Origin of the sequence: Chryseobacterium sp. JAH (assembly GCF_001507335.1) — a bacterium.
GTDB lineage: Bacteria > Bacteroidota > Bacteroidia > Flavobacteriales > Weeksellaceae > Chryseobacterium.
Map to the genome: position 1 here is coordinate 115,343 of NZ_LMAH01000006.1, position 115,343 is coordinate 230,685.

Annotated in this window: 94 protein-coding genes, 2 tRNA genes, 2 pseudogenes and 1 riboswitch (1 of these 99 cut by a window edge); of the genes and pseudogenes, 62 read left to right on the forward strand and 36 right to left on the reverse strand. The window is 35.4% G+C overall.

Annotation, left to right across the window (positions count from 1 at the left end):
- Window positions 1-167: 167 nt before the first annotated feature.
- The 6 genes from AR685_RS13195 (at window position 168) to AR685_RS13220 (ending at window position 5,061) form a co-directional block, all read left to right on the forward strand.
- Entirely contained in the window at window positions 168-704 is a 537-nt protein-coding gene (locus tag AR685_RS13195) for a glycine zipper domain-containing protein (protein ID WP_047444646.1), read from the forward strand.
- A gap of 55 nt (window positions 705-759) precedes the next feature.
- A complete protein-coding gene (locus AR685_RS13200; protein ID WP_228376439.1) occupies window positions 760-2,397 on the forward strand; it encodes an LIC_10190 family membrane protein in 1,638 nt (545 codons plus the stop codon).
- A gap of 50 nt (window positions 2,398-2,447) precedes the next feature.
- Window positions 2,448-3,518 carry a chorismate synthase gene (gene aroC / locus AR685_RS13205; protein WP_059124859.1) on the forward strand — a complete coding sequence of 357 codons (1,071 nt, stop codon included), beginning with the start codon at window positions 2,448-2,450 and terminating at the stop codon, window positions 3,516-3,518.
- Window positions 3,519-3,535: 17 nt separating this feature from the next.
- On the forward strand, window positions 3,536-4,099 hold the full coding sequence (locus tag AR685_RS13210; protein WP_059124860.1) for a thioredoxin family protein: 564 nt from the start codon (window positions 3,536-3,538) through the stop codon (window positions 4,097-4,099).
- Window positions 4,096-4,635 (forward strand): TlpA family protein disulfide reductase, encoded by a 540-nt coding sequence (locus AR685_RS13215; protein WP_047444654.1) that lies wholly within the window; start codon window positions 4,096-4,098, stop codon window positions 4,633-4,635. Before AR685_RS13210 ends, AR685_RS13215 begins: the two co-directional genes overlap by 4 nt.
- 81 nt (window positions 4,636-4,716) lie before the next feature.
- Window positions 4,717-5,061 (forward strand): YkvA family protein, encoded by a 345-nt coding sequence (locus AR685_RS13220; RefSeq protein ID WP_047444656.1) that lies wholly within the window; start codon window positions 4,717-4,719, stop codon window positions 5,059-5,061.
- Between the two features lie 44 nt (window positions 5,062-5,105).
- Here AR685_RS13220 and AR685_RS13225 read toward each other — a convergent pair whose 3' ends face one another.
- Window positions 5,106-5,744, reverse strand: coding sequence for a hypothetical protein (locus AR685_RS13225; RefSeq protein ID WP_059124861.1), 639 nt, complete (start codon window positions 5,742-5,744; stop codon window positions 5,106-5,108).
- A gap of 154 nt (window positions 5,745-5,898) precedes the next feature.
- Here AR685_RS13225 and pyrF point away from each other — a divergent pair, with 154 nt between their 5' ends.
- Window positions 5,899-7,275, forward strand: coding sequence for an orotidine-5'-phosphate decarboxylase (gene pyrF, locus AR685_RS13230; RefSeq protein ID WP_047444660.1), 1,377 nt, complete (start codon window positions 5,899-5,901; stop codon window positions 7,273-7,275).
- Window positions 7,276-7,330: 55 nt separating this feature from the next.
- Window positions 7,331-10,150: an aminopeptidase gene (locus AR685_RS13235; RefSeq protein ID WP_228376440.1), complete on the forward strand. Its 2,820-nt coding sequence runs from the start codon at window positions 7,331-7,333 to the stop codon at window positions 10,148-10,150.
- Between the two features lie 46 nt (window positions 10,151-10,196).
- Here the strand turns inward: AR685_RS13235 and AR685_RS13240 are convergent, their stop codons facing one another.
- On the reverse strand, window positions 10,197-11,051 hold the full coding sequence (locus AR685_RS13240) for a lamin tail domain-containing protein (protein ID WP_059124862.1): 855 nt from the start codon (window positions 11,049-11,051) through the stop codon (window positions 10,197-10,199).
- Window positions 11,052-11,418: 367 nt separating this feature from the next.
- On the opposite strand from AR685_RS13240, the gene AR685_RS13245 reads away from it, so the two are divergent.
- The 6 genes from AR685_RS13245 (at window position 11,419) to dusB (ending at window position 18,756) form a co-directional block, all read left to right on the forward strand.
- Window positions 11,419-14,616, forward strand: a complete 3,198-nt coding sequence (locus tag AR685_RS13245) for a hypothetical protein (RefSeq protein ID WP_059124863.1) — start codon at window positions 11,419-11,421, stop codon at window positions 14,614-14,616.
- A gap of 257 nt (window positions 14,617-14,873) precedes the next feature.
- Window positions 14,874-14,962: riboswitch (TPP riboswitch) on the forward strand.
- A 69-nt stretch (window positions 14,963-15,031) separates the two neighbouring features.
- Window positions 15,032-15,754: a class I SAM-dependent methyltransferase gene (locus tag AR685_RS13250; protein ID WP_059124864.1), complete on the forward strand. Its 723-nt coding sequence runs from the start codon at window positions 15,032-15,034 to the stop codon at window positions 15,752-15,754.
- The gene (locus tag AR685_RS13255) at window positions 15,751-16,800 is read left to right on the forward strand and encodes an AIR synthase family protein (protein WP_059124865.1); all 1,050 of its coding nucleotides are present in this window, start codon (window positions 15,751-15,753) and stop codon (window positions 16,798-16,800) included. Before AR685_RS13250 ends, AR685_RS13255 begins: the two co-directional genes overlap by 4 nt.
- Window positions 16,800-17,429, forward strand: a complete 630-nt coding sequence (locus AR685_RS13260; protein ID WP_059124866.1) for a thiamine phosphate synthase — start codon at window positions 16,800-16,802, stop codon at window positions 17,427-17,429. The genes AR685_RS13255 and AR685_RS13260 overlap by 1 nt, the downstream gene beginning before the upstream one ends.
- 4 nt (window positions 17,430-17,433) lie before the next feature.
- Window positions 17,434-17,700, forward strand: a complete 267-nt coding sequence (locus AR685_RS13265) for a Trm112 family protein (protein ID WP_047444672.1) — start codon at window positions 17,434-17,436, stop codon at window positions 17,698-17,700.
- Between the two features lie 60 nt (window positions 17,701-17,760).
- Window positions 17,761-18,756, forward strand: a complete 996-nt coding sequence (gene dusB, locus AR685_RS13270) for a tRNA dihydrouridine synthase DusB (RefSeq protein ID WP_047444674.1) — start codon at window positions 17,761-17,763, stop codon at window positions 18,754-18,756.
- Window positions 18,757-18,899: 143 nt separating this feature from the next.
- Here dusB and deoC read toward each other — a convergent pair whose 3' ends face one another.
- From deoC to AR685_RS13295, 5 genes are all read right to left on the reverse strand, one after another.
- A complete protein-coding gene (gene deoC / locus AR685_RS13275; protein WP_059124934.1) occupies window positions 18,900-19,643 on the reverse strand; it encodes a deoxyribose-phosphate aldolase in 744 nt (247 codons plus the stop codon).
- 5 nt (window positions 19,644-19,648) lie between these two features.
- Window positions 19,649-20,119, reverse strand: coding sequence for an Lrp/AsnC ligand binding domain-containing protein (locus AR685_RS13280; protein ID WP_047444676.1), 471 nt, complete (start codon window positions 20,117-20,119; stop codon window positions 19,649-19,651).
- Between the two features lie 27 nt (window positions 20,120-20,146).
- Window positions 20,147-21,079, reverse strand: coding sequence for an endonuclease (locus AR685_RS13285; RefSeq protein WP_059124867.1), 933 nt, complete (start codon window positions 21,077-21,079; stop codon window positions 20,147-20,149).
- A 271-nt stretch (window positions 21,080-21,350) separates the two neighbouring features.
- On the reverse strand, window positions 21,351-22,025 hold the full coding sequence (gene trmD, locus AR685_RS13290) for a tRNA (guanosine(37)-N1)-methyltransferase TrmD (protein WP_047444679.1): 675 nt from the start codon (window positions 22,023-22,025) through the stop codon (window positions 21,351-21,353).
- On the reverse strand, window positions 22,022-23,284 hold the full coding sequence (locus AR685_RS13295) for an NAD(P)/FAD-dependent oxidoreductase (protein ID WP_047444682.1): 1,263 nt from the start codon (window positions 23,282-23,284) through the stop codon (window positions 22,022-22,024). The genes trmD and AR685_RS13295 overlap by 4 nt, the downstream gene beginning before the upstream one ends.
- Window positions 23,285-23,472: 188 nt before the next feature.
- Here AR685_RS13295 and AR685_RS13300 point away from each other — a divergent pair, with 188 nt between their 5' ends.
- A complete protein-coding gene (locus AR685_RS13300) occupies window positions 23,473-24,336 on the forward strand; it encodes a glycoside hydrolase family 25 protein (RefSeq protein ID WP_082671938.1) in 864 nt (287 codons plus the stop codon).
- A 1-nt stretch (window position 24,337) separates the two neighbouring features.
- Here AR685_RS13300 and AR685_RS13305 read toward each other — a convergent pair whose 3' ends face one another.
- The 3 genes from AR685_RS13305 to AR685_RS13315 form a co-directional block, all read right to left on the reverse strand.
- Window positions 24,338-25,984 (reverse strand): alpha/beta fold hydrolase, encoded by a 1,647-nt coding sequence (locus AR685_RS13305; RefSeq protein WP_059124868.1) that lies wholly within the window; start codon window positions 25,982-25,984, stop codon window positions 24,338-24,340.
- Window positions 25,985-26,099: 115 nt separating this feature from the next.
- The gene (locus tag AR685_RS13310; protein WP_059124869.1) at window positions 26,100-27,230 is read right to left on the reverse strand and encodes a hypothetical protein; all 1,131 of its coding nucleotides are present in this window, start codon (window positions 27,228-27,230) and stop codon (window positions 26,100-26,102) included.
- 43 nt (window positions 27,231-27,273) lie between these two features.
- A complete protein-coding gene (locus AR685_RS13315; protein ID WP_317040578.1) occupies window positions 27,274-27,792 on the reverse strand; it encodes a DUF1761 domain-containing protein in 519 nt (172 codons plus the stop codon).
- Window positions 27,793-27,905: 113 nt separating this feature from the next.
- Here AR685_RS13315 and AR685_RS13320 point away from each other — a divergent pair, with 113 nt between their 5' ends.
- Both AR685_RS13320 and AR685_RS13325 read left to right on the forward strand, forming a co-directional pair.
- On the forward strand, window positions 27,906-29,804 hold the full coding sequence (locus tag AR685_RS13320) for an ABC-F family ATP-binding cassette domain-containing protein (protein WP_059124870.1): 1,899 nt from the start codon (window positions 27,906-27,908) through the stop codon (window positions 29,802-29,804).
- Between the two features lie 228 nt (window positions 29,805-30,032).
- Entirely contained in the window at window positions 30,033-31,277 is a 1,245-nt protein-coding gene (locus tag AR685_RS13325) for an alpha/beta fold hydrolase (RefSeq protein WP_059124871.1), read from the forward strand.
- Window positions 31,278-31,334: 57 nt separating this feature from the next.
- On the opposite strand, the gene AR685_RS18160 is transcribed toward AR685_RS13325, so the two are convergent.
- Both AR685_RS18160 and AR685_RS13330 read right to left on the reverse strand, forming a co-directional pair.
- The gene (locus AR685_RS18160) at window positions 31,335-31,493 is read right to left on the reverse strand and encodes a hypothetical protein (protein WP_165592819.1); all 159 of its coding nucleotides are present in this window, start codon (window positions 31,491-31,493) and stop codon (window positions 31,335-31,337) included.
- A gap of 12 nt (window positions 31,494-31,505) precedes the next feature.
- Window positions 31,506-32,564: a Gfo/Idh/MocA family oxidoreductase gene (locus AR685_RS13330; protein WP_047444688.1), complete on the reverse strand. Its 1,059-nt coding sequence runs from the start codon at window positions 32,562-32,564 to the stop codon at window positions 31,506-31,508.
- Window positions 32,565-32,748: 184 nt separating this feature from the next.
- Between AR685_RS13330 and AR685_RS13335 the strand changes: the two genes are divergently transcribed.
- The 3 genes from AR685_RS13335 to AR685_RS13345 all read left to right on the forward strand — a co-directional run bounded on the left by AR685_RS13335 (window position 32,749) and on the right by AR685_RS13345 (window position 36,332).
- Entirely contained in the window at window positions 32,749-34,986 is a 2,238-nt protein-coding gene (locus tag AR685_RS13335) for a TonB-dependent siderophore receptor (protein WP_059124872.1), read from the forward strand.
- Between the two features lie 86 nt (window positions 34,987-35,072).
- Window positions 35,073-35,588: a hypothetical protein gene (locus AR685_RS13340; protein WP_059124873.1), complete on the forward strand. Its 516-nt coding sequence runs from the start codon at window positions 35,073-35,075 to the stop codon at window positions 35,586-35,588.
- A gap of 153 nt (window positions 35,589-35,741) precedes the next feature.
- Complete coding sequence (locus AR685_RS13345; RefSeq protein WP_047444694.1) at window positions 35,742-36,332, forward strand: hypothetical protein; 591 nt, start codon at window positions 35,742-35,744, stop codon at window positions 36,330-36,332.
- A 104-nt stretch (window positions 36,333-36,436) separates the two neighbouring features.
- Here AR685_RS13345 and AR685_RS13350 read toward each other — a convergent pair whose 3' ends face one another.
- Window positions 36,437-37,072: a peroxiredoxin gene (locus AR685_RS13350; protein WP_059124874.1), complete on the reverse strand. Its 636-nt coding sequence runs from the start codon at window positions 37,070-37,072 to the stop codon at window positions 36,437-36,439.
- Window positions 37,073-37,172: 100 nt separating this feature from the next.
- Here AR685_RS13350 and AR685_RS13355 point away from each other — a divergent pair, with 100 nt between their 5' ends.
- Both AR685_RS13355 and AR685_RS13360 read left to right on the forward strand, forming a co-directional pair.
- Entirely contained in the window at window positions 37,173-38,057 is an 885-nt protein-coding gene (locus AR685_RS13355) for a mechanosensitive ion channel family protein (protein ID WP_059124875.1), read from the forward strand.
- Window positions 38,058-38,234: 177 nt separating this feature from the next.
- Window positions 38,235-38,792 (forward strand): hypothetical protein, encoded by a 558-nt coding sequence (locus tag AR685_RS13360; RefSeq protein WP_059124876.1) that lies wholly within the window; start codon window positions 38,235-38,237, stop codon window positions 38,790-38,792.
- Between the two features lie 73 nt (window positions 38,793-38,865).
- Here AR685_RS13360 and gap read toward each other — a convergent pair whose 3' ends face one another.
- The 4 genes from gap to AR685_RS13380 form a co-directional block, all read right to left on the reverse strand.
- Window positions 38,866-39,876 carry a type I glyceraldehyde-3-phosphate dehydrogenase gene (gene gap / locus AR685_RS13365; protein WP_047444702.1) on the reverse strand — a complete coding sequence of 337 codons (1,011 nt, stop codon included), beginning with the start codon at window positions 39,874-39,876 and terminating at the stop codon, window positions 38,866-38,868.
- A gap of 32 nt (window positions 39,877-39,908) precedes the next feature.
- Window positions 39,909-40,895 (reverse strand): 6-phosphofructokinase, encoded by a 987-nt coding sequence (gene pfkA, locus AR685_RS13370; RefSeq protein ID WP_047444704.1) that lies wholly within the window; start codon window positions 40,893-40,895, stop codon window positions 39,909-39,911.
- Between the two features lie 271 nt (window positions 40,896-41,166).
- A complete protein-coding gene (locus tag AR685_RS13375) occupies window positions 41,167-41,925 on the reverse strand; it encodes a TIGR03915 family putative DNA repair protein (protein ID WP_059124877.1) in 759 nt (252 codons plus the stop codon).
- A gap of 132 nt (window positions 41,926-42,057) precedes the next feature.
- The gene (locus AR685_RS13380; protein ID WP_047444708.1) at window positions 42,058-43,317 is read right to left on the reverse strand and encodes a putative DNA modification/repair radical SAM protein; all 1,260 of its coding nucleotides are present in this window, start codon (window positions 43,315-43,317) and stop codon (window positions 42,058-42,060) included.
- 196 nt (window positions 43,318-43,513) lie between these two features.
- On the opposite strand from AR685_RS13380, the gene AR685_RS13385 reads away from it, so the two are divergent.
- The 13 genes from AR685_RS13385 to AR685_RS13445 all read left to right on the forward strand — a co-directional run bounded on the left by AR685_RS13385 (window position 43,514) and on the right by AR685_RS13445 (window position 61,262).
- The gene (locus AR685_RS13385; RefSeq protein ID WP_059124878.1) at window positions 43,514-44,842 is read left to right on the forward strand and encodes a hydroxymethylglutaryl-CoA reductase, degradative; all 1,329 of its coding nucleotides are present in this window, start codon (window positions 43,514-43,516) and stop codon (window positions 44,840-44,842) included.
- Between the two features lie 166 nt (window positions 44,843-45,008).
- Complete coding sequence (locus AR685_RS13390) at window positions 45,009-46,085, forward strand: hypothetical protein (protein WP_059124879.1); 1,077 nt, start codon at window positions 45,009-45,011, stop codon at window positions 46,083-46,085.
- A complete protein-coding gene (locus tag AR685_RS13395; RefSeq protein WP_059124880.1) occupies window positions 46,082-46,468 on the forward strand; it encodes a DUF423 domain-containing protein in 387 nt (128 codons plus the stop codon). The genes AR685_RS13390 and AR685_RS13395 overlap by 4 nt, the downstream gene beginning before the upstream one ends.
- Before the next feature lie 173 nt (window positions 46,469-46,641).
- Complete coding sequence (locus tag AR685_RS13400; RefSeq protein WP_059124881.1) at window positions 46,642-47,919, forward strand: chloride channel protein; 1,278 nt, start codon at window positions 46,642-46,644, stop codon at window positions 47,917-47,919.
- Between the two features lie 291 nt (window positions 47,920-48,210).
- Entirely contained in the window at window positions 48,211-49,401 is a 1,191-nt protein-coding gene (gene sucC / locus AR685_RS13405; protein ID WP_047444718.1) for an ADP-forming succinate--CoA ligase subunit beta, read from the forward strand.
- A gap of 192 nt (window positions 49,402-49,593) precedes the next feature.
- Window positions 49,594-50,058 carry a hypothetical protein gene (locus AR685_RS13410; RefSeq protein WP_059124882.1) on the forward strand — a complete coding sequence of 155 codons (465 nt, stop codon included), beginning with the start codon at window positions 49,594-49,596 and terminating at the stop codon, window positions 50,056-50,058.
- Window positions 50,055-52,235 carry a reprolysin-like metallopeptidase gene (locus AR685_RS13415; RefSeq protein WP_059124883.1) on the forward strand — a complete coding sequence of 727 codons (2,181 nt, stop codon included), beginning with the start codon at window positions 50,055-50,057 and terminating at the stop codon, window positions 52,233-52,235. The genes AR685_RS13410 and AR685_RS13415 overlap by 4 nt, the downstream gene beginning before the upstream one ends.
- Window positions 52,236-52,363: 128 nt before the next feature.
- Window positions 52,364-53,563, forward strand: a complete 1,200-nt coding sequence (locus AR685_RS13420) for an oxygenase MpaB family protein (RefSeq protein ID WP_059124884.1) — start codon at window positions 52,364-52,366, stop codon at window positions 53,561-53,563.
- Between the two features lie 354 nt (window positions 53,564-53,917).
- Window positions 53,918-54,925, forward strand: coding sequence for a recombinase RecA (gene recA, locus AR685_RS13425; protein ID WP_047444724.1), 1,008 nt, complete (start codon window positions 53,918-53,920; stop codon window positions 54,923-54,925).
- A gap of 158 nt (window positions 54,926-55,083) precedes the next feature.
- Complete coding sequence (htpG, locus tag AR685_RS13430) at window positions 55,084-56,979, forward strand: molecular chaperone HtpG (RefSeq protein WP_047444728.1); 1,896 nt, start codon at window positions 55,084-55,086, stop codon at window positions 56,977-56,979.
- Window positions 56,980-57,082: 103 nt separating this feature from the next.
- Entirely contained in the window at window positions 57,083-58,216 is a 1,134-nt protein-coding gene (locus tag AR685_RS13435) for a helix-turn-helix domain-containing protein (protein WP_059124885.1), read from the forward strand.
- A 100-nt stretch (window positions 58,217-58,316) separates the two neighbouring features.
- The gene (locus AR685_RS13440) at window positions 58,317-59,762 is read left to right on the forward strand and encodes a serine hydrolase (RefSeq protein ID WP_059124886.1); all 1,446 of its coding nucleotides are present in this window, start codon (window positions 58,317-58,319) and stop codon (window positions 59,760-59,762) included.
- Window positions 59,763-59,768: 6 nt separating this feature from the next.
- Entirely contained in the window at window positions 59,769-61,262 is a 1,494-nt protein-coding gene (locus AR685_RS13445; RefSeq protein ID WP_059124887.1) for a serine hydrolase domain-containing protein, read from the forward strand.
- A 392-nt stretch (window positions 61,263-61,654) separates the two neighbouring features.
- On the opposite strand, the gene AR685_RS13450 is transcribed toward AR685_RS13445, so the two are convergent.
- Window positions 61,655-61,951 (reverse strand): MGMT family protein, encoded by a 297-nt coding sequence (locus tag AR685_RS13450; RefSeq protein ID WP_047444733.1) that lies wholly within the window; start codon window positions 61,949-61,951, stop codon window positions 61,655-61,657.
- 134 nt (window positions 61,952-62,085) lie between these two features.
- On the opposite strand from AR685_RS13450, the gene AR685_RS13455 reads away from it, so the two are divergent.
- Entirely contained in the window at window positions 62,086-62,877 is a 792-nt protein-coding gene (locus AR685_RS13455) for a glucose 1-dehydrogenase (protein WP_059124888.1), read from the forward strand.
- Between the two features lie 165 nt (window positions 62,878-63,042).
- The gene (locus AR685_RS18165) at window positions 63,043-63,189 is read left to right on the forward strand and encodes a hypothetical protein (RefSeq protein ID WP_165592820.1); all 147 of its coding nucleotides are present in this window, start codon (window positions 63,043-63,045) and stop codon (window positions 63,187-63,189) included.
- A 200-nt stretch (window positions 63,190-63,389) separates the two neighbouring features.
- Here the strand turns inward: AR685_RS18165 and AR685_RS13460 are convergent, their stop codons facing one another.
- The 5 genes from AR685_RS13460 to AR685_RS13480 are packed head-to-tail and all read right to left on the reverse strand — an operon-like array spanning window position 63,390 to window position 66,976.
- Window positions 63,390-64,361, reverse strand: a complete 972-nt coding sequence (locus AR685_RS13460; protein WP_059124889.1) for a deoxyhypusine synthase family protein — start codon at window positions 64,359-64,361, stop codon at window positions 63,390-63,392.
- 26 nt (window positions 64,362-64,387) lie between these two features.
- Entirely contained in the window at window positions 64,388-65,056 is a 669-nt protein-coding gene (locus AR685_RS13465; protein WP_059124890.1) for a hypothetical protein, read from the reverse strand.
- A gap of 45 nt (window positions 65,057-65,101) precedes the next feature.
- Window positions 65,102-65,494 carry an alternative ribosome rescue aminoacyl-tRNA hydrolase ArfB gene (arfB, locus tag AR685_RS13470; protein WP_047444740.1) on the reverse strand — a complete coding sequence of 131 codons (393 nt, stop codon included), beginning with the start codon at window positions 65,492-65,494 and terminating at the stop codon, window positions 65,102-65,104.
- The gene (locus tag AR685_RS13475) at window positions 65,491-65,955 is read right to left on the reverse strand and encodes a hypothetical protein (RefSeq protein ID WP_059124891.1); all 465 of its coding nucleotides are present in this window, start codon (window positions 65,953-65,955) and stop codon (window positions 65,491-65,493) included. The genes arfB and AR685_RS13475 overlap by 4 nt, the downstream gene beginning before the upstream one ends.
- Window positions 65,945-66,976, reverse strand: a complete 1,032-nt coding sequence (locus AR685_RS13480) for an AMP-binding protein (RefSeq protein ID WP_059124892.1) — start codon at window positions 66,974-66,976, stop codon at window positions 65,945-65,947. Before AR685_RS13480 ends, AR685_RS13475 begins: the two co-directional genes overlap by 11 nt.
- Before the next feature lie 98 nt (window positions 66,977-67,074).
- Here AR685_RS13480 and AR685_RS13485 point away from each other — a divergent pair.
- Both AR685_RS13485 and AR685_RS13490 read left to right on the forward strand, forming a co-directional pair.
- Window positions 67,075-67,145: transfer RNA gene (locus tag AR685_RS13485), tRNA-Gln, on the forward strand.
- A gap of 121 nt (window positions 67,146-67,266) precedes the next feature.
- Window positions 67,267-67,337: transfer RNA gene (locus tag AR685_RS13490), tRNA-Gln, on the forward strand.
- A gap of 49 nt (window positions 67,338-67,386) precedes the next feature.
- Here AR685_RS13490 and AR685_RS13495 read toward each other — a convergent pair.
- The gene (locus tag AR685_RS13495) at window positions 67,387-67,680 is read right to left on the reverse strand and encodes a helix-turn-helix domain-containing protein (protein ID WP_047444746.1); all 294 of its coding nucleotides are present in this window, start codon (window positions 67,678-67,680) and stop codon (window positions 67,387-67,389) included.
- A gap of 181 nt (window positions 67,681-67,861) precedes the next feature.
- Here AR685_RS13495 and ccoN point away from each other — a divergent pair, with 181 nt between their 5' ends.
- The 5 genes from ccoN to AR685_RS13520 all read left to right on the forward strand — a co-directional run bounded on the left by ccoN (window position 67,862) and on the right by AR685_RS13520 (window position 80,021).
- Complete coding sequence (ccoN, locus tag AR685_RS13500) at window positions 67,862-70,141, forward strand: cytochrome-c oxidase, cbb3-type subunit I (protein WP_059124893.1); 2,280 nt, start codon at window positions 67,862-67,864, stop codon at window positions 70,139-70,141.
- A 24-nt stretch (window positions 70,142-70,165) separates the two neighbouring features.
- A complete protein-coding gene (locus AR685_RS13505) occupies window positions 70,166-71,044 on the forward strand; it encodes a cbb3-type cytochrome c oxidase N-terminal domain-containing protein (RefSeq protein ID WP_059124894.1) in 879 nt (292 codons plus the stop codon).
- Between the two features lie 401 nt (window positions 71,045-71,445).
- Window positions 71,446-76,491, forward strand: a complete 5,046-nt coding sequence (locus tag AR685_RS13510; RefSeq protein WP_082671943.1) for a translocation/assembly module TamB domain-containing protein — start codon at window positions 71,446-71,448, stop codon at window positions 76,489-76,491.
- Between the two features lie 9 nt (window positions 76,492-76,500).
- A complete protein-coding gene (locus AR685_RS13515) occupies window positions 76,501-78,849 on the forward strand; it encodes a BamA/TamA family outer membrane protein (protein WP_059124895.1) in 2,349 nt (782 codons plus the stop codon).
- A gap of 239 nt (window positions 78,850-79,088) precedes the next feature.
- Complete coding sequence (locus AR685_RS13520) at window positions 79,089-80,021, forward strand: YihY/virulence factor BrkB family protein (RefSeq protein ID WP_059124896.1); 933 nt, start codon at window positions 79,089-79,091, stop codon at window positions 80,019-80,021.
- Window positions 80,022-80,062: 41 nt separating this feature from the next.
- Here the strand turns inward: AR685_RS13520 and argS are convergent, their stop codons facing one another.
- The 5 genes from argS to AR685_RS13545 form a co-directional block, all read right to left on the reverse strand.
- Window positions 80,063-81,823, reverse strand: coding sequence for an arginine--tRNA ligase (gene argS / locus AR685_RS13525; RefSeq protein ID WP_059124897.1), 1,761 nt, complete (start codon window positions 81,821-81,823; stop codon window positions 80,063-80,065).
- An 81-nt stretch (window positions 81,824-81,904) separates the two neighbouring features.
- Window positions 81,905-83,590: a SusD/RagB family nutrient-binding outer membrane lipoprotein gene (locus tag AR685_RS13530; protein ID WP_059124898.1), complete on the reverse strand. Its 1,686-nt coding sequence runs from the start codon at window positions 83,588-83,590 to the stop codon at window positions 81,905-81,907.
- Between the two features lie 10 nt (window positions 83,591-83,600).
- Complete coding sequence (locus tag AR685_RS13535; protein WP_059124899.1) at window positions 83,601-86,567, reverse strand: SusC/RagA family TonB-linked outer membrane protein; 2,967 nt, start codon at window positions 86,565-86,567, stop codon at window positions 83,601-83,603.
- A gap of 756 nt (window positions 86,568-87,323) precedes the next feature.
- On the reverse strand, window positions 87,324-88,892 hold the full coding sequence (locus tag AR685_RS13540) for a SusD/RagB family nutrient-binding outer membrane lipoprotein (RefSeq protein ID WP_047444760.1): 1,569 nt from the start codon (window positions 88,890-88,892) through the stop codon (window positions 87,324-87,326).
- 5 nt (window positions 88,893-88,897) lie between these two features.
- A complete protein-coding gene (locus AR685_RS13545; RefSeq protein ID WP_059124900.1) occupies window positions 88,898-91,825 on the reverse strand; it encodes a SusC/RagA family TonB-linked outer membrane protein in 2,928 nt (975 codons plus the stop codon).
- A gap of 131 nt (window positions 91,826-91,956) precedes the next feature.
- Here AR685_RS13545 and AR685_RS13550 point away from each other — a divergent pair, with 131 nt between their 5' ends.
- Complete coding sequence (locus AR685_RS13550; RefSeq protein ID WP_047445238.1) at window positions 91,957-92,541, forward strand: ribonuclease HII; 585 nt, start codon at window positions 91,957-91,959, stop codon at window positions 92,539-92,541.
- A gap of 110 nt (window positions 92,542-92,651) precedes the next feature.
- Here the strand turns inward: AR685_RS13550 and yidC are convergent, their stop codons facing one another.
- The 4 genes from yidC to AR685_RS13570 form a co-directional block, all read right to left on the reverse strand.
- The gene (yidC, locus tag AR685_RS13555; RefSeq protein ID WP_059124901.1) at window positions 92,652-94,451 is read right to left on the reverse strand and encodes a membrane protein insertase YidC; all 1,800 of its coding nucleotides are present in this window, start codon (window positions 94,449-94,451) and stop codon (window positions 92,652-92,654) included.
- A gap of 180 nt (window positions 94,452-94,631) precedes the next feature.
- Window positions 94,632-96,245, reverse strand: coding sequence for a CTP synthase (locus AR685_RS13560; RefSeq protein WP_047444766.1), 1,614 nt, complete (start codon window positions 96,243-96,245; stop codon window positions 94,632-94,634).
- Between the two features lie 204 nt (window positions 96,246-96,449).
- A complete protein-coding gene (locus AR685_RS13565; RefSeq protein WP_059124902.1) occupies window positions 96,450-97,016 on the reverse strand; it encodes a YceI family protein in 567 nt (188 codons plus the stop codon).
- A 54-nt stretch (window positions 97,017-97,070) separates the two neighbouring features.
- Window positions 97,071-97,484: a hypothetical protein gene (locus AR685_RS13570; RefSeq protein ID WP_131777631.1), complete on the reverse strand. Its 414-nt coding sequence runs from the start codon at window positions 97,482-97,484 to the stop codon at window positions 97,071-97,073.
- 60 nt (window positions 97,485-97,544) lie between these two features.
- Here AR685_RS13570 and radA point away from each other — a divergent pair, with 60 nt between their 5' ends.
- The 4 genes from radA (at window position 97,545) to AR685_RS13590 (ending at window position 101,659) form a co-directional block, all read left to right on the forward strand.
- Window positions 97,545-98,894, forward strand: coding sequence for a DNA repair protein RadA (gene radA / locus AR685_RS13575; RefSeq protein ID WP_047445240.1), 1,350 nt, complete (start codon window positions 97,545-97,547; stop codon window positions 98,892-98,894).
- 71 nt (window positions 98,895-98,965) lie between these two features.
- A complete protein-coding gene (locus tag AR685_RS13580; RefSeq protein ID WP_059124904.1) occupies window positions 98,966-100,504 on the forward strand; it encodes a zinc-dependent metalloprotease in 1,539 nt (512 codons plus the stop codon).
- Window positions 100,505-100,506: 2 nt separating this feature from the next.
- Window positions 100,507-101,034: a hypothetical protein gene (locus tag AR685_RS13585; protein ID WP_047444774.1), complete on the forward strand. Its 528-nt coding sequence runs from the start codon at window positions 100,507-100,509 to the stop codon at window positions 101,032-101,034.
- Between the two features lie 31 nt (window positions 101,035-101,065).
- Window positions 101,066-101,659, forward strand: coding sequence for an ACP phosphodiesterase (locus AR685_RS13590; protein ID WP_047444776.1), 594 nt, complete (start codon window positions 101,066-101,068; stop codon window positions 101,657-101,659).
- Window positions 101,660-101,662: 3 nt separating this feature from the next.
- On the opposite strand, the gene AR685_RS13595 is transcribed toward AR685_RS13590, so the two are convergent.
- Window positions 101,663-102,163 carry a DUF6702 family protein gene (locus tag AR685_RS13595; protein ID WP_047444777.1) on the reverse strand — a complete coding sequence of 167 codons (501 nt, stop codon included), beginning with the start codon at window positions 102,161-102,163 and terminating at the stop codon, window positions 101,663-101,665.
- Window positions 102,164-102,246: 83 nt separating this feature from the next.
- Here AR685_RS13595 and AR685_RS13600 point away from each other — a divergent pair, with 83 nt between their 5' ends.
- The 6 genes from AR685_RS13600 to AR685_RS18280 all read left to right on the forward strand — a co-directional run bounded on the left by AR685_RS13600 (window position 102,247) and on the right by AR685_RS18280 (window position 109,130).
- Entirely contained in the window at window positions 102,247-102,825 is a 579-nt protein-coding gene (locus AR685_RS13600) for a HupE/UreJ family protein (RefSeq protein WP_059124905.1), read from the forward strand.
- A gap of 144 nt (window positions 102,826-102,969) precedes the next feature.
- On the forward strand, window positions 102,970-105,345 hold the full coding sequence (locus AR685_RS13605) for a M1 family aminopeptidase (RefSeq protein ID WP_059124906.1): 2,376 nt from the start codon (window positions 102,970-102,972) through the stop codon (window positions 105,343-105,345).
- A gap of 253 nt (window positions 105,346-105,598) precedes the next feature.
- On the forward strand, window positions 105,599-105,877 hold the full coding sequence (gene groES, locus AR685_RS13610) for a co-chaperone GroES (protein ID WP_047444781.1): 279 nt from the start codon (window positions 105,599-105,601) through the stop codon (window positions 105,875-105,877).
- Between the two features lie 107 nt (window positions 105,878-105,984).
- Window positions 105,985-107,610, forward strand: coding sequence for a chaperonin GroEL (groL, locus tag AR685_RS13615; RefSeq protein ID WP_047444783.1), 1,626 nt, complete (start codon window positions 105,985-105,987; stop codon window positions 107,608-107,610).
- A gap of 701 nt (window positions 107,611-108,311) precedes the next feature.
- Window positions 108,312-108,722, forward strand: coding sequence for a helix-turn-helix transcriptional regulator (locus tag AR685_RS13625; RefSeq protein WP_047444788.1), 411 nt, complete (start codon window positions 108,312-108,314; stop codon window positions 108,720-108,722).
- Between the two features lie 252 nt (window positions 108,723-108,974).
- Window positions 108,975-109,130: a hypothetical protein gene (locus AR685_RS18280; protein ID WP_228376443.1), complete on the forward strand. Its 156-nt coding sequence runs from the start codon at window positions 108,975-108,977 to the stop codon at window positions 109,128-109,130.
- Window positions 109,131-109,160: 30 nt separating this feature from the next.
- Here the strand turns inward: AR685_RS18280 and AR685_RS13630 are convergent.
- Window positions 109,161-109,756 (reverse strand): annotated as a pseudogene (locus AR685_RS13630) (tyrosine-type recombinase/integrase); the annotation flags it as partial.
- Between the two features lie 172 nt (window positions 109,757-109,928).
- On the opposite strand from AR685_RS13630, the gene AR685_RS13635 reads away from it, so the two are divergent.
- The 5 genes and pseudogenes from AR685_RS13635 (at window position 109,929) to AR685_RS13655 (ending at window position 113,173) form a co-directional block, all read left to right on the forward strand.
- Window positions 109,929-110,735, forward strand: coding sequence for a DUF6193 family natural product biosynthesis protein (locus AR685_RS13635; protein ID WP_047444790.1), 807 nt, complete (start codon window positions 109,929-109,931; stop codon window positions 110,733-110,735).
- A 165-nt stretch (window positions 110,736-110,900) separates the two neighbouring features.
- Window positions 110,901-111,203 carry a hypothetical protein gene (locus tag AR685_RS13640; protein WP_059124907.1) on the forward strand — a complete coding sequence of 101 codons (303 nt, stop codon included), beginning with the start codon at window positions 110,901-110,903 and terminating at the stop codon, window positions 111,201-111,203.
- Complete coding sequence (locus AR685_RS13645; protein WP_059124908.1) at window positions 111,187-111,519, forward strand: hypothetical protein; 333 nt, start codon at window positions 111,187-111,189, stop codon at window positions 111,517-111,519. Before AR685_RS13640 ends, AR685_RS13645 begins: the two co-directional genes overlap by 17 nt.
- Before the next feature lie 96 nt (window positions 111,520-111,615).
- A complete protein-coding gene (locus AR685_RS13650; RefSeq protein ID WP_059124909.1) occupies window positions 111,616-112,542 on the forward strand; it encodes a Kelch repeat-containing protein in 927 nt (308 codons plus the stop codon).
- 223 nt (window positions 112,543-112,765) lie between these two features.
- A pseudogene (locus tag AR685_RS13655) lies at window positions 112,766-113,173 on the forward strand (XRE family transcriptional regulator).
- A 183-nt stretch (window positions 113,174-113,356) separates the two neighbouring features.
- Here AR685_RS13655 and AR685_RS13660 read toward each other — a convergent pair.
- Window positions 113,357-114,199: a winged helix-turn-helix domain-containing protein gene (locus tag AR685_RS13660; RefSeq protein WP_228376441.1), complete on the reverse strand. Its 843-nt coding sequence runs from the start codon at window positions 114,197-114,199 to the stop codon at window positions 113,357-113,359.
- 246 nt (window positions 114,200-114,445) lie between these two features.
- Between AR685_RS13660 and AR685_RS13665 the strand changes: the two genes are divergently transcribed.
- A complete protein-coding gene (locus tag AR685_RS13665; RefSeq protein ID WP_228376442.1) occupies window positions 114,446-114,964 on the forward strand; it encodes a hypothetical protein in 519 nt (172 codons plus the stop codon).
- Window positions 114,965-115,138: 174 nt separating this feature from the next.
- On the forward strand, window positions 115,139-115,343 hold the start of the coding sequence (locus AR685_RS13670; protein ID WP_059124912.1) for a M48 family metalloprotease. Its footprint extends 1,853 nt past the window's final position; only the first 205 of its 2,058 coding nucleotides appear in the window; its start codon is at window positions 115,139-115,141; its stop codon lies beyond the right edge, outside the window.

The window sequence follows — 115,343 nt, forward strand, 5'->3', positions numbered from 1 at the left end:
ATAATATGTTTAAATTAGGAATTCAAATTTACTATTTATAATGCGCCTTACGACCCTGCAGTACTGAATTATCAAATTTTAACATTTCATTAACTAAAACTTGGCTTCATAATTGAACATACCACATTACTAAGCTGTAAAGCTTTATCAATTTAAAAATTTGAGTTATGAAAAATATTTTATTGGCAGGACTGGTGTCGGTGATTACACTGACAGCCTGTAAGAAAGATGATCAAGTTGCAGAAAAGACGCTCGAACAACAAAAAATAGAATTTCAGGCAAGACAACTTGAGATAGAAAAACAGAAATTGGCTATCGAAAAAGAGAGATTCGCATACGAAGCTCAAAAAAGAACCGACAGCATTGCTGAAGTTCAGAAAGAAAAAGCTGCCGCGGCAGCAGCCAGACCTCAGGTAATTAGAGAAACCAGAACAGTGTACAGAGATAATAATTCGTCATCTAATAATAGTGTAGCAAGCAATAGCGGAAGTTCTTCACAAGGAACAACAGCCAAGAAAAAAGGAATTAGTGAAGCTGCCAAAGGTACTGCCATTGGGGTAGTCAGTGGTGCTGCATTGGGAGCTATTGTTAACAAGAAAAACCGTGGTGGTGGTGCTGTAGTAGGTGGTATTATTGGTGGTGCAACTGGTTATACATTAGGTAGAGCACAAGATAGAAAAAGTGGTCGTGTACAACCACAATAAATAAAATCATATAAAAATATATTAAAAGATTGCTTATTTTTAGGCAATCTTTTTTATGCTGTTTATTCTTATCACTTCAGTCATCATCATCCCTACCTTTTTGGGCTGGGGGAAATTCCTTGAAAATATCACAAAAAATCAATTATTTACTGGCGTTTCAGGCAAAATAATATATGGAATTTTTGGAATTAGCATTAGTTGGACAGTAATTGCATTTTTTCTTCCACTTAACCTGATTATTGAAGTCACTACTCTAGTGCTTGGCTTATTCTACTTTTTTAAAGAAAGATTATACAAAGAATTATATCAGGTGCCTGCAAAAAGGAAATTTCTGATGTTGGCCAGCATAGCCATGATACTCTACTGCAGTTCGTTTTATCCTTATATTTTAGATCACTTCGGATATTACGTACCAAGCATTCAATGGCTGAAAGAATATGGTTTGGTAAAAGGCATCTCGAATCTCGATTTGGTTCTTGGACAAATGTCGATTTGGCATATTTTTCAGGCGGGATTTTCTAATTTCACTGATCCTTTTTTAAGAATCAATGCGGTATTACTGATTGTTTATTTGCTTTATATCATTGAGAAAAAAAACTGGATTCAATTATGTTTCCTTCCTATTTTACTACTGTTTTCCCAGTCTCCAAGTCCGGATCTTCCGGTGATTGTATTCTCTTTAATACTGCTCCATGAAATGGTAGCACACAACAAAAATACCGTTGCGTTGTTCGCTTTTTCAGTATTTGTCTTTTCCCTAAAGCCAACGATGATATGGTTGCCCATTCTCAGTTTTCTATCTTCGCTGTTCATCATTAAGTCACATTGGAAGACCTTAATCCCGGGTATTATCATTCTCTTTTTATTTTGCTTTAAAAATATCTGGACTTTTGGATATCCTGTTTTCCCTGTTTCAGTTATCGATTTTGGGTTTAGCTGGAAGCCGAGTGCTGAATTACTAAAATCCTCATCTGAATATGCCGTTCTTAAAACCTTCGACAATCAATATTCTTACTTGCAGATTCAGCAATTTTCGGTATTAGACTACGTTAAAAACTGGCTTTTTTTAGATGGCATCAAATCTTTCATTAATATTTTATTTATTATAAGTTTAGCCGTTTTCACCATTTTCACTTTCCTTAAAAAAAATAAAATCATTACCTTCATTTGTATCTCATTAATTGTAAAAAGCATTTTAGTTTTAATATTTTCAGCACAGTATAGATTTTTTATTGATGTATTTTTCGTCGTAATTTTCATGATGACCTTTACATATTTTAATGAAAAAAAATCAATTATCATCTACTCTATTTTAAGCATTATCTTCATCGCTTTTATTTCATTTCCATCAGTAGTTTCAACATTAATTCCCAGTTACAGAATGTCATCCATGATGGGGCAGTTTGAATTAAAACAACTTTACAAACCCTCCATATATCAATACAAAAGGTACAATTCATTTGAAACCGGAAATCTAAAGTTTAATGTCTCAGAGAAATACCCTTTCAATTTTGACACCCCCATTCCGGCGATTTCTGAAAGTTTTGTTTTCGATTATCAAAAAGCGGGGGTTTTCCCTCAAATGATTGATAAAAATAATCCTCAAAAAGGTTTTGTTTCAAAAAAAATGAATTCTACCGAACAAAAACAGATCAAAAACGTCACAGAGAAAATCAAAAACTCTTATAAATAGTATCAATTCAAAGACTTTAGTATCTAAATAAAATTCGGTAATTTTGTACTATGTTCAATACTTTAGGGAATCTGCTCAGCCTTACGACTTTTGGTGAAAGTCACGGTTTGGCCTACGGCGGAATCATCAATAATTTTCCGGCAGGTCTGGAAGTTGATTTAGAAAAAATCCAGCACGAATTAGACCGGAGAAAACCTGGTCAGTCGGCTATCGTTACACAGAGAAAAGAAAGTGATACTGTAAAATTTCTCTCAGGAATTTTTGAAGGAAAAACCACCGGAACTCCGATTGGTTTTATGATTGAAAATGAAAATCAGAAGTCGAAAGATTACGATCACATTGCTCAGTCATACCGCCCGAGTCACGCAGATTTTACCTACGATCAGAAATTCGGGATCAGAGATTATCGTGGTGGCGGAAAATCTTCGGCCCGCGAAACCATCAATTGGGTGGTAGCAGGAGCTTTAGCAAAACAGCTTTTAGCAGATATTGAAATCAATGCTTACGTTTCATCTGTGGGTGAGATTTTTTGTAAAAAACCTTATCAGGCTTTAGATTTCTCTAAAACAGAAAGCAATGAAGTGCGTTGTCCAGATGCAGAAACTGCCCAAAAAATGATTTCTAAAATTAAAGAAATTAAAAAAGAAGGCAACACGATTGGCGGAACCATTACCTGCGTTATCAAAAACGTTCCAGTTGGAATTGGCGAACCTGTTTTTTCTAAATTACAGGCAGAACTAGCAAAAGCAATGCTCAACATCAACGCCTGTAAAGGTTTTGAATACGGCAGCGGTTTCTGCGGTGCAAAAATGACCGGAAGTGAGCACAATGATGCATTCAACACCGATTTCACTACCAAATCAAACCTTTCCGGGGGAATCCAAGGGGGAATTTCAAACGGAATGGATATTTATTTTAGAGTAGCTTTCAAACCGGTAGCAACTATTTTAAGACCTCAAGACAGCGTTGATAAAGACGGAAATGCCGTTACGGTAGAAGGAAAAGGGAGACATGACCCGTGCGTGGTTCCAAGAGCGGTACCCGTAGTGGAAAGCTTGGCGGCATTTGTGTTGGCCGACCTTTTTCTGATCAATAAAACAAGAAATTTACATCAATTTTAAATATAAATATTTTAGTAATGCAAAATTACTGGGACAAAGCCATAAACTTCGACGAGTATCTTCAAATTGCCCATCAGCGACTGAACAACCCTGATAACACCAAAGATCTTGAATACAAACCTTATTACGAACTCGGCATCCAGAGAATGGACAGGACAGTGAAAAAGTTTGTGATCGATGAGGAACAGATCAATGAGCTGAAAACGAAAAACTTCGACGGAAAAATTCTGATCATTTCTGAAGCATGGTGTGGTGATGCGAGTGCAACCGTTCCTGCTTTGGTAAAGTTTTTCGAAGGTCAGAATGAAGTTAAAATTTTCCTGAGAGACAGCGACAGCAGCCTTATTGATCAATTTCAGACCAACGGCACACAGTCTATCCCGAAAGTTATTATTTTAGACAAAGATTTTAATGTTAAAAATTCTTGGGGACCAAGACCAAAGTTTGGTTATGATTTATTACTGAAATATAAAGCAAATCCTGAAGAGTATCCCAAAGAACTCTTTTATAATGATCTTCAGGTTTATTACTCAAGAAACAGAGGAAAAGACTCAATTCAGGAAATTTTAGAATTATTATGAAAAGATTAATCATATACGTCATTGTACTCGTCGTTTTGGGAGCAGTATTTCTTGTCCCGGATATCAGAAACTCTCTGAAAGATATGTTTTTCCCGGTGGCTACGATAGAAAAGGCTGTACACATTGAAGCAGATGACTACGACATAGATCTTCAGGGAATCAATGTTCCGAGTACCAATATGAAAAACTTCAGAAACAAACCTGTTTTTCTAAATTTTTGGGGAACTTGGTGTCCGCCTTGCAGGAAAGAATGGCCTTCTATTCAAAGACTTTATGAAAGAAGAAAAGATCAGGTAGATTTTGTTTTAATCGCTATGGAAGACCAAGAGCCTGCTGTGCGAAAATTTCTTAAGGAAAACAATTATACCGTTCCTGTATATATTGCACAAAGTCCTATCTCTGAAAAAATTCTTCCAAAAGTTTTCCCTACAACATTTCTACTTGACGAAAACGGAAGAATCCTGATCAAAGAAGATGCAGCAACAGACTGGGATTCAGAGTCCATTCACCAGTTTATAGACAATATCATCAAATAAGTTTTAACTTAAATTTATAATTACTTGGTACAGAATTTGCGAAATATACAGTATTGAAATTATTTTAAAAACAAACACAAAATGAAATATTCAAAACTTAATTTAGCTAAGGAAGCCATCAGCCATAAAGGCTTTATGAAAAAAATTCCGGACATATTCAGAATGGTCAATATGTGGAGGAAAGGAGAATATCCTGTAAAATCTATGAATCTAATTTTACCTTTGATAGGTTTACTTTATGTACTCTCTCCTATAGATATCATTCCTGATTTCATCATTGTCGCAGGAGTTTTAGATGATTTGGCTGTTTTATCCTTAGCAATACCTAAACTCATCAAAGAAGTCGACAAATTTCTGCTTTGGGAAGCTGAAAGAAAGTACAGCACCGAAGGCTCTAAAATTATTGACGCTGAAATCATAAAATAAAATCAAAACCATTCTTCTACGAATGGTTTTTTTGCGAAACCCTATCACGGCATAATCATTTTACCGAAAATTTCCAGCCAAAGAATATATCCGGAAAATCCTCCGATCAGTCCGGCAACAACGAATGTAAATCTTTGATGCAGTGGCACAAATTTAAATATGACAATGATAGCGACAATACAACCAACTAAAGCAGTTGGTAAAATAATTGACCACAAAGGCAATTGTAAATATTGAGCTAGTTTAATTTCATCACCACGCAATGATAATTTATCGTTTACAAGATATCCAATAATCCATGTTGCGAAATTAGCCGTTTGTCTTAACCAAAAAAGAGATAAGAAAATAAAAAACCATTGTTTTAGATTTATTGAGGAAACAGGATTACTCTTCTTAAACACAAATAACAACATCAAACCTGCAGTTCCCGTGAACATTGTCTGAACTGGCCCGCCTAAAGTAAAAACAAATCGATCAAATTGATCTTTCCCTCTTAAATCACCATCATAGATGATGCTTGTGTAACCATAATGAACCTTGGCATTAAATCCGATTATTTTTGCGCCAATAAAGTGACCGCATTCATGCGAAACGGTTCCTATAATTGTTGTAAAAATAAATACAATAATAAGAAGCAGCAGTAATTTGAATTCTATTTTGAAATTAATAAACTTTTCTAACATCAGTGTTTTATAAAAAATTCAGACAAGATAATTTACGATTAAAGATAAAAACAATTTCTCGACATTAATAGCGAATCATTTTCAATGAGAAATTGATGATAAATTTTCGGGCATCACTTCAAATCATTAAATTTGTACCATCTAATAAAAAATAATGGAAAGTAAAAAAGAATTCTTTTTAGAGTGCTATAAGCTGGGCATCATCAAATTCGGAAGATTTACATTGAAAAGTGGAATTGAAAGTCCGTTTTATGTAGATTTAAGACCTTTGGCTTCAGATCCTAAAATTTTGAAAAATTTAGCAAATTATTTATTGGAAATGCTTCCTCTTGATAATTTCGATCTGATCTGCGGAGTTCCTTACGCTGCACTTCCAATGGCGACTGCGATGTCTCTTGAAAGCTACATTCCATTAATTATTAAGAGAAAAGAGGCTAAAAACTACGGCACAAAAAAATTAATTGAGGGCATTTACCAGAAAGGACAAAACTGTCTTTTGGTAGAAGACGTGATCACCTCAGGAAAATCTTTGATAGAAACTATAGCCGAAGTTGAGCAGGAAGACCTTAAAGTTGCTGATATCGTGGTTGTCTTAGACAGAGAACAAGGCGGGAAACAGCTTCTTGAAAGCAAAGGATACAGAGTTCACACGCTTTTCAATATTTCAGAAGTCTGTTCGATTCTTCAGGAAGAAGGTGAACTTTCTGATGATGAAGTAAAAAGAATTCAGGATTTTCTGGCAGGAAATCACATTCAGTTTGAAGAGAAAGTGAGACTTTCTTATCAGGAAAAATTTGAATCTGCACAGCATTCTGTTTCAAAAAAATTATTGGAAACCGCTTTGGCAAAAGAATCAAACTTAATTGCTTCTGCCGATGTTACTACTACTCAAGAACTGCTGGAATTGGCAGAAAAAGTAGGCCCAAACATTATTGCTTTAAAAACTCACATCGATATTATTTCTGATTTTGATTATCAAAATACAATTGTTCCTTTGAAGGAATTAGCAGTAAAGCATAAGTTTTTATTGATGGAGGACAGAAAATTTGCAGACATTGGGAATACGCAAGAACTTCAGTTTACCAGCGGAGTTTTCAAAATTACAGAATGGGCAGATTTCGTTACTTCTCAGGTAATCGGAGGTTTTGAATCTTTAGACTGCTTCAAAAACGTGGGTGTTGTTGCTATCATCGGAATGTCTTCAAAGGGAACATTAACGACCAATAGCTACAGAGAAGAAGCTCTAAAAGTTGCACAATCTCACCCGAACGTTATTGGTGGGGTTTCTCAAAATGTACTTCCAGACGAGATGCTTTTATTCACGCCAGGTGTAAATTTAGCAGATTCCGGTGACGGAAAAGGTCAGCAGTACAATACGCCGGATCATGTGTTCAAAACCCTTCATACAGATTTCATTATCGTGGGTAGAGGAATTTACAAATCTGAAGATCCTGCAGAAGCCGCTAAAACATACAAAAACGAAGGTTGGAAAGCTTATTTGAATTCTTTAGAAAAAAAAGCAATTCAGTAGTTAAATCATCTATATTATACTTAAAATAAGTTATATTTGATGCTTTATCATCAAATTGAAAAAGTTTAGTATTTGTTTTATTCTGTTTTGGGGAGTTGTGCAGGTTTCTGCACAAAAAGACAGCATCTTTGTAGATGCAAAGCTTTCCCAGGGCAATAAAATACTTGAGGTAAAGCAGGAAATTATTTATCATAATCATTCTGCAAAACCTTTAGACAGCATCAAACTTCTCAATTGGGCAGCAGCGTACAACAAAAGAGGAACTTCTTTGGTCTACCGAAAACTGGAAGACCGAAATAGCAGTCTCCATTTTGCAAAACCTGAAGCATTAGGTGAAATCTCAGACTTCACAATCAGCAGCGAAAGGGGCCAGCACGTCTCTTCCAGTAATGTTTCTGAAGAAAATTTATTTTTTGTTATGAACCAGCCTTTACAGGCCGGTGAAAGTATTAAATTACAGTTGCAATATCAGATTCAGCTTCCTGATAAAAAATTTACAGGATACGGAACTTCAGATACCAATATTGCTTTAAAATATTTCTTTATTGTTCCGGATCATTTTGATCCGGACAATATTTCTAAAAGAAATTACCATGACATCGAAGAATCGGTGAATTTTAACACGCATTGGAAATTTAAGTTTGACATTCCAGTGAATTATTTCATGGAAGGTAATCTTCAGCAAACTGCCACAAATACTTTTAATGGATACTCAGATTCTGATCCTGAATTTATTATTTCGCAAAATAAATTTCCCACAATCCACGTCAATTCAGATAACATTCATACCGAAATAAAGTTCGGATATAATATCAGTCCACAGGAAATTCGCAATTTAGAATTTTTCCTACCGTTGCATTTGAAGTTTATCAGAGAAAAAATTGGTTTTATCCCTGACAGACTTTTCATTTCAGATAAATTCAGAGCTAAGGAAGATTTTTTCGGGAACAATGATATCAGTTTTTGGAAATTTAAATTTAAACTCTTCACTGATGCTGAAAAAGTTGACCTCGATTATTTCGGAATTATTACCAAGAAAATTTTAGATGAGAGTGTAATCACCGATAAACAGGATCATCACTGGTTCAAAAACGGACTGAAATCTTATCTGGAAATTCAGTATCTAAAAAAATTCTACGGTGAAACCAAACTTTTGGGCAATCTTCCTGAAACCAGCATTATAGGAATTAAACCTTTGAAATGGTTCCATGCTTCGGATGTAAAACTGCTTGACCGTTATGGTTTGGCCTATCAGTACATCATGTCTCAGAATCTTGATCAGAAAATCGATGAGCCATTCGGAGCACTTAGCAATTTCAACGATATGGCGATCAGCAGTTTCGAAACCGGAAGTCTCTTCAGTTTTTCTGCCAATAAGATGGGTGAAGCAAACTTCAATGAATTGGTAAAAAAATACATTGAAGAAAACAGAGACCAGCAGGTTAATCCTGAAGATTTTTTGAAGCAGCTGTCTGAAAAAGAACCGAAAACAGATTATCTGACGGAGTTTTTAAAACACAAAAAAAGGGTTAATTTTAGACTGAAAAACTTTAAAGTTAAAAATGATTCTCTTGAAATCAGGATTGCAAAGAATACATCAGATGCCATTCCTGTAAAATTAGAAACACAAACCCGCAATGGTGAGAGAAAATCTTACTGGATAGAAACTGAGGAAAATCAGAAGTTCAAAACCGTCAATATTCCTGGAGAAAACATCTATAAGATCACTCTGAATGATGACTATATTTTCCCTGAGGCTAATTACAGAGATAACTTTTTGTATACAAAAGGTTTATTTTCAAATTCCAAGAAAATTAAGTTTAAACTCATCAAAGATATTCCTAATCCCGAATTCAATGAAATTTATCTAAATCCAAGAATCAAATTTACCAATACCTACGATAAGTTTTTAATCGGAATTAATTTTAAAAACCAATCACTGTTTGATCAGAAATTTTTATATTCCATCACGCCATCTTTCAGTACCGGAACCGGAAAAATAACTGGTTCAGGCGCAGTTGCCTACTCTTTCCTTCCTGCTGAAAGCATTATCCAAAGTCTGACTTTTGGGATATCTGGGTCTTATTTTCATTATGACTACGATTTAGCTTACAGAAAAGCATCTTTATATTCAAATATAAGTTTCAGAAAAAATCCGAGAAGTACTGTGAGCAGGGGCGCCAGTTTTTCTTATAATTATTTTCAAAGAGATCTGAATCCAAAGATGATCGCTAACCGCGACTACGACAAATACAATCTGTGGGCATTGGGATATGGCTATGCAGATAATCAAATGATTCACGAGAAGAGCTTCAGCATCAGCACTCAGGCGATGCATGATTTTAACAAAATCACCGGAGAAGCCTTTTACAGGTGGGAATTCGCACCAAGACAGAAGTTAAGTTTAAGATTATTTGCCGGATATTTTGCAAGAAACGAAACCCGAAACAATACATTTGACTACGGTATTTCCAGAGTTTCTGATTACTCTTTTTCCTACAACCTTTTGGGTCAAAGTGCGACGGGCGGGATTTTATCTCAGCAGTTTATATTGGCTGACGGCGGTTTTAAGTCATTCATTCCTGGAACAGTTAACCAGTTTATCACCTCACTCAATGTTGACACCAGCGTTTGGAAAATTTTCCATATTTATGCGGATGCAGGATTGTATAAGAATAAAAATAATCCTACTCAATTTATCTGGGACAGCGGTGTAAAAGTGAGAGTAATTCCTGATTTTCTTGAGATCTATTTTCCGGTACAGTCTTCATTAGGATTCGAGCCTGGTTTTAAAGATTATGGAAAACGCATCAGATACACTTTGATTTTGAATTTAAGCACCATCATCAATGCTGCAAGAAGAGGATGGTATTAAAATAAAACAGCTGCACCAGGCAGCTGTTCATACACAAAACCATTTCTTAATCTTTTAAAATTTTCTGAGAAACCTGCTGATTGTTTACAGTTCCTGTTACGATATAATTGCCGCTCGCTAAATCAGATATATCCATTGCAGTGCTATCTTTTTGAGAAGACATTTTCACTACTGCACCTAAGCTATTGTATATTTTTACATTTCGCACGTTTCGGCTAAAGATGATTTCATTATCTGTAACAAATGAATTTTTAATAAAATTAAATGCAACAGATTGCAAATTGACATCAGCAACGGCAAGCGTTCCCGTTCCGGGTGAGGCGGTGGCAATCATGAAATCAACTACATTATTGTTGGTATCGCCAGAAATCCTTGTAATAGACGTAAGTGTTGTGGGTGACGGAGCTGCACCTGCACCTTCAAACTGATCCACTGTCCCGTAGCCTACAAAATCTATCACATTGGATGCAGTAGGACCTGTAACCTGCGTTGTATTACTGGCAAGAACAATCTTTCCTGATGTCATGGCAATACCTATTCCTAGAGATGGATTTGGTGTCCCGTTGAAATTAATTATTGTGGTTGCAATAAAATTGGGACTGGGTAAATCAACTGTTCCACCTCCTCCAGTTGCTTCCTGAATAAGATAGGCCTGTCCAGGATTCAAGGTAATATTGGGCAATGTGTGATACTGAGTGAAAGCACCAGTCGCAGGAGCATACTGAATGGTTGCACCATTAAGAGACGCTACAGAAGATCCTATATTTTTCAGTTCTATAAAATCATTTTTCAACGTCGCCCCTGAATTTCCGCCCCCTCCATATATCTCATTGATGACAATCTGAGCATTAGAAAATGCTGCTACCGAAATGACTCCGATAAAAGTAAAAATCTTTTTCATGATAATATTTTTGTGAGTGATTAATTCACCAAAAAAAACAAAAATAAGACCACTTTACATCACAAAAGAAAATTAAAAAAACTATAACTAAATATATAACAGCAGATTACCTGATCAACAAAATAAGTTACTGTAAAAGTATCGTCATCAACTCTTCGAAAAACTGCAAAAATTTAACCTGAATTTATATTTTAGATTACTCATAATTTAAAGAGTAAAATGACGATAAATTTTATATCAGATACAATATTCAGATGAAGTTATTGTTAATCATTCTAAATCCACAACCATTCACATTTTTTAGTTATTTTTACCATTTATTTTCAAAAAATTGCGGAATTCTGTTCTGATTTTTCTCCTTTTTATAATGGGCTTATCTCTGAATAATGCTCAAATTTTTTCGTGGAAAAATCCCAACATCCCCCAGGATAGCATCAAGAAAGACAGTATTCTTGCTGCAAGGCTTGAACAGGATATATTCGCAAAGGACACAATGGATTTTGTAAAGACAAGTAACAGAATTATTGTTGACGAAGCCGTATTAGCACGAAATGATAAAAAGCGTTTCTTGGGCGAATTAAATTCTAAAGGTTCGATCATCCGTGGAATTACTTTCGGTAACAATCAGGGACAATCCGTGCAGAGTTCAATGGATTTGCAAATCTCGGGAAGATTATCAAAAGACGTCACGGTGTTAGCTAGTATCTCAGATCACAATTTACCCATTCAAGCAGATGGATACACGCAGACGCTGGAAGAATTTGACAAGATTTACATGCAGCTTAATATTAAGGATAAATCTATTCTGAGAGCGGGGCATCTTGATCTTGTTGATGATAAGAATTATTTTGCCAAATATCAGCGTCGAAGCATGGGACTTCAGTTTCAGACACAGTTCGGGACCGAAAACAAAACTTTTGTTGATGTTTCTTTGGGTGTGGCTCGAAGTGAATTTCACAGAATCCGTTTTCAGGGTGTGGAAGGAAATCAGGGACCTTACCGTCTGACTGGGAAGAATGGTGAACAGTTTATTACTTTGATTTCAGGATCGGAGCAGGTTTTTATTGATGGTATTCTGATGAAACGTGGCGAAAATCAGGATTATGTAATCAACTACAATACAGGAGAGGTTACCTTCACCAGTTTTCGTCCTATTTTCCAGCAGAATTTTATTACCATTTCATTTAATTACACCAACCGAAACTATTCGCGATATCTATTTACAGGAAAACTTCAGCATCAGCGTGAGAAATTCAGAATCGGATTAAACTGGTTCATGGAAAACGACAATAAAAATGCACCGTTAGCTTTAAATTTATCTAAAGAAGACGAGCAGATTTTGGCAGACGCAGGAAACGATCCCAACATGATGTATGCTCCTTCCGGCGTGGTTGCAGAATATGATGTTAATAAAATTCTCTACAGTATTGTGCAGGATAGCAATGGAAATCACTATCAGTTTTCAACGGATGCCAGTCAAACTTTATATCAGGTTTCATTCACCTATTTCGGAGCCAATTTAGGAGATTACAAATTGACACAAACCACCAATAATGGACGTGTTTTTGAGTACGTAGGTCCTAATTTAGGAGATTACAGAGCTGTAAGAAAACTGCCTTCGCCGCAAAAAGCACAGGTCTACACGATGAATTCAGAATATTTACTGAAAGACGGAAAGGTAGGTGCAGATGTTTCTTTAAGCAATTATGACCTAAATTTATTTTCTTCAAAAGATTCTGATCAGAATTTAGGTTACGCCGCAAGAATTTATGGGAACAAAACATTTACAAAAAACAGCTGGAAAGGAACCCCAAGCTTTGAATATCAATACATCGACAAACAGTTTCATATCCTAGATCGTATTAATGACGTAGAATTCTCACGAGACTTCAACTTAGCACAGGAATTCAGCGGTAAAACGCAAAACAGATTTATCTTTAACTTCCTTAATAAATGGAATAACAAATCAGCTTTAAATTACCGTGTTAACTATCTTGATGAACAAGATTCTTATAAAGGAATTAAAAACGATTTAGACTTCAGCTGGATCAAAGGAAAATTCCTGACCAAAGGAAACTTATCTTACCTTGATACCAATGCAACATTGCAGGATACTAAATTCATACGTGGCGGTGCCTCGTCAGAATACACCGGGCAAAAAGGCAGCTGGGCACTGGGCGGAAGCATGGAGCATAACGAAAAGAAATTTAATGCAACTCAACTGATGGATGTTACCAGTTTCAGCTGGAAAGAACTTTTTGTACAAAAGAAAATCGGTGACAGTACCCGAACAAAACTATTGGCTAAAATGTATGTCAGAGATAATGACTCGGTGCGTGAAAACCGACTTCAGAACATGAACAGAATTTTAGGTTTCATGGCAGAAAGCCAGCTGATCAAGACAGAGAAAACTACCTTGAATGCACTCATTCATTATAGAAAATTCTTTTACAAAAATGAAGATGTAGACATGAATCAAAATAAAGATTTTGTGGTTGGAAACCTCTTGTACAATCAACAGTTGTTTAAAAACGGAATGCGATTGCAGGCGTTCTATGAGCTAGGAAACGGGCAGGAAGCACAGCGTGAATTTCAATACATCAAAGTGACCGACGGGCAGGGTATTTATAAATGGACTGACTACAACGGCGACGGCATTCAACAGCTGGATGAATTTGAAATTGCAGAATATTCCGATTTGGCACAGTATATCAGGATTTACACCAATTCAGTTCGGTACATTCCTTCCAATAAAAACAAACTGCAGTTAGCATTATTCGTTAATCCTGCGATAGTTTTCAACTCTGAAAATAAATTTTTAAAACGCTGGAATTTTAATGTTTCATTAAATTCACAAAACTCATATTTCAAAAGAGATAAAGTTTTAGTTCTAAATCCTTTCGAGAAAAGTGACGATCAGATTCTTAAGAATCAGAATATTTTGGCTTCCGTTCAATTTAATCCAACCGAAAAATCAGGCTGGAACGGAAACTACCGTTTCATCGCCAATGACAACCTCATCAATGCCAATTTCAGCAATGAAGAAAGAAATCAGACCTCACATTTCGTGAATCTTGGATATTGGTTTAATAAAGAATTCAGAGTCGACTGGGAAAACTCAGTTCATGATTTGCAAAATTCTTCTCAGCTTTTTGCTACGAGAGATTATCGACTAAATAATTTCGAGACAAAACCAAAAGCGACTTATAAATTTACAGACGCCATACAGGCTGAATTTTCATCCGCTTACCGCGAAAAGAAAAGGGTGGACGGTGAAGAACTTCTGAAAGCTTTTGACATCACCGGAACGATTCAGTGGGAGCGTAAGAAAACTTCCATCAGAGGAAACTTCTCTTTCATTAACAATGATTTTACCGGAAACAACTTCAGCATCGTAGGAAACCAAATGCTTGATGGCTTAAAACCTGGGAAAAACCAGGTTTGGAGTGTTTTCGTACAGCAGGCTATCAATTCTTTCTTACAGTTAAATCTCAATTATGAAGGAAGAAACTCGGGCGACCGTACGATTCATATTGGAAGTATGCAGGTGAAAGCGAGTTTTTAAAATGTAGATGAAGATTACGGTTGAAAGTAAGATTTGATCTGTTTTTCAATGGGTTTTTAAATTGAAGCACTTCATGGTTCTGTAAAATTCCGACAAATATACATCCCCTTCTTATTGTACATGGGTCCCACCCACGGCTATTCATATTGAACCGACAAAATATAAATACCAACACTTTCTATAAGATCACGAACTTTTACTTTTTACTTGGCTCTTTTTATTTTTACCTTCCCACTTTTTCCTTATATTTGTTTAGTAATAAATACACGGGGTGCCGCAGGGCTGAGATCATACCCGATGACCTGATTTGGATAATGCCAACGTAGGGATGTCTGCTTAAAATATTTTCATTTTATGCTTTATTCGTTCACATGCTTATCTGTGGTCTGAACTGAATAAATCAACATAAAATAAAATGGAAGTAACAAAGTATTCCGGAGAACTTATCCCTCACCAAGACAAAAACTGGCAAGGAAGACCTGAATGGTTTTTCAATCGCGAACATACCGACACCTACGAATTGTGGTACGAAGGCCGATACAAACGTGCCGAAATCTGGCAGAAAAAAGTAATGGAGCAGCTTGTTTCCAGTGATCAACGAGTAAAAACATTGTTAGAATTCGGTTGTGGCACTACCCGATTTACACGCTGGTGGAAAAATATAGGAATTGAAGCAACAGGCGGAGATATTTCGCCATTAATGTTATCACAGGCGGTTCATTTGTTTGAAGGTGATCTGGTGATGGCAGACTCACACTTTATGCCTTTCAAAGATCACACTTTCGATTCATTGGCATTCATCACAACATTTGAATATTATAAAGATCCCGTAAAAGTTATCAGAGAATCAGCCCGTGTAGCCAAGTATGGAATCGCAATGGGAATGATGAACAGAAATTCGCCAAAGGTTGCCCGACGACGCGTGCAGCAGTTGTTTGGAAAGAATCCTTTTTATGTAACCGCAACTTTTTATACTCCAAAAATGCTGACTGAGATTATCGAAAAAGCTCTGGTTGGTAGAAAGTATACAATAGAATGGACTTGCACCGGACTTCCGAAATGGTTTCCCGTTCAACAATGGAATATTCCTGTAGGTGATTTCTTTGGACTTTACATTCAACTAAATGATGTGGAATGAGTGAGACATTAGGTAAAATAAATCATGCTCAATTTGAAGATTTCCTTAAAAACCGTTGCGGAAAAAAACGTGATGAAGTCCGTGTCGGTCCTGAGTTTGGCGTCGACGTTTCAGTAGTTGATCTTCATGGCGGAAAAGCGATGGCTTTGACGAGTGATCCACTGTCTTTGATTCCTTCTTTAGGTTTGGAGGAATCTGCTTGGCTGTCGGTACATCTTATGGCGAACGATATGGCGACAACGGGTTTCGCCCCGATGTTCGGGCAGTTTGTTTTGAATCTTCCTGCTCAACTTTCTAAAAATGATTTTGAAATCTATTGGAATTACATTCATCAATTCTGTAAAGACATTGGCGTGAGCATTACCGGCGGACATACAGGCTTTATCGAAGGACAGAATTCTACTATTGCGGGCGGCGGAACTTTTATAACCATTGCTCCGAAAGAAGAAATTCTTGTTTCAAAATATGCAGACGTTGGTGATGTAATTTTAGTGACTAAAACCAGTGCACTTTCATCTGCTGCAATTCTTGCGATGAGTTTTCCGGAAACGGTGAGAAATAAAATGGGTAAAGAGTTTTACTATTCTGCCTCAGCTTCGTTTTATGAAACCTCATCTTTGAGAGATGCTTTGACTGCGGCACAGATTGAAAACTCAGGTGTAACAGCAATGCACGATGTGACAGAAGGTGGCGTTTTGGGAGCTATTTACGAATTGGCGGTTGCATCAGATAATGGTGCTAAAATTTTTAATGACAAACTTCCAATCGGCGAAGTTCAGTCTGCGGTCTGTCATCTGTTTTCGCTAGATCCGAGATATTGTATTGGTGCGGGTTCGATGATTATCACCTGTAAAAAAGAGAAAGCTTCGGAAATTATTTCGAGATTGGAAGCGAATCATATTCCCTGCACAGAAGTGGGAACAATTACAGAAAAATCTTCGGGAATTAAATTAATTGAAAATGAAAAAGCAAATGATATAATTTATTTTGAAGAAGATCCTTACTGGAAAGCTTTTTTTAATGCTTATAAAAACGGCTGGAAATAATGAAAAAGGAAACCATCCAATCCGGAATTTACTTGATCATTGATCCTTCGATGGATGAAGAGATTCTTTTAGCTAAATTAAATGTAATTTTAAACGAAAAAATATCGGCGATTCAGATTTGGGACCATTTTAAAGAAAATGAAAAAATTGAGGAGCTGGTTTCAAAAATTTCTGCAAAAACTTCTTTACACAACATTCCTTTACTCATCAATAACCGCTGGGAAATTTTAAAACAAATTCCTCTGGACGGAGTTCATTTCGATGAAATTCCTGAAAACTTCAATCATATCAAAAAAGAAATCAGCCGTGATTTCCTTGTAGGAATTACCTGCAACAATGACTTGGCAACTATTGAGTATGCGGAAAAACATCAGTTCGATTACATTTCTTTCTGCTCGATGTTTCCGTCAAAAACGGCGAACAGCTGTGAACTGGTCAGCTTTGAAACTATTCAGAAAGCAAAAAGTATTTTCAATGGAAAAATTTTTCTTGCCGGAGGAATTGATTTAAATACAATTGAAAATTTAGGCGATTTGAATTATGATGGAATCGCTATTGTCTCAGGAATTATGAGTGCAGGAAATCCGTCACAGGCCATTAAAGAATATCAACAAAAAATTAAAAAGTAAAACAATGAGAATAAAAACCATAGAAAAATTATGTTGTCCGTTTGACAAATCAGATTTAAATTTAACGATCATTTCACAGGATGAAACTGAAAACATTATGGAAGGTTTACTCATCTGTGACGACTGTAAAAGAGTATACCCCATCATCAGCGGAATACCGATTATGTCTCCTGATGAATACCGTGAATTTAAACTGGAACAACCCGTTTTAGAACGCTGGGAAAAACATTTGGAAGGAAAAAAAGTGGAGAATTTTAGGTTGATTTCGTAACGATAACAGCAATAGATAATTTCAAAATGCTGAAAGTTTAGAATTTCGTAAATTTGCAGCATGATAAAAATAGGCAACATAGAACTGCCGGAATTTCCGCTTTTGCTTGCACCAATGGAAGATGTGAGTGATCCGCCATACAGACGACTGTGTAAATTGCATGGTGCAGATATGATGTACTCAGAATTTATCTCTTCTGAAGGCTTGATTCGTGATGCGATGAAGAGCAGAAAGAAGCTGGATATTTTCGATTATGAGAGACCTGTAGGAATTCAAATTTTTGGAGGTGACGAGGAAGCAATGGCAATGTCTGCAAGAATTGTGGAGACCGTAAACCCTGATCTGGTGGACATCAATTTTGGTTGTCCGGTAAAAAAAGTGGTTTGCAAAGGTGCCGGCGCCGGAGTTTTGAAAGATGTTGATATGATGGTTCGTCTCACGAAAGCTGTGGTGAGTTCGACAAGCCTTCCTGTGACCGTAAAAACCCGTTTGGGATGGGACAGTAATTCTATCAATATTGATGAAGTGGCCGAACGTCTTCAGGAAACTGGAATTAAGGCGTTGACCATTCACGCAAGAACCCGCGGACAAATGTACAAAGGTGAAGCCGACTGGGAGCACATCTCAAGAATCAAGCAAAACCCAAATATTGAAATTCCTATTTTTGGAAACGGTGACATCGATTCGCCAGAAAAAGCTTTGGAATATAAAAATAAATATGCGTGTGACGGAATTATGATCGGTCGTGCAGCCATTGGTTATCCATGGATTTTTAATGAAATCAAACATTTCTTTGCAACCGGAGAATGTCTTGATGCACCTACGATTTCAGACCGACTTTTAGCGGTTCGCCAACACGCAGAATGGAGTGCAGAATGGAAAGGTGAGAAGTTAGGATTAATCGAAATGAGACAGCATTACAGCAATTATTTCAGAGGGATTCCTCATTTTAAAGATTTCAGAAGAAAGTTTTTGGAAGTTTATTCTTTAGAGGAAATGGATGAAGTGATTAAAGAAACGCAGGGATTCTACGAGGAATATCAGGCACAGGTTTAATAGGTTAAGTGAAATTAAACCATTTACATCTATCAAGAACTGAAGATAAAATTAAGTTGAGAGTCGATCTACGAACTAAAATAAATTTTTCAGAATTTCTCTAAAACAGCAAACCCATCAAAATCTGACGGGTTTGTTTTATTTTAATAAGATTCAGAAGAAGATTTCTTTTTAATTAAAGCTAGCGCCGAAGAAGTTCCTATCCGTTTGACACCAAGGTTGATCATCTTTTCGGCATCTTCGGGAGTTCTTACTCCACCTGCTGCTTTTACCGGAAGTTTTCCAGCATTTTCGAGCATAATTTTTATGCCTTCAAATGTGGCTCCATTTGGCTTTCCTTCTTTTGTTTCGTAAAACCCTGTAGAAGATTTTACGAATATTTTAGATAAATCATTTTCAGCAAAATTTTCTTCTGCCCATTCTGAGATATGCTTCGTTAAATCACCAATTTGATTATCTGTTAAAGCTGCAGTTTCAATAATCCATTTCGCAACTTTTTGGTTTTGAATACATAATTGAGTGCATTTTAGAAACTCCTCTTTTACGTACTCCAAATTTCCTTTCAGATATTCAGAATAATTAATCACAAAATCGAGTTCGTCAGCACCTTCTTCAACTGCTTTTGAAGCTTCTGCCAATTTTTCTTTTAAAGAATATGTTCCTTCATGAAAGCCAATCACCGTTCCTAAAACAACTGGTGAATTTCTTTCCTGAATATACTTTCTAATCTCAGCGACATACACAGGCCGAATCATCACTGCAAAAATGCCATTATCAATAGCTTCTTGCGCAAGTTGTCTAACTATGATTAAAGTTTCTTTTTCAGAAATACCAGATTGTGAAGGAGTTTTTAAATACGTTGAATCTAAATATTGAGCAATATTCATTGTCATTATACTTTGAGTTGTCTGTTGATACCCTGCTCCAACGATATAAAAGTTTCCGTTCTGGTAACACCTTTCATTTTCTGAAGTTTATTTAAGATCTGCATCAAATGGTCATTGTCTATGCATAAAACTTTTAAAAAAATGGTGTAATTTCCTGTGGTATAATGTGCTTCTACCACCTCGTTGACTTCTTTCAGTGATTTTACAACATCAGGATAATGACTTGGCTGGTCGAGGAACATTCCGATATATGAAACCACTTTATATCCTATTTTTCTGGGATTTAGAAATGATATAGAATTTTCTATAACACCTGCGTGTTCCAGTTTTTTGATTCTTTGATGTACGGCAGTAGTTGATATTCCTACCTGCTTTGAAATATAGGCTAAAGAGCTTTTGGCTTTATCCATCAGCATATAGATAATTTCTTTATCTAAAGGGTCTAAGTGATAGCTTGTACTGGTTGAGTTTTTCATCGTTGATTATTACTTTTATATTATCATTTATTTCTTTAATACTACAAATACAGGGAAATGATCACTGTAACCACCCAGATAGCGGGTTCCCGCATAGGTTCTGAAAGGTCTTTCATTAAACATTTTATTTCTGCTTCGCAGCTTTTCCGGTTTAAAAATCTTGGCATCATAAAATGACAGTGACTGATTGTTATCGAAAAAAGATCGTGACAGCATAATCTGGTCAAAAAGAAGACCCGATTTATAATGAAAGGCTGAATAATTCTTAGTGGAGTAAAGATCTTGAAAAGGATTTTCTAAAACTTTCTGCTGACTATCATCAAAAAGAACTCTCACCAAATTCTCATCATCAGGATTTTCATTAAAATCACCGCATAAGATTACATTTTCCTTTTCCACATTGACGATCTTAAGAATTCTGTTTCTTATCTCACTGAGAATATATTCGCGTTTGGGTTGATTGATATCTTTCTCACGTTTCGAAGGTAGATGGGCAACAAAAACATTAATGATTTCATCCTTGTATTTTACCTTTGAAAACAATACATCTCGTGTAGTATCATAGTTTTCCGGATTATTATCTGAAATTTCAAAAAAGAATGTTATCGCTTCAGAATCAACGACTTCAATTTTTGATTTATCGTAAAGCAAGGCGACATCTACCTTTCTTTCATCCATTGAGTTGTAATGTATGATTCCGTATTGTGAATTAAAAGGACTCATTTCCACAAGATCTTCCAAAACCTTTCTTCCGGAAATTTCAGAAAGTCCAATCATGCAAGGCAAAATACCCGTTTCTTCTTTCATCAATTGAAAGACGTGAGAAATTTTGAATAGCTTGTCTCTGTATTTTCTTTCATCCCAGTTTCTCAATCCTGATTTGCTAGGATCTAACCTATGAATGGGTTGGGGATCTGGCAAAAATAAATTTTCTACATTATAAAAAGCAAACAATTCCATCTACAAGTTTTTCTATTGACAAGTTTGATATTTTAATTTCAGAATGTAAATTTATTGTTTTTTTTAGTATTAAAGCACTTTCCATAATTAAATTTCCACCTAAAAGGCAGATAATTTACCATAATCGTAAGTTTGTGAAATTATATTCATCAAAATTTCAACCAAATTGGCAATACATTCACGAAAATCTACATTGAAAATTACAGTAAGCAACAAAAAATACCGTTTGAAAACGGTTGCACATTCATTTTACGGACAAAAAATCACCCTACTAACGCAGTAAATCCGGACGCTTTTCCTGTGTAATTCTTACTGCTTCATCATGTCTCCATTCTTCAATTTTAGCAAAGTTTCCACTCAAAAGAATTTTTGGAACAACTAACCCTTTGTATGATTCTGGTCTGGTATAAATTGGTGGTGATAAAAGATCATCCTGAAAACTATCAGTCAATGCACTCTGCTCATCATTCAAAACTCCTGGAACAAGACGTATAATAGAATCTGCCAAAACACAAGCAGCTAACTCGCCACCCGTCAATACAAAATCTCCAATTGAAATTTCTTTAGTAATATGAAGATCACGAACTCTCTGATCAATCCCTTTGTAATGTCCACAAAGGAAAATCAGATTCTTTTTTATAGAAAGAGAATTGGAAATTTTCTGATTTAAAGTTTCACCATCGGGTGTTAGGTAGATAATTTCATCATAATCCCGTTGAGATTTCAGTTCAGAAATACATTTATCCAGCGGTTCAATCATCATGACCATACCTGCACCGCCTCCGTATGGCTCATCATCAATCTGTCTATGTTTGTTGATGGACCAGTCTCTCAACTGATGGAAATGCACTTCTACCAAACCCTTATCAACTGCTCTCTTCAAAATAGAAGTTCTGAACGGACTTTCCATCAATTCTGGAAGTACGCTTATTATATCAATTCTCATTGTTGCGTGTTATTTTTTTTACTCGGCGAAATAATCAGGCGTAAGGAAGAGTCTTTGTTAAAGTAACTCCACATCCAGTTAAAAAATATGGCCAGTTTATTTCGAACGCTCAAAATAAGCATTAAATGTAAAAACATCCAAAAATACCAGGCTAAAAATCCCTGAAATTTTATAAAAGGCAAATCGACAACCGCTCTGTGCTTTCCTATGGTAGCTAATGAACCCTGGTCTTGGTATTCATATTCCGTCCATTCACCAGCATTTTTCTTCAGAAAGTTTTTCCCTAAATTTTTCGCCTGATTGATGGCAACATTAGCGACCTGAGGATGTCCCTGCGGATATTTCGGAGTTTCCATATAAGCGATATCACCTACTGCGTAAATATTATCATATCCTTTAATTTTATTAAAACGGTCTACAATATATCTGTTTCTGATAAGCTTTTCTGTCGGAAAACCATCAATCACGTTCCCTACAACTCCGGCTGCCCAAATCACATTGTTGGATGGAATTTCTTTTCCGCTTTTCATATAGACCTTGTCACCATCGTAATCGGTAACAATTTCTCCGCTCATAAATTCAACGCCAAGATCTTTCAGGTATTTCTCAGATTTTTCTTGTGCCTCGGGGCTCATCACCGCTAAAGGTTTTTCTGTAGAACTTACCAAAATGATTTTTAGGTTATCAAAATTCATGTAAGGATAATCGCGAGGAAGAATATCTTTTTTCATTTCTGAAAAAGCTCCTGCTAATTCTACTCCGGTCGGTCCGCTTCCTACGATAACAATATTCCAGTTTCCGTCGTCGCTGCGGCTTTTTTCAAGAATTAATTTTTCGAAAGTCATCAAAACATGATTTCTGATTCCGATGGCTTCCTGGGTATTTTTCATTCCGAAAGCTTTGCTCTCCAAATCTTTATTCCCAAAGAAATTGGTTTTGCAACCCGTGGCAATAATCAGTTTATCATAAGTGAATTCGGCTCCGTCGGTGATGACTTTATTTTGAGAAGGAATAATTTCTTTAACATCCGTAAGACGAAACTGTGTATTTCTGGATTCCTGAAAAATCTTACGAAATGGAAATGAAATATTGGAAGGCTCTATCCTTCCACACGCAACCTGATAAAAAAGCGGCTGAAACATGTGGTGGTTTACCTTATCCAGAACAATAACTTTTTTATTTTTATTGTTTAACGTTTTCGCTAGCTGCAGCCCCGCAAAACCTCCTCCGATGATGATGATCTTTTCGCGTGTTTCCATAGTATACAAATTTACTTATTTTATTTATTAGTAAAAGCTATTTAAAACTCAAAAGAGACAAAAGATTCCTTCACTTGACAACAATTTCTACTGCATCTTCTTTTGTAAAAAAAGCATTACCTATTTTTTCAATTACTTGAATTTTATGTAGTATTTTATGGCTTAAAAAGTTAGTTTTGCAAAACTTTATGAGCCCTAAGAAGTATACCAAAAAAACTGCCAAAAGAGTGCATAGAAGCCGTCGGAAGAACTATTTTTTCCGACGAAAAATCCTTTTGGGAATATTGATTATTGCGTTGTTAGGAACGGGATTATATCTCAAGCAGTCAATAAGTTACTATTATGCTTTATATTTTAACAAATTCACTCATAAAAAGCTTCACAACAACGAAAAAGAAACTATAAGAATCCAGAAAATTCTCAGCAATAATCTTGATAAAACGTACGGTTTTGATATTTCACATTATCAGAATCGGGAAGATATCAAATGGGACAGTCTGAGCATCGGAAATAAAACTATTCCGTTGGAATTTGTGATCATGCGTGCAACGATGGGAAACCGCAATGCCGACAAACATTTTGACGAATTTTGGCATCAGGCACAGAAAAATAAACTTATTCGCGGTGCATATCATTTTTACAGAGCTGACGAAGACCCTGTAATTCAAGCAAATAACTTTATTAAAAACGTAAAACTGGAAAGCGGTGATCTTCCGCCAATTTTAGATATTGAAAAAATTCCGAGAAGAAAATCAAACAAAAAACTAATCGAGGATCTTAAAATCTGGTGCAAAATCATTGAAGAAACCTATGGTGAAAAACCCATTATCTACACGTATTATCATTACTACAAAGATTTTCTGAAAGGTGAATTTGATGATTACCCACTCTGGCTGGCCAATTATAACGATGTCCCTACTCCATCACCTGATGATCAATGGGATTTTTGGCAGTTTAGTGAAAAGGGAATCGTTTACGGAATCAACACTAAAGTTGATCTTAATATTTATAATGGCGGAGTCTGGTCTTTGAAAAGGTTGACTTTAGATTAAATTAATTTTTCAGAAAATCAATTAGATCTTTATTCAGCTGATCCGCATTTTCAAACGGAATCATATGTGTTTCATCTTTATAAATTTCAAGTTTGGCGTTGGGAATTTGCTTTGCCAGCAGTTCAGAATGTTCAGGTTTGATTACATCTTTTTCTCCCGCAATCACCATAACTTCAGCGATAATTTTATTTAAATCCTTCTTTGAAATATTGGGTTCTGTCAACATCAGTTTCAGCAACCTCATTTCGTTGAATTTTTCTGATTTATTTTCATACTGCATCGCTTTAAGGCTTAGTCTGAACTTGCTTATTAATTCGTCGTCCACACCTTCTACTGAAGCGTTTGCTCCGATGATCATTAATTTATTTAAATTTTCCGGATATTTCAACGCAAACTCAAGTCCTGTATTTCCACCATCACTCCAACCAGCTACACTTACTTTTTTCAAACCTAAATCGTCAATTAAAGCTTTCATATCATCTGCAAAAATTTTATAATTAAAATCCTTTTGCGTTTTATCTATGCTTTTCCCCTGAGCTCTTGTATCAACAGCAATCACTTTAAACTGTTTTGAAAGTTCCGGAATCTGCTGATAAAAATCTCTGATACTTCCTGAATTTCCGTGGAGTAAAAGCAAAGGCTCGCCTTCTCCATAGATTTCATAATACAAATCTGCATCTTTTAGTTTTAGAACTTTGCCTGCAGATGTATTTTTCCCATAAATCGACTGTTCGGCTTCCATTTGATATTTGCTTACATCATAAAAAAGATTTGACAAATTGCCATCATTACTATTCTCTTCCTGAATTTCATTTTTCCCATTTTTATCGACCTTCACATCGATATTAATTGCCGGTGCAGCAATGGTCATTTTTTCCCAGTCGCCATAAAATTTTCTCAGATAACCTGTTCTGAAAAGCGCAGCACTGATGTTAAGTTTCCCTTCAAACTCTTTCAAAAACTGAATTCCTACAAAAAATTTACCCTGAACCCATATATTTTTTTCATTGACATCTAAAGTAAAGCTGTCATCTACAATTTTATCTTTTGTGAGCTCCACTGTAATTTCCTCATCCAAAATACTCTCTCCGGGCAAACCATGCTTTTCCTTATAGATGGTATAACGCATGATTATCGGTCGGTCTGCGGTAATATTCGCGATATTCAGGTTAATATTTTTAATCTTTGATTTTTTACTGGTTTTAAATTCTAAAGCGGTTTCACCCAGGAAATCTCCTTTTCCGAGTGACGGGTTTACAGAATACATCACACTTTTCGTTTTCGTATTCACTCCCCAATTTTTATCAACGAGTTTTTTTGGTGTGATTTTTACTTCCTGAATATTTTTGAATTTTTCCTTTAGATAAATCTTCCTGTCATTTTGTTTTACGAAATCCTGAACTGTTTCTGTGTAGCTTTCGTACCCCGCAACATCGATCCTCACTTTAGCAGAAGGATTTATTTTAGAAAGATCAATTGAAAAATTTCCTTTCTCGTCACTGATGATACCCACACTTTCTTTTTCAACACCTAGTTTCACATAGGCAATCGGAGTATTTTCTTCTTTAGACAAAACAGTTCCTGAAATTACCTGAGCACTTGAAAACAATGCTGTAAACAACAGAATAAGAATATTGAGTTTCTTCATAATAAAAGTTTGATGCAAAAATCATTAATTTAAGATGAAAACATTCTTAAAATCTTATTAAATTAAAAGAAGCTATAGTTAAATAATCACAACAAAGTGAACCCCACTTGTTAAATCACTTAAAAGGCTTTCTCTGAATCCATTCAACTGTGGGATTTACAGACTTAAAAATATTTTGAATAAATCTATTGATGAGCAAATTATTATGCTTAATAAGTCCAAAAATTTCTACAGGCTCCGCACCGATTGTTGATTTGATTTCAAGAGCGGTTCTGCCGAAAATAATTCGATTAAATTTTTCGTTGATTCCAAATGCTACCATATCTAGAAGCATATTCAGATAAATTTGTTTCTCTTTTTGCAACTCTCTGTCGTAACCTAGAAAATATGTATCAATATCACGATGATTGAGAATTAAGGTATAGAAACCAATCAAATTTTCATTTAAATAATACCCAAAAACTTTGAAATTTTCTTTTAGAGATTCTTTCATGCTTTCAAAATGATTTTCACTAAGAAAAAATGTATTGAAAGGGGCATTTTCTGCGACATTTTGGTACAGTATATTCATTTGTTTCTGATGAATCTTTATGTCGTGAAGATTCATTTCAAATTTTTCAATACCAACAATTTTTTTCTTTGCAGATTTGGCTCTGGTTCGGTATTTTGTAGAAAATGCATTCAGGTAATTATCAAAAGTCAGCCAGTTTTTTTGCAATCTTAAAATCATATTCGGCTGCACAGAAAACTTATAAAATGATTGATGATTTTTGCCTTGAAAATATTTAATAAAACTTTCTTGATAATCTTTGTAAATAATTAGCGAGGTCTTCCCTTCTTGTCTTTGCATTTCATGAACTGCTTCGTCCAGAAGCGGTATGACTTTTTCAATGGTAATTTTTGAAACATCGAAATAAAATCCGTTTTGCCCGGTCAGCATGTTATTTCCCAAAATCATCACATTTTTACTGAATCTCCTCGCAACAAGATTTTTCACATTACAGAAAGTTTCGTTTTTCTGAAACGTTTTATGCCCGATAAAATTTAGGTATTGAAGTAATGCTCCACCAATTAATTCATTATCATTAAAAAAACCAATGTAAAAACACTTCATATTTTCGGGACATGAAGTTTCTAAAGTCTTAAAGTATTCCTGCGACAGCATAATGTTATGCTGTCCGATCACATGATTCCAATTTTCAGGAATTTCTGATGAAGCTCTGTATTTTTTAAAAGTATAAGACATAAAAAAGGCTACAAATGTAGCCTATATTTTAGATTTCAAATTCTTATTTTGGTGTCACAAGATTAAATCCATCAATCGCATACCAACCGCATATAATACCGCCCATTACGGTAATGGTAATCGTCCAATACCCCGTATTAATAAAAATATATTTCCACGATTTTCTCTCAAACATTGCGTTGACCGCGATCAAAGGAAACACAAAGAAAACTCCAGTCATAAAAGAATGCAAAGCACCATGACCAAATGACCTGAAAGCGGTTCCGTAATCATGCATAAATGCGGCATACGAAGGTTTTGCCAAATTTTCATCGCCACCAATCATTCCCATAGCGCCAAACTGATGAATGGTTACCATCTGCAGAAAAAATCCAATAAGAACAGATAAAATGATTGAAACAATAAATACCATTCCCATGTTTGCACCTTTCATTTTCTCTTCCGTCAAGCCGGATTCTCTCATCCATGCCTTACCAAAAACTTTTGGGTTATACCAGACAAATCCCATGATCAGAGGGATTAAAGCGGCAAAAAGTATTGCCAGAAAATTAATTTGTATCATAGTTTTAAAATATAGTTTAGTTTCTCAAATCTACATTAAAAAAGTTTACGATGATATATTAAGCTTTAAAGCTCTAATATTTTGTATTTTTGCACCACAAAATTTGGATATCAATGAATTACGTTGCGGCTGAGAATCTTACAAAATCTTACGGGATCAAAACCCTTTTTAAAAATATTTCTTTCAATATCAATGAGGGCGACAAAATTGCTATTGTTGCCAAAAATGGGAGTGGAAAATCAACTTTGTTGAAAATTTTGATGGGTAAAGAAATCGCAGATAGCGGCTCGATAATCATTAATAAAGATATTCAGGTGGTTTTGTTTGATCAGGAAATTGATTTTGAATCTGATCTGACGATTGAGGAATTTATGATGACTTTAGATTCGGCTCCGATTTTAGCTTTAAAAAAATACCATCATGCTTTGCTTTCGGGAAATCCGGATGAGATGGAAACAGCTCTTGCGGAAATGGAAATTCACAAAGCCTGGGACTTGGAAAATGAGATGAGCCAGATTCTTTCACAGCTTAAAATCACTGATCTGACCGCTAAAATGGGAATGCTTTCCGGTGGACAGATCAAACGTGTTGCTTTGGCGAAACTTTTAACCGAGACAAGAGCCGAGCACCGTCATACCCTTTTGATTATGGATGAACCTACCAACCACCTCGATGTGGAAATGGTAGAGTGGCTGGAAAGTTACTTAAATAAAGCGAAAATCACCCTTCTTTTGGTAACACACGATCGATACTTCCTAGATGCTGTCTGCGGAATTATTTGGGAGATGGAAGACCAAAATTTATATTTCCACAATGGTGCATACGCAACTTATCTCGAAAACAAGATGATTCGTGAAGATAACATGAATGCAACCATCGACAAAGCCAATAACCTTTACAGAAAGGAGTTGGAGTGGATGCGAAGACAGCCGAAAGCAAGAACTACAAAATCAAAATCCAGACAGGATGATTTTTACGAAACTGAAAAAATAGCAAAAACAGATACCCGAAAAGAATCTTTGGAGCTTGATTTTGAAATGAAAAGATTAGGGAACAAAATTCTGGAACTTAAGGATATTTCTAAAAGCTATGGTGATAAGTTATTGCTGAAAGATTTCAGTTATTCATTTCAACGTGGTGAGAAAGTAGGAATCGTCGGGAAAAATGGTGCAGGAAAATCTACTTTACTGAATATCATTCAGGGTTTTGAACCGAAAGATTCCGGGGAAATTGAAACCGGAGAAACCATCAAATTCGGATACTTTTCTCAGAAAGGGCTAAAGTATAAAGAGGAAGAAAGAGTAATTGATTTCATTAAAGATATTTCAGAAAACTTTCCGTTGGCCAACGGAAGAACGATTACCGCATCACAATTTTTGAGATTATTCTTATTTGATGACCAAACGCAGTATTCTCCTATTTCTAAACTTTCAGGTGGTGAAAAACGAAGATTACATTTGATGTATATCCTCTATCAAAATCCAAACTTTTTGATTTTTGATGAACCTACAAATGACCTTGACCTTCCGACTTTGACGGTTTTGGAAAATTTCCTTTTAAATTTTCAGGGAAGTTTGATTATCGTTTCTCACGATAGATATTTCATGGATAGAATTGTTGACCACATCTTAGCGTTCGAAGGCGAAGGAAAAATAAAAGATTTTATCGGAAACTTTTCAGAATACAGAGAAAATAAAAAGCTGGAAGATGGAAACCAAAAGAATGAAGATAAGAAAACAAAAACTGTAGTTGAGAAAGTGATTGAAAAACCAGTTGTTGCAGAAGTTTCAAAAATTCAAGTTCCAAAAAAGAAATTATCTTTTAAAGAACAACGCGAACTGGAAACGATTGAAAAGGAAATTCCTGAATTTGAAGCAAAAAGGTCAGCGATTTTGGAGCAACTGAATAATGAAGCCGATTACGAGAAGATCTCAAAACTTTCTGCTGAACTAGAAAGCCTTTCTGAAAAGCTTGAAAACCACGAGATGAGATGGCTGGAGCTTCAGGACTAGAAAATTTAAATATAAAAAAGCTGTTCAGAGATGAGCAGTTTTTTTTGATCAAAATCTGGATGAGATTATTTTCAGTTTATGCAAAGGTAATGTAACTAAAAGTTTTTCAGTTTAAATATTATTCCTATTTTTGGGAATAATATAACTAATTAATCTACAAATATTTATTTATAAATTACAATCTTAATGATGAACATTAGCTTTAAACTATTTTTCTTTCTCACATTTATGATTTGTTCAAAAATTTACGGACAATACTTCATGGTCTGCCAGCCCGTTGAAATTGAAAAACATCAGGGAAAGAACTTCTTTCTTGAAGGAAAAATCTTTTATAATGACGAAATTAAAAATAATTCATGGGTTGTTTTATCTGCACTTTTTCTTGATGAAAAAGGTACAGGAATAAAAAACACAATATATAATGATGATGCCGGAGCATATTACAAACAAGGAGAATGGAGCTCTTATCAGCTGAACGGAAAGATAGATAAAAAAGCAAAATATATAGCTGTAGGAATCACTGTCGCCGGATCTGGAAGTTATCATGTTGATGATTTTAAATTATTTATACAGGATGGAAAGAATAAAATAGAAATTCCTTTAAGAAATGCTGGTTTTGAAGATATTTCATTGGCACCCTGGCAATCACAAAACATTGATAAGGATACAAAATTATCTCTTACGAATGACAAATATTTTTCAGGAAAAAAATCGCTGTTCGTTGATAATTCTAACGTTAATACAACATCAACTATTGGAAATAACAAAAAAGCAGGAAAGTTCATGGATGTAAATGGCGTTAAACTTTACTATGAAGTTTATGGTCAAGGAGAACCACTTTTACTGATTCATGGAAACAATGCATCGATGGCTAGTTTTGATCGACAAATTGATGCTCTGAGTAAAAAATATATGGTCATTGGCTTAGACAGTCGTGGTCAGGGAAGGTCAACTTCGGATAATAAGAAACTGACTTATGAGCTTATGGCAGATGATGTGAATACTTTTTTAGATAAAATGAATCTTAAAAACGTCAATATTTTAGGATGGAGCGATGGAGGAAATATTGCCGTTATTTTAGGAATGGAACATCCCGATAAAGTAAAAAAAATGGCAATCATGGGAACTGTACTCTACAATAATGAGACTTCAGTTTTTCCTGACATCAATAAAATCCTGAATGAACAGGTAAAAGAAATGAAGAAAAACGGAGTCTCTGAAAACGATATGAACTACCGTCTTAAGATTCTGCTGCTTACAGAGCCTAACATCAATCCTGACTCTTTAAAGAAAATAAAGGCGCCGACATTAGTAATGGCTGGAGAACATGATGTAATGCCGGAAAAACACACAAAATTAATAGCCGATAAAATTCCAAATAGCAAAATACTGATTTTTAAAGGGACTGACCATGAAGCTCCTTCTAAGATTTCAGAAAAATTCAATAAAGCTGTTTTGGATTTTTTTGAATAATGCAGCCTAATAATTTGAACTTAAATTAATGATTAAAAAAAGTTAGATATTCGATATCTAACTTTTTTTGATCATTGAAAAAATACTGTAAGAAAGAAACGCCATTCCTAAGAGAAGGAAACCATATCTTAAAAATCTGTTGTCATCCATTAGGGTAATGCCAATAATGACGAACAAAAGACCGATCACTGTAAAACTTGAACTTCTTTTTTTCATGATTTTCTTTGTTTAATGTAAATCTAAAACCTTTCCTTTTTTAGAGCTTTCCAATGCAGCTTCGATGATCTTCATATTCTGAATAACTTCATTTCCCAAAGATGGCAAAGCATATCCGAAAACAATGTGCTCATAGATTTGCTGATAATAATTCATGTAATTTCCGGGTTGGCTTGTGGTTAAAATCCTTTTTGACTCTGAATTTTCATCGAGAAAATTAAGAATTCCATCAGATTCTTTAAGGGGTTGTAACCAGTCTTCACCATAGGCTGGAATTACTCCCGCTACCAATTCATTTTCCTGATCATCTGTTCTTTCTTGTAGAAAACTTCCTTTGTCACCGTGAATTTTATAGGCAAAATGTTCCTCTTTGGTGAAAACTGAAGATTTTAATCTTACTCGTACTGTGTCTTTATAATAAAGCAAAATTTCAAAATAATCATTGGCAAACTCCTCTCCTTTCATGGAAAACACATCTGCAAAAAGCTTTTCAGGAAAACCAAAAAACTGCGTTGCCTGATCGACAAGATGTGAACCTAAATCATGAACAGATCCGGAACCACTTAATTCAGGATTTTCTTTATGTTCTTTTGCACTTGGTTCAGTTCTGAATCTGTCAAACCGGATTTCAACTTCTTTGATATTTCCTAGTTTTCCTTCAGAAATCACTTTTTGTACCTGAAGATAATCACGATCAAATCTTCTGTTCTGATAGACACTTAAAAAAAGATTTTTTGATTCAGCCAGTTTCACCAACTCTTCCGCTTCTGCAATGTTGACGGTAAAAGGTTTTTCAACAATAACATTTTTACCGGCCTCCAACGCCATCTTGCTGTACTCAAAATGAGTCTGCACAGGTGTATTGACCACGACCACATCAATATCAGCATTCTGAAGCATCTCTTGAACCGAACGACAAATTACAGCATCGGGATATTTCTCTTTTGATTCGTCTTTTGATCTTTCCACAATTGCAGACATAAAAAATCCCGGATGTTCTTTCAAAAACGGAGCATGAAAAACTTTCCCGCTCATTCCAAAGGCGCAAAGACCCACTTTTACCAATTGCATATTTAAAAATTTTAAACAAATATATTTATAAAAAACGTTTAACTGAATACATTTAATGACCAATAAATTCTCAAATGTGATACCACATGACAAAAATCACCGATTTATTTTTAATAATTCTAAATAGTAATAAGTAAATAATTTACTTTTGCGAAATCATAATTCTATTCCAAAAATCTAAACTATGAAAAGAAGGATTATCTCCTTAGGTCTTATCGCGGTAGTAACATCTGTAAGCGCACAGATGAAAAATTCTGAATCTGACACCATCAGAATACAAACTATTGAAGATGTAAATCTGCACAAAACAGGAAATCCAAACAAAGCAACTCCATTATCTACCAAATCAAATCTTACGGTAATGGAAACTCCTCAACCCATTGCGATTGTTACTCACGAAATCATTGAGCAGCAGCAAGCAAAACAGTTGAGCGACGTTCTTCAGAATGTAAACGGAATGTATGTAACTTCTTCAAGAGGAAACTCTCAAGACAGTTTCGGAGGTCGTGGTTTCATTTTAGGAAATGACAATATTTTTAAAAACGGAGGAAGAATCAATAGCGGAGTTTTCCCAGAAGTAAGCGGCTTAGAAAGAGTAGAAGTTCTGAAAGGCGCTAATGCGATGCTATATGGAAATACAGCTGCAGGAGGAGTCATCAATATGATTACTAAAAAACCAAAGTTTGATTTTGGAGGAAGTGTTGCAATGAACGCAGGAAGCTGGAATTCTTACAAACCAACTATAGACGTTTATGGTCCTTTATCTAAAAATATCGCTTTTAGAGTAAATGGAGCTTACGAAAACGCTGAAAGTTTCAGAGATGTGGTAAAATCAGAAAAATTTTATTTCAATCCTTCATTTTTATTCAATTTGGGGAGCAAATCTCAGTTGATTGTTGAAGCAGATTATCTTAAAAATGATTTCACTCCAGATTTTGGAATTGGGGCTATAGAAAACAAAGACAAAAGCTATGCATTAAATACAGGAATTGATAAACATGTGTTTTTAGGAACAGACTGGCAATATCAAAATGTACAGCAAGCTTCAACTACTGTTACATTTAATCATCAATTGAGCAATAAATGGACACTTAATGCTATTGCTTCATACCAAAATTACACAAAAGATTATTTTTCAACAGAAAGAACAAGCTGGACATACGCAGCACCAACCTCTAACCGATTATCTTGGACAACACCATTCAACAAAACTTACAATGAGCAAAACTATGGTTCTGCACAGGTAAATATAAATGGAGAATTTAATACAGGAACAATCAACCACAAAGTTCTTGTAGGAGCAGATGCAGATTATTCTCAATCTGACGCTTATGCTTATAACTTAATCAACGCGCCAAAAAATATATTATTTTTAGATGATCCAAGTACGTGGGATAATGGAAGTTTAGCAATGCCAGAATCTACATTAAATACCAACACCAGAACCACAACAAGAAGAGTTGGAGCTTATGCGCAGGATTTGGTAAGTTTAACTAAAGAATTCAAAGTTTTGGCAGGTATTCGCTGGTCATACATTGAGAATATGCCTTCATTAAAAACTACATTCCCTACAGGAACAGTGGCACAAAGCAAAAGTGTAGTACCAAATTCTGAAACTTCAGATATGGCAATATCTCCAAAACTGGGATTAATCTACGTACCAAACGATAACCTCTCAGTTTTTGCAACCTACACCAATTCATTTGCAGCAAACACAGGAGTAGATGCTTTCACATTCGAGTCACTGAGGCCTTCTCTTGTAGACCAATATGAAGTGGGAGCAAAGAAAAATATTTGGGGTAATGCAGTTGCTGTCAATCTTTCTGTATACCAAATTTTATACAGAGATTACTATTCTGCATTTATTGATCCGGCAACTAATGCAGCTTCTACAGACCCAAGAAACCTAAGAGAATTTGTAGGTAAAATGAGAAGTCGTGGTGTAGAACTAGACATCACAGGAAATCCTATGGCTAACTTATCTATAATCGCAGGTATTTCTTATAACAATTCTGTGTATCTAGACACTCCAGAAAAAGTAGGATATGTAGAAAACCAAAGATTAGTAAGAACACCAGCAACTACAGCTAATGCATCAATTTTCTACACATTCACTCAAGGAGTAAAAGGATTAAAAATTGGAGCATCTGCATACTATATTGGTGACCGATTAGCGGGATGGAATGACACCAAAACAGGAAGTGCTACTAGTTTAGTGGCAAGAAACGGAGTAAGCAGAAGTTTTGAAATTAAAGATTATACCACAGTTGCACTTTCTGTAGGCTACGAGTGGAACAAATTCTCAATACAAGGAAGAGTAGGCAATCTATTTGATACCGAAAACTACAACGTACACGAAAACTACTCCGTGAACCCCATCACACCAAGAAACTATTATTTCACATTAACATATAAACTTTAAGATTTTATAATACCAATAATTTCTTTCTTCTAAGTGGAAGCTGCATTTTTGCAGCTTCCATTTTGAAATTTAAAAACAAAAAACTTATGGATAAAATCAAAGATACAAGAAGTTTCATGAGAATCACTCACCGCTATTTAGGCTTTTTTATGGCGGGAATTATGGCAATATATGCTGTGAGTGGAGTCCTTTTGATTTACAGAGACACCGATTTCCTGAAAAAGGAAAAAATGTACAATAAAGTAATCGCCAAAAATCTTTCTGAGAAAGAACTTGGAAAAGAGCTTAAAATGAAGAATCTTGAAATAACAAAGACGGAAAACAATATCCTATTATTCAAAGACGGAACATACAATTTATTGACAGGACAAGCAAAATATTCTAAGAAAGAAATGCCTTTCGTAATAGACAAAATGACTAAACTTCACAAAGCAAAATCAGCAGACACACTATCACCCCTAAACGCATTTTTCGGAATCTGCCTGTTCTTCTTTGTGATCTCTAGTTTCTGGATGTTTAACACAAGAAGCAAACCTTTTAAACGAGGAGTAAAATTTGCGATTGCAGGTCTGGTAGTATCGATTATTTTACTATTTATATAGATTAAAGATTTATACTAATTTTAGTTAATTTTTTATTATTTACTCACCATCATTTCATTCAAAATATTCCTAAAAATAAGCATTTAGAAGTGTTGTGGCACATTTATTGAATTTAACACCATATCAAATAATTAACATAAACTTATTAAAATTATGAAAAAGCTAATTTTTACAGGAATATTAGCTGTTGCAGGATTGACAGCTACAGCAAATGCACAAATACAAGAAGGAAACTGGATGGTGGGTAGTAGCTTATTATCAAGCAACTTTGGACTAAATACCGGAGCAGGATACGACATCAAACTTCAACCTAGAGCAGCATATTTTATTAAAGATAACGTTGCATTAGGAGGTTATGTTACTTTAGGATTCTCTAAGCCGGGTGCAGGAGCATCAACACAGTTTGACTACGGTGTTGGAGCTTTAGGTCGTTATTATGTTTCACCAGGCGAAAAAGGGATTGATAACCTATTAAATCACGGTAGATTTTTCCTTGAAGGTAACTTAGGTGTTGGTGGTTTTAATGTTGAAAACGGTATTTCTACAACAGGTTTAGACTTCGGTGTAGGTCCTGGTTATTCTTACTTCATTACTCCAAACATCGGTGTTGAAGGTTTAGTAAAATACAATGGCGTTACAGGTTTTGGAAATGAAGGATTGACATCTCAAATCAGCTTTAACGTAGGTTTCAGTATCTATTTACCGACCTCCAAAGCAAAAGCTGTTGCTAACGATTTGAAATAATACCTGTTTCATACAACATACAAAAGCGGCTCGAAAAAATTTTCGAGCCGCTTTTTCAAATTAAAACTAAACTATATATAATAAATAAAAAATCTAAGCCTATTTTATTGATTGGGTTGAGGAGTATAACGGAGATACGGTTTAATTTCTTTCACCCCTAGAGGGAAAATATTTTTCGCATCTTCGGTTGTAATCGAAGGAGGAACAATAACATCATCACCAATCTCCCAATTTGCAGGCGTTGCAATTTTATGAGAATCTACCAACTGTAATGAGTCTAAAACCCTCATAATTTCATTGAAGTTTCTGCCCGTTGAAGCCGGATAAGTGATGATCAATCTTACTTTTTTAGCCGGATCAATAATTAATAAAGAGCGAACCGTCGCTGTAAGTGAAGCATTAGGATGGATAAAATCATATACCTCAGAGACTTTTCTGTCTTTGTCTGCAATGATGGGAAACTGCACATCTGTATTTTGAGTTTCGTTGATATCTTTGATCCAGTTTTTGTGATCTTCTACTCCATCAACGCTAAGGGCAATTACTTTGGTATCTCTTTTCTCAAAATCTGATTTCAGTTTTGCCGTGTACCCCAATTCAGTAGTACAAACCGGAGTATAATCTGCAGGATGGGAAAATAAAATACCCCAAGAATCTCCAAGATATTCGTAAAAATCTATATTTCCTGCAGTAGAATCTGCCTGAAAGTTGGGTGCGGTATCTCCTAGTTTGATCGACATACTATTTTGTTTTTATTAGTCTACAAATTTAATAGACTTTTTATGACTGGCAAAATTTTTGCTAAGGAATTTATTTATAATTTTGAAAAAATTTTTTTTTATGGAATATGGATTAAGCTATGTAGATACCGTTTATAAAGTTTTACAAAATTGGTATATCACCTTTGCTAAGCTCACCCCAAAGCTGGTTGTAGGAATTCTTGTTTTCACCTTCTTCTTAATGACAAGCAAATACCTCAGTAAACTTGCGGTAAAAATAATGCACAAACTTTTTCCTAAAAGTAAAAATGAAGGATCTGTCATTACGGTAATCAATGTTTTCAGATTTATCATCATCCTGATGGGAACTTTCATCGCTCTTGAAATCATGGGCTTCAGTGGTTTTCTCTGGAAGTTTATCGGAAGTTTGGGGGTTGCAGGGGTTATTGCCGGGGTTGCTTTAAAAGATTTGGTTTCAAGTATCTTTTCGGGAATGTTGATTGGAATTGACAAAGCCTTTAAAGTTGGAGACTACATAACCATCGGAAATCATTCAGGAACGGTGCAGGATATTGGTTTTTTAACTACAAAACTGATTACAGACGATGGAAAGAAAGCTTACATCCCAAATCAGGTTATTTTCAATGCCCCATTTTATAACATCACGGCATCGCCTCAGAGAAGAATTATTTTAGATTTTGAAATTCCTGCGGATGAAGATATTGTGAAAGCACAGGAAAGCATCAATCATGTAATTCTCAGTCAGGAATACATTGATAAACAGGATAAAGTAGAAGTGATTTTCACAAGCTTAAAACAGGGAGTTTTCAATTTACAGGTGAAATTCTGGATGAAAGTCGGAGAAAATTTAGGACACGTAAAAAGTGATATTTTAATGAAGATAAAAAGCAGCCTCGATGAGCAGGGAATTCCACTAGTAACTCCGACAAGCATTAATATCACCAATACTCCGGCACCAGAACTTCCGAAAGAGAATCTTGAATAAGTGATTTTCAGTTTAGATAAAACAGAAAAACCTTCCGAATCGGGAGGTTTTTTTCATATATCATGTATTTTAGAAAAAATCTCTGTTCATAAAATTCTAATTTCTATTGAAAAATACTACTAAAGGGTTATTTTTTAAGATTGAGAATAATGCGAACTTTAGCTAAAATTTAATACCATGAAAAAAATAATTTTGGCAACACTTCTTGGATTTTCACTCAATGCATATTCTCAAACAGAGGTTAATTATGAAGCTCCGAAACTTTATATTTTCACCGGCGATCTACTAGATGGCGAGCTGAATAGCCAATACGCTGATCTTTCTAAACTAAAATATGAATACAATAGTAAAAATGAAGTTTACACCGCAAAAATTAAAATCAAAATCGAAAATGAAATTGCAAAAACAGATATGTTCTGGCTTATGTTGATTAAAACAAAAAATAGTGCTTTTAATAGTTGGGGAATTCTAAACGGGCAAGATAATGGTATTGTAAGATCATATGTATATGCCACATCAATAAATGGTGAAAGAACATTTATACAAGGTCAAGATTCTCTTACCGAAATGATTACAAAAGGAACTTATACCTTAAATATCAGTGTAAAAGAAATTCCGAAAGAAACTGATTTTATAATCTTGAGAACTGGAGTAAATTCTTCTGATTATTATAAAGGAATTATGCATGCAATTCAAATGCAGGGACATGTAACAAAAGTTTTCAACAAGTTTTAACGTTATAGTAAATTCCTAACAACAAAAAACCTTCCAGATTTGGAAGGTTTTTTCATTTATAGCTGACTGCTTATTATTTAGTTAAAGAAGAAGCGTGGATCAACATATCAACTAATTTGTTTGAGTAACCCATTTCGTTGTCATACCAAGAAACAAGCTTCACAAAGTTAGGAGAAAGCATAATACCAGCGTCTTTATCGAAGATTGAAGTTCTCTTGTCTCCAATGAAATCCTGAGAAACTACAGCATCTTCAGTATATCCAAGAATACCTTTCAATTCACCTTCAGAAGCAGCTTTGATTACAGCACAGATTTCTTCGTAAGAAGCACCTTTTTCTAATCTTACTGTTAAATCAACTACAGAAACGTCAACCGTTGGTACTCTGAAAGACATACCAGTCAATTTTCCGTTCAATGAGGGAATTACTTTCCCTACTGCTTTTGCAGCACCTGTAGAAGAAGGAATAATATTGTTAAGAGCAGCTCTACCACCTCTCCAATCTTTCACTGAAGGACCGTCAACCGTTTTCTGAGTTGCAGTTGTAGCGTGTACAGTTGTCATCAAACCTTCTACAATTCCGAAATTATCGTGGATAACTTTAGCCAAAGGAGCTAAACAGTTTGTAGTACAAGAAGCATTTGATAAGATTTTAACATCATCTGTAAGCTCAGTGTGGTTTACACCCATTACAAACATTGGCGTATCATCTTTAGATGGAGCAGAAAGAATAACCTTTTTTGCACCAGCGTTGATGTGTGCAGCAGCACTTTCTTTATCTAAAAATAAACCGGTAGATTCTACGATGTAATCAGCACCGATTTCGTTCCACTTCAAGTTGTTTGGATCTCTTTCTGCAGTAACTCTGATTTTTTTACCGTTTACTACAAGGTCATTACCTTCTACAGAAACTTCTCCCGGGAAAATACCGTGTACAGAATCATACTTTAACATGTAAGCCATGTATTCTGCATTAATAAGGTCATTGATACCAACGACTTCGATGTTGTCTCTTTCAGTCATTGCTCTGAAAACAAGACGACCGATTCTACCAAACCCGTTAATACCTACTTTAATTGTTGACATAATTGTTTTGATTTATTTAATTATATAAAATATTAGATTGCTAAAATTTCTGAAATCAGCAACAGATCTTTATTGATTTCGTTGTGTTTTTTAATGGCATCTTCGATCGGCGTGTAAACAATTTCGTTTGAACGCATTCCTGCCATCACATTATTTTCTCCTACCATTAATCCGGTTACAGCTCCGAAGCCCAATCTACTCGCTAAAACCCTGTCTGCACAGCTCGGTGAACCACCTCTTTGAATATGACCTAAAATAGCCACACGAATATCGTATTCAGGAAATTCTTTCTGAGTCTGCTCTGCCAATTCGTAGATGTTTGCCAGTTTCTCGCCTTCTGCAACCACGACGATGCTTGAAGATTTTCCTGTTTTTTCTGCATTTCTGAAATTGGTAAACAATTCATCCATGCTGTCTTTTTTCTCAGGAATCAGAATATCCAAAGCACCAGTTGCCAATCCGCTGTTCAGCGCAATAAAACCTGCATCGCGACCCATTACTTCAACAAAAAAAACTCTGTTGTGAGAAGTCGCTGTATCACGGATTTTATCAATCGCATCCATTGCTGTATTTAAGGCTGTGTCGAAACCAATGGTATTGTCCGTCCCAAAGATGTCGTTATCAATCGTTCCCGGCACACCAATTACACGGACTCCAAATTCTTCATTGAAAATCTTTGCCCCAGTGAACGTTCCGTCACCTCCTATACAAACCAAACCGTCAATTCCGTATTTCACACAATTGTCATAGGCTTTTTGACGACCTTCTTTAGTTCTGAATTCTTTGGATCTGGCAGATTTTAGAATAGTTCCACCTTGGTTGATTATATTTTTTACAGAACGAGGTCCCATTTTCAGGAAATCATCATGAATAAGACCGTTGTAGCCTTCTCTCACTCCGTAACATTCGATATTGTAATAATTGGCAGTTCTTACGACCGCTCTTAATGCTGCGTTCATCCCCGGAGAGTCACCACCCGAAGTAAGAACTGCAATTTTTTTTACAGCACTCTCTTTCATTTAGTAAAAAATTTCAAACACAAATTTACAAAAACAAGTTCAGATAACGGCAGTATCTTTATAATACTTTTCATCCTTTAGTATCCTGCAAATTTAAAAGAGCCAAGGCAAAAGTAAAAAGAGCCAGCTGGAGTGGGAAAGTAATAAAATTCCGATATGGTCGCAGTTTGAATTTCTAAAAAAGTGATGTGAATTTATCTCATCCGTGGCTGGAATGTTTTCACCATTTTAGAGAAAATACGTGAAAATCTTTGCAATCTATAGAGTAACTCTAATGCTTCTCCGTTAAATATTTCCAATATCTCTTCGGAACATGCTGAATATGCAGTTTTAAATTTTTCCTTTCTACAATATTGGTTTTAAAAAAGTATCGCTGCCAAAGTTTTTGATATTGATTTTCTTCATCATGAAACTTCTCTTGATATTTTTTTAAATCTAATTTTTCTTCAGGATAAAAGAAATCACAGGTTTCCAAATCATAAAGAATTCCGTAGTTTCTTCTGAGATCGTAAATCATCCATTTCTGATCCTGATAACGGTCTTTAAAGTGCTTTCTGATCAAAGGTAAAACATTAAAATCCGGATCTATTTTGGCAAAGAAAACCTCATCCTGCATTTTTTCAAACCGAACGAAAGCTGTCATCCGATGTCTTTCGCGACTCACAGATTTTGAAATTTTAGCAATTCTCAAAATATCCTGATCTGCATAATTTTGGAGAATATTTTCTTTCGGATATTGTATCGATTGTCTTACTGCAGACAAAACGATCTTTTCTAAATCAGGTTCTTCTGACAAAAAAACTTTCACCAGCTCATGAATGCCCGACTTCCCTATATTTTCTTCTAATTTTTTTAAAACTCTTTCAGATTTCGCTTCCTGCGTGATCACTTCATGAATTTCAGCGAAGATATTTTCCTGATGAAATCTTTCTCTGCCTATAATTTCTACATCATCATACTTATACTCGAACACTTCGAATATTGCAGTAAAAAGTCCGTCAAAGCTGCCGTCGTAGATGAGGGTGGTCATTTTTTTAGTTTGAAAATTTGAAAATGTGATAATTTGAAAGTTGTTTCAAATCTTGCCCAAAATAGACTATTTATTTTTGAATATAGATTTATGAAATTCGTAAAAACATTCGTGCAATTTGTGTTTGAACAATTAAAAAAGTGTCAATTGCTGCGAAAACTGATCCTGAAATTTTGAAGTACTTCCTCCAATCAATAATTTTTTCAAATTCAAATCAGTTAAATGTCTCAGAAAAACATTTCCTGCATTAAAATCAATAAAATATTTAGCACGATTGACCGCAGCTCCCAATTTTTTCAAATGATCAATCGTTAAAACCTGAAAACGTCTCGCCGACACAATTTTCTTTGCTGTTTTCACTCCAATTCCCGGAATTCTTAAGATCATCTGATAATCAGCATTCTGAAGATTAATCGGGAACTGATCCAAATGCCGTAAAGCCCAACTTAATTTAGGATCAACTTCCAAATCAAGAAAAGGCATATTTGGGTCTAAGATTTCATCGGCTTTAAAACCATAAAAACGCATCAGCCAATCCGACTGATACAAACGGTTTTCCCGAAGCATCGGAACTGCCGTCGTTAAAGCAGGTAATCTGTTATCTTCCAAAACCGGAACATATCCCGAATAATAAACTCTTTTCAGATTGTAATTTTTATAAAAATGATCGGCAACTTTGATGATCTGCAAATCATTTTCATTGGTTGCGCCAACAATCATCTGCGTAGATTGCCCGGCAGGAGCAAACTTCGGAACTTTTCTGAAAATTTTCTTTTCTTCTTTATACTGGGTAATTCCGCTCTGGATATATTTCATCGGATTGAGCATATCCTGTCGGTTTTTCTCCGGAGCTAATAACTTCAGTCCGCTTTCAGTAGGAATTTCAATATTAATTGACAATCGATCTGCATACAATGCAGCTTCCTGCATCAGAATATCACTTGCGCCGGGAATTGATTTCAAATGAATATATCCGTTGAAATTTTCTTCGAGACGAAGTTTTTTTGCCACACGCACCAAACGCTCCATTGTGGTGTCAGCATTTTTGAAAATTCCTGAACTTAAAAATAAGCCCTCAATATAATTTCTTCGGTAAAAATTAATCGTCAAATCAACTACTTCTTCCACTGTGAAAGCGGCTCTTTTGATATCATTCGAACTTCGGGAAACGCAATATGCACAATCATAAATGCAGTGATTGGTCAAAAGAACTTTAAGCAGAGAAACACATCGACCGTCTTCGGTGTAGGTATGACAAATCCCGCTCGCAGAACTGTCTCCCAAAGCACCTTTCTTATTCTTCCTCGAACCTCCGCTAGACGAACATGAAACATCATACTTCGCAGCGTCAGCAAGGATTTCTAATTTTTCTTTAAGGCGGTCAAAATTCATGTATTGTGGTTAGAATTTATTATAAATAGACGTTTTACTTTACAAAACTATGTCCAAAATTGAGAAATGTCACTCTTTTTTCAACTAACTTATCAACAATAGGCACAAACAAATTTACTATATTTACCATCATTAATTTATGCGTGAAATCGTAAACAGCCGATTCCACTTTCTATACTAAAAAATAACGCACTCTATGAATCATCAACCGGTAGAAGGTTTTTCTAAACTGACCAAGCAGGGAAAAATTGACTGGCTTGTCAATGAATATCTCGAAGGAAACAAAGATTATCAGAATATACTCAACCAATATTGGAACGAAAATACAGAACTTCAGAAACTTCACGATGAGTTTTCTGAGAATACGATTTCCAATTTCTATATGCCTTACGGAATAGCCCCAAACTTCCTGATCGACGGAAAATTATTGGCTTTACCGATGGCCGTTGAAGAAAGTTCAGTTGTAGCAGCCGCTTCCAAAGCAGCCAAATTTTGGATTGATAAAGGAGGTTTTAAAACTACCATTATTAATACTAAAAAATTAGGTCATACTCATTTCATCATAGAAGTAGAATCTCACAAACTTCAGCATTTTTTTAATTTTAAATTAAAGAAAAAGTTGTTTGAAGCCACAGAAAGCATCACAGCAAACATGAGAAATCGTGGCGGCGGAATTCTAGAAATAAAACTCGTTGACAAAACTGCTGAAATGCCTAATTATTATCAGCTGAAAGCAAGTTTTGACACTGTAGATTCTATGGGTGCCAATTTCATCAATTCTTGCCTTGAACAGTTTGGTAAGACTTTAAAAGAAGAGATCTCTTTGGAAGAGGATTTCACAAAGGAAGAAAAAGATTCTTTGCAGGTGGTGATGAACATTCTTTCAAATTTCACTCCTGATTGTATTGTGAGAGCGGAAGTTTCTTGTAAAATCGAGGACTTAAAAGACGACAGCGGAATTTCAAACGAAGAATTTGCAAGAAAATTCAAACAGGCAGTTACAATTGCTGAAATTGAACCTTTCCGTGCAACAACGCACAATAAAGGAATTATGAACGGCGTAGATGCAGTTGTCATTGCCACCGGAAACGATTTCAGAGCGACCGAAGCTTGTGCTCACGCCTACGCAGCGAGAGACGGAAAATACTCATCACTAACTCATTGCACGATTGATAACGGGATTTTCAGATTTTGGATCGATCTTCCAATTTCAGTGGGTGTTGTGGGAGGTTTAACCAATCTTCATCCTTTGGTAAAATTCTCTCTGGCCTTACTTGGAAAACCATCCGCTCAGGAATTAATGAGCATTTTGGCAGTTTCTGGATTGGCTCAGAATTTTGGAGCGTTGAGATCTTTGGTAACAACAGGCATTCAGAAAGGTCACATGAAAATGCATTTGTTTAATATCTTAAATCAAATGGGAGCGACGGAAGCAGAAAAGCAACATTTCGTGACATACTTTAAAGATAAAACAGTAACCCATCATGAAGTAATTGATGAGTTTAACAGATTAAGAGCGCAATAATGTTACAAATAATTGGGTCAGTTGCCTTTATTTTTTTTGGATTATTTTTAAAAAACACTAAAAATCCAGAGTTTCAGAGATCGAGAAAATACTCCAAATTTTTTATCATTCTGGGAGCTTTAACCCTGATTGGCACAATCATTTTAAAGTATCTTAAATCTACCTGATGAAAAAAGGCACACTAATTTTCCTTCTGATTTCCGGTCTTTGTTTTTCGCAGCAAAAAACTGTAAAGATCACTGATCTACCACCGAAGACTGAAGATTTCAATTTTCCTAAGATTTCTTATCCAGAGAAACCTTTAGTCGAAAATAAGATCAATACGTTTCTGCAGGTCGATCAGCTTGAATATATTCCCGGCTCAGAAATAAGTGCATCGAAACTAGTGTCTACGGGAAAGACCTCGTACTCTAACTTTGTGTACTTTTACAGCTGGGAAAAACTTGAAACGCCAAAAAACATTCTGAGTATAGCGATAGACGGAGAAGCTTCCGGTGCATATCCTGAAGGATTTTCAATCTGGAAAAATTTTGATTTAAGAACAGGAAATTTCATCAATGCTAAAGATTTATTTCAACCTCAATCGGTCAAAACAATTGAAAATTTAATTCAGAAAAACGTCAAAAAAACGGTCAATGATTTTCTTGTTCAGCTAAAGTCGGAGAAAAACCCTTCGGACGAAGTTTCAGAGCAAATTTCGATGTATGAAGATTGTTTTACTGATTTTACTTTAGAGGGAATTGAATATTCTTTTGCAAAAGACACAATAAGATTTATCGCCGGAAGATGTTCAAATCACGCGATGAGAGCATTGGATGAACTCGGTAGTCATGCTGTCGAATTTTCTTACACAGCATTAGAAAAACACTGGAGCTCTTACGCCAAAAATTTATTGTCTGGCTCAGGAAAAATTGATAAAACCAGCTTGGATAATAAATTGTATCAAGGAAAAATTGATGGAAAATATCCAATCACGGTTTTGATCAATAAAGTGTATGAAGATGGTTCTTTTTCTGCAAAATACTGGTACGACAAAAATAAAAAACTCATTCAGTGGGACGGAAAACTGAAAGGTAATCACATTTCCATCATAGAAAACGCTTATTACAGCGAAGAAACGAATCAATGGATTTTCAAAGCTTTGGTTGAAGCTGAGGTACAGGGAAATAAAATCGTTGGAACCTGGCAGGATTTTAAAACAAAAAAATATTTAAAACTAGAAATTAGAAGAATTATAAAATGAAAACAATTACTTTAGTCTTCGGTGCCGCTTACGGTATGTTATCCGTTATTTTGGGAGCATTTGGAGCTCACGCTTTAAAAAAAATATTATCTGTAGAAAGACTTGAAAGTTTTGAAACAGGAGTAAGATATCAGATGTACGCTGCATTCTTTTTACTGATTGTAGGTTACATTTTAAAATTTGATACCTCATCTCAAAAATGGATCTCCATTTTGATGATTTTGGGCACAATGCTGTTCTCTTTCAGTATTTATGGATTGAGTTTACAGGAACATTTTGGTTTAAACCTTAAGTTTCTAGGCCCGATCACTCCGCTTGGTGGACTATTTATGATTTTGAGCTGGCTGATGCTGATTTTTTATTTTGTAAAGAATAGAATTTAATTACTGTAAAGTCTTCGACAAGCTCAGACTGCCACGCCAATCGTCAGCAAAATAGTATTAGCATGTCATGCTGAGCTCGTGTAGAAGCACCTCCTAGTTTTCTAGCAAACATTTTCTCAGAAAACGCCTAAAAACTTCAACAAATGATGATTGTAATTTTAAAATAAGTTAAAATGAAAATCAATAGAAGACGTCGCTTACTACGGACATTTAATCTTTTAGATCAACCAATCAGATTCAATCCGTTTGTATTCAGCCGTACCTTTTTTATGTGGGCCATTACAGGTCTGGTAGGTGGAATTATTGCCGGACTATATTGGATTGTTCTTGAACATTTCACGGAATTTTTACATCAATTTCACGGTTGGATGGTCATTCCAACGATGGCAATTTGTGGTTTGCTAGCTGGTTTGGTAATCCATTTCATTGGTGATCCGGGAGAAATTTATTTGATCGTCAACAACATCCGATTCAATAAAGGTAAACTGGAACCGAAGAATAACCCTTCCATGATTTTGTCATCTCTTTTCTGTGTGGCATCAGGTGGAAGTTTGGGTCCGGAAGCACCGCTGGTTCAGGTGACAGGTTCTACAGGAACCTATTTAGGAAAACTTTTCAGATTGAAAGGTGAAGAACTTCGTTCATTAAGTATTGCCGGAATGGCTTCAGGTTTTACTGCACTTTTCGGTGCACCGCTAGGCGGAAGTTTGTTTTCTCTGGAAATTCTGCATCACAAACACGCTGTAGAATATTACAAAGCCATTATTCCGGCATTGGTGGCGAGCTGTTTCAGTTATCTGATGTTTGCCCTGATCATTCATTTAGGAATCGGAGCGACATGGGATCTGAAAGCCTATCACTATACAGGAGTTTACGATTTTGCATATGCAACCGCTTTTGGAATTGTAGGAACTTTGTTTGGCTGGATTTTTATTTTTGTGGTTAAATTTTTCAAAAAAGCTTTCGAGTACAGAAAATTTCCAATCTACATCAAAACGTTGGTAGGTGGAATTTTATTGGGAATTATCGCATTCTATTTTCCTTTGACAAGATATTTTGGGCATCATGAGGTGAATGAACTGATTAATGGAAACTACACGTTGAATTTTTTAATCATTATTTTGATTTTCAAAATTTTAGCTATTGCCATCACTGTAACTTCAGGATGGAGAGGTGGTTTCATTATTCCCTTGTTTTTTGTGGGAACAACTTTAGGATTAATCATCCATCATTTATTTCCGGCGGTTGATACTACCCTAGCGATTGTTAGCTGTATGGCTGCAATCAATGCATGCGTCACGAGAACGCCTATGAGTACAACAATTATTTTGGGAACTCTAACCGGTTTTACGTATTTCGTTCCAATACTTTTTGCCAGCTTAACAGGTTATTTTCTGGCTCCTAAAATACCGTTTATCGGTTCACAATCTGAGAAATTGTCTGAAGAATAATTTAAAACTATTAAGTCTTACTGAGAAGTTGAAAATAATGAAGTTGAACTTTGCTTTAAATAGAACGGTTGTTGAAAATCTATCTTCATAGTGGTTTAAAAAAACCAAGTTAAAAGCATTGGGTTTACACTCATTTTTTATAAAAAACTATGTTATAGTTTGAGATTTCATCATAAGAATATTTAAAAAGACGAATAGAGTTTTAATTTTTGCGCTAATAATCTTGAACTTCCGTGTCTTTTTATTAAATTTGTCAACCTTTAAAAATTAAAATATAATAATAAAAATAATATGAATCTTCACGAGTATCAATCAAAAGAGATTTTATCAAAGTACGGAGTAGCAATACAACGTGGTTTCGTAGCTAATAACGTAGACGAAGCTGTAGCTGCTGCTGAAAAACTTACTGCTGAAACCGGAGCTCAGGCTTGGGTTGTAAAAGCGCAAATTCACGCAGGTGGTCGTGGTAAAGGTGGCGGTGTAAAGTTTTCTCCGAACATGGATAAATTGAAAGAAAACGCTCAAAACATCATCGGAATGCAACTAATCACACCTCAGACTTCTGCTGAAGGTAAATTGGTGAATTCTGTATTGGTAGCAGAGGATGTATATTATCCTGGAGAATCTGAAACTAAAGAATTTTATGTTTCTATTCTTTTAGACAGAGCTGAAGGTAAAAATACAATCGTATATTCTACTGAAGGTGGTATGGACATTGAGCACGTTGCTGAAGTAACACCTCATTTAATCCACAACGAATTGATCGATCCTACTTTGGGTCTTCAAGGTTTCCAGGCTAGAAAAATTGCTTTCAACCTAGGTCTTGAAGGAAATGCGTTCAAAGAATTTACAAAATTCATCACTTCTTTATACAATGCGTATGTAGGAATTGATGCTTCTTTATTCGAAATCAACCCGGTTTTGAAAACTTCTGACAACAAAATTATCGCTGTAGATGCTAAAGTAACTTTAGATGGTAACTCATTGTTCCGTCACAAAGACTTAGCTGAATTAAGAGATACAAGAGAAGAAGATCCTTTAGATGTTGAAGCTGGTGAAGCTGGTCTTAACTTCGTAAAATTGGATGGTAACGTTGCTTGTATGGTAAACGGAGCTGGTCTTGCAATGGCTACTATGGACATCATCAAATTATCTGGTGGTAACCCTGCTAACTTCCTTGACGTTGGTGGTACTGCTGATGCTGCGAGAGTACAGACTGCTTTTGAAATCATCTTGAGAGATCAGAATGTAAAAGCAATCTTGATCAACATCTTCGGAGGTATCGTAAGATGTGACAGAGTTGCACAAGGTGTTGTAGATGCTTACCACGCTATGGGAAGCCTGCCTGTTCCATTAATTGTAAGATTACAGGGAACTAACGCTGTAGAGGCCAAAAGATTAATTGACGAGTCTGGTCTTCCGGTACACTCTGCAATTACTTTAGAAGAAGCTGCAAACAAAGTAAAAGAAGTTTTAGCTTAGTCTGAAATTTTATATAAATAAAAACCGTTTCATTTTTTGAAACGGTTTTTTTATGCGCCAAAATTTTAGAAATAGTAGTTACATCTATACAAAACACCTCTTCCTAAAAGTTTATATTCGCACAAATATTTTTCACAAATATTCAATACATTCAGTTAAAAAGTTTTAACTTTATAACAGTTAAGCTTTAAAATGAAAATACACCTCTACGTTTATCTGTTTTTATTTCTTAATTGTCAATCTCAGAGTGCCGATCATAATACTTTTTCTCAAAAAGCAGAAATTCAGTTTGAAGATAATTACCATTATCCATATTCGTTAACTGAAAAGAATTTCCTTGTCATTGATACTCAAGATAAAATGGATCAAATCTACTCGACCATTCATAAAAAAAACGGAGGAAGACGACTCGCACCAATTCCTGCAATAACAGATGAAGATACATTTATCATCATCAAACCTGCCTTGAGAAACTCCAATGATGTCTCAGTAGAAAAAATGACTATAGATAACGGAACACTTTATATAAAAGTAAAAGCTTTCAACAATCCAAATTTTTCACAAACCAGCCGCACCTCACCCAATATTCTTTTAAAAATATTAAAAAAGATATCGGTTAAGAAAGTGGTTACACAATATTTAAAATCAACATCATGAAAACAAAAGTACTTGCTTCCTCCCTGCTGCTATTTGCAATTTTAAGCTTTGGGCAGCAAAATTACTGGACAAAACTCACTCGGAACACTTCTAACGAACTTAGACCAAGATGGACGACTCCCAAGGTTTTTTCTTTATACCAATTGGATTTAGAGAGAATAAAGATTGATTTGAAAATTGCGCCAAAACGTTTTTCAGGTGACGAAAATCTGGTTATCAAATTCCCCGATGCTGATGGGAATGTAAGAAACTATATTGTGCAGGAAGCTTCTGTAATGGAACCCGAATTACAAGCAAAATTCCCGGAAATAAGAACCTATATAGGCTGGGAAGCAGGAAAACCACTAAACACTATTCGTTTCAGTGTGACACCAGAAACCGGCATCAGTGTTATGTATTTTGACGGTTGGGATGTGAGTTATCTCGACAGCTACACAAAGAATAATTCATCATACATTCTATACAAAAGAAAAGATTTGCCGAAAACTGACAGACTTTTTGAATGTAATGTTGAAGATATATTGGATAAAAATACCAATTTACATACTTCCGCAAAAGCGCCGTTGGTATCCGACGGTTTTTTAAGAACCTACAGACTTGCCCTATCTGCCACCGGAGAATACACAACTTTTCACGGAGGTACTGTTCCTTTAGCAATGGCAGCGATGGTAACAACTATGAACAGAGTAAACGGGATTTACGAAAAAACAATTTCTGTAACTATGGTGATGGTAGCTAATAATAATCTACTGATTTATACAGATGCAGTTAATGACCCATATACCAATGGAACACCTGGTACAATGATTACTCAAAACCAAAACAATACAACTACTATAATCGGATCAGCAAACTATGATATTGGGCACGTATTTGGAACCAACAGTGGTGGTTTGGCCGGACTAGGCGTTGTGTGTATCAGTAATAACAAAGCAAGAGGCGTTACCGGATCTGGTGCGCCAATCGGAGATCCTTTTGACGTGGATTACGTAGCTCATGAAATCGGTCATCAGTTTGGTGCAAATCATACCTTCAGAAACTGCAATGGCAACGAAAATAACGCAACAGCTTATGAACCAGGAAGCGGCTCTACCATTATGGCTTATGCCGGAATCTGTGGCTCAACACTCAATGTACAAAATCTGAGTAGCCCATACTTTCACGCAGCAAGTGTTGTAGAAATGAATGTTGTGATAAAAAGAGCAACAGACTGCTCTGTGAAAACATCAAATAATAATGGAGTTCCAATCGCAGATGCAGGAACAGATTTTACAATTCCCAAAGGTACCGCCTTTGTTTTAACTGGAACCGGAACAGATCCTAATAATGATCCTCTCACCTATTTATGGGAACAGTATGACAATACAAATAATACACAGCCTCCTGTAGCTACAGCAACAGTCGGCCCGACTTATCGTTCCCAACTTCCTTCTCTTTCTCCTATGAGATATTTCCCGGTTATGACATCGGTTTTGGCTAATAATTTAGTTCCAAAATGGGAAGTAACACCAAGCGTTGCAAGAACATTGAACTTTTCACTTTTAGTCAATGATAATAAAGTTACAGGCAATCAATCGGCGAATGACGCAGTGATCGTTAATGTGACCAATGATGGACCGTTTACTGTAACTTCCCAGCCCACAAACATCTCTTACAGCGCTGCAATCCCAATCAATGTAAACTGGAATGTTGCAGGAACAAATACAGGAGCAATCAATACGCAGAATGTTACCATATTACTTTCAAAAGATAACGGATTAACTTTCAATACTGTTTTGGCAGCAAGTGTTCCGAATAATGGTTCTGCTATCGTTAATCTACCTAACGAAAATATTTCATCGGCAAGAATTATGGTAAAAGCCATTGGAAATATCTATTTTGCACTGAATCCTTCTTTTTTCTCAGTGACAAGTTTCCTTTCTACTTCTGAAATCGATAAAGATATCTTCTCCATATTCCCAAATCCTGCAAAAGATGAAGTGAATATCAGAATGTCAAATCAGTCAGATTCCGGAAAGTATTCGATGTATGATATGTCTGGAAAATTGGTGAAATATGGTGAAGTAAATGGCAACACCAAAATCAGAACAGACGCATTTCAAACCGGAAATTATGTTATCACCATACAGCTGAAGAATGGAAAAATTTATAATGAAAAATTAATTATTACAAAATAATTCGATTGATTATATATCTAAAATAAAACCTGCCGTCAATTTACGGCAGGTTTTTATGTATAAAAATCATAATTTTAGAATTATAAATACTAAATTTTTCGGCTTAAAACTTGTACTTTTAACATCAGATGGAAAGGAAAGTTTTACAACCAAGATTTAAAGATTCAGAACATTTCAAACATTTTTGGACGAAAGGAAACGGAAAACAGCTGATTGATTTTTCGGGTGCTGAGGTGAGTTTTAGAGACTTTGACAAATTTTCGGAATACTTTTATCATGTAGACGAAATAGGTGATGAGGTAGTGAAACAAGTTTATTTTACAAAAAAATACAGCGAAGCATCAAGAGAAATAGAAAAGTATATCCGAAAAGGAGTTTCAGAAATTGATGCAGTTCCCCAAAGTGTACTTAATCTTTTTAAACAAACGCAGGCCATTCCAGATTGGCTTGATTTTAATTTAATTAGAAAAGGTGCAGAACTTTGTATGAGGTGCAATCTCGATTCTTTGATTTCTCTGCGCGATTACTGTCTTATTGGCGGCTATGACTATGCTTATCTCAATAAACCTTTAGTCGTGACTGAAGCTTTAAAGAAAGGTGCAGTAAAAAGACTTTCGGAAACACTTGATTTCTGGGTTAATGTTACAAGGTATGACGCCTTAAGCATTCATAAAAAAGGTTATGAGTTTGCTATTAAAACAAGACTCATTCATTCTTACGCAAGACTTTCTATTAAAAAGCATGACAAAAAATGGGATACTGAAAATTGGGGCGAACCGATTAATTCCTGGGATATGATGGCAACCTATATAGGTTTCAGTCTTGTTTTCATGCACAGTCTTCACAAATTAGGTAATACCATTTCAGAAGAGGAAGAAAAAGGTCATTTTCATCTCTGGAAATATGTCGGTTACCTTTTAGGGATTCCAGAACAGCTTTTACCCAATGATAAAAAGCAGGCTACAGAATACTTTTACCTATGGACTTCTGTACAGCCATCTTCTGATAAAGATTCTGTTCTACTTGCGCATTCGCTGTTAAATGAATCACTCGAGAATCCTATTTTAAAATATCAGTTTCAAAGAAAGAATCTACGGTATTTACACATCTGTTGCACCTGGTTTTTGCTGGGTGATGAGGTCTGCAAAAGACTTCAGATTCCCGATGTTCCTTTCAAAAAGGCTTTTCCGCTGACAAAAAAAATCATCAATAAAATGTATGATTCCACCGTGAGTCGTGAAGCGAGAATTAAAAAAGGAAATAAAGATCAAATGAAAGTTCTTGAAGATTATTTGAAAATTACTGAGAACTCAAATTTTCGCCATTAATTACTTCTTACCAATTACATATTACTCATTATCTGGAGCTTAATCCCGCTTTCATTACTCGCTTTTAGTTATTTTGGGCGGCGGCTTTGCCGCCGCCCAAAATAACTAAAGAGCTCAAACATACCATTCAATCGGGGCTATAAATCACACTGTCTTCAAGCTCGAGATGAATGCATCCATCCAAAAGAGGAGAATCCCCATGATAAGAAATCCGTGAATACACTTTCTTCATTTAATCTTTAATTTAAACTAAAATTTTATCACCTTTTAACGTTAAAAACAAATTCCAAAAACAAATATTATTAGCTTTTGAAATTAAAATTATGTAATTTTGATAAATTATTTTAATACGATATGAGCAACATAGATGATAAGAAAAAAGCACTTGCATTGGTGCTTGACAAACTAGATAAAACATACGGAAAAGGAACTGTAATGACGTTGGGAGATAGCGCAATTGACACTACCATCGAAGTTATCCCTTCCGGATCTTTAGGATTAGACATCGCTTTGGGCGTTGGCGGATATCCAAGAGGAAGAATCATTGAAATCTACGGACCTGAATCTTCAGGTAAAACAACATTAACTTTACATGCAATTGCTGAAGCTCAAAAAGCAGGGGGTATTGCAGCATTTATTGATGCCGAACACGCATTCGACAGAGGCTATGCCGGAAAATTAGGAATCGATCTTGAAAACCTGATTATTTCCCAGCCGGACAACGGGGAGCAGGCTTTAGAAATTGCTGATAACTTGATCCGCTCAGGTGCAATCGACATCGTCGTAATTGACTCTGTGGCAGCCTTAACTCCAAAAGCGGAGATTGAAGGAGAAATGGGAGATTCTAAAATGGGGCTTCACGCAAGATTGATGTCACAGGCTTTGAGAAAATTAACTGCTACAATTTCAAGAACAAAATGTACGGTAATTTTCATCAACCAGTTGAGAGAAAAAATCGGAGTGATGTTCGGAAACCCTGAAACAACGACTGGTGGTAACGCTTTGAAGTTCTACGCTTCAGTAAGAGTAGACATCAGAAAAGCGAGTGCGCCGATCAAAAATGGTGATGAGGCAGTTGGTAGCCGTGTGAAAGTAAAAATTGTGAAAAACAAAGTAGCTCCACCTTTCAAAATGGCAGAATTTGACATTATGTACGGTGAAGGAGTTTCTAAAACTGGAGAAATCTTAGATACTGCAGTTGATATGGGAATTGTAAAGAAAAGCGGCTCTTGGTTCAGCTATGGTGAAACCAAATTAGGTCAGGGTCGTGATGGGGTAAGAGATTTGTTGAAAGACAATCCTGAATTGGCTGAAGAACTTGAAAACAAAGTGAAAGAAGAAATCATCAATAACAAAAAATAATTTATTTTGATTCAAATAGTAAAGACAGCTGAAAGGCTGTCTTTTTTTGTTTTTAGACGAAAGACATACCTATTTCAAGATAAAAATGCCAATCTGTCACTTTCCTTTCAATGGTACTTCTTTTGAGATTTTATATTCAAATTTAAAAATTCAAAAAAATGACAAAAGGAAATATCAATGTTTCGGTGGAAAATATCTTTCCGTTGATTAAAAAGTTTTTGTACAGCGATCACGAAATATTTTTAAGAGAATTAATTTCAAACGCAACCGATGCTACATTGAAATTAAAACACTTGACTAACATCGGTGAAGCCAAAGTTGATTACGGAAATCCGAAAATCGAGGTTAGAATTGATAAGGAAAACAAAAAACTACACATCATCGACCAAGGCTTGGGAATGACTGCCGAAGAAGTTGAAAAATACATCAATCAGGTAGCATTTTCAGGAGCAGAAGAATTCCTAGACAAATATAAAGATTCTGCTAAAGATTCAGGGATTATCGGACATTTCGGTTTAGGTTTCTACTCTGCGTTTATGGTGGCCGAAAAAGTTGAAATTCTCACTAAATCTTATCGTGAAGAAAATCCTGCAGTTCGTTGGATCTGCGACGGAAGCCCTGAATTTAGTTTAGAAGAAACTACTGACAAAACTGACAGAGGAACGGAAATCATTCTTCATATCGCTGAAGATTCTACAGAATTTTTGGAAGAGAGCAAAATCCGTGAGTTGTTGATGAAATACAACAAATTCATGCCTGTTCCGATTAAATTTGGAACAAAAACCGAGACACTACCTTTACCGGAAGGCGCTGCGGAAGATGCCGTTGCAGAAACTGTTGAGGTTGATAATATCGTCAACAATCCGACTCCAGCTTGGACGAAAGCTCCAAGCGAATTGAAAGATGAAGATTACAAATCGTTCTACCACGAATTGTACCCAATGCAGTTTGAGGAGCCTTTATTCAATATTCATTTAAATGTTGATTATCCTTTCAATCTTACTGGAGTTTTATTCTTCCCGAAACTGGCAAATAATTTAAATATCGAAAAAGATAAAATTCAATTATACCAAAATCAGGTTTACGTAACGGATGAAGTGAAAGGAATTGTTCCCGACTTTCTGATGTTGTTGAGAGGAGTGATTGATTCTCCGGATATCCCTTTGAATGTATCTCGTTCTTATTTGCAGGCAGACGGTGCGGTAAAGAAGATTTCTTCTTACATTACCAAAAAAGTAGCCGACAAAATGGTTTCTTTAATCAATGAAAACCGTGACGACTATGATAAAAAATGGAATGACATCAAAATCGTTATCGAATACGGAATGATTTCGGAAGACAAGTTCTTTGAAAAATCTGACAAATTTGCATTGTACCCAACAACCGACGGAAAATATTTCCTTTGGAACGAATTAGAGGAAAAAATCAAACCAAATCAAACAGACAAAGACGGAAATTTGGTAATTCTTTACGCTACCAATGCCGATGAACAGCACTCTTACATCCAGTCTGCAAAAGACAAAGGATACGAGGTGATTCTTTTAGATTCGCCAATTGTTCCGCATTTAATTCAGAAATTAGAAAGTTCAAAAGAGAAAATTTCTTTTGCAAGAGTGGATGCAGACCACATCAATAATTTGATTAAAAAAGACGAACCGGCTATTTCTAAACTGAATGAAACTGAAAAGGAAACGTTAAAGAAAAACGTTGAAGAGTCAATTAATGACAAGAAATTCACGGTTCAATTGGAAGATTTAGACAGTAACGATGCTCCGTTTACAATTACTCAGCCCGAATTTATGCGTAGAATGAAAGATATGCAGGCAACCGGTGGTGGCGGAATGTTCGGAATGGGCGGTTTCCCTGAAATGTATAATCTCGTAGTGAATTCTAACAGTGAATTTGCAACTAAAATTCTGGCAAATGAAAATATTGAGGAGAAAAGTTCACAGATTAAATATGCTTTGGATCTGGCGAAACTATCTCAGAATTTGTTGAAAGGAAAAGAGTTGACAGATTTTATCCAGAGAAGTTACAAGCAACTGGAGAAGTAAATTCAGCTAATTGATATTGAAGCTCGGAACGATTAAGTCGTTCCGAGCTTTTTTATGAAAAATTAGTCATAGAAATAGTACATTTGGTTTTGCTTAATAAAACATGGATAAGTTCAGCTTTTTAGAAATCACTGCTTGTATTGGAATTTTCGTCATTCTATTTCTTGCCGTGTTTTTGCTGACCGTGAAAACGAAACATAAATTAGGAAACCGAATTTTCGCTTTTTTTCTTATTGCAAATGCCGTAGATGCTAGTAAATATTTGATACATCATATTCCTGAAAATCTCATCAACCTAGAGGTTTTTCGTTGGAGTATAGTCTATTTGGTTCCCGCCTCGTTTTATCTCTACACACTATCGGTCTGCTATTCTAATTTCCGATTAAAACCGAAACATTTACTCCACGCAATTCCATTTATAGCTTACAATCTAAATTCGATGTCGGGTATCTATTTTGAGACTACTGCTATAAAATTGCATTTTATAGAAAGTATGAATCAAATGCCTGTTACCCATTTTTTTCAATTTCTTTTCGAGTTGCTATTTCAAGTTTATTTTATTGCTTCATTTCTTGTCATTAGAAAGTCCAGAACTGTTTATCTTGAAAATTATACGAACCCGAATATTTCTATAAATGCACTTTATAAAATAACAATTCTATATTATCTCCTACATTTCTTAGTGCTTCTAAGATGGCTCGTTACTGCTACCATTGGTTTTGGAGAGATTCGAGCCTGGATTGTTACTCTTGATGGGTTTTCATTTTTATTTTGTACTTGCTGGTATTTATTTATTGCACTAAACAATCCTGAATTTTTCAGAGGAGTGAATTCGCATCTTAGACCTATTACAGAAGTTGTTCCGAAACAAAAATATTCCCCTATAATTGATGACGAAAAAAATAGACAGATACAATCTTTAAAAGATTTTATGATTTCAAACGAACCTTATCTGGATTCGTCTCTCACGATTCAGGATTTGGCAGAGCAGGTGAAAATGCCGGTCAAAGATTTATCGGCTTTGATTAATCTGTATATGAACAAACATTTTTTTGATTTCATTAATGAATATCGAATCGAAAAAGCCAAGGAAATATTGAAAGATTCCTCACAAAAAAATTTGACTATTCTGGAAATTCTCTATCAGGTAGGTTTCAATTCAAAATCTTCATTCAGCACTTCATTTAAAAAACATACTGGAAAAACGCCTACGGAATTTAGGAAAAGTTCATTTTAATTTTGAAATTACTGAAAAATCAGTTCGACTTTTTTTAATCGGTCGTGTATTCAAGCTTTCTGACGCATTTTTGCATCAAATTATACAATCAAAATCGATTATGAAAAATTTTCTGTCTGCATTTTTTATGCTTTCATCCATTGTTGTTTTTAGTCAAAAAAAGGAGAGTCCAAAGATTGAATTAAAACAAACAATCGATAATTATTTACAACAAACAATTAAGGCAAATGAAATTCCTGGTTTGGCCGTGGGAGTTGTAAAAGATGGAAAAATAATCTTCGAAGTTTATTACGGAAAAGAGAATTTGGAAGGAAATCATCCAATCAATCAAAACTCGCTTTTCAGAATCTATTCTACCTCAAAATTGATTTCTACTGTCAGTGTTTTTCAGCTCATCGAAAAAGGTCAATTATCATTAGATGATACAATTTCAAAATATCTTGAAAATCTTCCGAAAGAATGGCAGGACGTGAAAATTAAAAATCTTCTTTCGCATTCATCGGGAATTCCGAATATTATTCGATATAAAGATATTTCGGTAGCGGCGACTGATCAAGAGAAAATAGAAAGATTGTCTAAGGAAAAAATGGAGTTTGAAACGGGAAATCAATTCAGTTACAACCAAACAAATTATTGGCTGTTAACAATGATGATCGAAAAAATAACGGGAGAATCATTTGAGAATTATATTCTTGAAAATCAATTTTCTCATTCAAAAGATAAAATATTATTTTCATCCAACTCGTCAGAAAATATATCCAACAGAGTGGTGAAAAATTTCTACAACACAAAAACAAAACGCTACGAAAAAACATCGGAAAACGATGGATTAAGAGCACATTCCGGAAATGGAGTCAACATTACCTTACCAACTTTTCTTAATTGGAGCATTAATTTAAACAATAATATTTTTCTAGATTCCGAAACCAAAAAATCAATGTGGAAAACCTTTGATTTTAATAATAAAAAAGACCGTTTTGCTTACGGTTGGGACATTACGAAAGTAAACAATCACTATTCTTACGGATTTTCTGGTGGGAATGTGAGTGCATACAGGGTTTTTCAAGACCGCAATTTGTCTATCATCGTTTTGTCAAATGGCTACAGATATGCTCCGGTTCAGGACCAAATTATCAATCATATTGCAGGTTTGGTTGACAAAAATCTTATTGACCAATATCTGCTTTCAGAGGAATCAATCATTTCTGAATTTCTTAAAGTGGATAATCAAAATGCGGAACAGAACTATCAAACGTTAAAGAGGAAAAATCCGGAATGGAATTTTCAAAAAACACTGAATTTGACAGGCTATATATTAATTGGAAATGACAGGCCGGATGACGCAATAAAAGTTTTCGAACTCAATGTGAAAGATAATCCAAACTCGGGAGACGCTTTTGATAGCTTGGGCGAAGCTTATTTCATCGCCGAAAAATATGAAATCGCAAATAAACATTATTTAAAATCTTTGGAATTAAATCAGAAAAATGATAATGCTAAGAAAATGCTTTCAAAAATCAATCAAATTTTGTCCACAAAAAAATAAATCAAAATGAAAAACAGAGTTTTTTTACTACTAATAACTGCTTTCTGTACAAACATAATTTCCGGACAAGAATTAAATGCTTTGTTCTCTATACTTTCTGAAAAGAAACTTTTTAACGGAAGTGTTTTGATTTCAAAATCAGATAAAACCTCATTTTCTAAAAACTATGGATTTACCAATATTGAAAAAAATGAGAGTCTGAATGATAATTCTCAATTTCCGATTGCATCCATCACAAAAACATTTACATCAACAGCAATTTTGCAACTTCAACACAATGGAAAACTGAAAATCAATGAGCCTGTTCAAAAATATCTGACCGATTTTCCTTACCCCAATATCAGCATCAAACAGCTACTCAATAATACTTCTGGATTGGCACAGGAATACAATTTGTTTGATACGATTATCAAAGAACAACCCGAAAAAATCATTTCGAATCAAGATATTATTCCGACTTTTATCCGTTTCAAAACACCACTTTCTTTTTTGCCGGGAAGCAAATGGGAATACAATAATGTGAATTTTTGCCTAGCGGCTTTAATTATCGAAAAAGTTTCCGGAATCAGTTATGCAAAATATTTGGAGAAAAAAATCTTCAAACCTGCAAAAATGAAAAATTCATTTGTTCCTGTAAACAGAAAAATTAAAAGTCCAAATCAAGTAGAACTATATGCTTATCCGAACTTTTATTCATCGGAATTGGCTAATACGAAAACCTTAAAAGAAACTTTCTTAATTGCTGAAAAAAGTAATTTTTATGGAAATGGTGGGATTGTAAGTACTGCTTTAGATTTACAAAAATATCAAAAGGTATTATTCAATTATCAAATTTTAGGGAAGAATGAATTCGAAGAAGCTTTGACCGCGACAAAACTCAATGATGGAAAAACTGTTTCTTACGCGATTAATGGAAAAGAAATTAGTTATGGTTTAGGTTGGGGAATGTATATTGATGAAAGCGACGGGAAAATCGTTTTTCACGACGGTTTGATTACCGGACTGACGAGCATTTTGTTACATAATCTGACAAAAAATCAAACTGTAATTTTACTTTCTAATTCCGCAAGCTCCATTTTTCCTATTTCTAATGCTATTTTAAATTTAATTAATAATGCGCCTTACACAATTCCGGTTCAAAATCTCTCGAGAATTTATGGGAGTTTAATTGAAAAGGGAAACAAGGAAAAAGCAAATGAACTAATTCAAGGATATTTGAAAAAGCCGAGCAATTATGAGGCTTCTGAAAGTGACTTCAACAGATTAGGTTATCAATTTCTTAGACTTCAAAAATGTGACAATACTTTGGAAGTATTCAACTCTGCAAGTTTAATTTTTCCAAATAGTTGGAATATTTTTGACAGTTATGGCGAAGCCTTGCATCAATGTGGGAAAAGAGAAGAGGCAATTGTAATGTATAAAAAATCGGTTGAACTAAATCATGAGAATGAAAATGGAAAACAAATGCTTTTGAAAATCGAACAGGAAATTGGGAAATAATATTTTTCTTAATTTAAGAGTATCAGCGGCACCTGCGGTGCCGCCGATACTCTTTTATACCCTAAGACCATTTACTTGATCAGATTTTCAATCGCTTTGAAAACCTTAGCCCGTTTTTCATTTAAACTCTCAAATAAACAGAAGCTAGCATTTCTGCAACAGCTATAAATTGAGCTCACAATATCTGCAAACGATATCTTTATTATTTCTCGTCAAATACATTGCAATGTGAGAGCGCAAAGATGATTCGAACATATAAATTTGGGTGCCATTAATGGTTAGAGCATGTTGCTGAAAACATACATAATGAATGGTTATTTTTCCCTACCAGACCGTTACTTTTTTTGTACTGAATATTTCTAGTAAGTTCTTAATACCCCAGACTTCCTTTTTCACAATTCTTCCAAAGGATTCCAAAATAGTTTTTTAAAATTTTTTATTCTGAAATTTTCAACTTCCACTCCTTCCACCTCAAGCTTTTCCTGAAATTCAGGGACTGATAAAGTTCCTGAGCTAGAAATAACACGATGCGCCGGTACATCTTTCGGACAACCACCCATTGCTTTTCCAACGTGGCGGGAGTGATTAGGGAAACCAACTGCTTTGGCAATCGCTCCGTAACTCGTTACTCTTCCTTTCGGAACCAGTTTGGTAATTTCCCAGACTTGCTGCTTGAAAATTTCGTTCATAATGCCAATTTGAATATCTTTTCAAATGTAAGAAATTAAGATGAGTCTTTAAGTTTAACAAAATATTATCATACATCAACACTACAAAGGCATCATTGTTGTAAATTGAAGCATTGAATACAATAACAAACAATATGTCAAATTTTAAAGGAAAAGCAGTGATCGTAACCGGTGCTGCAATGGGATTAGGATTGGCCGCTGCAGATGCCTTAGCAGCAAAAGGTGCTGATCTTACATTAGTAGATTTCAATGGAGAAGCTTTAGAGAAAGCAAAAGCAGATCTACATTCAAAATATCCGGAAAGTAAATTCTTAACGGTTACAGCGGATGTTTCAGTAGAAGAAAATGTAAAAAACTACGTCGACCAAACGGTGAAAGAGTTCGGCAAGGTCGACGGACTATACAACAATGCAGGAATTGAAGGCAAACAGGCTCCACTGATTGATTATGATATCGAAGTTTTCAAAAAAGTAATTGACATCAATCTTTTAGGAGTTTTTTACGGAATGAAATATGTAATTCCTGAATTAAAGAAAAACGGCGGGGGAAGAATCGTCAATGTAGCATCTGTAGGCGGAATTAGAGGAGTTCTTAACCAAACCGCTTATGTTGCAACTAAGCATGCTGTAGCGGGAATGACCAAAAATGCAGCTTTGGAATATGGAAAAGATAATATTCTGACCAACGCCATTGCTCCGGGTGCGATTTTAACACCAATGGTTGCTGAAGCATTCAATCAGGTGAATCCTGCTGATCCAAAAGCGGCTGAAAAAGAATATGCATCAAGAAATCCTACCAGAAGATTAGGTGACCCTAAAGATGTTGGAAATTTGGTCGCTTATCTTTTAAGTGATGAAAACGGTTATGTTTCTGGGCAGGTTATCGCCATCGATGGTGGAGAATCTAATATGTACGGAAATTCTTAACTGGCCTATGGCTTTTGGCTTTAAGCAGTACAAAAAATTGTCTTCATTCATTGAGGACATTTTTTTTATCTAACCCCATCATATACTTCCAGCATCCAACACATAGCTGCCAGCATTATCCAAAACTGCATAATTTTTGAATAACCTTATATAAATCTAGAAGTTATGAAAAAGTCCATTTTCAGATTGCTCAATAAAATCAATAAAGCCGTGCTACCGAAATTAAGTGATAAAGATCCGTCAAAGCTCACTAAAGTACAGAAAGGAATTTTGGCCTATCGCTATTTTGTGTTGACCAATTCTTTGGATTGACAAGTTTGCGTGAGGGATATGGAGGGCGCGGTCGAAAACCGACCCGAGCTTTGGGTTTGCCCAGGAGAGGGACACGCCCTACTAAAATATGAATCTAATAGACAACATAGTGTTGCACATTCGTGGTAAAAAAAAAACCGCTCCAAAATTGGGAACGGTTTCTATAATTTCAAGTTTGAGACTTACATCTTTTTACTCTATTAATTTTCTAAAATATAAGAGAACATCAACGGTGCACAGATGGTTGCATCACTTTCAACGATAAATTTCGGTGTAGTGATGTCCAGTTTTCCCCAAGTAATTTTCTCGTTCGGAACTGCTCCGGAATAAGAACCGTAAGAAGTCGTTGAATCTGAAATCTGACAGAAATATGACCAGAATGGAATGTCATGCATTTCCATATCCTGATATAACATAGGAACCACACAAATCGGGAAATCTCCTGCGATACCTCCACCAATCTGGAAGAAACCAACGCCTTTTCCTGCCGAATTTTTCGTATACCAATCTGCCAAATACGTCATGTATTCGATACCGGATTTCATCGTTGTAGCTGTCAATTCACTTTTGATACAGTAAGAAGCGAAAATATTACCCATGGTAGAATCTTCCCATCCCGGAACAACAATCGGCAAGTTTTTCTCAGCTGCGGCAATCATCCAAGAATTTTCTCTCGGGATTTCGTAATACTGTTCCAATACTCCCGAAAGAATCATTTTGTACATGAATTCGTGCGGGAAGTATCTTTCACCTTTAGCTTCAGCATCTTTCCAAATTTCTACAATATGCTTCTGTAATCTTCGGAAAGCTTCTTCCTCAGGAATACAAGTATCTGTCACTCTGTTTAAGCCTCTTTCCAAAAGATCCCACTCATCCTGAGCAGTCAAATCTCTGTAATGAGGAACTCTTTCGTAGTGAGAATGCGCCACTAAATTCATCAAATCTTCTTCAAGGTTTGCTCCTGTACAAGAGATAAAATCAACTTTATCCTGACGGATCATTTCAGCCAAAATCTTTCCTAATTCAGCGGTAGACATTGCTCCAGCCAAAGTAATCATCATTTTTCCGCCTTCTTTCAGGTGCGCAACGTATCCTTGAGATGCGTCTACCAAAGCCGCTGCATTGAAGTGCAGGTAATATTTTTCTATGAACTCAGTAATCGGTTTGCTCATTATTTATTTTTTTACAAAGATAAAATTTAAAAATGGAAAGTTGCAGATGCACTCAAAGAAAGTCTTGTCAAACCTTCTTTTTGATCTTCTCCAAAGTTGACTGTTGTCCCGTTATATTTCATTTTGCTTAATGTTCCGCCTGTCAATCCAATCTTTGGTCCGATGAAGATATTATTTGAGACCGCATATTGATAAGCAAAATTAATATCTGCTCCAATATTAGATCCTTTTCCTGTTACATTTCCTGTTTTAGTCACATAAGTAATGACACCTAAAGAGATATCATAGTACAATTTATGTTTTGTATCTTCCTTAAAATTAGAAAACATATAAGAGGGTCCAAAAAAACTGATATTGTCTTTTGTAGTTACTGAGCCTGAAACGATCTGACCATTTTGATCCTGCACTGTAATTCTTCCATCGCTTGACGCAAAATAACCTGAGTATTTAAGACCTATTGCACCATTCCCTTTAAGAAGATAGTAGCTTCCTAAGCTCACATCAACTCCGCTTTTAAGACCTCTGATATAATCTTTGGTTTCATTTGCAACTCCGGTAGGAATTTTAGCCAAACGCCATGCGTAACCTACTGACGGAATGACTGCAACTCTGGATTGTGGTACTGACGTATTTTCCTGCGCATTAAATAAAAAAGGGATTACGAGTACTCCCGAGAATAAAAGTTTTTTAAACATGATGATTAATTTTCCGCAAAATACTATTTTTCTAAATGGAGAGAATTAAAATTTAAAACGTCTGTTTTCTTTTTTACTGGAATGTTGTTTTTTCTGTTCAATTCTTTTCTCCACTGAAGATCTCGTCGGTTTTGTTTTTGCCCTGAATTTTGGAATAATTAAAGCCTTATCTACCAACTCTAAAATTTTGTCAATCGCAATTTTCTTGTTTTGAAGCTGCGTTCGACTTTCGGAAACTGTCAGAAATAAAAATCCTTCCAGATTGATTCTGTTTTTCAGTTTTTCCGAGATTAAATCTTTCTGTCTTTCATTGAAAAATTCAGAATCTGAAACTTTCCACGTAACAGTAACAGCGGTTTCCACTTTATTTACGTTTTGACCTCCTGCTCCACTGCTGCGGGAAGTTTTAAAATTCAGTTCTTTGGTAAAATCTTTCATTCTTTTAAAAAGTTTTCTGGAAACAATTTTGATTTGTCTTTGATGTATCCAATATCTCCTTGTGCAAAATTGATCTCCCCTTCATGATTTCCTAATATTTTTGTTCTAAAAAATACAGTTCTTTTATTTGAATCAATAATTATGGAATCACCAGAATCAATTTGTCCTGCACACACCGCAGTATAGACTTCAGCACCTTTGTTACTTATAGCGTAAGGAAAATACTTTTTATTTTTTTTTGGATTAAAATAATTAAAATTTGACTCAAAATGGCTAAGGTAAATTACGGCAAAACAATGATTGTTGGAAATCTGAAAAGAGTCTACAATTCCTTTTAATACAAAATCATTTTTCAGTTCCAGAGAATCTTTTTTATACTCCTGCTCTCCCCATTTTTGTAGCTGAAAAACCATTAAAACAAAAAGAATTAACATGATTGGGATCTTCAATTTATTTTTCATGGAATCTTTTTCTAAGCTCAGTTCTATTCACTTTTCCGTTTGGGGTTCGTGGAATGTCATCAACAAAGATAATTTCTTTTGGCTTGTGAAAACTTTTTTCAAACTGAATTTCATCTATTCTTTTAATTAAATCGTTCGATTTTTCACCCTCAATTACTGCAATCAATTTCTGTCCCAAACTTTCATCTTTTACTCCCATAAAAACAGCTTCATTGGGAATTTCTTTCTTTACCAAAGCCTCCAGCTGTTCAGGAAATATTTTTGCCCCAGCCGAATTGATAACGTTATCTATTCTTCCCAAAAATCTAAACAGATTATTGCTTTTAATTTCAACTAGATCATTGGTCTGTAATTGTTCATTATTCAAATTAGGGGCAAAGATTTTGAGGCAACCTCTTTCGTCTGAAGAAATAGAAACACCCTCAAAAATCGTAAAGTAATTATCCTGAATTGGGTAAATCTCTTTAAGTGCAATATGAGAAAGCGTTTCAGACATTCCATAGGTCTCGTAGATTTTCATTGGAAGCGTGGAGTGTTGAAATGTCTGCATAATTTTCGTTTTTAAAGATTCCGAAACTGCAGCGCCACCAATAATTAAGTTTTTGATGAAATGAATTTTATCTAATGAGTTTTCAACCTGCAAAGGCGTCATTGCACAAAAGTCAATTTCAGTGTTTAAATTTTCTAAAGGTTTTAGTGACGGTTCGGCAGTAATAAGATTCAATTTTCTTTCAAAAGCGCGAACTACCATCATTTTTCCTGAGATATATTCAACGGGTAGACATATCAGAGCGTCATTATTTTCATTTAAACCTAAAAAATTGCAAGTCATTTTTGCGGAATTCAGCATTTTCTTTTTCTCGATTTCAAATATTTTCGGGGTTCCTGTAGAACCTGAAGTCTGCACTTTTACTGTAAGAGAATCTGAAAGCCACTCTTTAAGAAAAAAAAATACTTTTTTTTCAGATTCTGTTTGTGGATGTAAATTATTAATTTCGAGATTATTGAAGTTGAGCAGCATATTTCCTTCGATTGAATTCTACTGTAAAATTAAAGAAAAATTAAAAAATGATTTGCAAATAAAGAAAAAAGCTTTAAATTTGCATCACTAAAACAAACAGACCCATGGTGTAACGGTAGCACTCTGGTTTTTGGTACCATCAGTTGGGGTTCGAATCCCTGTGGGTCTACAAACCATCCTTTTCAAGGATGGTTTTTGTTTTCTATTAGGTTTGATAAAAATTGCAAATTTCTTCAATATTTTTTTGTTAGTAAAGAAAAAATAGATACATTTGCACCACTAAAATAAAGAGACCCATGGTGTAACGGTAGCACTCTGGTTTTTGGTACCATCAGTTGGGGTTCGAATCCCTGTGGGTCTACAAACCATCCTTGAAAAAGGGTGGTTTTTTTATGCCTTTATTTTCGGGCTTATTTAAACTGTTCTGGCACTGGAATATTATTTTTCTTGATATACTCTAGCAAATCAGTGAATTTCTCTTTATACTCATCACCCGAACATTTTTCTGAAATGCTGCAAACATCTGACGGCTTAATTCCTAGTATATCAGAAATTTTTGTCAGGATTTCCAGATTGATTTTCACTTTAGAATTTTCAATATCAGAATATGCTTTTTGAGAAATACCCATCTCAAAAGCCATATATTCCTGAGTAAAATCTCGATCTCTTCTTATTTTTCTAATGCTTTGCCCGCAAGGTTTCATTTCTTTTACTTTAGTAGTTTTCAGTATATTTTAGAAGCTGAGCTAATAGTCTCTACCAAAGTTACTCAATACCTTTGACAAAACATTAGACAATTAACATGATATTCATTTCGACCTCAGAAAATCCTTTACTGAAGAGGTATTCTTCGAAATAGAATCATTCTGTACAACAACTGGAATTATGGAGACGCAGAAATTTCACTATGACAACAATATTGTCAGGGCATTCCTTTATGCAACCGTGGCATTCGGAATTATTGGTTTTATCTTAGGATTAACCGCAGCTCTGATGCTGTTTTATCCGGAATTACCCGAATTTTTATTCGGAACAGATGACACGACTATTCAGAGTTTACGAAGTGGAAACATTCAGGGATTAATCAATTCGCAAGGCGCTTTGGGGTTTGGAAGAATCAGAATGCTTCATACAAGTGCCGTTATTTTTGCATTTGTCTGCAATTCGTTCTTTTGCGGAGCTTACTACAGCATGCAGAGACTTCTGAAAACCAGAATGTATAGCGATACACTTTCATGGATCCATTTTTGGTCTTGGCAAATCATGATTATTGCAGTAGTCATTACATTCTTAATGGGGATCAACAGTTCGAAAGAATATGCAGAACACGAATGGCCGATTGATATTTTAATCACTTTCTCTTGGGTGATTTTCGGAATCAATATGTTTGGAACGATTGCCAAAAGAAGAGTACGCCATTTATATGTTGCCATCTGGTTTTACATTGCCACCTGGATTGCAGTTGCCATGCTTCATATTTTCAACAATCTTGAAGTTCCTTTATCTTTTACAGGCTGGAAATCGTATTCTGCCTACGCTGGAGTAAAAGACGCATTGGTACAATGGTGGTACGGCCACAATGCAGTTGCATTTGTATTAACTACGCCGGTTTTAGGATTAATGTATTATTTCATGCCAAAAGCAGCGAACAGACCTGTCTTTTCCTATAAATTATCCATCATCCATTTCTGGTCTCTGATTTTCGTTTATCTTTGGGCAGGACCGCACCATTTACAATACACAGCTTTACCAGCTTGGGCACAAGCGGTAGGAACCGGTTTCTCTATTATGCTGATTGCACCATCTTGGGGCGGAATGCTCAATGGACTTTTAACTTTAAGAGGTGCCTGGGATAAAGTAAGAGAAAATCCTATTCTTAAATTTTTCGTAGTAGCAATTACCTGTTACGGAATGGCCACTTTCGAAGGACCGCTTTTAGCAACTAAATCTTTAAATAAAATCGGTCACTACACAGATTGGGTTATCGGTCACGTACATTTAGGAGCATTAGGATGGAATGGTTTCATGGCATTCGGAGTCGTTTACTACTTGGTACCGATCATGTGGAGAACTGAGCTTTGGTCTAAAAAACTCGCCAACTGGCATTTTTGGCTCGGAACTTTAGGAATTATTTTCTACGCCGTTCCTATGTACATTGCAGGATTTACACAAGGTTTAATGTGGAAACAGTTTAATCCGGACGGAACTTTACTATGGAAAAACTGGCTCGATACTGTCACTGCCATTATTCCCTACTTTAAATTAAGATTCTTAGGCGGATTATTTTATCTGGGCGGAGCTGTTTTAATGGTCGTGAATGTTTTTAAAACCATTAAAGCCGGATCATTTCAAAAAGATACTCCTGCTGAAGCACCAGCTCTGGCCAATGTTGGAAGTGCAAGAAAAGAAGGCGAAGGCGTACACCTTTGGCTTGAAAGAACTCCTCACCTATTATCTATCTTAGCATTTGTTGCCATTGCCATTGGTGGGTTGGTAGAAATCATTCCTACACTCACCGTGAAAAGTAATCTACCTCAAATATCTGCTGTCAAGCCATATTCGCCTTTGGAACTTGAAGGAAGAGACCTTTACATCCGCGAAGGTTGCAACTCTTGTCATTCTCAAATGATCAGACCTTTCAGAGATGAAGTAATGAGATTTGATGGCAAAAACGGACAGTATTCTAAAGCCGGAGAGTTCGTTTATGACAGACCATTCCTTTGGGGTTCAAAAAGAACCGGTCCCGATTTACAGCGGGAAGGCAACAGAAATCCCGATTCATGGCACTTCAAACACATGTACAATCCAAGGATTACATCAGCAGGCTCTATCATGCCGCGTTTTCCATGGCTTATTACCAATAAATTGGATCGCTCACAAATGGTAGACAAGATCAAGTTAATGAAAAATACTTTTGACATTCCCTACACCAAAGCGGAAATTGATTCTGCGGATCAATGGGCCAACAATCAATCTGCAGCAATTGTCAAAAGAATTTATTCTGAAGCAACTGATGTAAAAGATCAAATGGAAAAAGAAAAAGCGTCGAAAAAAAATGCATTCATTCCGCTTGAGCAAAGAGAAATTATAGCCATGATTGCATACCTACAGAGGCTGGGAACCGACATTAAAACAACCGATATCAAAACGGCAAGTGTACAATAATGAATCGTAAAAATTTTTATTAAAATGAAAACGAGAACCCCCATATCCATCTACATCGCAGTAACATTAGGATTGACCTTTATGGCATTCGAAATGTTCGCATCAGATTCTGGTTACATTACTTCTCCATTTTTCTGGGCACTGCTTTTAATTGTGATCATCCTGCTTTTCATCATGAATTCCATAGGAGATTTGGTGGAAAACGAAAACTTTAACAGACTCTCTGATGAAGAGAAAAAAGAATTTTTAAACAATCAATCAACACCCTATTTTCAGAAGCTTTGGAATTCGGCTTTTAAAAAGCAATCTCAATCTGAAGAAAAAGATATTCTGATTGATCACGGTTTCGACGGAATTACTGAACTCGACAATTCTTTACCCAAATGGTGGATTGGTCTTTTTTACTTCGGAATTATTTTCTGTGCTGTTTACATGATTGCCTTCACTTTTACAGATTATGCCCATCCTGATGCGGAGTATGACAAAGAAACCAAAACCATGCTCGCATCAATTGTAGAATATGAAAAAACGGCACCACCCATCAATCTTGAAACCGCTCAATATAGTGCAGATAATATTGCAGAAGGTGAACAGATCTTTAAAACTAATTGTGTGTCATGTCATTCAGATTCGGGGAAAGGAGGAATTGGCCCCAATCTTACCGATAAGCATTGGATCAATATCAAAGAAAAAAGCCTTTTCAAAAATGTTTTCTGGATGCTTGAGAACGGCTCACCCAATAATCCAACCATGCGTCCATTCATCAAAGAAGGTACGATTACAGGTAGGGATGCAGAGAAAGTAGCAGCTTATATTTATCACATCAACCAAGAAAAAGAACCAATTACGGAAGCTTCCGGTGGTGCCGCTCCACAAGGTGAGGTCGCAAATTGGAAAGAATAACTCATTAAATATATCAATCTATGAAGTAAACTCCATCAGACGTATGTTCCTATTGTCCATTCACTAACATCTGAAACCTATTCACTTTTAAATATTCTCTAATATTTAAATTCAATAGGGGCATACTTCACATAAAACCTGTTCTTATAGAGCAGGTTTTTGTTGTGACTACCTACCACATTTAACAAAAATTCACACAAAAAGGAACGGTTGGCAAACATATTGCTCGTAAAAATCAAACAAAGCTATTGTTAATAAGCTATCACAAACGAATTCACCATGCTAACACTCATTAAGCTTCAGATTTTCAAAATATAAAACGATACCTAAAAAATTAAACAGCGGTAAAAATCACCATTTTGCCACCCAAAATATTGTCAATTGGTATAAATCAGAAAATTTTGAAACTGAAATTCAACAAAAGAAAAATCATCAGAGGTATTGTTATTACAATCATCTCTATATTCGTATTGCTTATCCTTCTGGTGCTAAGTTTACGGCTTCCCGCAGTGCAAAATTATGTAAAAGGTAAACTTATCGTTTATTTAGAAAAAAAAATCAAAACGAAAGTAAGTCTCGACAGAGTCTATATAGGTTTTCCAAACAGTTTGGTGATGGAAAATCTTTATCTAAAAGGTCAGAATATAGACACTCTTTTAGCAGTCCGAAAGTTTGATGCTGGTTTAGATATGTGGCAACTGATGAGCTCTAAAGCGGATATTACTTCTGTAGACCTAGAAGGCGTGCGTGCCAATGTCGTGAGAGATCCTAAAGGAAAATTCAATTTTGATTATATTATTGATGCGTTTGCAACTTCTGATAAAGAACAGGAACAAAAGCCTTCGAAGCCATTCATTATTTCATTAGATAAAATTAAATTAAAAGATATTGGGATTACGTTTAATGATCAGCAGTCCCGAAACGATATCAAGGTTTACTTTAATTCATTTGATACAAGAGTAAAAACTTTTGATCTTCAGAATAACAATTATGCCGTTAACGACATCAATCTTGATGGTTTAAAACTAAAACTGAAACAGGATCTGGTAGAAGAGGTGGCCAAAAATGTTGAAGAAAAAGTAGATTCTCTGAATCAGAAAAAGCCGATGAAACTGGGTTTGAACGGAATCAAACTAACCAATTTCAACATCGATTACGGCGATGATAATTCCAAGACCTTTGCAAAGGTTTTGTTTAAAGAATTAAGCACGAAAGTAAACAGCATCGACCTTGAAAATAATGATTACAATGTTGGAAATGTGTATCTGAGACAGGCAAACATCAACGCTAATTTATTTCTGCCAACAGAAAATGCCAATCAAAAAAAGGATGCTCAACCTGAAGTTTCTAAAGTTTCCGCAAAGGAAAAAGCGATGAAAGTGATTTTAGGAAAACTACTTTTGGATGATGTGAAAGTAGCGTACAACAATACTGCTGTCGCTCCTACCCGATCAGGAATGGATTTTAATCATCTTAATTTTGCCAAATTAAATCTAGATGTCCGTAATTTCAAAATGGAAAACAACGGTTTTGCAGGCTCTGTTAAATCAGCGGAAATTCAGGAAGCACGAGGCTTAAATGTACAGAAATTCAACACAGATTTTGTTTATGGTGAAAAACAGGCGTACCTGAAAAACCTTTACTTCCAGACTCCGAAAACGATTTTAAGAGATGAAGTTGTTTTAAATTATAACTCAATTGAGCAGTTATCTTCTAATTTGGGAGCAGTGCAAATTTCAGCCGATATCCGTGATTCCAAAATTGGTTTTTCTGATATTTTAAATTTGGTTCCAACTTTAAGAAATACAGCGCCATTCAACAAATATCCAAATGCAACTTTAAATATCAATGCATTTATCAGAGGAACAGTAAACGATCTTGCGATTCAGAATCTGAAAGTTTCAGGTTTGGATCAGCTGAAAATTTTGGTTTCCGGGAAAATTAAAAATGCGATGAATCCGGCTCAGCTGTACTATGATCTCAACGTTGCGGAATTATCTTCTTCATCAAAAACAATCTATAATTTAGTTCCGAAAAATACGATTCCAAATAATATCACTTTACCATCTTTCTTCACAATTCGTGGGACGGCAAAAGGGACTACTCAATTGGTGAATACCAACTTACGTCTGACTTCCACTTTAGGAAACGCAGCAATAATTGCCAAAGCCGATTTACGCAGAAAAAACAGAGAAACTTTTGATGTAAAAGCCAATCTACAAGGTCTGCAGATTGGGAAACTGATTCAGAATAAAGATTTGGAAAGCATCACTGCGCAAATCAATGCGAAAGGACAAGGTTTTGATCCGAAAACGATGTCTGCGGTTTTATCAGGCGATGTGAGATCGGCGACCTACAACGGTTACACCTATCAGAATATGAATCTGAAAGGAAAAATTAACCGTGGCGTTTATGATATTGATCTGAACTCAAAAGATCCAAATGCCAATTTACATCTTGCGGCTTCGGGAGTTTTCAACGATAATCCGTCGGTGAAGGTGAATGGAAATATCAACAAATTAGATTTAAACAAACTCGGATTCTACAGCTCACCAATGATTATTGCAGGAGCGATCGATGGTGATTTTAAAACTTTGGATCCGGATGATCTGAATGGATACTTAAATTTAAAAGATTTCGCTATCTCTGATACGAAGGAAGTTTATCCAATTCAGGAAGTGAATTTACTGGCAGTTTCTACGGTAGATTCTACGCAAATAAAATTCAATTCTCAGATTGCTGATATTGAACTGAACGGAAAATACAAACTGACGCAGATCTTTGGAGCATTAACGCAGACCATCAATCAGTATTATCAGTTTCAAAAACCGTCTACCGCACAGAAAGTTGATGCCGGACAGTTTTTCACTTTTAATGCTAAAATTAAAAATGATGATCTGATCAGAAAATTTGTTCCCGAACTGAAAAGTTTTGAGACCATCAACATCAACGGAAATTACAGTGCCGATTCTCAGCAAATCCTTTTGGATGCGCAGATTCCGCAGGTTTTATATGGAACCAATACTTTAGAAAATACAAGCTTAAAAATCACCAACGAAAATCAGGCATTACAATATGATTTGAGTGTGGCGTCATTGGCCAGCGAAAGTTTTGCTCTGAAAAAAGTCAATATCAACGGTGATGTTGCTGAAAATGTGATCAATTATAACATCACGACGAAAGATGATAAAGATGAAACGCAGTTCCTGATTGCCGGAAATGCGAAATCGATGAACGACATCACTGAAATTTCCTTAAATCCAAACGGTTTAAAACTGAATTATATGGATTGGACAGTTGCTGAAAACAATAAAATTTCCATTTTCAGTCAGGGAATTGTTGCGGATAATTTCACCCTATCCAATTCGGGAGCAGAAATTTCATTACAGTCTGAAAGCAGTTCTCCAAGCAGTCCGCTGAATGTTTCTTTAAAAGATTTTAAAATCGAAACAATCACGGAAATCATTAAAAAAGATTCACTTTTAGCCAAAGGAACCATTAACGGAACCGCTCAGCTGAGAGATTTAACCAAAAATATGACCTTCACCTCAGACATTGATGTGACAGATATGTTTGTATTCGGAAGTCCGGTCGGAAATTTAGATATTAAAGTCAATAACCAGTCTGCAAACCTTTTGAATGCTGATATTGCGCTTTCTGGAAACAATAATGATGTGAAAATCTTAGGTAATTACAATACTTCTTCCAGCAGTTTTGATTTGAATTTAAATATGAATCAGCTTCAGATGAAAACATTACAGGGTTTTACGGCAAACGCGATTACAAATACTGAAGGTTATCTTTCGGGAGATTTAAAAATTACCGGAACCACGACTGCACCGAAGATTTTGGGCGATGTGAAAATGAATAATGTTGGATTGATGATTGCTCAGACAGGAAGTGATTTCAGAGGAATCAACGATAAAATTGGATTTACCAACCAGGGCATTGAGTTTGACGACTTTAAAATCAAAGATAAAGATGGAAATTCTTTAAATATCGACGGACAGGTTCTTACACAGACGTACAGAGATTTTGCTTTCAATCTTGATTTGGATGCGAAAGATTTCAAAGTGGTGAATTCAGAGAAATCCAACGATGCGATGATGTATGGAATTTTAGCGATTGATGCAGCTCTGAAAGTGAGAGGAAATTTAGACTTACCAAAAGTTGACGGAAGACTGGCGGTTTCAGAAACAACAGATTTCACATTTGTACTTCCACAATCAAGCCCATCTTTACAGGAAAGAGACGGAATCGTAGAATTTATAGATCAGGATCAGATTGCTTTAAATAAAACTATTACTGCAGATTCTGTAAAAGCTGAAAGCCCGATAAAAGGTTTGGATGTTAACGTTAATATTGAGCTGAGTAAAGAAGCAAAAATGTCGATTGTGATTGACAAGGCGGCCGGAGATTTTGTTAAACTTCAGGGTGAAGCTGATCTGACGGGTGGTATTGATCCATCAGGAAAGGTTACTTTGGTGGGCGTTTATCAGGTTGAAAAAGGAAGTTATGAAATGTCGGTAAGCGTCTTGAAAAGGAAATTTGACATCCAAAAAGGGAGTACGATTACATGGACCGGCGAACCAACGACGGCCAATCTCGATATTACAGCAATTTACAAAACGCAGACGGCACCGATCGATTTGGTGGAACAACAGGTAGATCAGGCAAATCTGAACCAATATAAACAGAGGATTCCATTCAATACCTTGCTGATTTTGAAAGGGGAACTAATGAAACCTGAAATTTCATTTGATATTACGACAGATGAAAAGAATAATGCCGTTTCTTCTGAAGTAACCCAAACGATCGATGGAAAATTGGCTCAGTTGAGACAGGATCCGAATGAGATGAACAAGCAGGTTTTTGCATTACTTTTATTGAACAGATTTATCGGCGAAAATCCTTTCGAGAGCAACTCAGGGGTTTCTGCGGAGACGATGGCGAGACAGAGTGTGAGCAAAATTCTTTCTCAGCAACTGAATAATTTAGCCGGAGATTTGATCAAAGGTGTTGACCTGAATTTTGATTTGGAATCAACGGAAGATTACTCTACCGGAACACAAAATACAAGAACTGACCTGAACGTTGGTTTAAGCAAAAAATTACTGAACGACCGACTGAAAGTTTCTGTAGGAAGTAATTTTGGTGTTGAAGGTGAAGCGAGACCGGATGAAAATACGACCAATATTGCCGGAGATGTACAGATAGATTACGCCCTTTCAAGAGACGGAAGATATACGCTGCGAGCTTACCGCAAAAACGAATATCAGGTTGCCCTTCAGGGACAGATCGTGGAAACCGGACTTGGTTTTGTGATTACGTTAGATTATGATAAATTCAGAGATATTTTCAGAAAATCGAGAAATAACCGTAACCGGGAAGGCGTTCAGAATCAGAATAAAAGAAATAAAAACAAAGAGGTCGTAGAATTCAAATAGTATCTACAAATGAAAAACAAACTCAATATATACTGTAAATATTTTTTGGTTTCAGGAATGACTGCGACAATAGTTTCCTGCAGCAACACCAAATTTCTAAAAGACGGTCAGCTTCTCTACACAGGAGCAAAAGTAAAAGTAGAAAGTGATTCGCTGACCAAGAAGGAAAAATCTGAGCTGGAATCCGCTTTAAAAGAAAATCTTACTCCGAAACCTAACTCCTCGTTTTTAGGTTTAAGACCAAAACTTTACGCTTACAATGCCACCAAAGAACCCAAAAAGGAAAAAGGTTTAAGATACTGGCTGAAATATAAATTCGGGGAAGAACCCGTTTTGCTTGGCGACGTTGACCGTGAATTTAATAAAGACATTATCGTTAATTATTCCGAGAACAAGGGCTATTTTAATGCTAAAGCGAAGTACGATACTGTTTCAAAAAATAAGAAAGCACAGGTTATTTATACGTTGAATCCCGGTGGAAGATATTTAATCAGCAATGTAAAATTCCCGACAGATTCAAGTCTGATCAATAGCGAAATTCAGATTTTAAAAGAAAAAACATTACTGAAAGCCGGAAATCCCTTCGATCTGGATGTTATAAAAGCTGAAAGACAGAGAATTGATGATAGCTTGAAAGACAAAGGTTTTTATTACTTCAATCCAGACAATATTATCGTCCAGGCAGACAGTACCGTCAGCAAAAATCATCAAGTGGAGATGATTGTCAAGTTAAAAGACAACACTCCGAAACTCGCGACCGAGCAGTTTACCATTGATAAAGTGGTGGTTTTCCCAAATTATAATCTCCGTGACGCAAAAAAAGGACTGTATAATATTCCAATGAATCCCGATTCTTTGAAAGGCTACGAGTACAATGATATTTATGTCGTAGATCCTAAAAAGAAGTTCAAGCCGAGAATGTTTGACCGTGCCCTGTATTTTGACAAGGGAGATATTTACAACCGAAAAGATCACAATTTATCGCTTAACCGACTGATCAGTTTGGGTGTTTTTAAATTTGTAAAAAATGAATTTGTGGTTTCAGATTCCTTAAATCATAAGTTTGATGCCTATTATGTTTTAACACCGAGAGAACTTCATTCATTACGCCTTGAAGCTTTGGGAAGAACCAACTCTGCTAATTACGCAGGTAGCGAACTGAATTTAAACTGGACTCAGAGAAACTTTTTCCGTGGAGCAGAACAGTTCAAAGCATCTGTTTATGGTGCATTTGATGTACAGATTGGTGGTCCTGCGGAGGCTGAAAACATTTTCAGAGCGGGAGCCAATGCACAGCTTTCGATTCCGAGAATCGTGGCGCCATTTAGATTTAATTCTTCGAGTGCCTTCGTTCCGAGAACCAATATTAAACTGGGATATGAGTTTCAAAACCGAACGACTTTATACACTTTGAACACATTCAATGCAACGTTTGGATATCAGTGGAAAGAAAATGTAAGAAAAGAGCACGAACTTAATGTGATTGATATTTCATACATCGACCCTGCAAATGAAACACCGAAATTTTTGGCACTTAAAGAGAACAATCCGTATCTTCAAAGAATTACCGATCAACAACTTATTTTCGGACCAACATACTCCTACACCTATTCTACCACGATGCTTCCGCAAAAAAACACATTCTATTACAAAGGAATGCTTGATCTGGCTGGGAATATTACAGGTCTTATTACGGGAGCAAACGAGAAAGAAGGAAAACAGAAAAATATTTTTGGAGTTCCTTTCAGCCAGTACGCAAAAATTGAAAACGATGTCCGTTTTTACCATAAATTTACTGAGAAAACATCACTGGCAACAAGACTTATTGCCGGAGTTGCCCTTCCTTACGGAAATTCGAAATACATCCCTTTTTCAAGACAGTTTTTTGTGGGCGGAAGTAACAGCATCAGAGCTTTCAGAGCAAGAACTTTAGGCCCTGGAAGTTTCGATCCAAGAGATGCCAATAATACCAGAGCAGTTTTTGATCAGGCAGGTGACATAAAATTGGAGATGAATGCAGAATACAGAGCCAATTTATATAAATTTTTAAATGTTGCAGCATTTGTGGATGCCGGAAATATCTGGTTAATCAACGATGAATTCAATGAAGCAGGAGAAAACATAAGACCTGGCGGGAAATTCTCAAAAGAATTTTTAAGTGAGGTTGCAGTTGGAGCAGGGGTCGGATTGAGATTAGACTTTTCAATATTAATTTTAAGACTCGACCTGGCAATGCCATTGAGAGTTCCTTATTACGAAAAAGGCGACCGATGGGTTTTAGACAGAGTGAAATTTGGTGAAGGAAGCTGGAGGAGAGATAATTTAATTTTAAATATTGCGATTGGATATCCGTTCTAGGTTTCTGATGGCGATTGGCTTTACTTTTATCATATTTCAATCAATACATACTGAAAATTATAATCAATGGGAACGGGCTTTAGCCCGTTTTCTGTTTCATACGATTCCAAATAAATTTATTGAATAAATTTTATAAAAAATCCCTTTAAGGAATAGTCTTTGCGTTAATACAAAAAATATCTTTTATTCTTTTAAGGATAATTATCATCTACCAATCACACTTATTAATATTCCAATTTATGCTAAAAGAATTAAAAATTTTCTGGGAAACCTTCAAAGAAACCTTTACAGAATGGAATAACTCATCAGCTTCCAATGATTCTGCGAGTTTGGCCTATTACGCTATTTTCTCAATACCCGGTTTATTAATTATTATTATTTGGATAGCCGGTTATTTCTTCGGTGAGGAAGCCATTCGCGGACAAATCAGCAGTCAAATTAGTGGACTGATGGGCCAGGATGTTGCAAAAAGTATCCAGGACATGATTGCTGGAGCGTTGATTGATAAAGAAAATATTTTCATGAAAATTATAGGAATTGGATCGCTGGTGTATGGTTCGACTACTCTATTTTTCCAGTTGCAAAAATCTTTAAACAACCTTTGGGATGTAGAAGCTGCTCCAAAAAAAGCCTTAGTTAAATTTCTTTTAGACAGAGCCAATTCTTTAGGAATGATTCTTATTTTAGGATTTCTACTGATGATTACGATGGTTTTATCTTCATTGATCAGTCTTTTCAATAATTTTATTACCAATTATTTTGGACTAGAAACCTATGTTTTAGTAGAACTCGTCAATTTCGCGATCGGTTTCGGAATTGTTGTCGTGCTTTTTGCCTTAATGTTTAAAGTACTTCCCGATGTAGAAATCAGTTGGAAATCGGTTTGGAAAGGCGCTTTACTGACTGCTGGACTATTTACTTTAGGTAAATTTTTATTGAGCCTGTATTTCGGACAATTCAAACCTACTTCAGCTTTCGGAACTGCAGGAACGGTGATTTTGATTATGATGTGGATTAACTACTCTTGTATGCTTGTTTTCTTCGGAGCTGAATTTACAAAAGTGTATACTATTAGGAAAGGATACAGAATTGTCCCTTCAAAACACGCAAAATGGAGCAGTGCAAAACTGTATAAAGAAAGTCTGCTCAAAAATGAAAGACCGCAGGTTTAAACATAAAAAATCCTCTTAGAAATTTCTAAGAGGATTTTGTTTTACATCCTGTTTACGGTTTCTATTCCCAGTAATCTCAATGATTTTTGTATTGTTTTGGCAGTAAGATCTGAAAGATTTAATCGATACTGCTTGATATTTTCATCCTCCTGAATCAAAATTGGATTATTCTGATAAAATGAGTTGTAAGATTTTACCAGATCATATAAATAATTAGCTACCAAAGCTGGACTTAGGCTTTCTGCCGCTCTTGCAACAACTGCTTTATAATTGGAGAGCTGCATAATTAATTCTTTTTCAGACTGGCTTAACTCAATAGCATCAGTCTCTTTTACCACAAAACTCGCTTTTGCTAACAAAGATTGAATACGGGCATAGGTGTACTGAATAAACGGCCCTGTATTTCCGTTAAAATCTATACTTTCCTCAGGATTGAACAGCATTTTTTTCTTTGGATCAACCTTCAACATGAAATACTTTAAAGCACCGATTCCAACACTCTCATAATTGATATTTTTTTCAACTTCGGTGAAATTTTCAAGTTTCCCTAACTCTTCAGATTTAGATTTAGCTATATCAAACATGTCCTGCATCAACTCATCTGCGTCAACTACAGTTCCTTCACGCGACTTCATTTTCCCATTCGGAAGTTCAACCATTCCATATGATAAGTGATACAACTGATCTGCCCATTCATAGCCTAATTTCTTTAAGACTTTAAACAAAACTTGAAAATGGTAATCCTGTTCGTTTCCTACGGTATAAATTAATTTCTGAAGATTATTTTCTTTAAAACGCTCCACTGCTGTTCCCAAATCCTGAGTCATATACACAGAAGTTCCGTCTGAACGAAGCAAAAGTTTCTGATCCAAACCTTCATCCGTCAAATCACACCAAACCGAACCATCTTCTTTCTGATATAGAACACCTTTTTCCAAGCCTTCCTGAATAAGATCTTTTCCTAAAATATAGGTATTGCTTTCGTATTGAACCTGATCGAAATCTACTCCCAACCTTTTATACGTTTCTGCGAAACCTTTGTAAACCCAGGAGTTCATTTCGTTCCATAGATTTCTTACTTTTTCGTCGCCATTTTCCCAATCCAAAAGCATTTGCTGAGCTTCTTTCATTAACGGAGCATCTTTTTTAGCCTGCTCTTCGGAAACACCTTGTTCAACTAATTCGGAAACTTCTTTTTTGTATTCCTGATCAAATTTAACGTAGTAATTTCCTACAAACTTATCACCTTTTACATGATCGGTTTCCGGGGTTTCTCCTTTACCAAATTTCTCCCAAGCCAACATAGACTTACAGATATGAATTCCTCTGTCATTGATAATCTGACTTTTAATAACATCGTAACCAGCTTCCATTAAAATCTGAGCCACGGAGAAACCTAATAAATTATTTCTCACATGCCCTAAATGAAGTGGCTTATTAGTATTGGGAGAAGAATATTCCACCATTACGGTTTCGTTTCTCTTTTCGATGTTTGAAAACTGGTCGGAAACCGTTTTAAACTGATCAACAAAAAATTGATTTTTAACCTTTACATTTAAAAAACCTTTTATTACGTTGAAACTTTCAAGCAAGTCAGTTTGTTCGGTTAAAGCCTGTCCCAACTCAACCCCGATGCTTTCAGGATTTTTCTTCAATTGCTTCACCAACGGAAATGTAACGATGGTAAAATCGCCTTCATATTCCGTCTTATTTTCCTGAATTTCGATCTGTATATCTTTCAACTGATAGACGTTAAGGATTACCTCTGCCAGTTTCTGTTCTATGATATCTTTAATATTCATTATTATTATTTGAAGTACAAATATACGGAAATAAAAAAACCGCCCGAAGGCGGTTTTCAATATAATTAATCTAAGTTTAGATTAGTTTTGGTTCCAGAAAGGAGTGAACTGGTTTTTCACAAATACCTGTGCCTGCGACACGTTTGGTACATTTGCTGAGTTACCAGTGTATTCTGAGATAGGATAAATCAATCTATAAGGTTTGTTTGGGTAGATTGCATTCTCAGCATTTGGAATTGCAGGATAACCAGTTTTAAGGAAGTTGATGTACGTTTCAACTTGTCTCAAATTAGCTAAAGATGCGAATCTTTGGTACTGAATCGCTGCAATCTTGTTAGGTGCTCCTGCCCAACCCACAGTAGTATTATTTAATGCTGCAAGATAATTAGTTGCTCTAGCAGGAAGTAGACCATAAAAATCAAATGAATCTGCCACTGCTGAATTGTATGCTGACTGAGCACTGAATGTAAATATACTTGGATATAAAGTTGCTGCCTCTGCTAGCAATAATTTATTTTCAGAACCCAACGCTAAGTAACCATCCATTGCAGCACCTACTTCAGCTATATATGCTCCACCAGAAGTATCACCCTGAAAAATCATTGCATAAATTGCCTGATTCCCTTGATCTGGGTTTGGAGACGGAGGAGTAGCAACAGGAAGTTTTTCATTGAATGTTGTTCCAATAAATTTCCATCCTAGAAATGAATACTGCCATTCTGTACTTCCCGCAGGTTTTGCACCACCTTGCTTGATTCCAACTACACTAGAAGGCGCTTGTGGTGCTGGAGAAGCACTGCTTGTAGCTCTTCTGAACATTTGACTACCACGATAATCTCCTGTTGCTGAACCATATAATGTTCCATTTACAGAATTCGCATAATATTGAGCAGCCTTATATAATCTCCATCCATTTGTATTCAAAGCTGATCCTTGAAAATTAACAGCACCATAATTACTAAATAATGGATTAGGCGTTGCAGAATTTTTATTGCTATAGCCAGGGTTGATTATTACATCACCAAGATAAAAATCTGCAGTATTTCCAGTAGCCAAGGTCTGAAGCTGAGCGTCAACAAAAGCTCTAACAGCAGGATCCGTTACTTTAGACTGTCTCAAAAGAATCTTAAGCTTCACATTTTTAGCAAACTTTTCCCAGTTATCCATATCTCCTCCAAAAATTACATCTTCCTGTGGAGTAACTACGTTATCACCGTTTTGAGTGGTTGCATTAATGTCAGCAATCGCTTTATTGATTTCTTCTACCAAAGATCTATAGATAGCCGCATCATCGTCATATCTTGGAGTAAGATTACTTTGGCCTTTGAAAGCTTCAGAATAAGGTGCATCACCATAGAAATCTACTACATACTGTAATTGGTAAGCTTTTAAGATTCTTGCAATCGCAGAATGCAATGGCAATCCGGCTCCCTTATCAATAATTCCCTGTAAGTTGTTGGCAGCAGTATAACTGCTCGTCCAGATTCCTGCACCGAAAGTATTACTAATATCTAAAGAATATTCTCTTGTAAGAGGATTTCCAAAATAATAATAGTTACCAGCCCAAGTATTGGTCCAAACATTTGAAAGAGAGTTCAAAGTTCCTGCTTGCGCGGTCATAACAAGGTTTTGTGCAGCCGTTAGAGTCTGTCTCGGAGAAATTTCAGAAGGATCGACGTTATTCGGTGAAATATTGTCATCTATCTCTCTACAAGAGGATACGAAAGCTGTTAAAACTATCGATGAATATAAAAATATTTTTTTCATTTTTTACTTATTAAAAATTAACATTTACACTAAATCCATAAGATTTTATTGAAGGATATTGTGTAACACCAGCATATCCCTGTGCATTACCTGTACCTGTTGAAGTTTCAGGATCTGCAAAATTTCTGTTTGAATCTGAGTATTTTACAAATGGATTTCTAGCATGAACTCCAAGAGTGATCCCAGTAAGTCCGCTGTTTCTTAACATATCAGCAGAGAAGGTGTAAGATAAAGCAACCTCTCTCAGTTTAAAATAAGAACCTGAAAAAACGTGGTTAGATCCTACAGTATTAAATTGATTTTGATAGTAGTATTCTACACCATCATATAAAGCATTACCTGTCGCACCTGGATATTGGTAAGAAACTTCTGTATTAGCAACATACTGACCATTTAGCAGATATGAAGAATTTGGCATAATAAATCCAGCCTCTCTATCAAAGTTTCCACTTTCTGGTAGTGTACCATTAAATGCCATATTCTGAAGAATTTCAGTTGTCATTTTTCCACCAACTCTCCAGTCTGCCGTAGCAGTAAGCTTAAATCCTTTATAATTTATGCTCGTATTGAATCCCCAAAGATATCTAGGATTAGTTGAACCTAAATTCTGTAAAGTTGACGTAACGGTAGGTCTTCCAGTAGTTCTGTCTACAATAATTCTACCCTGATCATCACGTACAAAATCAGTTCCCATTAACTGAAGACCTTTCATACCTTTAACTGCGTATACTCCCACTAAAGAAGAACCACCAATTGCTACTCTGTCGGTATCAGGAGCTATTTCCAAAACATCCATACTATAAGTAGTTAAGTTAGCTCCAATATCCCATCTGAAATTATCACTCTTTAAAGGTGTAACAGTGATATCTGCATCAATACCTCTGTTTCTTAATTTTCCAATATTTGTTCTAAGTATAGAAATACCTGAAGCAATTGACGTGTTGGTATCAGTAATCATATCTGTTGTATCATCCTGATAAACCGCTCCGTTCAACAAAACTCTGTTGTTCCAGAATCCTAATGATAAACCTACTTCTTTTTTGGAAACTTTCTCAGCACGGATATTACCAGAAGTTTGACCTGTAGGGTTAACAAAACTTAAACCACCATTTGCTGTAAAAGGGAAACCAGTACCTAATCCAAAATAATTTCTGATACTGTATGCACCTACTGAAGATGAGTTTGCAGTACCACTGATGTTCCCATAAATTTTCATATAACTTAGAGCCTCACCCCCAAAATTAAATGCTTTCGTAGGGATAAAACTCGCACCAACTGAAGGGAAGAAATAACTTTGCTCGCTTGTTGATAGAACAGAATTCCACTCATTTCTTCCTGTAGCTGTTAAATATAAGAAATCTTTATATCCTAAATCTAAGTTGGCAAACACGGCATGAGAATTATAAGACCCTCTTTGATTATCTAAACCATAAGGGTTTGAAGGGTTAGCCAAGTTCCACACCTGGTACAATCCAGGAATAATAAGACCACTACCACCCGCACTTGTTGTCGTATAAGCGAAATTTTGGAAGTTATGCCCAACATTCAATTTCATGTTGATATCATCAGTAAGATCATAATTGAAATTCACTAATAAATCACCATAATATCTATTTTGACTTGAAGTTGATTGAAAATAAGAAGAAGCTATCGCTGCAGGAGTCGTATTGATTGCACTAGACCATCCATCATTCCACTGATTATTGAATGCACCAATATACTGAAGATTTGATCTGTATAATACATCAATATTTTTATTGATTTTATATCCTACACTACCCACTAAATTTAATCGATCAGTAGTTGTGTTATATCTTTGGTGCTTAATCGCCCAATAAGGGTTTTGATAGTAAATATTCCATGCATAACCATTATCCGGATAATCCTTATATGCAGTAATTGGAATATCAACAGAAGATTGTAATAAATCTTCATAAAGGCCACTGTCTGTCGTATTAGTCGTCTGACGAGTATAGTTCACGATTGCATCAAAGCTCCATTTACCAAATTTAGTTCCTGCTTTTAAGAAGGCAGAAAGTCTTTTCAGTTTATCATCAGCGACTACAAATTCTCTCTGTAAATGGTCTACTGACATTAATAAATAACTATTTTCATCACCAATATTAGCAGTAACACCATTTTGTGTAACCGTACCAACCTGGAAGAAATCCTTCACGTTATTTTTTCCGTTAGGAGCATAAGTTGACATGATTGAAGACGCTTCATCGGGAGTAGGTGTATTGTCATCAATATTAACCTCAATTACGCCGTCATTGTTAACATCCGCCAATGGAATACCGTAAGGTACCATCTGACCACCAAGTGGCCCACTGAAAGGTGCTCCCCAAGATCCATTTTCAACATTAATTTTCCCTGCATACCATCCCTGTCCGTAATTTCTTTGTCTTTCAGGTGTATTCAATACAGATTCAAAATCCATTGAGCCATTGTACGTAACTTTAAGTCTTCCTTTTGATCCTTTTTTGGTATTAACCAAAACAACACCATTTACACCGTCAGATCCATAAAGAGCTGCAGCCTGAGAACCTTTAAGTATATTCATTGATTCAATTAACTCTGGCGCTAACTGATTCAATGCAGCAGCTGAGGAAATTACATTATCAATAACTACTAAAGCATTATTGTTACCTGTAAGAGATCTCATACCTCTGATCTGAATCTTAGGAGTCCCTGTTACACTACTGTTAGTATTTGTAATAGTTACCCCAGAAACTTTACCCTGAAGAGCTAATACCGCATTAGGGTTAGAAGCAGCAGTAATTTGATCACTACTAACAACTTGTACAGCAGCAGTTTGCGCATCTGCTTTCTTTGTAAGACCTAAGGCACCAGTGATAACAACCTCTCCAATAGACTGCTCTCTAAGAATGGTGTCTTTCTTTATTTCTTGTGCATTTACTAAAGCAAAAGAAGAAGTGACAACAACTAAAAGAACACTTGTAGTTAATTTCTTCATATTTAAATTGATTATTTTTTATTATTGCAAATATGTAAAACTTTCTTAAAATAACCAAACGTTTTGTTAAAAATATTTAATATACAAGTGTTTTTAACATCAAAACTCAACAGTTTTATGAATTTAATAAAAAAACAACCATTATTTTACACCGAAGCATAGTGAGATTACAGCGGTAGACGATGCTTAATTGCTTATATTGTACAATATCAGTAATTAGTAATAAAAACTTTAACCAAAATTTGGTTAAAATCTCTAAAATCGACTAGTAAGATGCTGATTGCGAAAACTAATGGTATCAAAAATAATTATTACATATTTTACGATTACAAAATTTCATCCTCTCTTATTGATAATCGGGAGCTATGTTAAAACCAATTAGTACCACTTTAAATTAATTTCCCAGAATTTTTTTTAACTTCGTATGTAATCCTTTAATGACATTAAAACTCTCTGGCAATTGAGTTCACTATATAATACATGATCCAAGTCAACAGCGATAATTTAAGGATCTTTCTTTATTGCCTAACGAAAGAAAAGAGTGTAAAATCACATTCAAATCTAGATCTATGCTTTTGAATTTCAAGTTGCATAGCTTATAAACAACAGACACTAAAAATAACCTCTAGCAGTTTTTTTTCTATAATATATTAAAGGCTTAAATATTCAAATTTAAAAACAAAGATATATGTCAATAAAAAAACCGCCCAAAGGCGGCTTTTTATGAATGTTAAATATTAAAAAATTGTTTAATACTTAATTAGTATCCCAAATTAGCTTTGTACTCATTTTATCACCGCCTATTGAAGTAGATGCAGCTTGATAATTTGCTGTATTTAAGGTTTGTACTTGCGTTGGATAAAATATTCTATTTGGAACATCAGTTAATCCTGCAATTAAAGATGTAAAAGTATAACTAGTTTGACCAGTTGCAGAAGGAACATTTAAATTTGCTGTTTGGCCAGGTAATAGTAGTGTATTAGGATAGCCAGTTCTTCTGTATTCGGCCCAAGCTTCACTAGGCTGCATAAATAAAGCAATATATTTTTGAGTTAAGACATTCTGCTTGTTAGCTGCTGGTAAAGCTCCTACAAAAGCATCTATTTTAGCTTGCGTAATTCCCCATCTTTCCATAGAAGCTTCTACACCATTTATATAATTAGCTTGAGACCATCCATTCGCTTCTGCAAGTAAGAATTCCACTTCAGCATATTCCATAAATACCTCAGTGTATGCCGGTTTTAATACACTTGCACCAAAGAAGCTAGATACCCCTGCTTGACTTGGAGCTAAAGTACTTGGCACACCATAAGGCATACCGCTAATTTGACTTGCACTTGTAGCTTCTGTCATAGTCTGTCCTCTTATATTTCCAATTTTGACAGAAACTGGTGAAGCGTACTTAAATAGTCTTGGATCTTCTGTGAAACCACCTGTTTCACCTTTTAGTAATTGTACAAATGTTTTAGAAATAGCAAAATCTGATCTAGATTGATATGTCAAGAAAAAAGGAGAAGGATTGACTAAGTTATTTTCATAAGTTAAACCCACAGTATCATCATTTGAAGTCATAACTCCAGATGCAATAGCATCGGTAATATGAGCAGTCGCAGTGGGAATAACTCCTTTAACTCTTGTTGCTACTCTTAACCTAAGAGAATTGGCAAATTTTTTCATTTTTTCAGGATCACCGCCAAACAATTGATCACCTTCTGTCAAAATATTTTTGTCTAACTCAATCATCTCAGAAGCTTCCTTAAGCTCCTTCATTATATCTGCATAGATTTTTTGTTGACTAGCAAACTTAGGCTGAATATATTTATCAACGTCTAAAGCCTGAAAATCGGGATCTTGGTTTCCATATGACCAATACGGAATGTCACCAAAAGAATCTACCAAGTTGAGAAATACATATGACAACATAATTCTTGAAGCTGCAATCTGGTTTTTATTAGAACCATAATTTGACATCTGTGCAGCTGTAGCGGGATCTGTGTTAAGAGATATAATTTTTTTATAATCATTTGCTACATAATATGATCTCCTCCAAAGTTGATCATCAGTAGTTAGCCTATACTGATATCTGTCTTCTTCAGTATATTGTCTTTGAGCAGAATACTGCACCCAAGGAAGCATCATTCTTCCAGAGACCCAACCATCTCTAGTAAAATCCATATATTCTTTATTAGCATTATTAAATAATCCTGTAGGCAATGGATTTTCAGTTGAATTAGGATTTACGTCAATTTCTTCAAATTTATCTGAGCAGCTATTTGTAATAAGAAAAAATCCTGAAATTGTTAATATTGAAATTATTTTTTTCATTTTAATTAAAATTTAAAGTTTAAGTTAACACCATACATTCTTGTAGACGGAAGAGATCCTCCTTCTAACCCTTGTAAATTCCCCGAACCATACGATGTATTTTCAGGATCTACTCCTTTAAAATCTAAATTCCAAGCGAATAGATTTCTTGCAAATGCTGAAACTCTAAACCCTTGAAGAATACCTCCTAAAGCATCTTTAGGAAAATCGTATGATAGTGTAATATCTCTTAACTTAATGTAGCTTGCGTCAAAAACGTTTTGTGCATCAACAGTATTATAATACGAGCTACCCCATGTTGCAGCGTCTAATAAAATATCATTTGTTGTACCATCTTCTTTAACTCCAGCTAAAGTTACCCCTGCCTCTCTATTTCCTCCTAGAGCCGACTCTTCTAACATTCCTGAGTACATTCCCCACATATGAGTAGTTGAGAAATATTTACCCCCTTGTTGAACATCAATCAAGAAAGACAATCCTAAGTTTTTATACTTGAATGAGTTTCTGAATCCCATATTATATTCAGGCAATATAGATCCTAATGGTTTAATTTCAGATGCTTTATAGAAACCATTTTCGCCAACTACTTTATTTCCATTTGCATCATAAACAAAATCAGTTCCTAAAATCACACCATAAGAATAACCTACTTGAGCTGCCAATTGAGCTCTAAATGGAGCATTCGTAAGAATATAATTTTCAAGATTACCTTGTAATTCAACTAATTTATTCTTATTTTTTGTAAAATTCCAAGTTATATCCCATGAAAAATTATCTGTTCTCACAGGTGAGACATTTACCATTGCTTCAATACCTTTATTCGTCATTTCCCCGGCATTGATTTGTTTAAAGCCATAACCTGTACCAGGATCAAGTGGTAAAGGAATAATTAAATCGTTAGTTTTCACATCATATAAGGTTACATCAAAACCAACTCTATTTTTAAAAAAACTTGCCTCCAAACCAATTTCCTTTGTGGTTTTCATCTCTGGTTTAATTGCAGGCTCTCCATTTGTTGCAGGCATTGAGTACATTGGTGATCCAGCAAAAGGAGTATCTATTGAAGCGTAAGTACCTCTAATATATGGAGTAGCAGAATAACCAGCAATTTGAGACCAACCGGCTCTGACTTTTCCAAATGATAGCCAATTTGTTTTTAATACTTGCGAAAACACAAAACTTCCCGTAACAGATGGATAAAACTGGTCATTATTAATCATTGAAAACCAATCATTTCTTCCCGTTCCTTCTATGAATAAGAAATTCTTATAACCTAACGAAACCGATCCAAATAAACTTTTAACTCCTGTATGAAAAGATGCATTTGTAGCAAGAGCAGACTCTCTACTGTTAGACAAATTATAAAGACCTGGTATAACCAACCCACCAACTGAGTTACCACTTAAAGCATCCCATTTCCTATTCATAATATTAAATCCAGCAAATGTATTCAGGCTAAAATCACCAAAATTATCATTATAGTGAACTCTTCCCTCATAATTAAACTCAGAGTTATTTCTTTTTTGAAGATTATACTCAGATAAAGCAGCAGATCCTACAGCGACTTGCGAACTTATATTTTGAGAATAAACATCTCCATACACTTTACCAACTGCAAAAACTTTTTTAGAAAAATTATAAGTTAGACCTACATTACCAAAAAAGCGATTTCTCTCGTCGGCAGAAGTATTTTCATAAATTGTCCAATATGGGTTATCAGAGAAATTGGGTGTTCCATCATCCCATGACGTTCTGTTCCATGACCTCTGCATACCATTTGCCAATTTATATTTTTTCAATTCTTCAAAGTCTAACTGTCTTTGACCCCATTGATAAAATTTTTGTGCAACAGAATTATCACCATACCCTTGCTCTGGTCTATTAAAACCTTGAGTTCTTACATAATTAAAAACACCCTCAGCTTTTAATCTATCAGATAAAGTAGACGCAACATTTAAACTTAAATTATCTTTCTTAATTTCAGAATTAGGGACTATACCATTAATTTTCGTATTCGTATAAGATAACCTTACATTCGTATTTTCAAATGATTTTGATACAGAGAAATTATTTGTATAAGTTGTTCCTACTCTAAAAAAGTCATCAACATCATTTTTAGGAGCTACCCATTGTTTTAATTTCATATATTCATTTGAAAATTCCGGATCAAAAGAATTCCATCCTAAATAAAATAAATTGGGATCATATTTTGGTCCCCAGCTTTCATCGGTGCCAAAATCAGTAATATTATACGTTTGTCCATTAATATCTGCTTTTGGCAGTGAAGACTCTAGCCCACCTCCATACATGCTTTGGAGTTTAGGTCTTATGTAGATCGTTTCAAATGCGACGCCTGTATTAAACTGAATTTCGGTTCTACCTTTTTTAGCCGATTTTGTGGTATAAACAATTGCCCCATTTCCAGCACGAGAACCATATAGGGCTGCCGCAGGTCCTCCTTTAAGAACTGTTACAGTTTCAATATCATCTGGATTGATATCAAATGAAGCATCACCATAATCTCTACCTCCAGCTCCTCTTTGTGTATCAATACTATTTACGTTCGAATTATCTAAAGGAACTCCATCAACAATAATTAAAGGACGGTTTTCTCCTGTTACCGAGCTTATTCCTCTCATTGTAATTCTTGTTGAGCCTCCCATAGAAGATGGAGCTGTAACCTGAACCCCGGCGACATTACCAGACAATGCACTTACGGCATTAGTTTGCCCTGCATCAGATATCAAATCACCTTTAATCTCTTGAGAAGCATATCCCAGAGCTTTTTTCTCTCTTTTAATACCAAGTGCAGTTACCACTACCCCTTCGATTTCTTGTGTCTTTAAAGTATCTTTCTTCGTATCTTGCGCGTTTACAACAACAAGAGAAGAAGATAGTACTATTATCAGTACACCAGCTGTTAATTTCTTCATTTTAATATTAATTTTGCGTGAATAAATCTGTAAACTTTAAATAACAAACATAGAAACTGCGAAAAAATTATAATGTTATGGATAACAAGCTTATACTTTTGTAACTTTTTAATTTGAAAATGTTAAAATTTATGGAATTATTAAAGAAATGGTCAGATTTTTATATAGAAGCTGGATGTGACGAGGTAGGAAGGGGATGTTTAAGCGGGCCGGTGGTTGCTGCGGCTGTGATTCTTGACGAAAGTTTCGAACAAAATTTAGTAAATGATTCAAAAAAATTAAATTTCAAAACAAGAATGGAGCTCGATTTTTACATTAAAGACAATGTAAAAAGTTATGCAATTGCAGAACTGCCCCCAACTTTCATTGATGAGCATAACATCCTGAACGCCAGTATCCATGCCATGCATCAAGCTTTAGACAAATTAACAATACGTCCCGAACTCATTTTGGTCGATGGAAACAAATTCCACCCTTATAATTACATCCCTCATCAATGTATTATTAAAGGAGACTCAAAAATTTTATCTATTGCAGCGGCTTCAATTTTAGCAAAAAATTATCGTGACAATTTGATGATAAAACTACATGAAGAACACCCAGAATACGGATGGAATACCAACTTTGGTTATGCAACAAAAAAACACCAGGAAGCCCTAATAAAGTATGGTATAACGAAATACCACCGGCAATCTTTTAGATTAAAATATGATTAATTAATACACTCTGTGAATTATTATATTAAAAGTTTTAACATTTAAAATTTAAACTGATTCCAAATAAAAAAGAGAAGCAATAAATTGCTTCTCTTTTCCGTTATTGTAAGTTATTTCTTTTTACCTCTTGTCTGCTCTTGCGTTTTCTGCTGTTCCTGAGCCTTTTCCATCATCTCTCTCATTCGTTTCTGGAACTTGCCTTCCGCTTTCGGCTTCTCTTTATTAGCCTGAATCTGTGCGTGAATTTTCTTCTCATCCAATATTACATATTTGATGACTAAAATGATCAAAATATTAATCGCATTCGATACGAAATAATACCAAGATAAACCAGATGCTGAAGTGTTCAGGAAGAACAAGAATGTTATTGGGAAGATATACATCAATACTTTCATATTCGGCATACCTTCTTGCTGAGGCTGCTGCATATTTCCTGAAGTCATTACCGTATAAATTAAGATAACAATGGTACACGCAATTGCGAATACACTTAAATGGTCTCCTAAGAATGGAATTTTAAATGGCAATTTAATTAAATCATCATAAGCTGTTAAATCTTTTGCAAACCAGAATCCCTGCCCTCTCAAATCGATAAAGTTCGGGAAAAACCTGAATAATGCATAGAAAATAGGAATTTGCACCAAAGCGGGTAGACATCCAGCCATTTGGTTTACTCCCGCCTTTCGGTAGATCTCCATAGTTGCCTGTTGCTTTTTCATCGGATCCGCATCCTTGAATTTTGCAGTAGCTTCGTCGATCTCCGGACGTATTACTTTCATCATCGCACTCAGTTTATGTTGCTTATACATAATTGGCGACAAAATCAATTTAACAATGATGGTCATTAAGAAAATTACCCAACCTGCTGTGATTCCCCAAGATGCAATAAGATTGTACATTGGCATGAAGAAGTAACGGTTCATCCCTCCAATAAATGACCATCCTAAAGGCAAAATTTCGTCAAAGTTTTTATCGTAAGATTTAAGTAATGGTAAATCTAATGGCATGAAGTACCAGGTAAAATCCTGATTCAGTTCACTTCCTGTCATCTGAACAAAACCTTCGTAATTCAGTTTTTTCAGATATTCACCCTCTTCAAAAGCTTCCTGATTTCCTTTACTTTGCGTGAAACCATTTTTAGCTTCAATTACAGAAGAGAAAAACTGTTGTTTTACACCAATCCAGTTAAGAGTTTCTTTATCCTCAGTCATATCCGTTCTTCCGTCATAATCATAATCTTCATAATTATTAAACGCATAAGAAAATTCAGAATGAGACTGTTCCTGAGCTCTTCCTTTTTCCAGATTTCTCACTTGGTAGTCCCAAATAAAATCTGCTTTATTATCAGAAGTAATTTTTGCAAGCCCCTGCGTTCTTACTTTGAAATCAACTCTGTATTTATCTAGTAAAGTATAGACAAACTGAATCACCGCTCCATTATAATTAGCAGTCATCGTCACTGCATTTCCTGAAACAGTTGGCGAGAAAACTAAATCTTTAGTATTGATTGTTTTTCCGGTTTTATCTTTAAATTGAAAACCGTAGTTTGAATTATTTTTAGTAATCAGGTTAAGCGGAAGATCTGCTGTATCCGTCTTACGATCGTACGCTTTGTATTCCAAAAGTTCCACTTTTGAAACCTGGCCTCCTAAACTTGAAAATTCAAGCTTCAATTCTTTGTTCGTAAGATTTGCAGTTTGAATTGAATTCGGAGTTACATTGGGATTGATATTAGCTGCCTGAGTAGGTTTTACAGGGTTCTTTGCCTGTTCAGTTTTCTGTTGCTGAGCTTTTACTGCGTCTTCTTCCTGCTGTTTATTTTGAAAATAAAACATAAATCCGAAGAGTACCAAACATAAAACTGCAAAACTAATAATCTGACTTTTATCGAGTCCGTTGTTCTGTTGCATTTTATTTTAATTAAAATTTTTAAATTTGAATAAGTACAGCAATACCATACTTTTTGAGTCGACAAAAATACTGTTTTTTTATCAAAACTCTATACTATAATATGTTACTATATAATAAACTCAGACTGACAAAAATCAACCTGAGTTAAGATATTATATATGACGTTCGTAATTTTTAAATTACTTTATCTGTTTTTCACATGCTTTGATAAAAGCTCGGAATAAAGGATGCGGTGTAGCAACCGTACTTTTGTATTCCGGGTGATACTGTACTCCTACATAGAAAGGGTGATCTGGCATTTCTAAAGCTTCAACCAATCCAGTTTCAGGGTTTGTACCTGTTGCCAGGAAGCCGTTTTTCTCAAATTCCTGAATGTACTCACTGTTGAATTCATAACGGTGACGGTGTCTTTCAGAAATATTTTTACTTCCGTAAATTTCATTTAATTTGGAACCATTTTTCAAAGCACATTTCCAAGCTCCAAGACGCATCGTACCTCCTTTGTCTACTACATTTTTTTGCTCTTCCATTAATGAAATTACAGGATATTCTGTAGACGTATCAAATTCCATTGAGTTGGCTTTAGTGTATCCTAAAACATTTCTAGCAAATTCTACAGTCATAATCTGCATACCCAAACAAATCCCCAACATCGGAACTTTGTTTTCTCTGGCATACTGAGCAGTAAGGATTTTCCCTTCAATACCCCTGTCTCCAAAACCTGGAGCAATCAAGATACCACATACTCCTGCTAAAGTTTCTTTAATATTTTCTTTGGTTAAATCACCACTGTAAACCCATCTGATCTTTACTTCCGTTTCAATATCTGCACCTGCATGTTTGAAAGCCTCTGCAATTGAAATATAAGAATCCTGAAGCGAAATATATTTCCCAACCAGAGCAATCTCTACCGTTCTCTTTGGATTCTGGAATTTTTTAACGAAAGTTTTCCAGTCTTTTAAATCCGCTTCTTTATCACTTTTAAGATCCAGTCCTTTCAGAACTACATCGTCAAAGTTTTGTTTTTGTAGATACATTGGAACTTCGTAAATCGTTTCCAAATCTTTACACTCAATGACGTTATCCAAAGAAACGTTACAGAACTGAGCCAGTTTTGCTCTCTGATCTTTTGGAATTTTATGTTCGGTTCTGCAAACTAAAACATCCGCCATAATTCCGCTTTCCATCAGCTGACGGACAGAATGCTGAGAAGGTTTTGTCTTCAGCTCCCCACTAGAGGCCAGGTAAGGTAATAAAGTAAGGTGAATCACCATAGAATTTTTCTCACCCAATTCCCATTTCAACTGACGAACAGTTTCTATGTAAGGTAACGATTCAATATCACCTACAGTTCCACCGATCTCAGTAATGATGATATCGTAGTTCTGCTTAGAAAGAATTTTTATTCTTCGTTTGATTTCGTTGGTAATATGAGGAATTACCTGAACTGTTTTTCCAAGGAAATCTCCTTTTCTTTCTTTTTCGATAACAGTCTGGTAGATTTTCCCTGTGGTAACGTTGTTGTTTTGAGAAGTCGGAGCATCAAGGTAACGCTCGTAATGTCCTAAATCCAGATCCGTTTCAGCACCATCTTCAGTTACATAGCATTCTCCGTGTTCATAAGGGTTCAGCGTTCCCGGGTCGATATTGATGTAAGGATCAAGTTTTTGGATCGTTACATTAAATCCGCGTGATTTTAACAATAGTCCCAGAGAAGCAGAAACGATTCCCTTTCCCAAAGATGAAGTTACACCTCCTGTCACAAAGATGTACTTTGTATTCTTTTTACTCATTAGATTAGGTTTGTGCAAAGTTAGGGGAAAAACAAAAGCAAAGCAATTTTGTTGTGCTTTTAAATTGCAATAATTGATATGAAATAAAAAAAAATCGTCACCAAAGTAGGTGATTGCGGTTATACACGTCAACCCAACATAACAGAAAAGGTTTCCCAAAACTGAGAAACCTTCACCTAAACCAAATTATATATATGAAAATTATTATTTCACTAATTCAAAAAACAACACGACCTCAACATCTTTAGCAACACCTGCTCCTGTCGGATCATATTTAATGTTGTAATCTAAGCGGTTAACTGTAAATTTTGCCTGCAAACCTGCAACATCTTTCCCCTGTTGGTTTTTTGTCACTCCGCCGAAAGTTACCGGAATGCTAACGTCTTTGGTAATGTCTTTTACAGTCAGTTTACCTTTCAAAGTATAAGTATTGTTTTTTCCTTTTACTAAAGATGTACTTTCAAACTCCATAGCCGGGAATTTTTCAGCATCAAAGAAATCTGCACTTCTTAAATGCTTATCTCTTGGCTCAACCCCTGTATTGATAGATTGAGTTTGTACTGAAAATTTAAATTGAGCATTATCTAAACTAGCTCCCGGGCTTGAGACCGTTCCATCAAATTGATCAAATCTACCTTGCACAAAGCTGATTCCCATATGCTTGATACTAAAATTCACAGACGAATGCATTGGATCAACCGTCCAAGTAGATTGTGCGTAAGTGATCATGCTTACTAAAGCGAACACAAAACTTAATATTATTTTTTTCATTTCTTAATTATTTATACTGCAAATGTAAACACAGCTTCATTAAGAATCATTGACCTATGATAAGTTCTTGTTTCTGGATGAAATTATTTTTAAGTACAATAAATGAACAAAGAACATCAAAAGAAATACTACTCCTGAAATTCCATACATCATGATCATCAAAAGATTTTCATTTGTAGAATTTGAAAAATACAAGAATGGATTATTTCCTGAAATTATTAAGAAAAGCAAGTAAATGACTTCAAATAAAATCGCAATTCTCAATATCGATCGATAATTTTTTCTGAAAATAATCACTGTAACCAAGCCTATCGCTGTTATTACCGAACAAAAAATAAGAATAAAATAAGAATACATTCCAAAATCTCCACCAGGTAAACCTAAAAATTTCACAGCCCATTCCGTAAACTGAGAATGCAAAAGCGACATGACTACAAAAATCACCAAACTCAAAAAAATATTTCTCATAACTGTAAATTAAGCAAAAATTCGAAAGAAAATTTCAAAAAAAATCTTCAAATTCGCAGTATGGCAAAACTGAGAACAGCATATTTCTGTCAAAACTGCGGATCGCAGTACTCACAATGGATGGGACAGTGTAAAAACTGCGGGGAATGGAATACTTTGGTAGAAGAAATTGTAGAAAAAACTCCTCAAAAAAGTTTATCTCCTTCAAAAACCAAACAAAGCGTCATCAATATCATTGAAGTTGAAGCGATTGAAGAACCCCGAATCAAAACTCCTTCCGATGAACTCAACCGAGTTTTGGGAGGCGGAATTGTTTTGGGTTCGGTTACTTTAATTGGTGGTGAACCCGGAATTGGGAAATCTACCCTTCTCCTGCAACTTGCCTTGAAAATGAAGAAAAAAATCTTCTATGTTTCTGGGGAAGAAAGTGCCTCTCAGATTAAAATGAGAGCCGACCGATTGGCTGATGTGAAAAATCCGAACTGCTTTCTATACACCGAGACTTCTTTGGAAAAAATTCTTCATGAAGCTAAGAAACTCGAGCCTGATTTTGTTATTATAGATTCCATTCAGACTTTGCAGTCTCAACTGATTGAAAGTTCGCCAGGAACAGTCTCGCAAATACGTGAATGTTCCAATGAAATCATTAAATATGCTAAAGACTATAATGTTCCTGTTTTCTTAGTGGGTCACATTACCAAAGACGGACAAATTGCAGGACCAAAAGTTTTGGAGCACATGGTTGATGTGGTTTTAAATTTTGATGGGGACAGAAATCATCTATTCAGACTATTGAGAGCCAATAAAAACCGTTTCGGATCCACCGCAGAAATCGGAATTTACGAAATGGTTTCCCAAGGATTAAAGGAAATAAAAAATCCATCGGAGATTTTAATTACCAAAAAATTTGAAGAACTTTCAGGAAATTCTGTGGCGGTAACTTTAGAAGGAAACCGACCAATGCTTCTGGAAATTCAGGCTTTGGTCAGTACGGCAGTTTACGGAACTCCACAGAGAAGCTGTACCGGTTTTGATTCAAAAAGATTGAATATGCTGCTGGCAGTTTTAGAAAAAAGAGCTGGCTTCCAGCTAGGTGCAAAAGATGTTTTCCTAAATATTACCGGCGGAATTAAGACTGATGATCCAGCTTTGGATTTAGCAGTTGTCGCTTCTATTCTTTCATCAAATGAAGACATTGCTATTTCTGAGCATTTTTGTTTTGCAGGGGAAATTGGTCTGAGCGGAGAAATCCGTCCGATTGCACAGGCGGAACAGCGTATTACAGAGGCTGAAAAATTGGGTTACGAAAAGATTTTCATTTCAAATTTAAATAAACTTCCAAAGAAAAAATTCGGAATTAAAATTGAGGAAGTAAGCAAGGTTGAGGATTTTCATGAGCGATTATTTTAGTCTTAGGAAAATCTTAAATTTTAAAGGTTATTGTATATATTTGTTTTTCAATAACCTTCACCAACCTAAGTATGAAAACTCAAATAACCTGTCTTCTCATCTTTTGCGCTGCCCTGTTTACAGCTCAAAATAAGATTTTTCAAAACATGATTAATGATGAATTGCTCAATAATCAAGAAAAAGTAAGCACTCATCTTGCATCAACTTACCTCTCTACAGAATATTTCCAGCAGTCAGCATTTGATCTAAAATCTGATATAGAATTCGTTTTACCTAACAACAAGGTTATTAACGCTCAGTTCACAAAATCGTTTTTTTACAGCAATCAATCTGAATCTTCTGTTTACGCTGTTGCAAACGAGCCAGAATCAGAATTGGTTTTTTCAAAATCAGGAAATATTATTACCGGAATGTACTCTTCAAATTCCGGAGAAAAAATTATTTTTCATCAGACAACGAATACTATTTTTGCAGTTTCCATGGTTAGTGACTCGAAAATGATTGCTCAGGATTCTAAAAACGATTTTATTCTAAATGAATCAGCAATCAACCAGAAGGTAAACGCTAATATTTGTTTACAAGCTACGGCGGTTTGCCCTGCGACAACGATTGATGTTTTAGTTGTCTACACTTCAGCAGCAAGAATAGCCTGGGGAGGCGTTGCCCAAAGCAATTCTTTTATTGCCACAGCCATCACCAATTTCAATACGTCACTGATCAACTCAGGGATACCCAATATCACGATTAATTTAGTCTACTCTGGCGAAATATCCTATACAGAAACAGGCAACATCAGTACAGACCTCAGTAGATTAGCGTCAACAACTGATGGTTTTATGGATGACGTGCATACCTTAAGAACAACTTACGGTGCTGATCTATGTGGATTGATTACCTCTACTCCTACAAATACCTGTGGATTGGGATATCTCAATACTAATCCTACAAATTATTCGAACACCGCAGCATTTACCGTATCATTATTGAATTGTGCGGTTTCAAACTATACATTATCCCACGAAATGGGACATAATATGGGACTGAGACATGATTGGTATGTAGATACCGGCACAACGCCATGCAGTAATCAGCACGGCTATGTCAATCAAACTGCAGTTACTTTAGGGACATCAAGCACAACATCCCAAAGATGGCGTACAATGATGGCTTATAATAACCAATGTTCTGATAATGGCATCAATTGTCCGAAAGCTAACCGATGGGCAAACCCAGTTGTTAATTACAATTCGGAACCAACAGGTATTGCAATCGGAAATCCCGATCCTTCTAACGAAGCGTATGGTTTCGCACGTTTTGCATGTGTTGTCTCACAGTTTATGCCTACTTCAAATTTGGGAACTTTTGAAATTAAAAATAATGATGTAAAAGATTTTACGATTTTTCCTAATCCCGCAAAAGATGAAATCAATATCTGGATTAAAAATGACGAAAAGTATACCTTTAAAATCACCAATCCTTTAGGTCAAATTGTTTTAACATCCGATAAAAAAAGTATAAGCCTCAGTGGTTTACCTTCAGGAGAATATTTCCTGAGCATTTATACTGATAAAAATTCTTTGGTGGGAAGCAAAAAATTTATCATTAAATAACGATGAAAAAATACATTCTAATCGTTTTGTTATTTGTTAATTCACAGCTCATTCTTGCACAAAAACTATCCTTTGAAGATTTAACAAACACTTTTGAATTATCTTATGATGAACTGGTCATTAATTTAAAAACTAAAGGCTACGAGCTTTTCAGAAAAGATGTTTCATCGAACGGAAATGAAACTTCTTATACATTTAGACTTGCAAATAGGTTAAATGGTGCACCGAGCAGTCTATTATTTTTTAACATTTATAAATATGGTAAACGAGGTATTTTTTATAATTATCAACTTCAATATACCACAACAAGTTTGGAGGAATTTAAACAGTTTAAAACTTATCTGATCGATAAAAAATATAAAAAATCAGATGACAAAAAATACATTACTTATTCAAATGGAGATTATAGTGTAGAATTTGAAATAATAAAGATTACAAGTACATTAAATTCTTATAAAATCTCTATTACAAATTATACGATTGGGACGATTCTGTTGGAAATACTTGCCGATAAAATATTTAATCAGTAGAAACTTTAGTTAAAAATTTCTATCTTCGTTTATGAACTTTCTCGCCCATTCTTTTCTAGCTTTCAATGACGGACAAATTGTCGGGCAGTTTCTCGAAGATTTTATCCCAAACAGAGATCGGTATTCTTTCCCAAAAGACATCCGGGATGGCATCACCCTGCACAGAGCAGTGGATACATTTACCGATTCTCATCCAGCAATTCATGAAGCAAAAAAGGTTTTCAGTCCGCTTGTAAGGCTTTATGCAGGAGCGTTTGTAGATGTTTCTATGGATTATTTTGTCGCTAATGATTTGCAGTTAAATTCCTTAAGGGGCTGGAAAGACCATTCACTTAAAGTCTACCGTGTCCTCCACGAGAACTACGAGTTTCTACCAGACAATTTCAAATATATGCTCACGAGAATGGAGCAGGATAATTGGCTGTACAATTATCGTCATGATCAGAATATCAAATTCAGTATGAGAAATGTTTTGAATAAGGCCAAATATTTAAATGAAAACATCCCTGTGTATGAAGCATTCTTAGACAATAAAGATATTTTGCAAAAATGCTATGACGATTTTTTTCCCGATCTCTTGGCCCACGCAAAGGCAGAAAACGCATTACTCCAACTTCAAAAGTAAATTTTAAAACTGCTGAAACAAATACCTGTTCGGATAACTCAACTTTTCACTTTTACGGTTTCCGTTGACGATGATGTGCACCAGATTAATCTGATCATCGAATAAATTATACAAAAAACTCACAGCGGCCTCTACTTTTTTAGGACTGCTTACTGTTTCAGATTCTAGATACACATTTACAGACTCAGAATCCTCTTCATAACCTACATAAGTCACTTTCAAAAACCGGTTATCAACCTTTAATTTAAGGTATTCTTCACAATAATTTTTTAATGCTGTATTAATCTGTGTTTTAAATTTTTCATCATTAAAATGAAAAGATTTTCCGTATTTTTCTCCCAAACCATTTTCTAAATCATCTAGAAAAAATCGTCCTGTAATTTCAAATGTTTTTGACTTTGAATTATAATTGATTTCTACCGAACCAACATGGTAAGGGTGTTTTTCTCCGGTAAAAGAAAGTAATAATAAAAGCGGCAGTAAAAAAACAAAAAACCTTTTCATGTGTAAATATTTATTCTTCGTTGATCTTTAAATTCTGTTCCGAAATTAATCATTATTTTCGTAAACCTAATATTCATACCACAATGCAAGACTTTTTATTTTATTTGAAACTCGGTTGGGAACACATTATTTCGTTGGATGCGCTTGACCATCAGCTTTTCGTTTTGGCATTGATTGCAATGTACACGTTTAAAGAATGGAAAAAAATCTTAATTCTTATCACTGCATTTACAATAGGCCATTCGGTTACTTTGGCTTTAAGTATTCTAGACATCGTTAGACTTCCTTCAGATTGGGTTGAATTTTTAATTCCGCTCACTATTGTACTGACCGCTTTGGGAAATATTGTAATGAAAAATAAAAAACAGACACAGGATAAAACAAACTATTATTTAGCCTTATTTTTCGGATTGATTCACGGGCTTGGCTTTGCGAATACCGCAAGAGTAATGATTGCCAAAAGCCAGAGCATTGCCATACCTCTTTTAGGTTTTAATATAGGCTTGGAAATAGGACAAATTGTTATTGTTCTTGCCATACTTGTGGCTCTATTTATTTTACTTAATCTATTCAAAATCAACAAAAAAGACTGGGTTCTTTTTATATCATCAGGTGTTTTTGCATTAGCGTTAAAAATGACATTAGAAAGAATTCCTTTTTAGGCTTGAAACATTTTTAAGTTTTTAGCTACTTATTATTATATTTGATAATTCTTAAGTTTTTCTCATCTGAAATCGTCATACCTGAAAATATGGTACTGAAAAGTAAAGCGATTTCATTTGACCATTAAAATAAAATATCTTCTTATGAAACTAAAAGTAACTGCACTTTCGGTATTTATATATATGGGTTTATCAGCCCAAAATATTCAAAACAATCCGGGAAGTAACCACGGAAATAAATTTGAACAGTTAGGAACTATTCTTCCTACACCCAATGTCTACCGAACAGCTTCAGGATCTCCAGGGCATGCATATTGGCAAAACAGAGCCGATTACGACATTGCAGCTTATCTTGATGAAGACAAAAGAAATCTGAAAGGTTCTGAAACGGTAACTTATTACAACAATTCGCCTGACGAATTAGATTACATCTGGCTTCAACTGGACGAAAATCAACAATCAACAGTTAAAAAAGCAGATTTCGCATACTCTTCTACTCTTCCGAAATCTACTACCGATCAGCAGCTCAAAACTACAGATCTTCCTTCAAAAGATAACGGATACGGTGTGAATTTAGAAAAAGTAACAGACATTTCCGGAACACCGCTGAAATATACTGTCAACAAAACGATGATGCGTATCGACTTGCCAAAAGTCTTGAAAAAAGGAGAAAAATTTGTTTTTAAAATCGACTGGAACTATAACATTCCCAACAGAATGAAAATGGGCGGTCGTGGCGGTTATGAAAACTTCGCCGAAGACGGAAATGATGTGTATACAATTACCCAGTGGTTTCCGAGAATGTGCGTTTACAGTGATTTCCACGGTTGGCAAAATCATCAGTTTACGGGAAGAGGCGAATTTGCCTTAGTTTTCGGAAATTACAAGGTTTCTATGAATGTTCCTGCAGACTACATTATCGGCGGAACCGGAGAATGTAAAAATTACGATCAGGTTTTAACTCCTGAACAATTATCAAGATACAATAAATCGCAGACCTCAAACGAGCCTTTAGAAATCGTTACTTTAGATGAAGCTAAAAAAGCAGAAAAAAATCATTCAAAACAGAGAAAAACCTGGGTTTTTGAGGCTAAAGATGTAAGAGACTTTGCTTGGGCGGCTTCAAGAAAATTCGTTTGGGACGGAATGGGAGTTACGATTCCGGAAAACAACAACAAAGTAATGGCAATGAGTTTCTATCCAAAAGAAGCTTATGCTCTGTATAAAAAATACTCAACCAAAGCGGTTGCTCATACGATAAAAACATACTCAGAATTTACAATTCCTTATCCTTATCCGGTTGCACAATCTGTAGAGGCGGCAAACGGAATGGAATATCCGATGATCTGCTTCAATTTTGGAAGAACCGAAAAAGACGGAACCTATTCTGAAGGAACTAAAAATGGAATGATAGGCGTTGTCATTCACGAGGTTGGTCACAATTTCTTTCCAATGATCATTAATTCTGACGAAAGACAGTGGAGCTGGATGGATGAAGGTTTAAATACTTTCACAGAATATTTAACGGAAGAAAAATGGGACAATAAATTCCCTTCAAAACGTGGCCCGGCTTGGACGATCGTTGATTACATGAAGCTTCCGAAAGATCAGCTGGAGCCAATTATGAGCAACTCTGAAAACATTATTCAGTTTGGTCCAAATGCCTATTCTAAACCAGCGACAGGATTAAATATTCTTCGTGAGACGATTATGGGAAGAGAACTTTTCGACAAAGCATTTAAAACATATTCTAAAAGATGGGCATTTAAACATCCAGAACCTGCAGATCTATTCAGAACCATGGAAGATGCAAGCGGTGAAGATTTAGATTGGTTTTGGAGAGGTTGGTTTTACGGAACCGATCCTGTAGATATCGCAATTGTTAAAGTTACAATTGCTTCTCCAGATTTTGAAGCAAGTCCAAAACAGGCTACGGAAACGAAATATAAAATTGAAAAACCTCTGCAAAACGAGTTTGAAGACATTTCTAAAATCAGAAACAGAGAAGACAAAAGCATCGCTTTTGAAGTTGAAAAAGATAAAGATCTTCAGGATTTTTATTACAGATATGACAGAGGGCAGGAAAAAGTGGATGCCAATAAAGAATACACTTATAAATTTGATGGTACTGCAAACTTAGACAGCAAGGATAAAGAAAAATTCAAAAACATTACAGCATACCAGATTGACTTCAGTAACAAAGGAGGTTTGGTAATGCCTATTATTCTTGAATTCACATTCGAAGACGGAACGAAACTAAAAGACAAATCTTCTGCTCAGATCTGGAGACAAAACGAACAGAAAGTTTCCAAGACTTATTATTTCGATAAGAAGCTAAAATCAATTCAGCTTGATCCGCTGAAAGAAACGGCAGATATTGACACGTCAAATAATTTATGGAGCAACGACGGCAGCTCTTCTGAGACTTCCAAATTTCAAGTATTCAAACAGAAACAAGACGGACCTGTAAGAGGTGGCGGAACAGGAAAGGTGAATCCGATGCAGGCAGGTAAAAAATAAAATACTTATCATTAAAACTTACAAAATCGCTATTATTCAAAAGTAAAAAAAATGAATTTGGCGATTTTTTTTATCCTATAAAAGATTACGACAGGTCTTGTAATTAAATTCTAAAAGTTCACGAGCAATCGGCGAACTTTTTTTCTGCCAAAATTTCACATCTTCAGAAAAAATCTGCCAAAAATCCACTTCAAGACCGTTGGCACAGATTTAGAGAATTACATCACAGAAATAATTAAAAATTAAACATATTATGTCAGTAAACTTTAAACCCCTAGCAGACAGAGTGCTTATCGAGCCTATCGCTGCAGAAACTAAAACAGCTTCAGGTATTATTATCCCAGACACTGCAAAAGAAAAACCACAAGAAGGTACAGTAGTAGCAGTAGGTCCTGGTAAAGTAGACGAGCCTACCACTGTAAAAGTAGGTGACAAAGTTCTTTATGGAAAATATTCAGGTTCTGAATTAAAATTAGACGGAAAAGATTTCTTAATCGTAAAAGAAGGAGATTTATTGGGTGTAATTGGATAAGATTCCAGACACAGGACATCAGATCTCAGACTATTCAAATTAAATTCAAATTAAAACACTTGTTACATGTCTAACTTCTGACATCTAACATCTAATATCTAATCAAAATGGCAAAAGAAATAAAATTCGATATCGAGTCAAGAGACGCTCTAAAAAGAGGAGTTGATGCATTGGCTAATGCAGTAAAAGTAACTTTAGGACCAAAAGGTAGAAACGTAGTAATCGAAAAATCTTTCGGTGCACCTCACGTTACTAAAGATGGTGTTTCTGTAGCAAAAGAAATCGAACTTGAAGACAGAGTAGAAAACATGGGAGCGCAAATGGTAAAAGAAGTTGCTTCCAAAACCAATGATATAGCAGGAGACGGTACTACTACCGCTACTGTTTTGGCACAGGCTATCGTAAGAGAAGGTCTTAAAAACGTAGCTGCTGGTGCAAACCCAATGGACTTGAAAAGAGGAATTGACAAAGCAGTTACTGCTGTTGTTGCTAACCTGAAAGAGCAGTCTAAGCAGGTTGGTGATTCTACAGAAATGGTGAAGCAGGTAGCTTCAGTTTCTGCAAACAACGACGAAACAATCGGATCTCTGATCGCTGAAGCTTTCGGAAAAGTAGGTAAAGAAGGTGTAATCACTGTAGAAGAAGCTAAAGGTATCGATACAACAGTAGATGTTGTAGAAGGTATGCAGTTTGACAGAGGTTACCAGTCTCCATATTTCGTGACGAACCCTGAGAAAATGACAGTTGAATTGGAAAACCCATACATTCTTTTAGTTGAGAAAAAAATCTCTTCCATGAAAGAATTGCTTCCAGTTCTTGAGCCCATTGCACAAAGCGGAAAATCTTTATTGATTATTTCTGAGGAAGTTGAAGGTGAAGCTTTGGCAACTTTGGTAGTAAACAAACTAAGAGGTTCTCTTAAAATTGCTGCGGTAAAAGCTCCGGGATTCGGTGACAGAAGAAAAGCAATGTTGGAAGATATCGCTATCTTAACTGGTGGTCAGGTAATTTCTGAAGAGCAAGGTTTCACAATGGAAAATGTATCTCTTGATATGTTGGGAACTGCTGAAAAAGTATCTATCGACAAAGACAACACAACAATCGTAAACGGTGGGGGTGAAGAAAGCAAGATCAAAGGTAGAGTAAACCAGATCAAAGCTCAGATGGAAACTACTACTTCTGACTACGACAGAGAAAAACTACAGGAGAGATTGGCTAAATTAGCTGGTGGTGTTGCAGTACTATACGTAGGTGCAGCTTCTGAAGTTGAAATGAAAGAGAAAAAAGACAGAGTTGACGATGCATTGAACGCTACGAGAGCAGCGGTTGAAGAAGGTATCGTTGCAGGTGGTGGTGTTGCTTTTGTAAGAGCAATCTCTGCTTTGGCTAACCTTGAAGGAATCAATGCTGATGAAACTACTGGTATCAGAATCGTGAAAAGAGCGATCGAAGAGCCATTAAGACAAATCGTTGCTAACGCAGGAGGTGAAGGTTCTGTAATCGTAGCTAAAGTTGCTGAAGGCAGCGGAGACTTCGGATACAACGCTAAAACTGACGAGTATGTAAACATGCTTGAAGCAGGAATCATCGACCCTACGAAAGTAACAAGAGTTGCCCTTGAAAACGCAGCTTCAGTTTCTGGAATGCTATTAACAACTGAGTGTGTCATCACTGAAATTAAGAGCGCAGAACCTGCTATGCCAATGGGTGGTGGAATGCCAGGAATGATGTAACAGTGTGTCGCTGAGACAATATAAATTTAAAACCGTTCAGATTTTTCTGGGCGGTTTTTTTATGAAAAAAAAGATGCAAAATATAATTTTTCAAACACACTTTTAAAGCTAGCATTTAAAGAACTTGGATGGACAAACACTGATAATTTTCATATTGAGAACCCTGCTGATAATACTATTAATGAAAAATTTTCAAATTATATTTGGATAGAAAATACTGACACAATAAAAGATAAGAAAAAAATAGTTTTTTCAAAAGATGCTATTAAACCCTTAATAGAATTAATAAATGATAAAAATAATCATGTTAAATATTTTAAAAGAGATTTACATCAAAAGCATTAACTTCAGATTTTGCAGATTTCCAATCCGTGACTTTTCCCTATATTTATACCATATTTTTCTACACGGAAAATCAATTCAACCAAACCTCAACGCCATTGAAAACAAAATTATTCCCGATGTCGAGAATTTATAATCCGTGACTTTTTCCTATTTTTAAAATCCGATTTCCGAAAAAAGCTTTGGACGAAAGTGTTACTGAGTTAAAAAATGAGAAAATAAAAGTCCCTGAAAACATTGAAGGCTACACTTGTTGAGGAATAATTTCAAACACTAAAAATGATCTCGTATTGAGAATAATATAACAGCATTTTTTATTCCCTTACTTTTAATTATATTTGCTTCTATAATTCACAAATATGCAAAACAAAAAAGCACATCAGGGCAGAAATATAAAGCGTTTCCGTGAAATGTTAGGCATTAAGCAGGAAGCACTGGCTTTTGATTTAGGAGAAGATTGGAATCAAAAGAAAATTTCTCTTTTAGAACAGAAAGAAACTGTTGAAGTAGATATTTTAGAAAGAATTTCTGAAATTTTAAAAATCCCTGTAGAAGCGATTGAAAACTTGGACGAAGAACAAGCTGTCAATATAATTGCCAATACATTTCATGATTCAAATGCTTTTGCATACACCGCAAATATTAACCCTGTTTTTAATCCATTAGATCAAGTTTTAGAACTTCATAAAGAGAAAATGGAATTGTACGAAAGAATGCTGAAAGAAAAAGATGACATGATGGCGAAACTGGAGCAACTAATACAAAAATAAGGTTACTTATTACTTCGTAGTTGTAGTATAGATAAAGGCACTTTAAAGGCAGGATAGTGCCACTTAATGCCACTCAATTATGTTAAATCCCCGATGTCGCAGATTTCCAATCCGTGACTTTTCCCTATATTTAAAACATAATTTTTTGCACAGAAAATCATTTAAACCAAACCTCAACGCCATTGAAAACAAAATTATTACTCCTTTCATTTTTCGGTTTATGTTTACCTAAATTTTAAACATCTTGCGGATATGTCTGTTCGCAGAGGAGCGGTAACCAGTACCATTGCAGGTGACAATATCTATGTGAGCAATGGGTATAAAGATGCGGATGGTCATGCTACTATTATTGAGAAATACAGCATTAAAGATAACCGTTGGAGTATAACCCGATTTTTTCAACGATGACTTCATAATTTGTTGAACACTACGCTGAGAGTACTTCTCATTTTCAGAACCTTCAAATAAATATTTTTTTGGGTTATAGATTTTGTAATACTGCCTCAGCAGCTCAATAAGTTTTTGGGAGAGCATCACCACTCTATCCTTACTTCCTTTGACTATCGGATTAACAAAATATTCTGATCTGTTTTGATATCAGACATTTTAAGTTCCAATATCTCACCCAGTCTGAGACCACATGCATATATGGTTGTAAGAATTGCCTTATGTTTTATGTTGGAATTAGAATCTAAAATCTTTTTCACCTCCATTTTAGTTAAAAATTTTGGTAATTTATTTTCACTTCTTTGAGGATAAAGATGTTTTAGATTAACTGTTCTCTGAAAAGTTTCATGATAAAACTTCACGATTGTAGCGATCATTGCTTTTTGATAAGATAATCCTACTTTCTTTTTTTCAACGAGCCAAATAATAAATTCTTCCAACTGTTTTTGTGTAATATCTTCAGGTTGATACTTGGTAGAAAGTTTCAAAAAATAAGATAAATGGGAGGTATAGGTTTTAATACTGCTTTTTGCATATCGTTGAAGATGCAATATCGTAGCGAAATCTTCTACATATTTATTTTTCATCCTGAAGGTCTTATGCGTTTATCCCAAATATAAACAAAATAATTCACTCATTTACAAACAGATAACAAAAATCAACACATCATTAGCGCAATTATATATGTTTTATATTAGCGCAATGCGTAAATTCGGGTGTTGGCAGTAAGTTTAGTGCGACACCATACGACAATTAAAAATGTTAGACAAACTTTTTAAAATCTTTAAATCAAAAACACCTACTCAGACAATGTATCCTGAGTTGGACAAAGTTGGTGGACTTCAAAAGGCAATAAATATTGAATTTGAAAAACTCAATTCAACTTTGAGAGTTTCACAAGACAGTGAGTTGGGCAAAATTCCATTGACATATGCAAGAATTGAAAATGAACAAAAATTTTCACAGGTATACATTGGTGCAGAAAAAAAAATTTATCTGCCTGACTTTTGGAAAGAAGGAGTTTGTCTTGCACACGGACAAGCTAAAAATATTTCAGAACTTGCACAAGTATTAGATTTTTGGCTTTGCAACGACGTTACAACAAAACAGTTGGCAGACAAATTCTCTTTTGTATCACAAAGCGACAAAGCATTTGCGTTTGACAACAAGAATGAAGTTGAATATACTTGGAATTTAATTTTGCAAGACCAAGACAGATCAGAAATTAACGATTTTGTTAAACTTGCAATCAAGGACAATGTTTTGAATAAATTGTTTCCATTCACAAGTTTGTATACGTTGTGTTTTAGCAGGTGTACAGGTTATCCTTATGACACAGACAATTTACCAAATGTAACGCCAAAACTATTTGAGAACTTCGCCCCAATTCAAGGGAAAAAAAGTAGTTCAGTGCAAGACATTAATAAATTAGAAACTCAATTTGTAGTGACAAAAAATAAATGTGAATATCTTGGCGAAGGAAATGCAGAAGAAGCTCTGAAAATAGTTAAAGCTAATTTACCAGACAATGTACAGTCAGCAAGAAAAGGGACAGCAAACGAATAGAAAACCTACTGCCAACAAGGGTTTTGCAATAGTGGGGCGAAACCGTAAAGTTCAACGGTAGTTCTTCGGTTCAACTTTTGTGCAGAATTGAAGATTTGTGCTTCGATTGCCCCACCATCGCAAAGCCCCGAACCGTTATAGCCAATTTTAGAAACGACGCTTAGAATGATTGTAAAATGTAAAAATTGTTTACCAAAAGAAGGAATTGATATTCCAGATTTTGCTATTTCAGAAAAGAGCAAGTTAATAGAGTTTACAATTCAATCACCTCTTCATACTACTAATTATTTAATTGACAATTTAAAACTTAGCCACAAGGATGCAAAATATATTGTAACTCACATTAACAAAATTTACGGACAATGTAACCGCTGTAAATTTGACCAACTTGACGAAGAGTATATAAGTTGTCCTAAATGTGGAGCATTAAATTTTAACTGGAAAACAGACAATGGAGAAGAAATTTAAATTGTGGCTAGAATTTGAAGAGGTTGACCCGAATAATTGGGACATTGAAAATGAGTTTTGCAATATCCAAGTTGACTTGGATGACGGACGACATTACGGACTGAATGTTTGGACATACAAGTTTTTACAAACCGCAGTTGACGAAGACAAAAAAACAGGACAAAATTTACACGGACTTTATCAAAAGCCTCCCGACTTATTCGTAAAGGAATTGACAAGAGATTGTATTCAACAGACAATTGAAGACTTACTCAAAATTGACGACTTAGACAAAATATTGAACCCAAGTATTTATGACAACAAATGCGACAAATAAAAATCAGATGTCGCGGATTTCCAATCCGTGACTTTTCCCTATATTTAAAACATAATTTTTTGCACAGAAAATCAATTAAACCAAACCTCAACACCATTGAAAACAAAATTATTTCTGCTCTCAATTTTCGGTTTATGTTTAGCCAATGCGCAAACCCTAAATTTTAAACATCTTGCGGATATGTCTATTCGCAGAGGAGCGATAAACAGTGCCATTGTAGATGACAATATTTATGTGAGCAATGGTTATAAAGATGCGGATGGTCATGCTACTATTATTGAGAAATACAGCATTAAAGATAACCGCTGGAGTACAATCAACTCCAGTCTGGTTCCTAAAAGATTTGCCAATTCGGAGACTTACGGTAATAAAATTTATATTTTTAACGGTTGGGGAAACAGCCATCTTGAAATTATAGACCTTGAAACTCATCAAAAAACGAAAGGAGCTGTTAACCGTGCCTACACAGGAAATGCAGGTTCTGCCATCTATAACGGAAAAATATACACGTTCGGCGGAAGTGGGCTAAACAATGCCGCAACTACTGTATTTTCTAACAGATTCCAATATTATGACATTGCTTCAGACACATGGCATCCACTACCGGATATGCCCACTGCCAGAGAAGCAAGGGGCAAAATTGTGAATGATAAGCTTTATGTCATTGGTGGTTTTAACGGTACGTCATCCCGCCTGGTCAATGTGTATGATCTCAAAAAAAATCTTTGGACTGATCAATATACGATGCCTGCTGCAATATCGGGGCATTCATTAGCGGTGTCCGGTAATAAGATTTTTATTGCAGGCGGTTATAATAATCAGAGTTTTCTGGCCTATTTTGATACAGAGACCAATAAGTTGCATAAGTTATCATCCAATATGATTCCCAGACGACATGCTGCTGCCGAAATATATAATGATAAATTATACATCATCGGCGGAAGTACAGCATCCTCAACCAAATCAGCTATTAAAAGTATTCAGGTTGCAGATATCAGCGAAGAAGCACTTTCGGCTAAATAATCTAATGAAGATTTAGATCAAAGTTTATACGAATGCCCACAGAGATGGTTTCATGATGAGCAGTAAAAATAACAGCAATTAATTTGAATACTATATTTCCTTATCAAGTCAATCAATTTCACATGAAGCAAAACTGGTAGTTATAAAAACATTAAATAGTTGTGAACTACTCAATTTTTTATTCTCTCACTTTTAATTATATTTGCTTCTGTAATTCACAAATATGCAAAACAAAAAAGCACATCAGGGTAGAAATATAAAGCGTTTCCGTGAAATGTTAGGTATTAAGTAGGTATCTTTAGCTTTTGATTTAGGAGAAGATTGGAATCAAAAGAAAATTTTACTTCTTGAACAAAAAGAAATAGTGGAAGAGGATGTTGTAGAAAGAATATCTCAGATTTTAAAAATTCCCGTAGAAGCGATTCAAAATATGGATGAGGAGCAGGCAATTAATATTATTGCCAATACTTTTGACAATGGAGCCATTCTCAACGGAATAAATTATAATCCATCATTTCATCCGGTTGATAAGGTGCTTCAACTGCACGAAGAAAAAATTGCTTTGTACGAAAGAATGCTGAAAGAAAAAGATGACATGATGGTAAAACTGGAACAACTGACACAAAAATAAAGTTTCTTCTTACTGCGTAGTTGTATTATAGATAAAGGCACTTTAAAGGCTTGATAGTGCCACTTTAATGCCACTCAATTATGTTAAATCAACACTCTTATTCATCAAAAATTAACCGTTTCAGGGTTTTATACTTTATCAATAGTAACATTCTGTAAGATAAATTTAAAGTTAAAAATTTTGCTAAACCCCAACTTCAAGCCTGTACCCTTTCCCACGGATCACAACAATCTTAATATTCGGATCGATTTCCAGTTTCTTTCTGAGTTTTGAGATAAACATATCGAGACTTCGACCAACAATGACACCGTCATCTTCCCAGATTTCCTTTTGCAGTCGGCTTCTCTCAATGATTTCGTTGGGAGATGATGCGAAAATAAGCAATACACGGCTTTCGGTTGTGGTGAGGTCTGTTGTGAGGTCGTTGATGATGAGTTTCCTGTTTTTTGCGTCAAACGATACGGAGCCTAATGTGAACAAATCACTTTGCTGAGTTTCGGGTACAACTTTTCGTTGCTTTGTAGATTTATATCTAAAAAAAATAAAACCGATAAAAGCTAAAAATGAAAAGCCACTCACGAGATAGGCGCTTTTTGCTGTGCTGATCCCTGATGGTTTGAATTTGATGTTAAGTAAGTAACATGCCTTCGGTTGTTTCCTTCCTATACAGGCAACGATATCATCTTTTTTATTCTTTGATATCGAATATCCATACGCTACACTGGAGTTACCACAGTTGAGAACATTCACAATATAATCGCTTGCGAGAGGATCTTTTGCCAACACCCGCTTCGTAAGATTTACCAGCGAGTCAGGTTGGAAACTTAGCTCATTCTCAAAACTGATCTCATATTCATTTTCCGAAATTTTCTTTACCGGAGGCACTCTTGATGAACGATCACCCGATTGTAAAAGTAACTCATGTCCTATTCTGCGAAGTAACACTTCCCTTTTGGCAAACTCAAAGTCGTCCTTATCCTTTGTACTGAAACCCGCACAGATGACAAAGATCAATGAGAGCAACATACACATAAAAAGGTATTTGCGCTTTCCTGAGAAGAGATTTTGACTAAGATGCATATTGTCAAGTTATTATTTACAAAGTTTACAATTTTATTTACAATCTAAATCCCAAAATCAGATAAATATCAAAGTATTTTCGCTTAATCAACTTTGACAGCATATAAAAAATCATAGTATGTCTAATCAGATTTGAGTTATTAAAAGAATCTAAATTTAATTTAAAAAATTATGAAAAAAGTAATTTATGTAATGATGTTACCACTGATTGTGGTGAGTGGACTCGTATTCGCCAATCGCGAAATAAAGAATGAAGTTAATAAGAAGCATACCCAAAAGCAATTATCCGCTGCTGAAAAGACAGCTGCAATGAAAAAATGGGAGGCTACTCCTGCCGGTATTAAGTTCAAACAATGGGAAGCGTCTTCCCGAGGTAAAAAAGTGTATGCCGCTGAAGCTAAAATCTGGAAGCACATTACCGAGTACACCAACATGGAGGCAGTCATAACCTCTCTTACCCTTCCGCCGGGCTCAAGATTAGGTTTAGGAGTGATGGTCAGAATTAATGGTGACGATTATATTGTAACATTTGATGCAACAGAATCTCAGCTTGCGCAATTGCGAAGTCTTAAGGTAAATGACAAAATAATGATCAAAAGCCGTTACGTATCGCATGCGCCAAAGTATGAATTTCCAATTATTTCCTGCGGATCTTTAGAAAGAGACAGCAAAGTTATTTTTAAACGTGTTCCCCGCACAGGTGGCTGCTGAGTAAATATTAACCTTGTCAAGATTTTAAACCTTGACAAGGTTAATTTAATACTCAAATATTTGAATGGCTGACTGAAGTTAATTCAATTTTAAAATCAAAGCAATTTAACTCTACCATTCAGGATTTTCTTGCCCGATTACCAAGATGTATGTATTATTGTAAAAAATATAACCATGCACATTCAGATTTCACAGGATTTTAGAAAAAAGACCAAGGCAGCGGTTTCTTCTATTGTCACTTTTGTTTTTGTCTACATTCTTATTTTTATTTTCACCATCGCTTTGGCTTTAGCGTGTATCGGTGGCGGAATCTGGCTCATTGCAGCAAAGCCTATGTTTCTGACTTTAATGGTTGGTGCAGGTTTAGCAGGAACAGGAA

Bases quoted from the DNA above. Each gene is read 5' to 3' on its own strand.
- AR685_RS18280 (WP_228376443.1), top strand. From the start codon at position 108,975: ATGTCTGTTCGCAGAGGAGCGGTAACCAGTACCATTGCAGGTGACAAT.
- AR685_RS13320 (WP_059124870.1), top strand. From the start codon at position 27,906: ATGAATTACGTTGCGGCTGAGAATCTTACAAAATCTTACGGGATCAAA.
- AR685_RS13645 (WP_059124908.1), top strand. From the start codon at position 111,187: ATGGAGAAGAAATTTAAATTGTGGCTAGAATTTGAAGAGGTTGACCCG.
- AR685_RS13315 (WP_317040578.1), bottom strand. From the start codon at position 27,792: ATGATACAAATTAATTTTCTGGCAATACTTTTTGCCGCTTTAATCCCT.
- AR685_RS13665 (WP_228376442.1), top strand. From the start codon at position 114,446: ATGATGTTACCACTGATTGTGGTGAGTGGACTCGTATTCGCCAATCGC.
- AR685_RS13480 (WP_059124892.1), bottom strand. From the start codon at position 66,976: ATGCTGCTCAACTTCAATAATCTCGAAATTAATAATTTACATCCACAA.
- AR685_RS13225 (WP_059124861.1), bottom strand. From the start codon at position 5,744: ATGTTAGAAAAGTTTATTAATTTCAAAATAGAATTCAAATTACTGCTG.
- AR685_RS13515 (WP_059124895.1), top strand. From the start codon at position 76,501: ATGAAAAACAAACTCAATATATACTGTAAATATTTTTTGGTTTCAGGA.
- AR685_RS13355 (WP_059124875.1), top strand. From the start codon at position 37,173: ATGGAATATGGATTAAGCTATGTAGATACCGTTTATAAAGTTTTACAA.
- AR685_RS13300 (WP_082671938.1), top strand. From the start codon at position 23,473: ATGAGCCCTAAGAAGTATACCAAAAAAACTGCCAAAAGAGTGCATAGA.
- AR685_RS13560 (WP_047444766.1), bottom strand. From the start codon at position 96,245: ATGAGTAAAAAGAATACAAAGTACATCTTTGTGACAGGAGGTGTAACT.
- AR685_RS13605 (WP_059124906.1), top strand. From the start codon at position 102,970: ATGAAACTAAAAGTAACTGCACTTTCGGTATTTATATATATGGGTTTA.
- AR685_RS13505 (WP_059124894.1), top strand. From the start codon at position 70,166: ATGAAAACGAGAACCCCCATATCCATCTACATCGCAGTAACATTAGGA.
- AR685_RS13450 (WP_047444733.1), bottom strand. From the start codon at position 61,951: ATGAACGAAATTTTCAAGCAGCAAGTCTGGGAAATTACCAAACTGGTT.
- AR685_RS13540 (WP_047444760.1), bottom strand. From the start codon at position 88,892: ATGAAAAAAATAATTTCAATATTAACAATTTCAGGATTTTTTCTTATT.
- dusB (WP_047444674.1), top strand. From the start codon at position 17,761: ATGATAAAAATAGGCAACATAGAACTGCCGGAATTTCCGCTTTTGCTT.
- AR685_RS13520 (WP_059124896.1), top strand. From the start codon at position 79,089: ATGCTAAAAGAATTAAAAATTTTCTGGGAAACCTTCAAAGAAACCTTT.
- AR685_RS13335 (WP_059124872.1), top strand. From the start codon at position 32,749: ATGAAAAGAAGGATTATCTCCTTAGGTCTTATCGCGGTAGTAACATCT.
- sucC (WP_047444718.1), top strand. From the start codon at position 48,211: ATGAATCTTCACGAGTATCAATCAAAAGAGATTTTATCAAAGTACGGA.
- AR685_RS13565 (WP_059124902.1), bottom strand. From the start codon at position 97,016: ATGAAAAAAATAATATTAAGTTTTGTGTTCGCTTTAGTAAGCATGATC.
- AR685_RS13465 (WP_059124890.1), bottom strand. From the start codon at position 65,056: ATGTTTAAAAAACTTTTATTCTCGGGAGTACTCGTAATCCCTTTTTTA.
- AR685_RS13535 (WP_059124899.1), bottom strand. From the start codon at position 86,567: ATGAAGAAATTAACTACAAGTGTTCTTTTAGTTGTTGTCACTTCTTCT.
- AR685_RS13325 (WP_059124871.1), top strand. From the start codon at position 30,033: ATGATTTGTTCAAAAATTTACGGACAATACTTCATGGTCTGCCAGCCC.
- AR685_RS13285 (WP_059124867.1), bottom strand. From the start codon at position 21,079: ATGGAATTGTTTGCTTTTTATAATGTAGAAAATTTATTTTTGCCAGAT.
- htpG (WP_047444728.1), top strand. From the start codon at position 55,084: ATGACAAAAGGAAATATCAATGTTTCGGTGGAAAATATCTTTCCGTTG.
- AR685_RS13395 (WP_059124880.1), top strand. From the start codon at position 46,082: ATGAAAACAATTACTTTAGTCTTCGGTGCCGCTTACGGTATGTTATCC.
- AR685_RS13375 (WP_059124877.1), bottom strand. From the start codon at position 41,925: ATGACCACCCTCATCTACGACGGCAGCTTTGACGGACTTTTTACTGCA.
- AR685_RS13530 (WP_059124898.1), bottom strand. From the start codon at position 83,590: ATGAAAAAAATATTTTTATATTCATCGATAGTTTTAACAGCTTTCGTA.
- AR685_RS13345 (WP_047444694.1), top strand. From the start codon at position 35,742: ATGAAAAAGCTAATTTTTACAGGAATATTAGCTGTTGCAGGATTGACA.
- AR685_RS13455 (WP_059124888.1), top strand. From the start codon at position 62,086: ATGTCAAATTTTAAAGGAAAAGCAGTGATCGTAACCGGTGCTGCAATG.
- AR685_RS13495 (WP_047444746.1), bottom strand. From the start codon at position 67,680: ATGAAACCTTGCGGGCAAAGCATTAGAAAAATAAGAAGAGATCGAGAT.
- recA (WP_047444724.1), top strand. From the start codon at position 53,918: ATGAGCAACATAGATGATAAGAAAAAAGCACTTGCATTGGTGCTTGAC.
- radA (WP_047445240.1), top strand. From the start codon at position 97,545: ATGGCAAAACTGAGAACAGCATATTTCTGTCAAAACTGCGGATCGCAG.
- pyrF (WP_047444660.1), top strand. From the start codon at position 5,899: ATGGAAAGTAAAAAAGAATTCTTTTTAGAGTGCTATAAGCTGGGCATC.
- AR685_RS13585 (WP_047444774.1), top strand. From the start codon at position 100,507: ATGAAAAAATACATTCTAATCGTTTTGTTATTTGTTAATTCACAGCTC.
- deoC (WP_059124934.1), bottom strand. From the start codon at position 19,643: ATGAATATTGCTCAATATTTAGATTCAACGTATTTAAAAACTCCTTCA.
- AR685_RS13255 (WP_059124865.1), top strand. From the start codon at position 15,751: ATGAGTGAGACATTAGGTAAAATAAATCATGCTCAATTTGAAGATTTC.
- AR685_RS13380 (WP_047444708.1), bottom strand. From the start codon at position 43,317: ATGAATTTTGACCGCCTTAAAGAAAAATTAGAAATCCTTGCTGACGCT.
- ccoN (WP_059124893.1), top strand. From the start codon at position 67,862: ATGGAGACGCAGAAATTTCACTATGACAACAATATTGTCAGGGCATTC.
- AR685_RS13280 (WP_047444676.1), bottom strand. From the start codon at position 20,119: ATGAAAAACTCAACCAGTACAAGCTATCACTTAGACCCTTTAGATAAA.
- AR685_RS13250 (WP_059124864.1), top strand. From the start codon at position 15,032: ATGGAAGTAACAAAGTATTCCGGAGAACTTATCCCTCACCAAGACAAA.
- AR685_RS13260 (WP_059124866.1), top strand. From the start codon at position 16,800: ATGAAAAAGGAAACCATCCAATCCGGAATTTACTTGATCATTGATCCT.
- trmD (WP_047444679.1), bottom strand. From the start codon at position 22,025: ATGAGAATTGATATAATAAGCGTACTTCCAGAATTGATGGAAAGTCCG.
- AR685_RS13545 (WP_059124900.1), bottom strand. From the start codon at position 91,825: ATGAAGAAATTAACAGCTGGTGTACTGATAATAGTACTATCTTCTTCT.
- AR685_RS13410 (WP_059124882.1), top strand. From the start codon at position 49,594: ATGAAAATACACCTCTACGTTTATCTGTTTTTATTTCTTAATTGTCAA.
- AR685_RS13350 (WP_059124874.1), bottom strand. From the start codon at position 37,072: ATGTCGATCAAACTAGGAGATACCGCACCCAACTTTCAGGCAGATTCT.
- AR685_RS13400 (WP_059124881.1), top strand. From the start codon at position 46,642: ATGAAAATCAATAGAAGACGTCGCTTACTACGGACATTTAATCTTTTA.
- pfkA (WP_047444704.1), bottom strand. From the start codon at position 40,895: ATGAAAGAGAGTGCTGTAAAAAAAATTGCAGTTCTTACTTCGGGTGGT.
- AR685_RS13590 (WP_047444776.1), top strand. From the start codon at position 101,066: ATGAACTTTCTCGCCCATTCTTTTCTAGCTTTCAATGACGGACAAATT.
- AR685_RS13595 (WP_047444777.1), bottom strand. From the start codon at position 102,163: ATGAAAAGGTTTTTTGTTTTTTTACTGCCGCTTTTATTATTACTTTCT.
- AR685_RS13660 (WP_228376441.1), bottom strand. From the start codon at position 114,199: ATGTTGCTCTCATTGATCTTTGTCATCTGTGCGGGTTTCAGTACAAAG.
- AR685_RS13580 (WP_059124904.1), top strand. From the start codon at position 98,966: ATGAAAACTCAAATAACCTGTCTTCTCATCTTTTGCGCTGCCCTGTTT.
- AR685_RS13460 (WP_059124889.1), bottom strand. From the start codon at position 64,361: ATGAGCAAACCGATTACTGAGTTCATAGAAAAATATTACCTGCACTTC.
- AR685_RS13310 (WP_059124869.1), bottom strand. From the start codon at position 27,230: ATGTCTTATACTTTTAAAAAATACAGAGCTTCATCAGAAATTCCTGAA.
- AR685_RS13640 (WP_059124907.1), top strand. From the start codon at position 110,901: ATGATTGTAAAATGTAAAAATTGTTTACCAAAAGAAGGAATTGATATT.
- arfB (WP_047444740.1), bottom strand. From the start codon at position 65,494: ATGAAAGATTTTACCAAAGAACTGAATTTTAAAACTTCCCGCAGCAGT.
- AR685_RS13415 (WP_059124883.1), top strand. From the start codon at position 50,055: ATGAAAACAAAAGTACTTGCTTCCTCCCTGCTGCTATTTGCAATTTTA.
- AR685_RS13330 (WP_047444688.1), bottom strand. From the start codon at position 32,564: ATGCAATTGGTAAAAGTGGGTCTTTGCGCCTTTGGAATGAGCGGGAAA.
- gap (WP_047444702.1), bottom strand. From the start codon at position 39,876: ATGTCAACAATTAAAGTAGGTATTAACGGGTTTGGTAGAATCGGTCGT.
- AR685_RS13245 (WP_059124863.1), top strand. From the start codon at position 11,419: ATGGGCTTATCTCTGAATAATGCTCAAATTTTTTCGTGGAAAAATCCC.
- AR685_RS13600 (WP_059124905.1), top strand. From the start codon at position 102,247: ATGCAAGACTTTTTATTTTATTTGAAACTCGGTTGGGAACACATTATT.
- AR685_RS13265 (WP_047444672.1), top strand. From the start codon at position 17,434: ATGAGAATAAAAACCATAGAAAAATTATGTTGTCCGTTTGACAAATCA.
- AR685_RS13240 (WP_059124862.1), bottom strand. From the start codon at position 11,051: ATGAAAAAGATTTTTACTTTTATCGGAGTCATTTCGGTAGCAGCATTT.
- AR685_RS13340 (WP_059124873.1), top strand. From the start codon at position 35,073: ATGGATAAAATCAAAGATACAAGAAGTTTCATGAGAATCACTCACCGC.
- AR685_RS13210 (WP_059124860.1), top strand. From the start codon at position 3,536: ATGCAAAATTACTGGGACAAAGCCATAAACTTCGACGAGTATCTTCAA.
- AR685_RS13215 (WP_047444654.1), top strand. From the start codon at position 4,096: ATGAAAAGATTAATCATATACGTCATTGTACTCGTCGTTTTGGGAGCA.
- AR685_RS13440 (WP_059124886.1), top strand. From the start codon at position 58,317: ATGAAAAATTTTCTGTCTGCATTTTTTATGCTTTCATCCATTGTTGTT.
- AR685_RS13305 (WP_059124868.1), bottom strand. From the start codon at position 25,984: ATGAAGAAACTCAATATTCTTATTCTGTTGTTTACAGCATTGTTTTCA.
- groES (WP_047444781.1), top strand. From the start codon at position 105,599: ATGTCAGTAAACTTTAAACCCCTAGCAGACAGAGTGCTTATCGAGCCT.
- AR685_RS13420 (WP_059124884.1), top strand. From the start codon at position 52,364: ATGGAAAGGAAAGTTTTACAACCAAGATTTAAAGATTCAGAACATTTC.
- argS (WP_059124897.1), bottom strand. From the start codon at position 81,823: ATGAATATTAAAGATATCATAGAACAGAAACTGGCAGAGGTAATCCTT.
- AR685_RS13195 (WP_047444646.1), top strand. From the start codon at position 168: ATGAAAAATATTTTATTGGCAGGACTGGTGTCGGTGATTACACTGACA.
- AR685_RS13550 (WP_047445238.1), top strand. From the start codon at position 91,957: ATGGAATTATTAAAGAAATGGTCAGATTTTTATATAGAAGCTGGATGT.
- AR685_RS13475 (WP_059124891.1), bottom strand. From the start codon at position 65,955: ATGAAAAATAAATTGAAGATCCCAATCATGTTAATTCTTTTTGTTTTA.
- AR685_RS13445 (WP_059124887.1), top strand. From the start codon at position 59,769: ATGAAAAACAGAGTTTTTTTACTACTAATAACTGCTTTCTGTACAAAC.
- AR685_RS13570 (WP_131777631.1), bottom strand. From the start codon at position 97,484: ATGAGAAATATTTTTTTGAGTTTGGTGATTTTTGTAGTCATGTCGCTT.
- aroC (WP_059124859.1), top strand. From the start codon at position 2,448: ATGTTCAATACTTTAGGGAATCTGCTCAGCCTTACGACTTTTGGTGAA.
- AR685_RS13200 (WP_228376439.1), top strand. From the start codon at position 760: ATGCTGTTTATTCTTATCACTTCAGTCATCATCATCCCTACCTTTTTG.
- AR685_RS13635 (WP_047444790.1), top strand. From the start codon at position 109,929: ATGTTAGACAAACTTTTTAAAATCTTTAAATCAAAAACACCTACTCAG.
- AR685_RS13625 (WP_047444788.1), top strand. From the start codon at position 108,312: ATGCAAAACAAAAAAGCACATCAGGGCAGAAATATAAAGCGTTTCCGT.
- AR685_RS13385 (WP_059124878.1), top strand. From the start codon at position 43,514: ATGAATCATCAACCGGTAGAAGGTTTTTCTAAACTGACCAAGCAGGGA.
- AR685_RS13435 (WP_059124885.1), top strand. From the start codon at position 57,083: ATGGATAAGTTCAGCTTTTTAGAAATCACTGCTTGTATTGGAATTTTC.
- AR685_RS18165 (WP_165592820.1), top strand. From the start codon at position 63,043: ATGAAAAAGTCCATTTTCAGATTGCTCAATAAAATCAATAAAGCCGTG.
- yidC (WP_059124901.1), bottom strand. From the start codon at position 94,451: ATGCAACAGAACAACGGACTCGATAAAAGTCAGATTATTAGTTTTGCA.
- groL (WP_047444783.1), top strand. From the start codon at position 105,985: ATGGCAAAAGAAATAAAATTCGATATCGAGTCAAGAGACGCTCTAAAA.
- AR685_RS13390 (WP_059124879.1), top strand. From the start codon at position 45,009: ATGAAAAAAGGCACACTAATTTTCCTTCTGATTTCCGGTCTTTGTTTT.
- AR685_RS13360 (WP_059124876.1), top strand. From the start codon at position 38,235: ATGAAAAAAATAATTTTGGCAACACTTCTTGGATTTTCACTCAATGCA.
- AR685_RS13220 (WP_047444656.1), top strand. From the start codon at position 4,717: ATGAAATATTCAAAACTTAATTTAGCTAAGGAAGCCATCAGCCATAAA.
- AR685_RS13295 (WP_047444682.1), bottom strand. From the start codon at position 23,284: ATGGAAACACGCGAAAAGATCATCATCATCGGAGGAGGTTTTGCGGGG.
- AR685_RS18160 (WP_165592819.1), bottom strand. From the start codon at position 31,493: ATGAAAAAAAGAAGTTCAAGTTTTACAGTGATCGGTCTTTTGTTCGTC.